105 protein-coding genes and 2 pseudogenes (2 of these 107 cut by a window edge) are annotated in these 114463 nt (G+C 65.9%); 69 read left to right on the top strand and 38 right to left on the bottom strand.

Annotated features, from left to right (window positions below):
• The 5 genes from ACQY4Y_RS17710 to ACQY4Y_RS17690 all read left to right on the top strand — a co-directional run.
• Positions 1-1460, top strand: partial view of an autotransporter assembly complex protein TamA gene (locus tag ACQY4Y_RS17710; RefSeq protein ID WP_428491907.1) — the 3' portion only. The gene continues 346 nt to the left of window position 1, outside the view; the window shows 1460 of its 1806 coding nt (coding positions 347-1806); its start codon lies beyond the left edge, outside the window; the stop codon is at positions 1458-1460.
• On the top strand, positions 1457-5458 hold the full coding sequence (locus ACQY4Y_RS17705; protein WP_428491906.1) for a translocation/assembly module TamB domain-containing protein: 4002 nt from the start codon (positions 1457-1459) through the stop codon (positions 5456-5458). The genes ACQY4Y_RS17710 and ACQY4Y_RS17705 overlap by 4 nt, the downstream gene beginning before the upstream one ends.
• 57 nt (positions 5459-5515) lie before the next feature.
• The gene (locus ACQY4Y_RS17700; RefSeq protein ID WP_428491905.1) at positions 5516-5746 is read left to right on the top strand and encodes a DUF3072 domain-containing protein; all 231 of its coding nucleotides are present in this window, start codon (positions 5516-5518) and stop codon (positions 5744-5746) included.
• A 207-nt stretch (positions 5747-5953) separates the two neighbouring features.
• Positions 5954-7162 (top strand): putative DNA modification/repair radical SAM protein, encoded by a 1209-nt coding sequence (locus tag ACQY4Y_RS17695; protein ID WP_428491904.1) that lies wholly within the window; start codon positions 5954-5956, stop codon positions 7160-7162.
• Positions 7159-7944 (top strand): TIGR03915 family putative DNA repair protein, encoded by a 786-nt coding sequence (locus ACQY4Y_RS17690; RefSeq protein WP_428491903.1) that lies wholly within the window; start codon positions 7159-7161, stop codon positions 7942-7944. Before ACQY4Y_RS17695 ends, ACQY4Y_RS17690 begins: the two co-directional genes overlap by 4 nt.
• Positions 7945-7949: 5 nt before the next feature.
• Here ACQY4Y_RS17690 and ACQY4Y_RS17685 read toward each other — a convergent pair whose 3' ends face one another.
• Positions 7950-8543, bottom strand: coding sequence for a glutathione S-transferase N-terminal domain-containing protein (locus ACQY4Y_RS17685; RefSeq protein WP_428491902.1), 594 nt, complete (start codon positions 8541-8543; stop codon positions 7950-7952).
• Positions 8544-8801: 258 nt separating this feature from the next.
• A complete protein-coding gene (gene gloB / locus ACQY4Y_RS17680; protein WP_428491901.1) occupies positions 8802-9527 on the bottom strand; it encodes a hydroxyacylglutathione hydrolase in 726 nt (241 codons plus the stop codon).
• 59 nt (positions 9528-9586) lie between these two features.
• Here gloB and ACQY4Y_RS17675 point away from each other — a divergent pair, with 59 nt between their 5' ends.
• Both ACQY4Y_RS17675 and ACQY4Y_RS17670 read left to right on the top strand, forming a co-directional pair.
• Entirely contained in the window at positions 9587-10297 is a 711-nt protein-coding gene (locus tag ACQY4Y_RS17675; RefSeq protein WP_428491900.1) for a class I SAM-dependent methyltransferase, read from the top strand.
• A 216-nt stretch (positions 10298-10513) separates the two neighbouring features.
• Complete coding sequence (locus ACQY4Y_RS17670) at positions 10514-10744, top strand: type II toxin-antitoxin system VapC family toxin (protein ID WP_428491899.1); 231 nt, start codon at positions 10514-10516, stop codon at positions 10742-10744.
• 48 nt (positions 10745-10792) lie between these two features.
• Here ACQY4Y_RS17670 and ACQY4Y_RS17665 read toward each other — a convergent pair whose 3' ends face one another.
• The 3 genes from ACQY4Y_RS17665 to metX are packed head-to-tail and all read right to left on the bottom strand — an operon-like array spanning position 10793 to position 13738.
• A complete protein-coding gene (locus ACQY4Y_RS17665; protein ID WP_428491898.1) occupies positions 10793-11890 on the bottom strand; it encodes a TonB family protein in 1098 nt (365 codons plus the stop codon).
• 10 nt (positions 11891-11900) lie between these two features.
• Complete coding sequence (metW, locus tag ACQY4Y_RS17660; RefSeq protein WP_428493664.1) at positions 11901-12500, bottom strand: methionine biosynthesis protein MetW; 600 nt, start codon at positions 12498-12500, stop codon at positions 11901-11903.
• A 35-nt stretch (positions 12501-12535) separates the two neighbouring features.
• Positions 12536-13738 (bottom strand): homoserine O-acetyltransferase MetX, encoded by a 1203-nt coding sequence (metX, locus tag ACQY4Y_RS17655; protein WP_428491897.1) that lies wholly within the window; start codon positions 13736-13738, stop codon positions 12536-12538.
• Positions 13739-13991: 253 nt separating this feature from the next.
• Here metX and ACQY4Y_RS17650 point away from each other — a divergent pair, with 253 nt between their 5' ends.
• From ACQY4Y_RS17650 to ACQY4Y_RS17570, 17 genes are all read left to right on the top strand, one after another.
• Positions 13992-14909: a chorismate mutase gene (locus ACQY4Y_RS17650; RefSeq protein ID WP_428491896.1), complete on the top strand. Its 918-nt coding sequence runs from the start codon at positions 13992-13994 to the stop codon at positions 14907-14909.
• Positions 14906-16000: a histidinol-phosphate transaminase gene (hisC, locus tag ACQY4Y_RS17645; protein ID WP_428491895.1), complete on the top strand. Its 1095-nt coding sequence runs from the start codon at positions 14906-14908 to the stop codon at positions 15998-16000. The genes ACQY4Y_RS17650 and hisC overlap by 4 nt, the downstream gene beginning before the upstream one ends.
• On the top strand, positions 15963-16880 hold the full coding sequence (locus ACQY4Y_RS17640) for a prephenate/arogenate dehydrogenase family protein (protein WP_428491894.1): 918 nt from the start codon (positions 15963-15965) through the stop codon (positions 16878-16880). The genes hisC and ACQY4Y_RS17640 overlap by 38 nt, the downstream gene beginning before the upstream one ends.
• Before the next feature lie 111 nt (positions 16881-16991).
• The gene (locus ACQY4Y_RS17635; protein ID WP_428491893.1) at positions 16992-17519 is read left to right on the top strand and encodes a VOC family protein; all 528 of its coding nucleotides are present in this window, start codon (positions 16992-16994) and stop codon (positions 17517-17519) included.
• A 141-nt stretch (positions 17520-17660) separates the two neighbouring features.
• Positions 17661-19451, top strand: coding sequence for an acyl-CoA dehydrogenase C-terminal domain-containing protein (locus ACQY4Y_RS17630; protein ID WP_428491892.1), 1791 nt, complete (start codon positions 17661-17663; stop codon positions 19449-19451).
• Positions 19452-19817: 366 nt separating this feature from the next.
• On the top strand, positions 19818-20882 hold the full coding sequence (locus tag ACQY4Y_RS17625) for an iron ABC transporter substrate-binding protein (RefSeq protein WP_428491891.1): 1065 nt from the start codon (positions 19818-19820) through the stop codon (positions 20880-20882).
• Between the two features lie 23 nt (positions 20883-20905).
• Positions 20906-22459 (top strand): ABC transporter permease, encoded by a 1554-nt coding sequence (locus tag ACQY4Y_RS17620; RefSeq protein ID WP_428491890.1) that lies wholly within the window; start codon positions 20906-20908, stop codon positions 22457-22459.
• Positions 22459-23562, top strand: coding sequence for an ATP-binding cassette domain-containing protein (locus ACQY4Y_RS17615; RefSeq protein WP_428491889.1), 1104 nt, complete (start codon positions 22459-22461; stop codon positions 23560-23562). Before ACQY4Y_RS17620 ends, ACQY4Y_RS17615 begins: the two co-directional genes overlap by 1 nt.
• Positions 23563-23693: 131 nt before the next feature.
• Positions 23694-25178, top strand: coding sequence for a carbohydrate porin (locus tag ACQY4Y_RS17610; RefSeq protein ID WP_428491888.1), 1485 nt, complete (start codon positions 23694-23696; stop codon positions 25176-25178).
• Positions 25179-25298: 120 nt separating this feature from the next.
• Positions 25299-26414, top strand: a complete 1116-nt coding sequence (locus ACQY4Y_RS17605; RefSeq protein WP_428491887.1) for a hypothetical protein — start codon at positions 25299-25301, stop codon at positions 26412-26414.
• 10 nt (positions 26415-26424) lie between these two features.
• Positions 26425-27753 (top strand): Dyp-type peroxidase, encoded by a 1329-nt coding sequence (locus tag ACQY4Y_RS17600; protein ID WP_428491886.1) that lies wholly within the window; start codon positions 26425-26427, stop codon positions 27751-27753.
• 164 nt (positions 27754-27917) lie between these two features.
• Positions 27918-29450 carry a glycerol-3-phosphate dehydrogenase gene (glpD, locus tag ACQY4Y_RS17595; protein ID WP_428491885.1) on the top strand — a complete coding sequence of 511 codons (1533 nt, stop codon included), beginning with the start codon at positions 27918-27920 and terminating at the stop codon, positions 29448-29450.
• A gap of 280 nt (positions 29451-29730) precedes the next feature.
• Complete coding sequence (locus tag ACQY4Y_RS17590) at positions 29731-29901, top strand: DUF29 family protein (RefSeq protein ID WP_428491884.1); 171 nt, start codon at positions 29731-29733, stop codon at positions 29899-29901.
• A gap of 119 nt (positions 29902-30020) precedes the next feature.
• Complete coding sequence (locus tag ACQY4Y_RS17585) at positions 30021-30161, top strand: hypothetical protein (RefSeq protein ID WP_428491883.1); 141 nt, start codon at positions 30021-30023, stop codon at positions 30159-30161.
• Complete coding sequence (gene glpK / locus ACQY4Y_RS17580; RefSeq protein ID WP_428491882.1) at positions 30151-31668, top strand: glycerol kinase GlpK; 1518 nt, start codon at positions 30151-30153, stop codon at positions 31666-31668. Before ACQY4Y_RS17585 ends, glpK begins: the two co-directional genes overlap by 11 nt.
• 213 nt (positions 31669-31881) lie before the next feature.
• Positions 31882-33006 carry a DNA polymerase III subunit beta gene (dnaN, locus tag ACQY4Y_RS17575; RefSeq protein ID WP_428491881.1) on the top strand — a complete coding sequence of 375 codons (1125 nt, stop codon included), beginning with the start codon at positions 31882-31884 and terminating at the stop codon, positions 33004-33006.
• 117 nt (positions 33007-33123) lie between these two features.
• Positions 33124-33306: a hypothetical protein gene (locus tag ACQY4Y_RS17570; RefSeq protein ID WP_428491880.1), complete on the top strand. Its 183-nt coding sequence runs from the start codon at positions 33124-33126 to the stop codon at positions 33304-33306.
• Here ACQY4Y_RS17570 and ACQY4Y_RS17565 read toward each other — a convergent pair.
• Complete coding sequence (locus ACQY4Y_RS17565) at positions 33293-33556, bottom strand: hypothetical protein (RefSeq protein ID WP_428491879.1); 264 nt, start codon at positions 33554-33556, stop codon at positions 33293-33295. The genes ACQY4Y_RS17570 and ACQY4Y_RS17565 overlap by 14 nt on opposite strands.
• On the opposite strand from ACQY4Y_RS17565, the gene recF reads away from it, so the two are divergent.
• Both recF and gyrB read left to right on the top strand, forming a co-directional pair.
• Positions 33540-35027 (top strand): DNA replication/repair protein RecF, encoded by a 1488-nt coding sequence (gene recF, locus ACQY4Y_RS17560; protein ID WP_428491878.1) that lies wholly within the window; start codon positions 33540-33542, stop codon positions 35025-35027. The two genes, ACQY4Y_RS17565 and recF, sit on opposite strands and share 17 nt — an antisense overlap.
• A 51-nt stretch (positions 35028-35078) precedes the next feature.
• Positions 35079-37529 (top strand): DNA topoisomerase (ATP-hydrolyzing) subunit B, encoded by a 2451-nt coding sequence (gene gyrB, locus ACQY4Y_RS17555; RefSeq protein ID WP_428491877.1) that lies wholly within the window; start codon positions 35079-35081, stop codon positions 37527-37529.
• A 442-nt stretch (positions 37530-37971) separates the two neighbouring features.
• Here gyrB and ACQY4Y_RS17550 read toward each other — a convergent pair whose 3' ends face one another.
• The 11 genes from ACQY4Y_RS17550 to ACQY4Y_RS17500 all read right to left on the bottom strand — a co-directional run bounded on the left by ACQY4Y_RS17550 (position 37972) and on the right by ACQY4Y_RS17500 (position 47660).
• Positions 37972-38499 (bottom strand): hypothetical protein, encoded by a 528-nt coding sequence (locus tag ACQY4Y_RS17550; protein WP_428491876.1) that lies wholly within the window; start codon positions 38497-38499, stop codon positions 37972-37974.
• Positions 38496-38951 (bottom strand): hypothetical protein, encoded by a 456-nt coding sequence (locus tag ACQY4Y_RS17545; RefSeq protein WP_428491875.1) that lies wholly within the window; start codon positions 38949-38951, stop codon positions 38496-38498. The genes ACQY4Y_RS17550 and ACQY4Y_RS17545 overlap by 4 nt, the downstream gene beginning before the upstream one ends.
• A gap of 118 nt (positions 38952-39069) precedes the next feature.
• Positions 39070-40179 (bottom strand): hypothetical protein, encoded by a 1110-nt coding sequence (locus ACQY4Y_RS17540; protein ID WP_428491874.1) that lies wholly within the window; start codon positions 40177-40179, stop codon positions 39070-39072.
• A gap of 103 nt (positions 40180-40282) precedes the next feature.
• Positions 40283-40900, bottom strand: coding sequence for a hypothetical protein (locus ACQY4Y_RS17535; protein ID WP_428491873.1), 618 nt, complete (start codon positions 40898-40900; stop codon positions 40283-40285).
• Between the two features lie 93 nt (positions 40901-40993).
• Positions 40994-41509 carry a (2Fe-2S)-binding protein gene (locus ACQY4Y_RS17530; RefSeq protein WP_428491872.1) on the bottom strand — a complete coding sequence of 172 codons (516 nt, stop codon included), beginning with the start codon at positions 41507-41509 and terminating at the stop codon, positions 40994-40996.
• Positions 41506-44274, bottom strand: a complete 2769-nt coding sequence (locus ACQY4Y_RS17525; RefSeq protein ID WP_428491871.1) for a xanthine dehydrogenase family protein molybdopterin-binding subunit — start codon at positions 44272-44274, stop codon at positions 41506-41508. Before ACQY4Y_RS17525 ends, ACQY4Y_RS17530 begins: the two co-directional genes overlap by 4 nt.
• Before the next feature lie 558 nt (positions 44275-44832).
• A complete protein-coding gene (locus ACQY4Y_RS17520; protein WP_428491870.1) occupies positions 44833-45624 on the bottom strand; it encodes an NUDIX hydrolase in 792 nt (263 codons plus the stop codon).
• Positions 45625-45678: 54 nt separating this feature from the next.
• The gene (locus tag ACQY4Y_RS17515) at positions 45679-46545 is read right to left on the bottom strand and encodes a DUF72 domain-containing protein (protein WP_428491869.1); all 867 of its coding nucleotides are present in this window, start codon (positions 46543-46545) and stop codon (positions 45679-45681) included.
• A gap of 134 nt (positions 46546-46679) precedes the next feature.
• A complete protein-coding gene (locus tag ACQY4Y_RS17510; RefSeq protein WP_428491868.1) occupies positions 46680-46802 on the bottom strand; it encodes a hypothetical protein in 123 nt (40 codons plus the stop codon).
• Positions 46775-47032, bottom strand: coding sequence for a hypothetical protein (locus ACQY4Y_RS17505; protein ID WP_428491867.1), 258 nt, complete (start codon positions 47030-47032; stop codon positions 46775-46777). The genes ACQY4Y_RS17510 and ACQY4Y_RS17505 overlap by 28 nt, the downstream gene beginning before the upstream one ends.
• Positions 47033-47147: 115 nt before the next feature.
• Complete coding sequence (locus ACQY4Y_RS17500) at positions 47148-47660, bottom strand: hypothetical protein (protein WP_428491866.1); 513 nt, start codon at positions 47658-47660, stop codon at positions 47148-47150.
• A 338-nt stretch (positions 47661-47998) separates the two neighbouring features.
• Between ACQY4Y_RS17500 and ACQY4Y_RS17495 the strand changes: the two genes are divergently transcribed.
• The 19 genes from ACQY4Y_RS17495 to ftsH all read left to right on the top strand — a co-directional run bounded on the left by ACQY4Y_RS17495 (position 47999) and on the right by ftsH (position 69106).
• Positions 47999-48805, top strand: a complete 807-nt coding sequence (locus ACQY4Y_RS17495; RefSeq protein WP_428491865.1) for a transglutaminase domain-containing protein — start codon at positions 47999-48001, stop codon at positions 48803-48805.
• A gap of 211 nt (positions 48806-49016) precedes the next feature.
• Positions 49017-50171: an ABC transporter permease gene (locus ACQY4Y_RS17490; RefSeq protein ID WP_428491864.1), complete on the top strand. Its 1155-nt coding sequence runs from the start codon at positions 49017-49019 to the stop codon at positions 50169-50171.
• Positions 50172-50202: 31 nt separating this feature from the next.
• Positions 50203-51111 (top strand): ABC transporter ATP-binding protein, encoded by a 909-nt coding sequence (locus tag ACQY4Y_RS17485; RefSeq protein ID WP_428493663.1) that lies wholly within the window; start codon positions 50203-50205, stop codon positions 51109-51111.
• Positions 51108-52076: an MlaD family protein gene (locus ACQY4Y_RS17480; protein ID WP_428491863.1), complete on the top strand. Its 969-nt coding sequence runs from the start codon at positions 51108-51110 to the stop codon at positions 52074-52076. The genes ACQY4Y_RS17485 and ACQY4Y_RS17480 overlap by 4 nt, the downstream gene beginning before the upstream one ends.
• Positions 52073-52651, top strand: a complete 579-nt coding sequence (locus ACQY4Y_RS17475; RefSeq protein WP_428491862.1) for a PqiC family protein — start codon at positions 52073-52075, stop codon at positions 52649-52651. Before ACQY4Y_RS17480 ends, ACQY4Y_RS17475 begins: the two co-directional genes overlap by 4 nt.
• 24 nt (positions 52652-52675) lie before the next feature.
• Positions 52676-53623, top strand: a complete 948-nt coding sequence (locus ACQY4Y_RS17470; RefSeq protein WP_428491861.1) for a zinc-binding dehydrogenase — start codon at positions 52676-52678, stop codon at positions 53621-53623.
• A gap of 327 nt (positions 53624-53950) precedes the next feature.
• Positions 53951-55561 (top strand): trypsin-like peptidase domain-containing protein, encoded by a 1611-nt coding sequence (locus ACQY4Y_RS17465; protein ID WP_428491860.1) that lies wholly within the window; start codon positions 53951-53953, stop codon positions 55559-55561.
• A gap of 128 nt (positions 55562-55689) precedes the next feature.
• The gene (locus tag ACQY4Y_RS17460; protein ID WP_428491859.1) at positions 55690-56202 is read left to right on the top strand and encodes a flagellar basal body-associated FliL family protein; all 513 of its coding nucleotides are present in this window, start codon (positions 55690-55692) and stop codon (positions 56200-56202) included.
• A complete protein-coding gene (fliM, locus tag ACQY4Y_RS17455; RefSeq protein ID WP_428491858.1) occupies positions 56199-57272 on the top strand; it encodes a flagellar motor switch protein FliM in 1074 nt (357 codons plus the stop codon). Before ACQY4Y_RS17460 ends, fliM begins: the two co-directional genes overlap by 4 nt.
• Positions 57273-57299: 27 nt before the next feature.
• The gene (locus ACQY4Y_RS17450; RefSeq protein WP_428491857.1) at positions 57300-57743 is read left to right on the top strand and encodes a DUF6468 domain-containing protein; all 444 of its coding nucleotides are present in this window, start codon (positions 57300-57302) and stop codon (positions 57741-57743) included.
• Positions 57743-58510 (top strand): MotE family protein, encoded by a 768-nt coding sequence (locus ACQY4Y_RS17445; RefSeq protein WP_428491856.1) that lies wholly within the window; start codon positions 57743-57745, stop codon positions 58508-58510. Before ACQY4Y_RS17450 ends, ACQY4Y_RS17445 begins: the two co-directional genes overlap by 1 nt.
• 25 nt (positions 58511-58535) lie before the next feature.
• The gene (locus ACQY4Y_RS17440) at positions 58536-58928 is read left to right on the top strand and encodes a chemotaxis response regulator CheY (protein ID WP_428491855.1); all 393 of its coding nucleotides are present in this window, start codon (positions 58536-58538) and stop codon (positions 58926-58928) included.
• Positions 58915-59586: a protein phosphatase CheZ gene (locus ACQY4Y_RS17435; protein WP_428491854.1), complete on the top strand. Its 672-nt coding sequence runs from the start codon at positions 58915-58917 to the stop codon at positions 59584-59586. The genes ACQY4Y_RS17440 and ACQY4Y_RS17435 overlap by 14 nt, the downstream gene beginning before the upstream one ends.
• 19 nt (positions 59587-59605) lie before the next feature.
• On the top strand, positions 59606-62785 hold the full coding sequence (locus ACQY4Y_RS17430; protein ID WP_428491853.1) for a hypothetical protein: 3180 nt from the start codon (positions 59606-59608) through the stop codon (positions 62783-62785).
• 307 nt (positions 62786-63092) lie between these two features.
• Positions 63093-63557: an adenosylmethionine decarboxylase gene (speD, locus tag ACQY4Y_RS17425; protein WP_428491852.1), complete on the top strand. Its 465-nt coding sequence runs from the start codon at positions 63093-63095 to the stop codon at positions 63555-63557.
• Positions 63558-63600: 43 nt separating this feature from the next.
• Positions 63601-64476, top strand: a complete 876-nt coding sequence (gene speE / locus ACQY4Y_RS17420) for a polyamine aminopropyltransferase (RefSeq protein WP_428491851.1) — start codon at positions 63601-63603, stop codon at positions 64474-64476.
• Positions 64477-64566: 90 nt separating this feature from the next.
• Positions 64567-65565 (top strand): tetratricopeptide repeat protein, encoded by a 999-nt coding sequence (locus ACQY4Y_RS17415; RefSeq protein ID WP_428491850.1) that lies wholly within the window; start codon positions 64567-64569, stop codon positions 65563-65565.
• A gap of 64 nt (positions 65566-65629) precedes the next feature.
• Positions 65630-66910, top strand: coding sequence for a tRNA lysidine(34) synthetase TilS (gene tilS / locus ACQY4Y_RS17410; RefSeq protein WP_428491849.1), 1281 nt, complete (start codon positions 65630-65632; stop codon positions 66908-66910).
• A 270-nt stretch (positions 66911-67180) separates the two neighbouring features.
• Entirely contained in the window at positions 67181-69106 is a 1926-nt protein-coding gene (gene ftsH, locus ACQY4Y_RS17405) for an ATP-dependent zinc metalloprotease FtsH (protein ID WP_428491848.1), read from the top strand.
• Between the two features lie 110 nt (positions 69107-69216).
• On the opposite strand, the gene ACQY4Y_RS17400 is transcribed toward ftsH, so the two are convergent.
• Entirely contained in the window at positions 69217-69831 is a 615-nt protein-coding gene (locus tag ACQY4Y_RS17400) for an SH3 domain-containing protein (RefSeq protein ID WP_428491847.1), read from the bottom strand.
• Positions 69832-70077: 246 nt separating this feature from the next.
• On the opposite strand from ACQY4Y_RS17400, the gene ACQY4Y_RS17395 reads away from it, so the two are divergent.
• The 7 genes from ACQY4Y_RS17395 to ACQY4Y_RS17365 all read left to right on the top strand — a co-directional run bounded on the left by ACQY4Y_RS17395 (position 70078) and on the right by ACQY4Y_RS17365 (position 76392).
• Entirely contained in the window at positions 70078-71031 is a 954-nt protein-coding gene (locus ACQY4Y_RS17395) for an N-acetylmuramoyl-L-alanine amidase family protein (RefSeq protein WP_428491846.1), read from the top strand.
• A gap of 84 nt (positions 71032-71115) precedes the next feature.
• Positions 71116-72054 (top strand): aspartate carbamoyltransferase catalytic subunit, encoded by a 939-nt coding sequence (locus tag ACQY4Y_RS17390; RefSeq protein ID WP_428493662.1) that lies wholly within the window; start codon positions 71116-71118, stop codon positions 72052-72054.
• Entirely contained in the window at positions 72044-73315 is a 1272-nt protein-coding gene (locus tag ACQY4Y_RS17385; RefSeq protein ID WP_428491845.1) for a dihydroorotase, read from the top strand. Before ACQY4Y_RS17390 ends, ACQY4Y_RS17385 begins: the two co-directional genes overlap by 11 nt.
• A gap of 25 nt (positions 73316-73340) precedes the next feature.
• Positions 73341-73751 carry a DUF3574 domain-containing protein gene (locus ACQY4Y_RS17380; protein ID WP_428493661.1) on the top strand — a complete coding sequence of 137 codons (411 nt, stop codon included), beginning with the start codon at positions 73341-73343 and terminating at the stop codon, positions 73749-73751.
• Positions 73752-74011: 260 nt separating this feature from the next.
• Entirely contained in the window at positions 74012-74695 is a 684-nt protein-coding gene (locus ACQY4Y_RS17375; protein ID WP_428491844.1) for a PEP-CTERM sorting domain-containing protein, read from the top strand.
• A gap of 207 nt (positions 74696-74902) precedes the next feature.
• Complete coding sequence (locus tag ACQY4Y_RS17370) at positions 74903-75589, top strand: fumarylacetoacetate hydrolase family protein (protein WP_428491843.1); 687 nt, start codon at positions 74903-74905, stop codon at positions 75587-75589.
• A complete protein-coding gene (locus ACQY4Y_RS17365) occupies positions 75589-76392 on the top strand; it encodes an exodeoxyribonuclease III (protein ID WP_428491842.1) in 804 nt (267 codons plus the stop codon). The genes ACQY4Y_RS17370 and ACQY4Y_RS17365 overlap by 1 nt, the downstream gene beginning before the upstream one ends.
• A 215-nt stretch (positions 76393-76607) precedes the next feature.
• Here ACQY4Y_RS17365 and ACQY4Y_RS17360 read toward each other — a convergent pair whose 3' ends face one another.
• The 11 genes from ACQY4Y_RS17360 to ACQY4Y_RS17310 form a co-directional block, all read right to left on the bottom strand.
• On the bottom strand, positions 76608-78962 hold the full coding sequence (locus ACQY4Y_RS17360) for a tetratricopeptide repeat protein (protein WP_428491841.1): 2355 nt from the start codon (positions 78960-78962) through the stop codon (positions 76608-76610).
• Complete coding sequence (locus tag ACQY4Y_RS17355; protein WP_428491840.1) at positions 78952-80409, bottom strand: tetratricopeptide repeat protein; 1458 nt, start codon at positions 80407-80409, stop codon at positions 78952-78954. Before ACQY4Y_RS17355 ends, ACQY4Y_RS17360 begins: the two co-directional genes overlap by 11 nt.
• 34 nt (positions 80410-80443) lie before the next feature.
• The gene (locus ACQY4Y_RS17350; protein ID WP_428491839.1) at positions 80444-81292 is read right to left on the bottom strand and encodes a DUF1217 domain-containing protein; all 849 of its coding nucleotides are present in this window, start codon (positions 81290-81292) and stop codon (positions 80444-80446) included.
• A gap of 3 nt (positions 81293-81295) precedes the next feature.
• Entirely contained in the window at positions 81296-81643 is a 348-nt protein-coding gene (locus ACQY4Y_RS17345) for a flagellar biosynthesis regulator FlaF (protein ID WP_428491838.1), read from the bottom strand.
• Complete coding sequence (locus tag ACQY4Y_RS17340; RefSeq protein ID WP_428491837.1) at positions 81609-82073, bottom strand: flagellar biosynthesis repressor FlbT; 465 nt, start codon at positions 82071-82073, stop codon at positions 81609-81611. Before ACQY4Y_RS17340 ends, ACQY4Y_RS17345 begins: the two co-directional genes overlap by 35 nt.
• A gap of 87 nt (positions 82074-82160) precedes the next feature.
• The gene (locus tag ACQY4Y_RS17335; RefSeq protein WP_428491836.1) at positions 82161-83012 is read right to left on the bottom strand and encodes a flagellin; all 852 of its coding nucleotides are present in this window, start codon (positions 83010-83012) and stop codon (positions 82161-82163) included.
• Positions 83013-83115: 103 nt separating this feature from the next.
• The gene (locus ACQY4Y_RS17330; RefSeq protein WP_428491835.1) at positions 83116-84192 is read right to left on the bottom strand and encodes a flagellin; all 1077 of its coding nucleotides are present in this window, start codon (positions 84190-84192) and stop codon (positions 83116-83118) included.
• On the bottom strand, positions 84189-85718 hold the full coding sequence (locus tag ACQY4Y_RS17325; RefSeq protein WP_428491834.1) for a flagellar hook-associated protein FlgK: 1530 nt from the start codon (positions 85716-85718) through the stop codon (positions 84189-84191). Before ACQY4Y_RS17325 ends, ACQY4Y_RS17330 begins: the two co-directional genes overlap by 4 nt.
• A gap of 11 nt (positions 85719-85729) precedes the next feature.
• On the bottom strand, positions 85730-87064 hold the full coding sequence (gene flgE, locus ACQY4Y_RS17320; protein ID WP_428491833.1) for a flagellar hook protein FlgE: 1335 nt from the start codon (positions 87062-87064) through the stop codon (positions 85730-85732).
• Positions 87065-87094: 30 nt separating this feature from the next.
• Positions 87095-87346, bottom strand: a complete 252-nt coding sequence (locus ACQY4Y_RS17315; RefSeq protein WP_428491832.1) for a hypothetical protein — start codon at positions 87344-87346, stop codon at positions 87095-87097.
• 458 nt (positions 87347-87804) lie between these two features.
• Entirely contained in the window at positions 87805-88221 is a 417-nt protein-coding gene (locus tag ACQY4Y_RS17310; protein ID WP_428491831.1) for a hypothetical protein, read from the bottom strand.
• Positions 88222-88555: 334 nt separating this feature from the next.
• Between ACQY4Y_RS17310 and ACQY4Y_RS17305 the strand changes: the two genes are divergently transcribed.
• The 8 genes from ACQY4Y_RS17305 (at position 88556) to ACQY4Y_RS17270 (ending at position 96190) form a co-directional block, all read left to right on the top strand.
• Positions 88556-89431, top strand: coding sequence for a flagellar hook-length control protein FliK (locus tag ACQY4Y_RS17305; protein ID WP_428491830.1), 876 nt, complete (start codon positions 88556-88558; stop codon positions 89429-89431).
• 21 nt (positions 89432-89452) lie between these two features.
• Complete coding sequence (locus ACQY4Y_RS17300; protein ID WP_428491829.1) at positions 89453-90181, top strand: flagellar hook assembly protein FlgD; 729 nt, start codon at positions 89453-89455, stop codon at positions 90179-90181.
• 234 nt (positions 90182-90415) lie between these two features.
• A complete protein-coding gene (locus ACQY4Y_RS17295) occupies positions 90416-90994 on the top strand; it encodes a UPF0149 family protein (protein ID WP_428491828.1) in 579 nt (192 codons plus the stop codon).
• A gap of 56 nt (positions 90995-91050) precedes the next feature.
• Positions 91051-93057, top strand: a complete 2007-nt coding sequence (locus ACQY4Y_RS17290) for an AsmA family protein (RefSeq protein WP_428491827.1) — start codon at positions 91051-91053, stop codon at positions 93055-93057.
• A gap of 121 nt (positions 93058-93178) precedes the next feature.
• Complete coding sequence (locus ACQY4Y_RS17285) at positions 93179-93502, top strand: NIPSNAP family protein (protein ID WP_428491826.1); 324 nt, start codon at positions 93179-93181, stop codon at positions 93500-93502.
• 244 nt (positions 93503-93746) lie between these two features.
• The gene (gene pucL / locus ACQY4Y_RS17280; protein WP_428491825.1) at positions 93747-94583 is read left to right on the top strand and encodes a factor-independent urate hydroxylase; all 837 of its coding nucleotides are present in this window, start codon (positions 93747-93749) and stop codon (positions 94581-94583) included.
• Positions 94584-94704: 121 nt separating this feature from the next.
• Complete coding sequence (locus ACQY4Y_RS17275; protein ID WP_428491824.1) at positions 94705-95064, top strand: hypothetical protein; 360 nt, start codon at positions 94705-94707, stop codon at positions 95062-95064.
• A gap of 109 nt (positions 95065-95173) precedes the next feature.
• Complete coding sequence (locus ACQY4Y_RS17270; RefSeq protein ID WP_428491823.1) at positions 95174-96190, top strand: hypothetical protein; 1017 nt, start codon at positions 95174-95176, stop codon at positions 96188-96190.
• 45 nt (positions 96191-96235) lie between these two features.
• Here the strand turns inward: ACQY4Y_RS17270 and hemF are convergent, their stop codons facing one another.
• Positions 96236-97129, bottom strand: coding sequence for an oxygen-dependent coproporphyrinogen oxidase (gene hemF, locus ACQY4Y_RS17265; RefSeq protein WP_428491822.1), 894 nt, complete (start codon positions 97127-97129; stop codon positions 96236-96238).
• Positions 97130-97316: 187 nt separating this feature from the next.
• Here hemF and ACQY4Y_RS17260 point away from each other — a divergent pair, with 187 nt between their 5' ends.
• The 4 genes from ACQY4Y_RS17260 to ACQY4Y_RS17245 all read left to right on the top strand — a co-directional run bounded on the left by ACQY4Y_RS17260 (position 97317) and on the right by ACQY4Y_RS17245 (position 100594).
• Positions 97317-97559 (top strand): hypothetical protein, encoded by a 243-nt coding sequence (locus ACQY4Y_RS17260; protein ID WP_428491821.1) that lies wholly within the window; start codon positions 97317-97319, stop codon positions 97557-97559.
• Between the two features lie 91 nt (positions 97560-97650).
• Positions 97651-98925 carry a cytochrome b gene (locus ACQY4Y_RS17255; RefSeq protein WP_428491820.1) on the top strand — a complete coding sequence of 425 codons (1275 nt, stop codon included), beginning with the start codon at positions 97651-97653 and terminating at the stop codon, positions 98923-98925.
• A complete protein-coding gene (locus tag ACQY4Y_RS17250; RefSeq protein ID WP_428491819.1) occupies positions 98925-99707 on the top strand; it encodes a cytochrome c1 in 783 nt (260 codons plus the stop codon). Before ACQY4Y_RS17255 ends, ACQY4Y_RS17250 begins: the two co-directional genes overlap by 1 nt.
• Positions 99707-100594 (top strand): S-methyl-5'-thioadenosine phosphorylase, encoded by an 888-nt coding sequence (locus tag ACQY4Y_RS17245; protein WP_428491818.1) that lies wholly within the window; start codon positions 99707-99709, stop codon positions 100592-100594. Before ACQY4Y_RS17250 ends, ACQY4Y_RS17245 begins: the two co-directional genes overlap by 1 nt.
• Here ACQY4Y_RS17245 and ACQY4Y_RS17240 read toward each other — a convergent pair whose 3' ends face one another.
• Both ACQY4Y_RS17240 and ACQY4Y_RS17235 read right to left on the bottom strand, forming a co-directional pair.
• Positions 100595-101242, bottom strand: a complete 648-nt coding sequence (locus tag ACQY4Y_RS17240) for a septal ring lytic transglycosylase RlpA family protein (protein WP_428491817.1) — start codon at positions 101240-101242, stop codon at positions 100595-100597. It abuts the gene before it with no gap.
• A 397-nt stretch (positions 101243-101639) separates the two neighbouring features.
• Entirely contained in the window at positions 101640-102305 is a 666-nt protein-coding gene (locus tag ACQY4Y_RS17235; RefSeq protein WP_428491816.1) for a dienelactone hydrolase family protein, read from the bottom strand.
• A gap of 204 nt (positions 102306-102509) precedes the next feature.
• On the opposite strand from ACQY4Y_RS17235, the gene ACQY4Y_RS17230 reads away from it, so the two are divergent.
• The gene (locus tag ACQY4Y_RS17230) at positions 102510-103325 is read left to right on the top strand and encodes a hypothetical protein (protein ID WP_428491815.1); all 816 of its coding nucleotides are present in this window, start codon (positions 102510-102512) and stop codon (positions 103323-103325) included.
• A gap of 1218 nt (positions 103326-104543) precedes the next feature.
• On the opposite strand, the pseudogene ACQY4Y_RS17225 reads toward ACQY4Y_RS17230, so the two are convergent.
• Positions 104544-104930 (bottom strand): annotated as a pseudogene (locus ACQY4Y_RS17225) (transposase); the annotation flags it as partial.
• Between the two features lie 130 nt (positions 104931-105060).
• On the opposite strand from ACQY4Y_RS17225, the gene istA reads away from it, so the two are divergent.
• Both istA and istB read left to right on the top strand, forming a co-directional pair.
• On the top strand, positions 105061-106317 hold the full coding sequence (gene istA, locus ACQY4Y_RS17220) for an IS21 family transposase (protein ID WP_428489551.1): 1257 nt from the start codon (positions 105061-105063) through the stop codon (positions 106315-106317).
• Complete coding sequence (gene istB, locus ACQY4Y_RS17215) at positions 106314-107183, top strand: IS21-like element helper ATPase IstB (protein ID WP_428489552.1); 870 nt, start codon at positions 106314-106316, stop codon at positions 107181-107183. Before istA ends, istB begins: the two co-directional genes overlap by 4 nt.
• A 62-nt stretch (positions 107184-107245) precedes the next feature.
• Here the strand turns inward: istB and ACQY4Y_RS17210 are convergent.
• Positions 107246-107764: pseudogene (locus ACQY4Y_RS17210) on the bottom strand (transposase); the annotation flags it as partial.
• Positions 107765-107867: 103 nt separating this feature from the next.
• Here ACQY4Y_RS17210 and ACQY4Y_RS17205 point away from each other — a divergent pair.
• Positions 107868-108110 (top strand): DUF6471 domain-containing protein, encoded by a 243-nt coding sequence (locus tag ACQY4Y_RS17205; RefSeq protein ID WP_428491814.1) that lies wholly within the window; start codon positions 107868-107870, stop codon positions 108108-108110.
• A gap of 2 nt (positions 108111-108112) precedes the next feature.
• Here ACQY4Y_RS17205 and ACQY4Y_RS17200 read toward each other — a convergent pair whose 3' ends face one another.
• A complete protein-coding gene (locus ACQY4Y_RS17200) occupies positions 108113-108724 on the bottom strand; it encodes a hypothetical protein (RefSeq protein WP_428491813.1) in 612 nt (203 codons plus the stop codon).
• A 159-nt stretch (positions 108725-108883) separates the two neighbouring features.
• Here ACQY4Y_RS17200 and ACQY4Y_RS17195 point away from each other — a divergent pair, with 159 nt between their 5' ends.
• Positions 108884-109333 carry an amidohydrolase family protein gene (locus ACQY4Y_RS17195; protein ID WP_428493660.1) on the top strand — a complete coding sequence of 150 codons (450 nt, stop codon included), beginning with the start codon at positions 108884-108886 and terminating at the stop codon, positions 109331-109333.
• Positions 109334-109375: 42 nt separating this feature from the next.
• On the opposite strand, the gene oxc is transcribed toward ACQY4Y_RS17195, so the two are convergent.
• The 3 genes from oxc to ACQY4Y_RS17180 form a co-directional block, all read right to left on the bottom strand.
• The gene (gene oxc, locus ACQY4Y_RS17190) at positions 109376-111070 is read right to left on the bottom strand and encodes an oxalyl-CoA decarboxylase (protein ID WP_428491812.1); all 1695 of its coding nucleotides are present in this window, start codon (positions 111068-111070) and stop codon (positions 109376-109378) included.
• 130 nt (positions 111071-111200) lie between these two features.
• A complete protein-coding gene (locus tag ACQY4Y_RS17185; RefSeq protein WP_428491811.1) occupies positions 111201-114023 on the bottom strand; it encodes an FG-GAP-like repeat-containing protein in 2823 nt (940 codons plus the stop codon).
• 90 nt (positions 114024-114113) lie between these two features.
• Positions 114114-114463, bottom strand: the final stretch of a protein-coding gene (locus tag ACQY4Y_RS17180; protein WP_428491810.1) for a hypothetical protein. The gene runs 397 nt beyond the window's last position; only the last 350 of its 747 coding nucleotides appear in the window; the start codon falls outside the window, past its right edge; the stop codon is at positions 114114-114116.

The following is a 114463-nucleotide window of genomic DNA, read 5'->3' as shown; positions in this document are numbered from 1 at the left end:
CGTTCGATCTCGGTCCGCGCTTCAAGCTAGGGACGGTAACGGTTTCCACCAAAGTGCCGCCAGATATTCCACCGCAGCTCGATCTCACCCCCGGCCAGCCGGCGATGGCGGCACAGATTCTTGCCGGCCAGGGCCGGTTGCTGGATGCGCTGCGTTCAGACGGTTATCCGCTGGCCAAGGTTCCGGTGCCGATTGCCACCCTGCACCTGGACCAGAATTTGTTGGATTTGGATTTCCGACCCGATGCCGGTCCGAAGGCCGATATCGGCCCGATCGAGTTCAGCGGCTTGAAGCACATGAACGAGTCCTTTGTGCGCAAGCGTCTGCTGCTGCACCAAGGCGACGATTTCAGCCCGCAGGCAATCGAGCGGGCACGCATCGACCTCTCCTCGATCGGCGTGTTCTCGGTGGTGCGGGCAATACCGGCATCGGCGCTGGATGCCGAAGGGCAACTGCCGATCAAATTCGACCTCACCGAGCGGCCGTTGCATGCGGTGGATGCGGGGGTCGCTTACTCGACCGATCTCGGCATCAATTTTTCAGCCGGCTGGCACGATCGCAACCTGTTCGGCAACGCAGAGCAGCTGAATCTGACCGCCTCCTACCAGGCGGGTGGCGACGCGATCGTACGGCCCGGCTACGCGGCCGGGGCGCAGTTCCTCAAGCCCGATTTCCTGCGTCGCGACCAGACGCTGGAGCTTGACCTGAACGCCATCAAGCAAAGCCTGCAGGCCTACGACCAGACCGCGCTGCTGGAGAAGATCGCCATCAACCGTAAACTCTCGCAGTATTGGACCGCCAGTCTGGGTCTGTCCGGAGAACAGGAATCGATCCTGCAGGAGGATGTGACGCGGCATTATAACCTGGCCGGTATCCCGGCCAGCCTGAAATACGACAGTACCAACAATCTGCTGGATCCCACCCAGGGTATCCGCGCCTTGTTGTCGATCACCCCGACCTACTCGATCGGCCCGCCAAGCGCGGGGTTCCTGATCGGCCAATTGGCCGCCTCGACCTATCTCGACGTTTTCAACGACGGGCGCAGCATTCTTGCGCTGCGTGGCCTGGTGGGCCAGGTGGCCGGTGCCGGCATCTTCGCCGTGCCGGCGGACCAGCGCTTCTACGCCGGCGGCAGCGCGACCGTGCGCGGCTACCGCTATCAGACACTGGGGCCGCAATTTCCGGACCGGATCCCAAGCGGGGGCAATGCCATCTCGACCGGGACCGTCGAGCTGCGGCAGCGTATTCTCAGCAGCTACGGCGTCGTGGGGTTCATGGACGTGGGTCAGGTCAGCGCCAACGGCGCGCCGTTCGCCGGCAACTGGCACGCCGGGGCCGGCGTCGGAGCCCGCTACTACACCCCGATCGGGCCGATCCGGCTGGACTTCGCGGTTCCGCTGAACAAGCTGCCGGGCGGTGACTCGTTCGAGGTCTATATCGGCATCGGACAGGCTTTTTGACCCGCCGCGTGCTGAAATGGCTGGCGGGAATCGCCCTGGTGCTGCTGGCACTGCCGGTGGTTCTGGTTGTCCTTGTGCTGCTGATCGCCAATGTCGATCCTGGCCGTCGCTTGATCGAGAACCAGACCGCCAGCCTGACCGGCGGCATGGTGCGGCTGCAGGGTCTGGCCGGCCGCTTCCCGGATGCGCTGCGTGTTGGTCAGATCCAGATATCGGATGCCAAGGGCCCCTACGTCACGGTTTCGAATCTGGTGCTCGACTGGTCGCCGCTGAAGCTGCTGCAGCGGACCGCTCAGGTCGACCGGCTGCAGGCCGACCGGGTGGATTTTACCCGGCTGCCACAGTCTGAAAGCAAGACGACCAGCAGCGGTTCGTTCAGTTTGCCGGTGCGGGTCGATGTGCGCCACTTGCACATCGATCAGGCAGTAATCGGTGCCCCGGTCGCCGGAGTGGCTGCCACACTGGCGGTGGACGGGGCGGCCGACCTGCCGACCTTGACCCAGGGGACGGTGCAACTCGATGTCCGGCGGCTGGACAGTCCGGGCCACTATGCGGTCAACGGGCGGGTCACCCCGGACGATATTCGCGCCACGCTGAACGCCGATGAGCCTGCCAAGGGGCTGATCTCCAGCGCCGCCCATCTGCCCGATCTCGGTGCGATCAAGATCGAGGCCTCGGTCAATGGCCCGCGCGATGCCTTGGGCACGAAAGTGGGAATAACCGCCGGGAAGCTTGCCGCGTCGGCGTCGGGTTCGGTCGATCTGGACCACGAGGCGGCGGATCTGGCGGTCAAGGCGCAGGCGCCGGCAATGGCGCCGGCCGCCGGGATCTCGTGGCAATCGGTGCTGTTGGACGCAACGGTGCATGGTCCGTTCACCAAGCCGGACGCGAACGGCACGGTCAAAATCGATTCGCTCGAAGCCGGCGGGGCGCGCATCGGTTCGCTGGCCGCCGATGTCACCGGCAATTCGGGCGCGGTCCGGCTGCACGCAACGGTGCGGGACCTGCACGTGCCGGGCCCGAAGCCGGACCTGTTCGCGGCCGACCCGGTGATCCTGGATGCGTCCGCCCGGCTCGATGAACCGGATCGACCGGTGAGCTTCAAATTGCGCCACGCCCTGGTCGCGCTCGACGGAACCGCGAACACCGGGGCCGCGCGACAGCTCCAGGCGCATTTGGTGCTGCCCGACCTGGCGCCCCTCGCGGCAGCCGCGGGCATCGACATTGCCGGCCACACCGATCTCGATATCCAGGCCGCGACGCAGGGCGGCACAACCACCGCGGCCGTGAAGGGCCGGGTCGCGATTACCGGTGGCCAGGCCCCGGCCCCCGCACTGATCGGCGACAACGCCAGCATCGATTTGGCGGCATCGATGCATGACCAGGACATCACGCTGTCCCGGCTGGCGGTGAACGGCAAGGCGCTGGCGGTGACCGCTCGGGGCGGGCTGTCCGATCAGACGGTCAACGCCGATTGGACGGTGGCGCTGGCCGACCTGGCCGCTGTCACGCCCAGCCTGGCGGGCCGCGTCGACGCCAAGGGGCACGCCGGCGGCAAGCTGAACGATCTGGCCGTGCAGGCCGATATCGGCGCCGATCTGACGGCGAAGGGCTACACCCCAAGCCATATCACCGCCAAGGTCGATGCGACCGGACTGCCCAGCCGGCCACGTGCCAGCGTGGATGCCGATGGCACGCTGCTGGATGCGCCGCTGACCCTGGCGCTAACCGCCGAGGAGGCCGACGGGGCGGCCAAGGTGAACATCGCCAAGGCGTCCTGGAAATCGCTGCAGGCCTCCGGCACCGCCAGCTTGACCCCGCCGGCGGTGGTGCCCACCGGAAACCTTAAGGTGGATCTTGGTCGGCTTGCTGACCTGCAGCCGCTGCTGGGTCGGACGTTGACCGGGCAGGCCAATGCCACGCTCGATTCCGACGACAAGCGGGCAAAACTGCTGCTGACGGTGCGCGACGCGGCGCTGCCGGGAACGGCGGCGATCAGCCGGGCGGTGCTGAACGCCACGGTTACCGATCCGAACGGACATCCTGCCCTGGACGGCATCCTTACCGCCGATGGCGTGTCAGCCGGCCCTGCCCGGTCGGTGTCAGCGAAAGCTACCGCCAAAGGCCCGATGGACGCGGTCGGCCTTACCCTCGTGGCCGATTCGCCAGACCTCGCCGGCGGCCCGGCGAAACTGAACACCGCGGGCACCCTGGATGCGACCGCCAAGACCTTGGCCCTGGCTAGAATGGAAGCCATCTGGAAACAGCAAACACTGCATCTGCTCGCCCCGGCGAAATTTGCCTTTGCCGACGGTGTTTCGATGGATCACCTGCGCCTCGGCTTTCGTCAGGCGGTGTTGACGGTGGCTGGCAGCGCCGGGTCCAAGCTCGACCTGACCGCCTCGCTGCGCAACTTGCCGGCCGATGTCGGCAGCATCATTGATCCCGCCTACGCCGCCGATGGGGTGATCGCGGCGGACGCCAGATTGACCGGCACCAGTATTCGGCCGGAGGGCACCATCAAGCTCACCGCGACAGGCGTGCGACAGCGCCAGGGGCCCGGGCAGGCGCTGCCCGCCGCCAATTTGGTGGCAAGGGCCGACCTGCACGGCACCTCGGCCCAGCTCGACACTCGGCTGACGGCGGGGCCGTCGCACGTCTCGATCACCGGGTCGGCGCCTTTGTCACAAGGTGGCCCTCTCGATCTGAAGACCGACGGCCATGTCGATCTGGCGATGCTCAATCCGCTGCTGACCGCGCAAGGCCGGCGGGCGCGCGGCGAGGTCAATCTGAATGCCACGGTGACTGGAACCACGTCGGCGCCACGGGTCAACGGAACCGCCCAACTCAGCAACGGCGATGTGACGGACTATGTGCTCGGCGCCCATGTCACCAATCTGGCAGCGCTGGTTCAGGCGACCGGCGATACCATCCGGCTGACCCGGTTCAGCGGCAAGGCCGGTCCGGGCACGCTGGGCGGCAGCGGCTCGATCAGCCTGGCGGGGTCCATGCCGGTCGATCTGCATTTCACCGCCGATAATGCTCGTCCGCTGTCCAGCGATCTGATCACCGCTTTGATCGATGCCAATCTGACGGTGCAGGGCGACGTCATGGGCGATCTGCGGGCTGGCGGCACGGTGCATGTCCGGCGCGCCGATATCCGCGTTCCGGACAAGCTGCCGCCCAGCGTCGCGGTGCTGCCGGTGCGAGACGCCAATGCGCCGCCGCCTCCGCCGCCGGAGACCGAATCGCAATCCAGGATCGCGCTCAACCTGACCCTGGATGCGCCGGAGCAGGTGTTCATCCGCGGACGTGGCCTGGACGCCGAGCTTGGCGGGGTCATCCACATCCGCGGCACCGCGGCGAAACCGGTTCCCGATGGCGGACTGCACCTGCGGCGGGGCACGCTGAGCGTGATCGGCACCACGTTGAATTTCTCCGAGGGCACTATCGACTTCAGCGGCGGCGGCCTTGCCAATCCATCGGTGCATTTCGTGGCGAATTCGACCACCGCGACGATCGTCGCCACCCTGACGGTCAGCGGCAGCGCCAAGGACCCGAAGATAACCTTGTCGAGCGTGCCCGACATGCCGCAGGACGAGATCCTGTCGCAGCTTCTGTTCGGCACCAGCACCTCGAAGCTGAGCCCGCTGCAGCTTGCCCAGATCGCCGCGGCGCTGGCCTCACTGTCGGGGGCGACCTCGGGGTTTGATCCGCTGGAGAGCCTGCGCACCACGTTCGGCCTCGATCGACTGTCGGTCGGCAGCAGCAGCACTGGAAGCCCGACGCTGGAGGCGGGACGCTATCTGACACGCGGCGTCTACCTGGGCGCCAAGCAGAGTGCGTCGGGAAGTGGCACGCAGGCGACGGTGCAGGTGGATATCACCAAGGGTCTGAAACTGGAAACGACCGCGGGTTCCGGATCGACCTCGGCAACCGGCGCGACCAGCAGCGCCGACGCCGCGAGCGTCGGGCTGACCTATCAATTCGAATATTAAATCCGCGGCAACAGATGAAACTGGGGAACAAAGAGAGATCGGCCGCGTTGCGGCTTCATGAGCGAAAACCCAAAAGCCATCAACGATCCCGCGACCCCGTCCAACGCGGAGAAAGACCCCGATGATTGGACCACCGGATCCGAGACCATGACCGGCGCGCAGGCCTCTTATCTGAAGACCCTGTGCGAGGAGGCGGGCGAAACCTTCGACCCCGGACTGACCAAGGCCGAGGCGTCCAAGATGATCGATGCGCTGCAAGCCAAGACAGGCCGCGGACGCAACCGCTGACCGACCGCGCTTGCCGACCCCACGTCGTCGACCTTCGAGACCCCTGCACCCAGCACCGATATGCTCGGCGCCGCTTGTCCGGTGTTTTCGGTCGTCCCGGTTCGTCGATCAAGCCATCGGTCAAGCATGGAAACAGCGCTTGACGGCCTTGCCATTTTCGAACATACCAAGAACGTGACGTCTACCCAATCATCGGCGCTTCCGATCATGGATAAGTTGGCGATCCTGGCCGACGCGGCGAAATATGACGCCTCGTGCGCATCGTCAGGGGCACCGAAGCGAAATTCCCGCGACGGCGCGGGTTTGGGATCGAGCACCGGAAATGGTATCTGTCATTCGTACACGCCTGACGGGCGCTGTGTCTCGTTGCTTAAAATTCTGCTGACCAACGCCTGCGTGTATGACTGCCTGTATTGCATCAACCGACAATCCTCGAACGTGCGGCGCACCCGCTTCACCGTGGACGAGGTCGTCAACCTGACGCTTGCGTTTTATCAGCGTAATTACATCGAGGGTCTGTTTCTTTCGTCCGGAATCATTCGTTCCTCGGATTATACAATGGAAAGTCTGGTCCGCGTCGCACGGACATTGCGCGAAACACATTCGTTCCGGGGATACATCCATCTCAAGACCATCCCGGATGCCAGTGCCGACCTGATCCGACAGGCCGGGCTTTATGCGGATCGGCTGTCGATCAATCTCGAGATGCCGACCACCGACGGTCTGCGGCGCTTCGCGCCGGAAAAACAGGTCCAGTCGATCCACCGCACCATGAGCGATCTGGCCCACCAGATCGCCGATGCCAAAATGGAGCCGAGGTCGCCGCAATTTTCGCCGGCGGGGCAAACCACCCAGATCATCGTCGGTGCCGACAACAGCAGTGACGCCGTGGTCCTGACCGCGGCCAATAGCCTATACGAAAAGTATCGTTTGAAACGTATCTACTACTCCGCATTCTCGCCGATTCCGGATGCCAGCCGGGCCCTGCCTGCTCGCCCGGCGCCGCTGGAACGTGAGCATCGGCTATATCAGGCCGATTGGCTGATGCGGTTCTACGAATTTTCCGCGGCCGAAATACTGGCTGGAACCAGCGACGACATGCTGGACCCCGAGATCGACCCGAAGCTCGCTTGGGCGTTACGCAACCAGGATCGTTTTCCGGTTGACGTCAATACCGCGGACCGCGAGGTGTTGCTGCGTGTCCCGGGCCTCGGTGTCCGCTCGGTTGGCCGATTGCTGAGCGCCAGGGTCCATTGCCGATTGCGCCTGGCCGACCTGAAGCGACTGGCCGGTTCGGTCCAGCGCCTGCTCCCTTTCGTCGTCGCCGCCGACCACCGACCAGTGCGGCTGCTCGACCGGACCCGGCTGCCCGCGATCATGACGTCGCGGCCGGCGCAGCTTTCGCTGTTCGGATGATCTACGCGGCAATCGTCCAACGGCCCGACGATCTCGACGAATTCCGTAGCATCGCGCGCCGGCTTCTGGCGGCCGGAGTTGCACCCGCCGGCGTTGCATGGAGCAGCGGGCAAACCGAATCGCTATTTCAACGAGCACTGCCCCAGGGCGAAAGGATCGCCGCCGTCCCGCGATCCTTCGTCACGCTTGCGTCGGCCGTCATCTGCCATCGCGATGACCAGCGCTGGTCCCTGCTGTATCAGGCGTTGTGGCGTCTCGACCGCGGCGAATCCGCGCTCATGCGGCAAGTTTCCGATCCGCTGATGCATCGGCTGCTGCGGATGGCGGACGCGGTCAGACACGATCAACACCGGATGACGGCGTTTCTGCGGTTTCGCATGGTTCGGGAAAACGACGACGAACTCTATATTGCATGGTACCAGCCCCGCCATCGCGTCCTGCGACGCACGTCCGCCTTCTTCATCGACCGCTTCGCCAACATGCGATTTTCCATCCTGACGCCGGACCTGACACTGCATTGGGACCGCCACGCCCAACGCTTCGCCCCGGGCCTGCGCCGCGAGGATGGGTCTTCGAACGACGCGGTGGAGGAGTGGTGGCGCCGCTACTACGCCGCCATCTTCAACCCGGCGCGGTCCAACGCTCGGATGATGCAAAGGCATATGCCCAAACACTTCTGGCGCGACCTGCCCGAGGCTTCGCTCATCACACAATTGGTCAACGAAGCCGCCGGCCGGACGGATCAGATGATCCGGGGCAACGCCGACAAGCGCCGGTCGTAGACCAACTACGCTGGGGCAGTCTGCGCCATGCCCTGGTTCTCGGCGAACGCCTCATACCAGGCGGACAACTTCGCGTGGCTGTTTCGCCACTCGTCTGATGCAAAACGAAAGTCCAGATAACCAAGCGCGCAGCCGACAGTGATCGAGCCGATGTCGATGTGCTTGTGCGGCGGATCCGCCTCAAGCGTATCGACTGCTCGGCCGATCGCCATCTTATAGCGGGCAATCTGGGCATCGCGGGCCGCCTCCTGCGGCCTGCCCTGCTCGCCCCGACACGGCACGGCGGCGTCCAGGATGCCGTCGCCCAGCGACTGAAACATCAGTGCCCGCCAGCGCGGAGCACCATGGGCGGGGAATAGCGGTAGCTCCTCACCCAGGCTGTCCAGATATTCGCAGATCACCTGACTGCCGAACAGCGACAATCCATCATCGGTGATCAGGCAAGGCACCTTCGATAACGGATTGTCCGCGACCAGGTCGGCCGGCGAGGCATGCGGGTTGGTCGTATGCTTCTCGATCCGGCCGTCCAGGCCGCGAAATATTGCACACGCGACGACCTTCCGAACATATGGACTGGTCGGTGAATAATAGAGCTTCACAGCCGATCGACTCCTTGATGTTCTGCCTGCGGGATTCGCCGCACAATGCGGCGGACGCAGGCAAAGCCCATTGAAACCATCGAACCGGGGGCACCGCGCGGGAAACGGCAAACGTAGGACCCCGAGGCCCTGGTGTCCCGCCCCAGAAGTTCGCCGAATTCCGCGGCGGACGTACTGGATCAGCAGACCTCTGAAAACAAAGTGCCGGTGCCACAAGGCCGATGCCCGCCTGATATCGCGAACTTCGGACTCGGGACACTAGAAACTATCCTTCTTCGCCCGCAATGTCGCGAAACTTGCGGCGTCGGGCGCCAAAAGAAAAGGATTTGCCTTCATTTCGTCACCAAGCACCGACGGCACGCTAGGCTGGCCGGCGGCACGCAACTGCTCCACCTTGGCGACGAAGTCGTGCAACTTGGCGTTCTTCGGATCGACTGCGAGAGCAAACCGAGCATTGCTTTCAGTGTATTCATGACCGCAGCAGACCTTGGTGTCGGCCGGCAGCGCGGCTAGCTTGCGCAGGCTGGCATACATTTCTTGCGGTGTGCCCTCGATCAGGCGTCCGCAACCCAGACTGAACAACGTATCACCCGACAGCAGGATATCGCCGTCCGGGAAGAAGAAATTGATCTGGCCGCGCGTGTGGCCGGGGGTATCGATCACTTGCCCGGTCGCATCGCCCAACCGGACGGTGTCGCCCTCCCGCAGCGCCTCATCCAGTTTCGGCAGCCTGTGCTGGTCCGCCGCGGCACCCACAACCGGACATTTGAACCGGGCGCGGACCTCATCGACGCCAGCGATGTGGTCGTCGTGATGGTGGGTCAACAGGATCATGTCCAGCCGCCCACCGGCCTTTTCCAGCGCTTCGATGATCGGTCGGGCGTCAGCCGGATCGACGATCGCGGTGGCGCCAGTACCGCTGTCGCGCAGCAGCCAGGCGTAGTTGTCTCTCAGGATGGGGACCGGGGATGCTGTGATTGTCATGATGGACCCTAGCATTCGTTCATTCGATCGAAAACCGCTTGACGTGTTATAGTATGGATATGACAGCGGATGCACATCTTGCGGCGGAGTTCTACGGCTCGGCCCGTGGCGCCGTAACCGCACGGGTATTGCGTGAGCGACTGCTGGCGATGTGGCCCGCCGCCCCGCACGAGGCCGTGCTCGGCATCGGGTACGCCATGCCCTACCTGCGGCTGTGGCGCGACCAGGCGGCACGTTGCGTCGCGCTGACGCCGGCGCAAATGGGCGCCGCCCGATGGCCGCCGGGCATGCCGAACCTGTCCTGCGCGGCGGAAGAAGACTGTCTGCCGTTCGGTGACCTGACCTTCGACCGCATCTTGCTCGTGCATGGCCTCGAAATGGCCGAGAATGCGCGCCGGCTGCTGCGTGAAGCCTGGCGGGTGCTGAAGGACGACGGGCGGTTGCTGATCGTGGCGCCGAACCGCAGCGGCATGTGGGCCTACCGCGAAAGCACGCCGTTCGGCCATGGCCTGCCGTACTCCACCGGTCAGCTTGGCCGGCTCCTCGCCGGCGGCCTGTTTCGGGTCGAGCGGCGTGACGCAGCATTGTGGATGCCGCCATCACGATTGCGTGTGGTCTTGCGGAGCAGCCCGCTGTTCGAACGCGCCGGACGTAGAATGATGCCTGGCTTCGCCGGCGTTACCCTGACCGAGGCGGTCAAGGATGTCTACGCGGCGATGCCGCTGCAAGCGGTGCCGCGCCGGAGACTGGTGCTCGCCGAGGCGGCTTAGTCGTGAAATGCCGGGCCATCGATCAACAACGCTCGGCCTGATATGTTTCGCTCATGCTGATCTCGCCCCAGCCAATCAGCGCCGCCCGCGCCCTCCTGCGTCTGGAACAGACAGATCTGGCCAAGTGGGGTCATGTCTCTGGCGTCACGATCCGCCGCCTCGAGGCGGCAATTGCATCTTCGCGCGTCACACCGGCTATCCTCGGCTGTCTGACAGGTGCTGGAGAATGCCGGAGCCGAATTGATTCCCGATGCAGTTCGCAGGCGCCGCGCCGCCTTGCCCGATGCGCGCGCCGCGAGAGACGCCTTCTTGCGTTATCGCAAGGGCCGCCATCCCGACTTACTCAACCTCGGCGAGTGCGCGTCCTACGAAGTCGCCAAGGAGCATGCTCCGCTGCTGTCCAGGGGCTATGACTTCGCGCAGACCAACCTGCTGCCGGCAGCCTGATCCGCTGCTGGCTGAGAACGTTATGGTATAGAATCGAAATAACTGAGCCTACCGCGGCCGGATCAACACATAGTGCATGGTGAAGTTGAAGTCGATCGGCTCTTTGGTGCCGTACGGCAACGGCGGAATATTCTGATCACGGAACAGTGCCAGCAGAGCCAGATCCAACCACATCGAACCCGACTTCCCGATCAACTCGACCATTTTGACGCGCCCGTTCGGATCGGCGACGACGCGGACCTTGGCGTCGCCCTCTTCACCGTCACGCCGCGCCTCCATCGGATAATACGCGTGTTCGGCGACCCATCGGCTTAGCGCGTTGCGCCAGTCGGCACCTTCGCGATCCTGATCTCGGTCCGAGAACGGCGTATCGTCCGCCGCGCCGCGGGACGCCGGCCCTAGCGACATGTCGATGGTTCCCGGGATATGGGGTGCCGGCCGCGTCCGGTTCGACGAGCGCAACGCCAGCCGCGGCGTGCCGAAACTGAAATTCATCGGCGCCGGGAAATTCGACGGCTTTTGCGGCGTCGCCTGTCGCGGCGGCGGTCGAACCGGGGGCGACTTTGGTATCGGCGACGGCCTGGCCGCCGGCGGTGCCGGCTCGACCGCTGGCGGCGGCAGAACCAGAGCCGGCTCCGACGTTGATTGCGGTATCGGAACATGCGGCCTTGGGGCAGCCGGTGACGGCGGCACCGGGACAGACGGCGTCGGTGCCGGAACCGCAGGCGTCGGCTCTGTCGTAGGTGGCGTCGGCGCAGGTGGCGTCGGCGCAGGTGGCGTCGGCACAGGTGGTGTAGGCGCCGGCGGTGTCGGTGCAGACGGCGACGGTTCCGGTGGCGGCTCCGGGGGCAGCGGCAGCGGCTGCGCCTTCGGAGCCACCTTCGACGGGGTCGATGGCTTGGCCTGAAGCTGCGGGTTCGGCAGTGTCGGCCCGGTCTTGCGTCCGGTGTCGAACAGCATCGTCACCGCCGAGGGCGGGGGCAGCAACTCCGACTTTTCTTCCCGCCGCACCGTCACCAGTAGCAGCACGCCGATCACCACGTGAACCAGCAGCGAGATCAGCACCGCGAACCGAATGCGCCGAGACCGCCGCCGGGGTGGCCGGGACGCCAGAGCATCCATCCGCCGCGACCCGATCAGCACCATTCCCAGGTCCCTATCGGTGCCTCAGCAGGAACACCCCTTGTTCACCGAACAGGTTGGCGAGCCAGGAGAACCGGCGCCACGGCAACCGCCGTCCGCCATCGTCGGCGGCCAGCCAGGCTTCCACGACATAGCCCTCTTCCTCACACAGCACGAAGAAATCGCGGATCGTGCAGGGGTGGATGTTTGGGGTTTCGTGCCACGGCCGGTCCCAGGTCGCGGTCATCGGCATCCGGCCTGTGGACAGCAACTGCCAGCGCACCAGCCAATGGCCGAAATTCGGGAAGCTGACGACCGCGCGGGTGCCGATCCGCAGCATCTGGCGCAGCACCGCACGGGGCTTTTCCACCGCCTGCAAGGCTCGTGACAGCACGACGTAGTCGAACGCACCGTCGGGATAGTGCGCCAGGTCGAAATCGGCGTCGCCGTGCATCACCGGCAGGCCATGCGCCACCGCCCGGGTCACCTCGGCCATGTCGATCTCGATGCCGCGGGCGTCGCATCCCTTGGTCTGGAACAGGTGGTCGATCAGTGTTCCGTCGCCGCAGCCGATATCCAGCACGCGCGCGCCCGGCGCGATCATGCCGGCGATCAAGGCGAGATCGACCCGCATGTTCTTGGCCAGGAAGCGCACCGGATCCAGCGTGCTCATTCGGCCCCGACATCCACTGGGGCCAACCCGGCATGGATCGCGCAGCCGCGCAGGAACCCCGCCAGCGTGCGATGAAAGTCCGGCTCCTCCAGCAGGAACGCGTCGTGCCCCTTGTCGGTTGGAAATTCCACGAAAGATACGTTGGCGCCGGCGCGGTTCAGTGCCCGCGCCACAGACCGGCTTTCCTCGGTCGGGAACAGCCAGTCGGAGCTGAACGACGCCAGCAGGAACCGGGTGCGCGATCCCTTGAACGCGGTGGCCAGATCACCGCCGACATCGGCGCCGAGGTCGAAATAGTCCATCGCCCGGGTGATCGTCAGATAGCTATTGGCATCGAAACGCTGCACGAAGGTGCTGCCCTGGTGACGCAGATAGCTCTCGACCTCGAACATCTCACCGAACAGGTTGATCGCCTCGGTGCTGTCCTTGGGCGCGTTCTGCAGCCGGCGGCCGAACTTGCGGCTCAGCGCCTCCTCAGACAGATAGGTGATATGCGCGCACATCCTGGCGACCGCCAGCCCACGGGCGGGAAACCGACCGGTCCGCCAGTACTGGCCGTTCTGCCAATCCGGATCGGCGAAGATCGCCTGACGCCCGACCTCGTTGAAGGCGATGTTCTGCGCCGAGTGATAGGATGCGGTGGCGATCGGCAGGGCCGCGAACACCGAATCGGGATACAGCGCCGCCCATTGCAGAACCTGCATGCCGCCCATCGACCCGCCGATCACGGCGAACAGCCGCTCGATCCCCAGATGCTCGATCAGGCGTTTCTGCGCGTGCACCATGTCGCGGATCGTGACCGGAGGGAAATCGGTGCCCCAGGGTTCGTCGGCCGCGGTTCCGTCCGCCAGTTCGCGATTGCTCAACGGCCCGGTGCTGCCCATGCAGCCGCCGAGCACATTGGGGCAGATGACGAACAGGCGGTTGGTGTCCAGCGGCCGCCCCGGACCAACCACGCTGTCCCACCAGCCCGGTTTTCCGGTGATCGGGTGTTCCTCGGCGACATACTGGTCCAAGGTCAGCGCGTGACATACCAGGACCGCGTTCGAGCGTGCCGCGTTCAGTGTGCCATAGGTGCGATAGGCGACGGTATGATGGCGCAGCGCCGTGCCGCACTCCAGCATGATCCCATCATCGAATGTGACGTGGCTGTGACGGTCGGTTTCCACCGGGTCCGCGCGGGTGGTTGGCTGATCCATCGCGGCGATTGCATAGGACCTGCCGCCGCCGCTCGCAACCGGGCACCGACGGCCTTCGCCGAATGGGTGTGGGCCGAATGGGTGTGGGCCGAATGGGTTTGCAGACTGATGCGCATCCGCTAGACCGTTGCCGCCCAACCGCACGCGCTGATCCTGGTTCACCCACTTGTTCGATCGCACCATCCTCCGTCGCGGACGTTCCGCCCGGCGCGATCGTGCGCTAAGTCTGATACCCACTCCGACGGCGAGAATAATGCCCAGTTCCGTACCGACCGCTGATGTTTCGCCCGCTGCGTCCGTCCCGACTGTCGCCGATGCCGCCGAACCCGCTCCGGTGGACGGCTGGCGCAGCGGTGATCTGCCTGCCCTGCGAGCCGAACTCGACCGCATCGACAACACGCTGCACGACCTGCTGATGGAACGCGCAGGCATCGTCGAATACGTTGCCCGCTCGGCCAAGCCGGCGGCGTTCCGGCCGGGACGCGAAGCCTCGATCATCCGGCGGCTGCTGGGCCGCCATCGAGGCGCGCTGCCATCCGCCGCCGTGGTGCGGATCTGGCGCGAGCTGCTGGCCGGCACAACCGCCATGCAAGGCGGATTTTCACTCTCCGTCTGCGATGACCATCAGGCAGCCTCATTGACACAACTTGCGCGCGAGCACTTCGGCGCGCTGACACCATTGCGCACACGTACCACCGCCGATCAGGCCCTGCAGGATGTCAGTGAGCGAATCGCCTCGGTGGCGGTGCTGAAGTATCCATCGGAAATTGAAACCTGGTGGGTGGCCCTGCTGCGCCGGCAACCGAAGCTGCACATCATCGCCCGCATGCCGTTCTGGGCGCCGCGTCCGGATGGAGCACCCGTGGAGCAGGCCCTGGTGGTGGCCGCAACCCCCGCCGACGCCAGTGGCACGGATCACTCCTTCGTCGGTTTGCAGTGCGATGGCGACCTCACCCCGGCTAAGCTGTACAGCGCGATGTCGAAGGCCGGACTGACGCAGCAGTCGATGCTGGTGCACCGCCACCCGGGATCATCGATCGCCGATGTCCTCGTCGAGGTCGAGGGTCACCTCAACGACGATGACCCTCGGCTGGCCGAACTGCGCCCCCTGCCGCGTCGTCCGATCGTGCTGGGATGTTACGCGCTGCCGGTCGGGATGCCGGTTCGGTGAACAGCCCAGCCCCGCGCGCGGAAATACTGCGCATCGAGCCCTATGTTGCCGGCGAATCGGAACTGCCGGGCGCGAACCGGACGGTGAAGCTGTCGTCGAACGAGGGCGCGTTCGGCGTGCCACCTGCGGCTCGGGCGGCAATTGTTGCGACGGCCGCCGAGGCATACCGCTATCCCGATGGCGCCGCCGACCCCCTGCGTGCGGCACTTGGAAAGAGATGGGGCCTGGATCCCGCCAGGATCGTCTGTGGCGCCGGGTCCGACGACCTGTTGTACCAGTTCTGCCTGTCCTATGGCGGCCCAGGACGCGACATCATCATGTCAGCGCATGGGTTTTCCATCTATCATATCGCCGGGACCTACGCCGGCAGCCGCGTGATCAAAGTGCCAGAGCGGCATCTGACCGCCGACCTGGATGCCATGCTGGCAGCGGTGTCTCCGGCCACACGGTTGATCTTCCTGGCCAATCCGAACAATCCGACCGGATCGATGGTGCCGGCTGCGGACGTCGCCCGGTTTCGCGCCGCGTTGCCGCCCGAGGTGCTGCTGGTGCTCGACGCGGCGTACGCCGAATACGTGACCCGCCCCGCCTACGACGCCGGCGTCAAACTGGTGGACTCCACCGCCAACACGGTGATGACCCGTACGTTCTCCAAGATTTTCGGCCTGGGCGGGATGCGCATCGGTTGGTGCTACGCGCCGCCGGCCATTGTCGACGTGCTGAATCGGGTGCGCGGACCGTTCAACGTCTCGGTCGCCGCGCAGGCCGCTGCGATCGCCGCGCTGGGCGAACCGGGCTGGGTTGAGAAAGGCTGTGCGCATAACGCCGAATACCGGCCGAAGCTGGCGGCCGGGATCGAGGCAGCCGGACTCAAGGTCTGGCCCAGCGAGGCCAATTTCGTGCTGGTCGACCTGGCGACCACCCAGGCCGCGAACGCGGCTGATGCGTTCCTGCGTGCCAACGGCATCATCGTTCGCAAGGTCGGCGGCTACGGACTGCCGCACTGTCTGCGGGTCACCGTCGGCACAGCCGACGAAGTCGGCCTGGTGGTCGATGCCTTCGCCGAATTCACCCGGCAAGCCCGTGGCTGATCCGGTTTTCAAGCGGCTCGCACTGCTGGGCGTGGGACTGATCGGGTCCTCAGTCGCCCGCATCGCGCGCCTTCGCGGCGACATCGCGGCGGAAGTCGTCGTCAACGCTCGCACCCGCAAGACCCTGGACCGGGTGGTGGAGCTTGGCATCGCCGATCGGGTAGAACTCGATCCGGCCGAGGCGGTCAAGGGCGCGGACTGCGTGATGCTGTGCGCCCCGGTCGGTGCGTTTGCCGACCTCGCCGCCAGGATTGCGCCGCATCTGGCGCCGGGGGCGGTCTTGACCGATGTGGGATCGACCAAGCAGTCGGTGATCCGCGATGTCGGCCCGCTGGTGCCGGCCGGAGTGCATTTCGTGCCCGCCCACCCGATCGCTGGCACCGAACATTCCGGACCCGATTCGGGTTTCGTCGAGCTGTTCCAGGGGCGCTGGACCTTGCTGACCCCGGTTCCCGATACCGACGAGGCGGCGATCGCCAAAATCGAGGAACTGTGGCGGCGCTGCGGGGCAGAGACCGAACGGATGGAACCCGCTCATCACGACCGGGTGCTGGCGATCGTTTCGCACCTGCCGCATCTGATCGCATTCACCATCTGCGGTACCGCCGATGATCTGGCGGATGAAAGCCGCCAGGAGGTGGTAAACTTCGCCGCCTCCGGGTTCCGCGACTTCACCCGCATCGCGGCATCGGACCCGGTGATGTGGCGCGACGTTTTCCTCAACAACCGCGAGGCACTGCTGGAAATGCTGCAGCGCTTCATGGAGGACGCGCAGGCCATGGCGCGTGCCGTGCGCTGGGGCGATGCCGCCTACATCGAGGACAAGGTCGAACGCGGCCGCAAGATCCGCCGCAGCCTGATCGAGCGCAAGCAGGCCTGATCGGCCGCGACATCCGGACAGCCGGGCGCGCAACCTACGGCGGGTGATTTGCCCCGCGACCGGTCTGTGAGGCAAACTCACCGCACGACAACAATCCAGGGAGCCGAAGCCATGACGGTGAAGAGCAAGGGTTTTCTACGCCACGTCGCGCTGAGCGTCGCGGACCCGTGGGAGACGGCGGAATACTACAAAGCGACAGTCGGACTGGAAGAAGTCGCGGAAATCGACGGTCCGCTGGCCGAGGGCGTGTTCCTGACCGATGGGGTCGTCAACCTGGCGATCCTGCACTTCAAGTCAGACGAAGCGTCGCAGGGTACCGGCGTCGATTTCGTCGGCATCCATCACATTGGCTTCTGGGTCGATGACGTGATCGTTTCCGGTCAGCAGGCCCGGGCCGCTGGCGGCAAGTGGATCATGGGCGATCCGAACAACCCGCACGGCTACGAGGTCAAGCACACCGACCTTTCCAACATCATCTTCGATATCGCCGCGCACGGCTGGGCTGGCAGCCAGAAGCGTCCCGGCGAGGCGGAAAACGAAACCCACCCCAACCCCCGCCGCCGGCTGGCCAAGTTCGACGATCGGCGCGAGGCGGCTCGGCGCAAGATCGAGGCCAACAAGATGGCCGAAGCCGTCTAGCGTCCTGTCCCAGTAGTTCGCCGCACTTCGCGGCGAGCGAATGGGGTCGGCAGGCCGCTGAAAACAAACAGCTCGGACCAACTCGATCGGGTCAGCCAGGATCAATCGTGCCCACCGGTGATCCCATCAACAGGTGATCCCATGCAGACCTATAAGGCACCACTGCGTGACATGCGTTTCGTGTTGCACGAACTGCACGACAGCACCGAGCTTGCCAAGCTAGCGGGGCTGCGGGAGGTATCCGCCGAACTGATGGACAGCATCCTGGACGAAGCCGCCAAGGTGGCGGAGCAGGTCCTGCTGCCCACCAACGCACCCGGCGACGAGATCGGCTGCGTACTGGAAAACGGCGTCGTGCGGACCCCGAACGGCTTCCGTGAAGCCTACGACACGTTCCGCCAGGGCGGCTGGACCGCGCTTGCCGCCGACCCGAAATACGGCGGCCAGGGCTTGCCGGAAAGCCTGAACAAGCTGATCGAGGAGATGATCTGCTCCGCCAACCTCGCGTTCAGCCTGTATCCCGGTCTGACCCACGGCGCCTATCAAGCGATCGCCAGTCACGCATCGGACGAATTAAAAAACACCTACCTGCCGAAACTGGTGGACGGCACCTGGTCGGGCACGATGTGCCTGACCGAGGCCCATTGCGGCACCGACCTGGGACTGCTCCGCACCCGCGCCGAACCGCGACCGGACGGCAGCTACAAGGTCGGCGGCACGAAGATCTTCATCAGCGCCGGTGAGCACGACTTGACCGAGAACATCATCCACCTCGTGCTCGCTCGGCTACCCGACGCACCGGCCGGCAGCCGCGGCATCAGCCTGTTCCTGGTGCCCAAATTCCTGCCCGCCGCGGATGGCCGCGCCGGCGCCCGCAACGGCGTGATCTGCACCGCGCTGGAGCACAAGATGGGGATCAAGGGCTCCGCCACCTGCCAGTTGACCTTCGAGGACGCCACCGGCTGGCTGGTCGGCACCCCGAACAAGGGCCTGGCGACGATGTTCACCATGATGAACAGCGAGCGTCTCTCGGTCGGCATCCAAGGTCTCGGCGCGGCCGAGACCAGCTACCAGAGCGCGGTTGCATATGCCCGAGACCGCATCCAGGGCCGCGCCCTCGGCGGAGCCAAGGCGCCCGACCAGGCGGCCGACCCGATCATCGTCCACCCCGACATCCGCCGCATGCTGCTGACCATTCGCGGCTACACCGAGGGGTGCCGCGCACTCGGCGGCTGGGTCGCGCGGGAACTGGACGAACTGCAGCGCTCCGATGACCCGAAGGCGCGTCAGCGGGCCGAGGACTTCACCGCGCTGATGACGCCGGTGGTCAAGGCTCTGTTCACCGACCTCGGTTTCGAGGCGACCAATATCGCCATGCAGGTCTACGGCGGCCACGGCTACATCCGCGACAACGGCATGGAGCAACTGGTTCGCGACGCCCGTATCTCGATGATCTACGAAGGCACCAACGGCATCCAGGCCCTGGATCTGGTCGGCCGCAAGCTGCCGCAGGGTGCCGGGCGGATGCTGCGAACCTTCTTCCATCCGGTCAACGACTTCATCGAAACCCACAGCGGTCATCCGCAACTCGGCGACATGGTCAAGGGCTTCGCCAAGGCGTTCGGCGCCCTGCAGCTCGCCACCGCTCAGATCGCCACGACCGGTGCGACGGACCCCGAGGAAGCCGGCGCCGCCGCCGCCGATTATCTGCGCCTGTTCGGCCTGGTGGCGCTCGGTTTCATGTGGCTTCGATCAGCGGTGATCGCGGTTGAGAAACTGCGCGGGCCGGGCACCGACGCCGCCTTCTACAAGGCCAAGCTCATTACCGCCCGGTTCTACGTGGAGCGCATCCTGCCGCAGGTCGGCGGCCTGCTGGCCGCCATCAAGTCCGGCAAGGGTGCGATGATGGCGATGCAGGAGGCAGCGTTCTGACGCCGGGCGTCAAAGACGGCTGCCGGAGAAATTCCCGACCGTCCGACCACCCAATCTCCATCGCAGACGCTGGCGAAACCGTCTTGCCCGCGAAGCGCCCACGGCGAAGTCAGTTCGGCAACCGCGTGTGACCGGGTCTGCCGAGACACTCCGATCTCCTGTGCCAGCCAACCAGGCGATCCAGACATCAATCGACGACCTGCCGTCGCGCGCACCACTCGGACCTACGTGTTCAGCTCGGAGTGTCCAGGCGGGGAATTGACCACGCCCCCGGCCGGTGTTAGCGGACTGCAACTGCGAGGCGCTTGCATATAGACGGCGCCTCGCTGCCACCCGGCCTCGCCGGTATGCCAAAGGGTTCCCGCAATGCAGACTCGCCGCCGCTCGCTGTCCCGTCGCGATTTCGCGCGCCTTGCCGGCCTAGCCGCGGCCGGCCTGCTGGGATCGGCCGCCGCCATGCCGCCCGCCGGCCACGCGCCGACGGCGACTTCAGCGACCACGACGCTGACCCTCTATAGCGCGCAGCATCAGCAGGCGGTGGACATGATCACCAACGCCTTCACCAAGGCTACCGGCATCAAGGTCCGCAGCCATCATGGCGAGGCGCCCGAGATCGCGGCGCAGATTATCCGCGAAGGCGCCCACTCCCCAGCCGACGTCTATTTTACCGAGAACTCGCCGGAACTGGTGCTACTGGCCGAAAAGGGTCTGCTGTCGAAAATCGATCCCGAGACCCTGGCACGGGTGCCGGCTAAATACAGTTCACCGCACGGTGACTGGATCGGCGTATTGGCGCGTGAGAACGTGCTCGCGTTCAACCCAAAGATGATTCAGCCAGCCGATCTCCCGGCCTCGCTGATGGATCTCGCGCAGCCCTCCTGGAAGGGCAAGGTCGCCATCGCCCCCAGCGACGCCGACTTCCTGCCGCTGGTCAAGGCGGTGGCCGAAATCAAGGGCAGGCCGGCCGCGCTCGCCTGGCTCAAGGGTCTCAAGGCCAACGCCCAGATTTTTGATGATGACGAGGGTGTGGTCGCCGCGGTCGAGCGCGGCGCGGTCGCCACCGGCGTGATCAACAACTACTACTGGGCCCGGCTGCGCACCGAACAGGGCGCCGACAAGACTGTCAGTCAGATCCATCATTTCAGCAATGGCGACGTGGGCGCGCTGATCAACGTCTCCGGCGCCGGGATCTTGAAATCCTCGCACAACCAGGCTGCGGCGCAGCGGTTCGTTGCGTTCCTGGTCAGCAAGCCGATGCAGGAAATGCTGGCCCGATCCGACATCGACTTCGAGTATCCTCTGGCCGAGGGCGTGGCCCCCAACCCATTGCTGAAGCCGTTCGACCAGTTGCAGCCGCCGGCGCTGACCGTCGCGCAGCTCGGCGACGACCGAGAATCCGCCCAGTTGCTGCGTCAGGCCGGACTGCTCTGAGCATCAGCCACGGACCACTGTCCATGCCGCGCCGCCTTCGCATCCCCAGTGGTCTGCTGACCGCCGGACTGGTGGTTGCGGCACTGGTCCTGCTGCCGCTGACCTACACGATAAACGAAGCCCTGCAGGTCGATCGCCAAGATGCCATCGACCTGGTGTTCCGCCCCCTGGTCGGGGAGCTGCTGCTGAACACCTTGTCGCTGGTGCTGGCGACCACGCTGTTGTCGGCGGTGCTGGCCACCGCCGCGGCCTGGTGCGTCGAGCGGACCGACCTTCCTGGCCGCCAGGTCTGGGGCGTGCTCGCCGCGGTGCCGCTGGCGATACCGGCCTTCGTTTCCAGCTTCGCATGGATCTCGCTCAGCCTCCGCCTGCAGGATTTTGCGGGCGCCGTGGTCGTCGTCACCTGCTCGTACTACCCGCTGGTCTATCTGCCAGTCGCCGCCGCGTTGCGCGGCATGGACCCGGCGCTGGAGGAGACCGCGCGCGCCCTAGGCCAAACCGGCTGGGGCAGTTTCCGCCGCGTCGTGCTGCCGCAACTGCGCCCGGCCCTGCTGGGCGGCATGCTGCTGGTGGCGCTCGATACGCTGGTCGAGTTCGGTGCCCTCTCACTGCTCCGCTTCCGCACCTTCACCACCGAGATCTACGCCGAATACCGCACCGGCTTCGACCCATCAGAGATTGCCCTGCTGGCAATGATCCTACTGGCCCTGTGCCTGGTCTGCCTGGCGGCGGAGCTATGGGTGCGTGGCGGCGCACGCTACGCCAGGGTCGGGCGCGGCAGCCGCCGAGCATCGACGCCTCACCGGCTCGGCCGAGCCCGCTACCCGGTGCTGGCTGGCTTCGCACTGCTGGTGGTGGCGACGCTCGGCATACCGCTCGGCATGATCACCTACTGGTTGACGCAGCACGGTTCGGCCGCGATCACCCCCGAGGCGGTCAGTGCCCCGGCACTGTTGAGCGCCACATTTTCCTCGTTGCAACTCGGTGCGGCCGGCGCCGCCGCTTCGCTGCTGCTGGCGTTTCCGCTCGCCATGCTCGCCACCCAATACGATAGCCGATTGGTCACCCTGGTCGAACGCAGCGCCTATCTCGCCCAGGGCACTCCCGGCATCGTGGTCGCGCTGGCATTGGTTTCGCTGACGGTGCAGCGGATGCAGTCGCTTTACCAAAGTGAGGCATTGCTGATCATCGCCTATGCCATCCTGTTCCTGCCGCTCGCGCTCGTCAGCACCCGCGTCGCGCTCGCTCAGGTGCAGCGCGGACTGCAGGACGCCGGACGCTCGCTTGGATTGGGCTGGATCGCCGTGCTGTGGCGCGTGCTGTTGCCGCTCGCTGGCCCGGGCCTCGGGGCAGCGGCAGCGATGGTGTTCGTTTCCGTCATGACCGAACTGACCGCCACCCTGCTGCTGGCGCCGATCGGCACCCGCACGCTGGCGACACAGGTCTGGGCCAACACCTCGTCATTGGCCTTTGCCGCTGCTTCCCCCTATGCCGCGTTGATGACCTTGATATCGCTGCTCTCGGCTTGGCTGCTGGCGCGACGGTTCGGCGCCACTGCGTTGTCCGGGACGCGCTGATGACGGGACTCTCGATCAGCGGCCTGACCAAGAGCTTCAACGAGCAGCCGGTGCTGCGCGGACTCGACCTCGACGTGCCATCGGGCCAACTGGTGGCGATCCTTGGCGCTTCGGGCAGCGGCAAGACCACGCTGCTGCGCCTGCTGTGCGGCTTCGAACGAGCGGATGCCGGCAGCATCGTGCTTGACGGACGCATGGTCGCTTGTGCCGAACGCCATCTGCCGCCCGAGCGCCGCCGGATCGGATACGTGGCGCAGGAAGGTGCCCTGTTCCCGCATCTCTCCGTCGCCGACAATGTGCTGTTCGGCCTGCCCAGGCGCCAACGCCGCGACCACGACCGAGCCGTCGCCCTGCTGCGCGGGGTCGGATTGCCGGCCTCCTATGCCGCGCGCGGCCCGCACCAGCTATCCGGCGGCGAACAGCAGCGTGTGGCTTTGGCCCGAGCCCTGGCTCCCGCCCCAAGCCTGGTGCTGCTGGACGAGCCGTTCTCCGCGCTTGACGCCGCGTTGCGCGCCGAAACCCGACAGGCCGTGGCGGCCGCGCTGTCCGCCGCCGGCGCGACATCCCTGCTGGTGACGCACGACCAGGCCGAGGCGCTGTCGATGGGCCACCAAGTCGCGGTGCTGCGCGGCGGCCGGCTGGTGCAGGTGGCGACGCCGCAGACGCTGTATCGCCGTCCGATCGATGCCGACCTGGCCCGCTTCGTCGGCGACGCGATCATCCTGCCCGGGCGGGCCAGCAACGGCACCGTCGCCTGCGCCTTGGGCACGCTGACCCTCGCCGACGACATGCCAACGGGTGACGTCGATGTGCTGGTACGGCCCGAGCAGGTCCGACTGGATCCGACGGCGGCGCTGCGGGTCCGGGTGTCGGACGTCACCTACTACGGCCACGACGCCAGCATCCGGTTGGAACTGCCAGTCTCCAGTTTGCCGGCCCCCAGTTTGCCAGCGGTTGACCTGCCAACCGCCGACCTGCTCGCTCTCAGCGCCCGGGTGCATGGCCACGCCGCGCCGAAGCCGGGCGAGGAAACCGGCCTGCTGGTGGATGGCCCCGTTGTCGCGTGGCCGCTCAAGATCAACACTGCGTCAGCATCGGACTAAAACCCCTCTGCCGGTTGCGGAAACGCCGATCCGTGATGGCAAGACGCGAATGATTCGCATTATCATTCGCATGAACAGCCCGGCCGATTGGTGTCCCTGGGCTGTCCACCAAGCAGACCTGGAGAGTCCGAATGACCGCCGACCGCCTTGAAGACTGCCCCGGCCAGCGCCCTTGGCCGCGCCTGGCCAGGCACAAAGCAGCGCTATCGATATTGCTGCTGGCACTCGCGGTGCCGAAAGTCGCCCACTCACAAGCTCTTGGAACCCCTTCGGCGCCGGCCGCCTCGGCCGAGCCGGGATTCGAAACCGGGCTGTGGACCCGCCCCAATCTGCTCGGCGATGTCGGCGGTTTGCGTACCTATCTCGGCAATTACGGCATCACCATCGGTCTACAGGAGACCAGCGAGGTGCTCGGCAATGTGACCGGGGGCACTCATACCGGCTTCGATTATGACGGACTTACCTTGTTGAGCCTCGGGGTCGACACCCAGAAGGCGTTCGGCCTGCAAGGCGGCACGTTCAACGTCAGCGCATTGCAGATCCACGGCCGCAACCTCAGCACCGACAATCTGCAGACCCTGCAGACCGCCAGCGGCATCGAGGCCCAGGACACCACGAGATTGTGGGAATTGTGGTATCAGCAAGCCTTCCTGGACGGCCGCTTCGACGTGAAGATCGGGCAGCAAAGCGTGGACCAGGAGTTCATCACCAGCACGGGCTCCAGCCTGTTCATTAACACCGTGATGGGCTGGCCGATGCTGCCCTCGGTCGATCTCTACGCCGGAGGCCCGGCCTATCCGCTGTCCTCGCTGGGGGTGCGCGCGCGGGCCAACGCGATCGGTCCCTTTACCCTGTTGGCCGGCGTATTCGACGACAACCCGCCCGGAGGACCGTTCAACGACGACAGCCAGTTGCGCGGCGCCGAACGCACCGGCACCCGCTTCAATCTCGGCACCGGCGCGCTGTTCATCGCCGAGGTGCAGTATGCCCTGAACCAGCCGGCCAACGGAGACATGGATACGGGCAACAAGCCCAGCGGTCTTCCCGGCACCTACAAGCTTGGCGCTTGGTTCGATACCGCATCATTTCCTGACCAGCGGTTTGATGCCGACGGCATTTCTCTCGCCAATCCGCTCAGCAGCGGCGATCCGCAAATGCGCCGGCGCAATTTCAGCCTGTATGGCGTGTTCGATCAGGCGATCTGGCGACCCGATCCGGCCGGGGCACGCACCATCGGCGTCTTCGCCCGGATCATGGGAGCGCCAGGAGACCGCAACCTGATCTCGTTCAGCGTCAACGCCGGCATCACCATGAAGGCGCCGCTGCCCGGCCGCGACGACGACACGTTCGGAGTCGGTTGGGGCATCGCCAAGGTCGGCGGGAACGTCACCGGCTTCGATCAAGACAGCAATGCCTTGAACGGCGCCAGCCCGATCCGCACGAACGAGAACTTCATCGAGGTCACCTACCAGTACCAGGCGGCCGGCTGGTGGCAGATTCAGCCGGACTTCCAATACACCTTCCTGCCCGGCGGCGGCATCGCCAACCCGCTCAATCCGACCCAGCGCATCGCCAACGAGGCGGTGCTCGGCGTGCGCACCAACATCAGTTTCTGATCGTCTCTCACCCCATTCCGCCCGTCACGTTCCGGCCCGGCTCCCTTGAACTCAAGCCCGAAGGTTGCTTACATGCGACTTACTCGCATTCTCTCAACGCTTGGATCAGATGAGGCCCGCATGCGGCTCGCCCGGTTCGTTTTGATCGCCGCCACGATCGGCGCCGCTTGCCCGGTCGTCGCCCATGCCACCGACGAGGCCGGCTATCTGGGCAGCATACGCCGCCATAGCCTGGTCACCTCGACCGTGCCGTCGAATGGCGATCAGAACCCCTACGCGGTGGTCATTTCGCCGCTAACGTCCGGCAAACTTCGCCAGGGCGACGTGATGGTCGATAACTTCAATGACAAGCACAACCTGCAGGGGCTGGGCACCACCATCGTCTCGATCGATCCGAAGACGAAGAGCCTGTCGTTGTTCGCCTCCATCCCTCGCCATCTGCCGTCCTGCCCCGGCGGCGTCGGGCTGACCACGGCGATGGCGGTGCTAAAATCCGGCTGGGTCATCGTCGGCAGCCTGCCCAGCCAGGACGGCACCACCGGCACCAAGGGGCCCGGCTGCCTGATCGTGCTGAACAATCAGGGTGACGTCGCCGGCACCATGGCCGGGCCGAAAATCAACGGGCCGTGGGGCAACATGGCGGTGATCGACAACGGCAAGACCGCGACGCTTTTCGTCAGTATGACCGGCTTCGGCGTTGGTTCCGCCGATGGTAGCCCGCCGGTGGTCAACCAGGCGACGGTGCTCCGCATCGGACTGTCAATTCCCCCCGGCAAACCACCGGTCGTCACCAGCCAGACCGAGATCGCCAACGGCCTGGGCGAGCAGGCCGACAAGGATGTGTTCATCATCGGCCCCACCGGCCTGTGCCTGATCGGCAGCACGCTCTACGTGTCGGATGCCATCGGCAACCGCATCGCCGCGATCGCCGACGCGCCGACGCGCACCACCAGCGCCGGTCTCGGTCAGGACGTCACCAAGGATGGCTTGCTGAAGCGTCCGCTGGCGATGACCAAGGCGGCCAACGGCCACCTGTTGGTCATCAACGGACTGAACGGCCAGGTGGTGGAAATCGATCCGACCTCCGGCAAGCAGATCTACGCTCGCTGGATCGACGCCAACAAGGCGCAGACCCCGCCGGGCAGCGGTGACCTGTTCGGCATCGCCATGACACCCGGCGATAACGGCTTCTACTTCGTGCAGGACGAGACCAACACACTCGTCCTCGCCCACTAAGGATGATGATGTGACCGGCAAATGTCCGTTCTCCTCCCGTCGCGGCTTTCTCGCCGCCGCGGGTGGCCTGATGGCGGCGGCCCCGGTGACCGCGCTGCGCGCCCAGACAGCAACCCAAAAGGGCATCACCCCGGCAGCGCAGGGACCCGGCCGCGGCCTGACCGAACCGTTCTACGCGCCACGCCAGGGTGGCATCGTTACCGCGTTGCAGAGCCATACGTTCTTTGCCACCTTCGACTTGGCCGCCGACAGAAGTGACCAGATCGTCACCATGCTGAAGGCATGGACCGAAGCCGCCGCCCGCATGACTCAAGGGCTCCCCGCCCAGCCGATGGACGCCTACGGCCAGGGCGAAGACAAGCCTGCCGGCGACAGCGGCGAGGCGATCGGGCTCGCCCCAGCTCGGCTGACCATCACATTCGGCTTTGGTCCCGGCCTGTTCGTCAAGAACGGCAAGGACCGCTACGGCCTGGCAGGCCACCGGCCCGAAGCCTTCGTCGATCTACCCGCCTTCACCGGCGAACAACTGGTCGCGGCCCAAACCGGGGGCGACCTCTCGGTGCAAGCCTGCGCCGACGACCCCCAGGTCGCCTTCCACGCGATCCGCCAACTCGCGCGCATCGCATACGGCACAGCCGACTTGAAGTGGACGCAGACCGGGTTCATGTCGAACTACGCTGCCGAAGACACCCCGCGCAACCTGATGGGCTTCAAGGACGGCACGCAAAATCCCACTGCCACGCGTCCGGAAGCGACGTCCGGCGGTTCGCCGAGGGCGGGACTGAATGAAGTGGTCTGGGTCACCGACAAGGGTCCCGCCTGGATGCACGGCGGCAGCTATATGGTCGCCCGCCGCATCCGGATCGCGCTGGAGCATTGGGACCGCACAGAGATCTCGTTCCAGGAGGAAGTGATCGGGCGGCACAAATATTCCGGCGCGCCGCTCGGTATGAAAAATGAATTCGATCCGCTCGACCTCGACCGCACCGATAAGGATGGCAATTCGATCATCCCCGACACCGCCCATGTCCGCCTGGGCGCGCCGGAAAGCAACGGTGGCGCCCAGATCCTGCGCCGCGCATACTCCTATAACGATGGCTCCAACTTCACCGCGGAACGCTGGCCGCCGTGGCGCCAAGGCATCGAGTTCGATGCCGGGTTGCTGTTCATCTGCTACCAGCGCGATCCGCGGGCCGGGTTCATCAGGATATTCGACCAGATGTCGAAACTGGATGCGATGAACCAGTACACCACCCATGTCGGTAGCGGCATTTTTGCCTGCCCGCCTGGACCGGCCCAGGGCGGCTATATCGGACAAAAGCTTTTCGAAGCCGTCTAGCACATGATCGCGACTTGGGCGGAACGCTTAAAGCGCCCGATTTTGTTGAAACGACAACCGGCCGTAACGTCAGTCTGGAACCGCGGATTGCACCGGTTGCCGCGCGCGGGCCCACCAGACCCGACCCGATCCGCTGGTCGTGGCCAGTCCGTGTGACCGCTGCCATGGACAACGATTCCCCCTACGACCTGGCGATCATCGGCGGCGGCATCAACGGCTGCGGCATCGCCCGCGACGCCGCCGGGCGCGGCTGGCGCGTGCTGCTTTGCGAAAAGGCAGACCTCGGCTCCGGCACCTCGAGCGCCTCCACCAAGCTGATCCATGGCGGCTTGCGCTACCTTGAACACCGCGAATTCCGTCTGGTGCGCGAGGCCCTGCGAGAACGCGAGGTGCTGTGGGCTATCGCGCCGCACATCATCTGGCCACTGCGGTTCATCCTGCCGCACCACCGCCGGCTGCGCCCGGCATGGCTGCTGCGACTGGGCCTGCTGCTCTACGACCATCTCGGCGGTCGCAAGAACCTGCCGCCGACGCGCACGCTGAACCTGCGCACCGACCCGGCCGGCGCTCCGCTGAAGCCCGAGTTCACCCGCGGCTTCGCCTATTCGGACTGCTGGGTGGAGGATTCACGTCTGGTCGTGCTCAACGCTCGCGATGCCGCCGATCGCGGGGCGACGATCGCGCCGCGCACCGTTTGCGTGTCGGCCGAACGACTCGATCGGCGCTGGATGGTTACCCTGCACGATGAGACCACCAACCGCCGCCGCGTCATCCAGGCGAACGCACTGGTCAACGCGGCCGGCCCCTGGGTGGCCGAGGTCGCGGGATCGGTGATCCGCGCCAACGCGCCGACCGCGGTCCGGCTGGTGCAGGGCAGCCACGTGGTGGTGCGGCGATTGTATGACCACGACGCCTGCTACATCTTCCAGAACGCCGACAGCCGGGTGTTTTTCCTGATCCCCTATGAACGCGATTTCACCCTGATCGGCACCACCGACCAGGATTTCACCGGCGACCCCGCCGGCGTGCGGGCCAGTGAGACCGACATCGCTTACCTTTGTCACTCGGCGAGTGCTTACCTGCGCCAGACGGTGACACCGGACATGGTGGTCTGGTCATACGCCGGCGTGCGGCCGCTCTACGACGATGGCTCCACCGCGCCGCAGCAGGCCACCCGCGACTATGTGCTGAAACTCGATGCGCCGCCCCAGGCGCCGGCGCTGCTGTCAGTCATCGGCGGCAAGATCACCACCTATCGCCGATTGGCCGAGGCATCGCTGGCGCTGCTGCGCCCGCATCTGCCGGAAGTATCCGGCCTCGCCGCCGGCTGGACAGCGCGCCAGCCGCTGCCCGGCGGCGACTTCGCGATGGATGGTTTCGACCGGCAGGTGGCGGCCGCCGCGACGAGCTTCGCATTCCTTCCCGAACCGACCCTGCGTCGGCTGCTGCGGGCCTACGGCACCAGGATCGACCGGCTGATCGGCGACGCCACATGCCAGGCCGATCTTGGCCGGGTATTCGGCGCCGACCTGACCGAGGCGGAACTGCGCTATCTGGTGAGCGTCGAATGGGCACGCACCGCCGCCGATGTCCTTTGGCGACGCGGCAAGCTTGGCCTGCGCCTCTCGGCCGATCAGATCGCCGCGGTCGAGGACGCGATGCAACGGATCGTGCGCGAGACCGGGGTCGCGGCATGAACCTGGTGCCTCGGCCGCTTCGGGTCCGATCCGGATCAAACGCGGCCGCCAGCCCGGCAAAGTGCATGGCCTCGGCCGCGATCCTTCGTCCTGGTGGCAATCATCCGGGCCCGACAGACGCGCAAGAGCCCGCAGGGGCGGGGAAAACGCATGCCAAGGCGCGATCGAAGGTTGGGTTTCGCGGTACCCTGCATCGCTCAGTTGCTGGCATGGTTGCTTGCTTTGTAGAACAATAGCGGCAAACAACCGACTAACCGATAAGCTGAGATCGGAGAGGGGCATGAGCGATTATGACGCCGACATTCTCGTCTGGTCCGAGCACCAGGCCGATCTGCTGCGCCGCAGGGGCGCCGGCGAATTGGTCAACGAGGCGGATCTCGACTGGACCAACCTCGCCGAGGAGATTGCAGACGTGGGACGCAGCGAGGGAGTGCGATCGACTCCCATCTGACCTTGGCCCTGCTGCACGATCTCAAGGCCGAGGCCTGGCCAATGGCGACGGCAGTCTAGGGCTGGCGCGCGGAAGCACGATTGCACAGACGCCTGGCGCGACGAAGGTTCACCCCGGGCATGCGGCAACGTATCGACCTGGCCAGTCTCCATGTCGATGCAATCGCCGGCCTGCCCGACACCATCGACGGGCAACCGCGCCTGCCGGTGCCGGAGGTCTGCCCGGTGACCCTCGACGGACTGCTGAGCGATGGGCCATGACTTGAACGCAACGGCGCCGCATATCCTCGTCATCGACCAGGGCACGACATCCACCCGAAGCATCGTTTTCGACTCCGCGAGCACGCCGGTGGCGACCGCGCAGCAGGAATTCACCCAGCTCTACCCAAGGCCCGGCTGGGTCGAGCACGACGCCGAAGAAATCTGGGCAACCGTGCTCGACACCGCCCGGCAGGCAATCGCCACCGCCGGGTTGACCGCCGCCGACATCGCCGCCATCGGCATCGCCAATCAGCGCGAGACCGCGGTGGTCTGGGACCGCCGCACCGGCAAGCCGATCCATCACGCCATCGTCTGGCAGGATCGTCGCACCGCCGACCTCTGCGAACGACTGGAGCACACCGGGCATGCCGCGCTGGTCGCGGCCCGTTCCGGCCTGCTCCTGGACCCATACTTCTCGGCCACCAAGATCGCCTGGTTGCTGGACAACGTCGAAGGCGCACGCGCCGCCGCCGAGGCCGGGTCGCTGGCGTTCGGCACGATGGACAGTTTCCTGCTATGGCGGCTGACTGGCGGTGTGGTGCACGCCACCGATGCCACCAACGCCGCCCGCACCCTGCTGTTCGACATCCATCGCGGCGAATGGGATGCGGATCTGCTGGCGCTGTTCGGCGTTCCCCGCGCCATGCTTCCCAAGGTGCAGGACAGCGCCGCAAGCTTCGGCGCCACCACGGCGGACCTGTTCGGCGGTGCCATCGCGATCCGCGGCGTCGCCGGCGATCAGCACGCCGCGCTGATCGGGCAGGCGTGTTTCCGCCCCGGCATGGTCAAATCCACCTACGGCACCGGTTGCTTCGCCCTGCTCAACACCGGAACCACGGCGATCCCCAGCACCCACCGCCTGGTCACCACCATCGCCTACCAGTTGAACGGCGTGCGCACCTATGCGCTCGAGGGGTCGATCTTTGTCGCCGGCGCCGCCGTGCAGTGGCTGCGCGACGGTCTTGGACTGATCGCCTCCGCCGCCGAAACTGGCACGCTGGCGGCCGAAGCCGACCCGGCGCAGGCGGTCTACATGGTTCCCGCCTTCGTCGGCCTCGGCGCGCCCCACTGGGCCACTGACGCGCGCGCGCTCCTCACCGGCATGACCCGCGGCACCACCCGTCGCGAATTGGCCCGTGCCGTGCTTGAATGCGTCGCCTACCAGACCCGCGACCTGCTGGAGGCGATGCGCGCCGACCTCGGGTCCCAATGGACCGGCGATACCGTCATCCGGGTGGATGGCGGCATGAGCGCCAGCGATTGGACGATGCAGTTCCTTGCCGACATCCTGGCAGCGCCAGTCGACCGCCCGGCCCTGCATGAGACCACCGCGCTGGGGGCGGGCTACCTGGCCGGCATGGCGGCCGGCGTGTATCCGGACATCGAGACGTTCGCCGCGGGCTGGACGGCGGAACGGCGCTTCCGACCGACGATGGCAGAGCCTGAGCGTGCCGAAAAGTATCGAGGTTGGCAGGACGCGGTGGCACGCACTCTACTGCGCCCCTGACCGCCGACCGGGCAACGACGCTTTCCGCCTCGCTCCGCCAGGCGGACCACCGGCGCCCGATACTCCGGACAAACGCCAAGCCAAAACCTTGGCGCATGCACGACGGTCCTTGGCGGAACGCCAGGCGAATTGCTACACTGGCAGGTGCGATTCGCCTGCTTCCTCGCCGTGCGGGGGTCAGAAGCGGCGGCCCGACCTGAGTAGGAACCGATCATGAAGCTCAAGGCCGACCGCGCCACCTTGATCAAGGCGCTGGCCCACGTCCAGAGCGTGGTGGAGCGCCGCAACACGATCCCCATTCTGGCCAACGTCATGATCGCCGTACGCGACGGCAAACTGACGCTGACCGCCACCGACATGGAAATCGCCATCGTCGAGGATGTGCCCGCCGCATCGTCACGCAACGGGGCCTGCACCGCGCCGGCCGCCACGCTGTATGAGATCGTCCGCAAGCTGCCGGACGGCGCCGAAGTCGAACTCGATCATCCCGGCGGCGATGCCCAGCTCGCTTTGCGCGCCGGACGCTACGACACCAAGCTGACAGTGCTGCCGGTCGAGGATTTTCCGTCGATGACCGCCGGCAGCCTGCCGCACAAATTCGGCGTGACGGCGCACATGCTGCGCGCCTTGATCGACCGCACCAAGTTCGCCATCAGCACCGAGGAAACCCGCTACTACCTCAACGGCATCTACTTGCACCACGCCGACAGCGAGGGCACCCCGGTGCTGCGCGCGGTTGCCACCGACGGCCACCGGCTGGCTCGGGTCGAGGAACCGCTGCCCGAAGGCGCCACATCCATGCCCGGCGTCATCATTCCGCGCAAGACCGTCAACGAACTGCGAAAACTGCTCGATGAGGTGACCGGCAACGTGGAGGTCGCGCTGTCCGATACCCGCATCCAGTTCCGCGCCGACCAGATGCTGCTGACCAGCAAGCTGATCGATGGAACCTTCCCCGAATACGAGCGGGTGATCCCGCGCGGCAACGACAAGGTGCTGCGCGTCGGCAAGAAGGATTTCGCCGACGCGGTCGGCCGCGTGGCGGCGATTTCGGCGGAACGGTCGCGCCCGGTGAAACTGTCGCTGGCACGCGATCTGCTGGTGCTTTCGGCTTCCAGCCCCGAACAGGGCACCGCCACCGAAGAACTCGACGCGGAGCGCGTGAAATACGATGCCGGGCCGCTCGAAATCGGCTTTCAGGCCCGCTACCTGAACGACATTACCGACCAGATCCCCGAGCAGGTGGAATTTCGCTTCTCCGACGGTTCGGCGCCGACGGTGGTGCAGGACGCCGGCGATGCCAGTGCGCTTTATGTGCTGATGCCGATGCGGGTTTAGCGCGACCCTTGGTCGCGCGTGCTCGCTCACTGTGGCAGCGGCTGCCCATCGAAATATCGAAGTTGAACGCCAGGCAATATCGCGTTCCATTCCGACCGTCGCACGATCGAAGCTGCCATGACCACCTTGACCATCACCGCCAAGGGTCAGGTTACCTCGCGCAAGGGTGTGCTGGCCCATCTCGGCGTCCGACCGGGTTACAAAGTCAGCTTGGAGAAACTTCCCATCGGTCGGATCGAGGTCAAAATCGGCGCGGCCGGCTGCTCGGATCTCGGACGTCTTCGGCCTATTGAAAAGTGATAACGGGCTGTTGGTTGCGATCGATGAGATGAACCAGGTCAGTGCCGAGGGCTGGGCCGGCAAACGGTGAAGCTGACCGCCAGTTGGCGATCAGTTCCATCCCGCCGCGGGTAACGGGATTGTTGACCCAGCCCCCCGCCGACGCGCCCATAACCGAGAAAATGATGCCGAATTCCCGCCGAATCGTCAGGTTGTCGATCGCCAGCGCCGAGCGGTCGAAGTAGTTCAGCGCGATGGCGGCGGTCGCCAACCCGACGGCGATCCATCGCATCCTCGACGAAATCCTGGGTGACGCCGCACCGACCGCCATGGCCCCATCGGTTTTGCCCGCGCAGTGCTTCACCCGGTTATCGGTTCCCCGTTATCCGTTCCGGGGCGACGATCCCAACATGGCTCGACCATGCTGGCAGGACCAACGCCTTCACGCTGAGGCGCGGTATCGCCATGTTCAAGCCGTGCTCCGCCTCAGTCGCCTCACCCTGACCGATTTCCGCAACTACACCGCGCTGACCTGGCGGCCGGCGACGCGGATCAGCGTGCTGTATGGCCCCAACGGTAGCGGCAAGACCAACCTGCTGGAGGCGCTGTCCCTGTTGGTGCCCGGCCGCGGCCTGCGCGGCGCGCGGCACGCCGACCTGGCGCGCCAAGGGGGCGCCGGCGGCTGGGCGGTAAACGCCCGTTTCCACACCCGCAACGGCGAGACCAGTCCCGGCAGCGGCGAAGCCAGCCCCGGCAACGGCGAAATCAACATCGGTACCGGCACCGACGCCGACACCGACCGACGGGTGTTTCGCCTGGACGGCAGCACTACGCGCAGCCAGGCCGACATCGCTCGTGTGGTCGCCGCGGTCTGGCTGACGCCGCAGATGGACCGATTGTTCCAGGATGGCCTGACCGGCCGCCGCCGCTTCCTCGACCGCCTGGTGTGGGCGCTGGAGCCCGGCCACGCCCGCGAAATAGCGGCCCACGACACCGCCGTCCACAGCCGCAATCGCCTGCTGGCGCAGCGTAGGCCAGGGAACGCCCCAGCGGGCGGTTCAGGGACAGACCCAACGGCGGCCGCCAGGAGTCCCCAGCATGGCTCCTGGCTGGCCGGCCTGGAGGACGCGATCGCCCGCCACGCTGTCGCCGCCTCCGCCGCTCGCCTTGACCTGGTGACTCGGCTCAACGCGCAGATCGAGGTCAGCCTCGCCCAGGCGTTCCCACCAAGCCGCATCAGCCTGGCCTGCCCGATCGTCGAGCGGCTGACCTCGCTGCCGGCATTGGCGGTGGAGGACTGGTTGCGCGCCGGGTTGGAGGCCGATCGGGCGCGCGACGCGGCGGCCGGAATAACCGCTCTCGGAGCGCACCGTTGCGACATGCGGCTGACCGATGTCTCCACCGGCACACCGGCTGCGCTGGCCAGCACCGGCCAGCACAAGGCGCTGCTGATCGGCATCGTGCTGGCGCATGCCGGCCTGATCGCCTCGGCGCGCGGCTTTGCCCCGCTGTTGCTGCTGGATGAACCGTCGGTTCACCTGGACGCTGGCCGGCGAGCCGCGCTATGGAACGTTCTGGTCACGTTGCCGGCGCAGGTCATCGTCACCGGCACCGATGCCGACACCTTCCTGCCGCTGGCGGCGCACGCCGAGGCGCTGCTGACAGGCGCTGGCGACCTGCTCGCCGACAGTCGTTTTATTCGGTCCGAAACCGATCGAACCCCTGTCCCCGCACCCCGCTAGATGCTATCTATCTAGAGTATCAATCGCACCGCATGGAGTCGCCCCCCCGGCATGTCCGACAACGCCGCGCCGCCCCCCGATTCCGACTCCTCTGGGTCCGACCCCGAAGCCTACGATGCCGCCTCGATCTCGGTGCTCAGGGGCCTCGACGCCGTGCGCCGCCGCCCGGGCATGTACATCGGCGATACCGACGACGGTTCGGGGCTTCATCACATGGCGTTTGAGATCATCGACAACGCGGTCGATGAGGTCCAGGCCGGCTTTGCCGCCCGCGTCGAACTGACCCTGAACGGCGACGGCAGCGTCACCGTGCGCGATGACGGACGCGGCATCCCGACCGATATCCATCAGGAAGAAGGCATCTCGGCGGCCGAGGTGGTACTGACCCGCCTGCACGCCGGCGGCAAGTTCAACCAGAACTCCTACAAGGTGTCCGGCGGCCTGCACGGCGTCGGCGCCGCCGTGGTGAACGCGCTGTCGGAATGGATGGAGGTGAGGATTTGGCGCCTCGGGCAGCAGCACCGCATCCGCTTCCAGCACGGCGACCCCGACGGCCCACTGGAAATCGTCGGCCCAGCCGATCGCGGCAGCGGCACCGAGGTCACCTTCAAACCCAGCCCCGGCACCTTCACCAAGACCGAGTTCGACTACACCTTGTTGGAACGCCGGCTTCGCGAGCTGGCCTTCCTCAACTCCGGGATGACCATCGTGCTGCGCGACGAGCGTCATTCGCCGGCCGTGGAAAGCGTCATGCGTTACGATGGCGGGCTGGTGGCCTTCGTCGAGTGGCTGGACCGTTCCAAGGTGGCGGTGTTCACGCCACCGATCAGCCTGCGCACCGCCGATGACCAAATGGGCATCCGAGCGGAATTCGCGCTGTCATGGAATGACAGTTTCCATGAAACGATGCTGTGCTTCACCAACAATATTTCCCAACGTGACGGCGGCTCCCACCTCGCCGGCTTCCGCCAGGCGCTGACCCGCGTGGTGACGAAATACGCCCAGGGCATGGGCAAGAGGGATTCGCTCGAACTGGTCGGTGAGGACATGCGCGAGGGCATGACCGCGGTGCTGTCGGTCAAGGTGCCGGACCCGAAATTCTCCTCCCAGACCAAGGACAAGCTGGTCTCGTCGGAAGTTCAGCCGGTGGTCCAGGCCGCGGTCGCCGATGCCGTGTCGCACTGGTTCGAGACCCATCCGAAAGAGGCCAAGGGCATCATCCAGAAGGTGATGGACGCCGCCTCCGCGCGCGAGGCCGCCCGCAAAGCGCGCGAACTGACCCGGCGCAAGGGCGTGCTGGATGTCTCCACCCTGCCCGGCAAGCTGGCCGACTGCCAGGAACGCGACCCCGCCAAGTGCGAAATCTTCATCGTCGAGGGTGACAGCGCCGGCGGGTCCGCCAAACAGGGGCGCGACCGCAAGTTCCAGGCGATCCTGCCGCTGAAGGGAAAGATCCTGAATGTCGAGCGCGCCCGCTTCGATCGCATGCTGGGCAGCCAGGAAATCGGCACGCTGATCACCGCGCTGGGCACCGGTATCGGCCCTGGCGCGGTCGAACAGGGCGGCTTCGACGCCGCCAAGCTGCGCTACCATCGCATCGTCATCATGACCGACGCCGACGTCGACGGCTCGCATATCCGCACGCTGTTGCTGACCTTCTTTTTCCGCCAGATGCGCGACCTGATCGAGCGCGGGCATCTATATATCGCCCAGCCGCCGCTGTATCGCGCCAAGCGCGGCAACGACGAGCGCTATCTGAAGGACGACAACGCGCTGGAATCCTTCCTGTTGGACAAGGCCCTGGCCGACGCGCGTCTGACCTACGCCAACGGCGACGTGCATGAAAAGGACGACCTGCGGCGCGAGGTCAACCTGCTGCGCGAGGCGTCCAACAACCTAAAGCGGCTGTCCTCGGTCATTCCGGTCGCGTTGCTTGAACAGGCGGCGATCGCCGGCGTGCTGACCCCCGACGCGGTCCGCGCCACCGCCGCCGCGCCGGAATTCGCGACCCGCCTGAACGCGGTCTCCTTGCCGACCGAACAAGGCTGGGTGGTCAGCGCCGACCACGGCCTGACGCTGTCGCGCACCGTGCGCGGCGTGGCCGAACGCTATGCCCTGGAACCGTCTGCCCTGCGCAGCGCCGAGGCGCGCTGGCTGGCGGAACGCGCCACCGCGCTGGCCCAGCGCTTCAGCGTCCCGGCTAAACTGAAGCTGGATTCGCAGGAGCCGTCGGTGGCCGGCCCGGCAACAACCTATGACCGCATTATCGCGCACGGCCGGCGCGGACTGTCGGTGCAGCGCTTCAAGGGGCTGGGGGAGATGAACCCCGATCAGCTCTGGCAGACCACGCTGGACCCGCAGGTGCGGACCTTGCTGCAGGTTAAGGTGGGCGATTCGGAGGATGCCGCGCAGGTGTTCAGCACGCTAATGGGCGACGTGGTGGAACCGCGGCGGGACTTCATCGTGGGGAATGCGTTGAAGGTAGCGAATTTGGATGTTTAGGGTGCTGGCGATTCTGGGACAATCTCTCAGCACCTGATCATAGCTCCTGCCGTAACGGAAAGAGCGAGCCTCTGTATAGGCACCGCCACTCCTCCGCCTGGGGTCCTGAGAGGATCTTGCGAAGATCTCCGGGCTTGTTCGAAACTGACTTTGGCCAGATCGCTAAAACTTTATAAAGCTCGGGCAGGTTGCAGCGTGAAAACGTAAAGACCTTGATGAAATTGAGACAAGGCGACCATCGTAGTCTTCTCAGCAGAATTGTAACTATATGCAAACTGTCTCTCGGAGGTCTTTCTGCCTTGTCGAAGGCCATTGTATCCAGGCAGCGTTTTGAGCATTGCGTCCGCGTGCTCCTGGGATAGCGCCTTGTTCAGAAACCACGAGGTTGTAACCATACCGTCCAGAGTTAGGGCGTGGCCTATGTGCTCGCGATAAAGGGCCATTATAATGTATCGAACAGTGCGCGTGTGTCGGTGAGCCATACGGCGTCGAGTTTCTTTATCGCCTGCAACACCCGGCGCATCGCGAGCGCGCCGGACGGGGTGCCGACGACGAACGGATGCAGGCCGATGGCGACCACGGTTGCCTCGCGGCGCGGATCAGCGGTTACTTCGTGGGCTGGTTCGGTGACGTAGTCGATCCAGAGTCGCTCAAGATCGACCGGTTCCAGGCCACGCGTGAGGTAGTGGCCCATGTCGACCGTTACTGCCGGATAAGGAATTTGCAGCAGTGGCCCGGACGGCGAGTGCAACAGCGATAAGACATCTGAATCCATCCCGTCCAGCGTGTAACGAATGCCTTCCGCCGTGGTCGCGGAAAACGTGTCGATGTTTGGGTAGACGCTGGGGCTGGACCAGCCGATGGGCCGCTCCCCGGTGTCGCGCTCGATCATGTCGAGCGTGCGCTTGATGTAGGCCTCCTGGGCGGCGAGGCCCTGGGTAAGCGGGAGCAGTTGCGTCGAGTTGTTCATGCCGTGGCCGAGGATCGGCGCGCGCGGCGCGGTGGCGCGGAGCTCCCGCCAGACCTGGGATAGCTGGAGGGGAACAGGGCGTTGAGCGCGAAGCTGAGGGGTACGCCTTGTTCCCGGAAAAGTCGGCCGACGCGTGGTAGTCCCCATTCGATGGCGTATTGCCGAAACGCACCGTTCACTACGTCGGGGTCACGCGAGGTCATGTCGTCGCGCAGGTTCGGGCCGCGGCCAGGGCCCCATACCTCGACATAAAGCACGAAGATCACGGCAACCTTCTTGTTGCCTGGCCATGCTTTCACATGCAAGTCCTCGCGCGGCAGACCGGTCAGCCAGTCCGGTGCGGTTTGTGCCGAAGCCGGTTGCGGAGCGATCATCCCCAGCACGGCGAGTTGACCGAGCAGCAGTGCTCGGGGCGCGCCGCGCGAAAGCCAGGAGCGGCAACGCACGGCCATGGATTTGATCATGCGTCAGACTTGATCATGCGTCGGGCGCTCGGTGTGGGATTGTCGGATGTCAAGCCGAGCCTGGGCTTGGCCGGAACAGACCTCCCCGAAGCGGGCCCCGCCGGCATCATGGCAGATCGGCGAGCGAGGTCGGGCCGGGGCCGGGCGTGACCAGGGTTGGCCATTGGTGCGAGCCGAATGGCACCTTGGGCGGAAGATTTGTGGTCATGCCGCGCGCCTTGGTCTCGGCTTCGATGCTGTCGCGGGCGTCGCCACCCATCAGCTCGTAATCCATCAGATAGCGGCTGTGGAAGAACGTTTCGCCTACCGTGCGATCAGCGATGATGCGGGTGAGCGACTCCAGCATGTCCTGCGGGGTCGAGGTGAACGAGACCGTTTCGATCAGGATGAGCCGCGAATTGATGTCGTTCGGGCCGAAGAACTGGGCGAGGATGCTGAACAGAACGTTATTCTGCCGGGCTACATAGATCGTATTGCTGGCGGCATAGAGCTTGCTCCAGTCAGGGCCGAGCTGCTTTTTCCAATCCGCTAGCACGCCCATCCAGTGCTTTACCTGGGTATCGGCGGCCCATTTGATGTCTAGTTTCAAACGATCCTTTTGCTTGGCGGCGAAATCCTGCATATCGGCGAAGCTGACGGTCTGGCCGGCGGTGACCTTGTCGATGAACGCGATGTTCTCGGCGATCAGCGCGCGATTGTTGTCGCGCCATTCGACCGGCATGCTGGTGTTGTCGAGGCTTGCCTGCGCCGCCTTCAGCCGTTCCCGGTAGGCGAGCAGCGAGGGCTGGAACGAGACGTCATGCTGCTTGCCGATATGCGGCCCCACCACGACGCCCAACGCCATGACACTGTGGCCGACCGATTTGAGCAACTGATAGACCTCGGGCACCGGCGGCCCCTCCAGCGGCGGCTGACCCGGCCGATAGAGGATGAAGCGTCCTCCCGCGCCGGAGAACAGGCCGAGGATCACCGGGTGCTGCGCCAGCATGCTGCTCTGCACCAGGGTGCCGGCTTCGCCATAGAGCTCGAACATGCCGGCGTTGAGAGCCAGGATGTTCTGCTTCGCACTGGCGGCGGCATCGGGCACCTTCGCGCCGACAATGACATTCATGTAGTCCGGAACGGTGGACTGGGTCTGGGCGCAGGCAGAGCCGAGGGTCGCGGCGGCGCAAACCACGGCCGACAGCAACGCGTTCGTCTTGAGCCAGTTCTTCATCGGTTTCTCCAATTCCGGGGATTCTCCAATTCCGGCGATCTGACCGTCGCCCACGTTATCCAGTCGAAGGCCACCGCGGTGGCGGCCGGGATTTCGAGCTGCGTTACGGGCATGCGGCGCCGCTTTCGGCCCAGGCTTCGACCAGGGCGCCGGCCTGTTTCTGCGTGCCCGGCGCCGGCGTGCGACCAGCCCCGGGTGCCCAGGCCCAGCCGACCAGGGAATCGGTGCCGATATGCACGACCAGATCGTGCAACGAGCGGCCGCCGTTGCGCTTGGGATCCTTGATCTGGGCGCAGATCTCGGAGACGGATTTGCCTTCCCAGGCCATCTCGGCGGGTGCGAGATGCCATTCCTTGTGCCCGGGCATGCGGGCGGGGTCGAAATTGGCGTTGCGATGGCAGCTTGTGCAGCGCATCGCCGGCAACCCGAAGCCGTCGGCGCCACGAAACACCGGCGGCTGGTGCAGCCTCGCCTCGTCGCCCTGGCGCGGCCGGTCGGTGCGCGGGTGGCAGTTGGTGCAGCGCGGATTGGTCAGCACCTTGCCCAACTCGGTGAAATAGGCTGCCGAGCGCGCCTTGGGATCGGCGATGGAGGCGAAATCGGCAGGCGCGGCCAGGGTTTTTGCATCGCTGGGCAGCACCGAGCGAGCAACAGAGCGAGGGGCAAATGCAGCCGCTAGCAGGGTGACCACGATGAGCGCGCGAAGCCGCCATTGCGTCATCGTTGCAATCCTGCCCGGCGCGGCGGGACCTGGTTTCCTTGCGTTATCGCATGGTTTACCGGGCTCATATGGTCCGCCTCGCACGATCATCTCCTAGGCGAGATAACGGGAGGGGTCGGCCAGGACGACCTCGCGCACCGCCTGATGGTACTTTACGTATCCGGAACAGCGGCACAGATGGCCGTCCAGCGCCTCGGCGATGGTGCGCTCGACGTCCTCTCGGGCGATCGGCGTCCTGGCAAGCCGTTCCAGCAGCACCTGCGCCTCATTGAGGAAGCCCGGCGTGCAATAGCCGCATTGAAAGGCGAAATGCTCGATGAAGCTGACCTGCAGCTTTGTGAGCACGCCGGACGCGGCGTGGCTCTCGACGGTGCGTATCCTGGCGCCCTGGAAGTCGAGGGCAGCGGCGATGCAGGTCGGCCTGGTGGCGCTGCTGCCATCGTCAGCATCGACGATCACCGCGCAGCTGAGGCACTGGGCGGCGCCGCAGCCGAACTTGGTGCCGGTCATGCCCAGCACCTCGCGGAGGAAATCGTTCATCGAGAGGTCGTCGCACACCTCGATCGGGCCGACGGTGCGGCCATTGATGGTCAGGCTGAGCGCGGTCACGCGAGCACTCCCTTGATCATCGCCGCGGTCACCGGCAGGGATTGGAAACGGTGGCCGGTGGCGTCGCGGATCGCGTTGAGCAGGGCGGGGACGACGGGGATCATCACCACCTCGGCCATGCCCTTGGGTGGCTCGCGCGGTGACAGCGGCGGCAGGATGTCGATCTCGAGATCGTGCAGCGGCAGGTCAGAGGCGCGGGCCACCACGTAGCGTCCGAGGTTCCAGTTGCCATTGCCGGGACCGTCCTCGAACGGCGGGAGGAATTCCAGCAGCGCCTGGCCGACGCCCATGGCGAAGCCGCCTTGTGCCTGGCCGAGCACGATCTGCGGCACCAGCGCCTCGCCGCATTCGACGACGCTGTAGGCCTTGGCGATGCGCAGTGCGCCGGTGGCGCACTCGATCTCGACGCGCACCGTGGTGCCGCACATGGAGGCGAAGGCGGTGCCGATGCGGTTATATTCGGTGGGGGGAAACGCCGCCGCCTTGCGGTCGAGCACCTGGAATGGGCCGGCGCCGCGGCGCACCGCCAGGGCGTCGATATCGGCGGACCATTCTTCGCCCTGAAGGCTGAAGCTGGCCTGCGACCAGGCCCAGCGCGAAAAGGCGTGGGTCATGGCAGCGGTGACGCCGCCCTGGCGGTGCGCCTCGGCGGCAATCGCTTTCAACGGCAAGGGCAACAGGCCAGAGAGCACGAGCATCTGATCCTGCCAGAAGGCGTCGCGCCATTGCAGGGCGCGCGGATCGGCCGGTGCGATGCCCCAGAGTGCCAGCGCGGCAGGCCACAAGCCGAAGCGGAACACCACGCGCGCCGCCTCGGCCGCCGCCTGGGTGCCGACGTGGGCGCCGATCGAGGCGCTGGTGGCCGAGGAGATGGACGGAACCCAGCGCGGAAGGGCCGCCGCCTTGTCCTGTTCTTTCTGGGTCATTGAATAGGGATCGCCGGAGGTGACCAGGCCGAGCGCATCAAACACGCCGACCTGGGCGACTGTGACCGCCTCGGCCTGGGCGCCGATATGGCCGGCGACACGGTTGGCGAGCGCGGTGCCGATGCCGTTGCCCATCTCCACAGCGTCTCCGTGGATGGAGACGCGGCCTTCGGCATCGATCTCGACGGTGCCGAGCGAGCAGTCGGCGCCGGTGCCGTAGTCCTTGCTGGCGCAGGCGACGCCGGTGCCGATGAGGAAGCCAGGCCGCGCCTTGGCTTTTTCCGCCGCGCGCTGACGCCAGATCGGGTGGCGGTCGAGCCGATCGAGGATTTCCGGGGCGCGCACCGAGACCGACAGCGGATTGCCGGTCAGCGTGCGGCCGCCGACCTTGAGCGCGTTGCGGCGGCGGAATTCGATCGGGTCGAGTTGCAGGGTCGTGCAGACCTCATCGATCAGGGTTTCCAGCGCGGTCAGGCCCTGCACCGTGCCGTAGCCGCGCATCGAGCCGGCGGTGACGCCGCGGGTATGTTCGGCGACAGTGGTCACATCGACCTTTGGCACGTCGTACATGCCGATGGCACCGGTCGCCGCCACCACGGCGACGCTGACCGAATAGTTCATCAGTCCGCCGCCATCGAGCACGTGGTCGGCGGCGAAGGCGGTGATCCGGCCGCTGGCTCGGTCGACCGCGATCTGGTTGCGGATCTTGAAGGCGTGGCGCTTGATGCCGCCCTGGAACTGCTGGAAGCGGTCATGCGCGAGCCGCACGGCGCGGCCGGGTAAGAACATCGCCGCCAGGGCGACGTAGAGCGGAAACGGCGTGTGGTCGCGGCCGCCGAAGCCGCCGCCGACATAGCAGAACTGGCCGTCGATGCGGGCCGGCTTGAAGTCCGCGATGGCTTCGCCCAGCAGGGTGGCGATGGCGCTTGCCGCCTCGAAGGGCGACTGCACGCCGAGCACGATCTCGAGCTTTTTGGCGGTTGGCTCGAAGTAGCCCATGCCGGCTTCGGGCTCGAGGAACATCGGGTCGATCGACTGGGTCTGGAACGAGCGATCGAGCACCAGCAGCGCCGGATCGGGTTTGGCGAGCTGGTGGCGTATCGCGGCGCCGTGGGTGGCGCCTTTGACGTATTCGGGGCCCTTGGCGTCCGGCAGCACCTGCCAGACGGGCCTGCCATTGCTCTCAACGAAGCCGGGGCTGATCCAGCCCTCCTGGATCGGGGAATAGACGTCCGGCGCGTCCGGGGTGGGGCCGGCGACGCGGGTGAAGCGGAAGGCGCCGTAGTTGGGGCCCGCCACCGGGCCGGTCTCGGCACCGAAATGCAGATAGTTGCCGTCCCGCATGGCGACCCGGGAGCGGTCATAATCGTCGAAGCTGTCGAAGATCAGCAGCGCGACCGGCTGGCCGAGGTAGAGCGGTGTGGTGCCGGGCGGGCAGAACAGATCGCCGGCGTAGAACTCGGGGACGCGCGCGCCGATGCGGGTGATATCCGGCGCGGTGATGACCACGGCCGGCCTGGCGATCCTGGCGAGGCGGTCGAGGTCGAGGCCTTGATACACATGGCTGGCATCGGGTGAGCGCACCAGGAGCGCGTGATGGGTCTCGGCGGGCCAGCCGGGCAGATCAGGGCTGCGAAAGTCTGATGCGTAGAGCTTGGCGCCGGTCACCTTGGCGACCCCGTCGACACGGCCGAGGGCGGGATGGCGGATCCCCCGACCCGGCAGGGTCTCGCGTTCGAGGAAGCTTGGAATCGCTGCGTCGGCGAGCCGGGTCATGCTGAGCGCGATACCGCTGACCGTGCCCCATTTGATCAACTCGCGCCGCGAGAACCGCATCATGTCGTATCCAAAAAGGAATCAGCTCGCTACCGAACCGTTGCTTTAGACCGAAGTACACCATTTGCATACCATTATAATTATGACTAAGGCTCTTTTCCTATGCGGATCGATAGGCATGGCGTCTCGGTTTCTGGGTTCACGCTTGATCCTGTGTCGCCGCCTGGCGAACGGCGCGAGGCGCCGGACAGAGCCGTTACGCTGACGGTCCGGCGGCGGATGTGACTTCGTGGGCCATGCGTCGGACGCGATCCACACGCGCCGCGACGGTCAGCGTTTGAGGAAGGATGACTGCGATGAGATCATCATCGACCTGGTCGGTCGCGGGGGCTCGACCCAGCTAAGCCATGCGCCAGAACAGGCTGCGCTGCGATGACCTTTGCATGGCTGATTTCACCCGACCGATCGAGACTATCCGGTCGCGACACCGGGATGTCTCGGATATTGCATTGCGCGGCGGCTTCATGGAGATGCCGACGTTCAACCGGATGTCCGAGAAGCGCTTCGGAGGGTCGTCGAGCGAAGCTCGGGGCGCGGCGTGCGGGAGTGGGCGGGTGACGTTTACGATGCCGGCATGAAATCGACGATGAATTCGGTGCCGCCGTAGTCGGCTTCCTGCGGGATGCGCAGCAGGCGCTTGCTGCCGTCGAGCTTGCTGCCTTTGGGTTGCACGGTCACCACGCTGGCGCCGCGCGCGGTCTGCATGGCTTGGTGCACGTTGCGTGAGCGGCCGAGCTTTTCCAGGTTCTTGGCGGTGGCGAACACCAGCTTGAAGCGGCCCGCCTCGGTGTCGGCCAAGGCTCGAGCCGGGGTGATCCAGACCGATTCGACGGCTTCGCGGCCGTCGTGCACCGCCAGATGTTCAATCGGCGCCTCGGCCAGGAAGAAATGCGTATCGTAGCGTTTCGGCTGGGTCGAGGGGGTGATCCAATGGGCGAAGTGCACCAGCAGGTCGGGCGCCGGCAGCAGGCCCTCGGACCCCAGCACGGCGTCGAAGCCGATCGAGCCGGCGTTGAGCGCGGCGCGGTGCTGATCCTCCAGCCGTTTCAGGGTGGCGGCATCGATGAGCGCGTCGGATCCGAGCGGACGGGCGAGCAGCACGCCGCATTCCTCGAAGGTCTCGCGGATCGCCGCGACCCGGAATGCCAGCGCCTCGGGATCCAGCCGGGCGGGATTCGGGCAGGCCCCGGCGGCCAGTTCCTGATCGGATTCCTCGACCCGGCCGCCGGGGAACACCAGGGCGCCGGCGGCGAAGTCGATGGCGTGATGGCGGACGACCATGAACACCTCGATTCCGTCCGGCCCGTCGCGCAGCAGCATGATGGTGGCGGCGGGTCTGGCGGGTGCTTCCATGATCTTGTCCTGTCCGATGTCGAGATCCGAGGTTAGCCGCGCATGGCCCAGCGGTCACGCGCGCAGGCGGCGAATCAGCTCCATTGCGTTGGCCGGAGCGCGCACCTTCATGTCATTGTCAAAAAACACGAACACGTCGCGCTTGCGTGCCCTGGCCTTACCACCGACGCGGTCGGTGGATTTCGGCTCCTCGCCGCGGGCCCAGACCTTGCTGCGCTGGCCCCATTCGTCGAGCGCGGCATGGTCGTAGCCGCTGGCGTAGAGTTCCCGCGAGCCGTGCAGGCGGCAGTAGACGAAATCGGCGGTGACATCCATCAGTCGCGGCCAGGCTACCGAATCGGCGCACACCAGGGCGACGTCGTGGGCGCGCAGCAGTTCGATGAACTCGGCGCAGCGAAAGCTGTCGTGGCGGATCTCGAGGGCGTGGCGCATCGGGCGGCGGATGTCGACCTCGAGCCAGGCGGGGGCGCGCAGGCGGTTGTCGTGGTTGCGGCCGAGCGCCGCGGCGTGGCCGGTGTCGCGTGGCAGCAGCTTGAGGAAACGCTCGATGCGGGGCGGGTCGAAGCGGAAATTGGCCGGCAACTGCCACAGGATCGGGCCCAGATGCACGCCCAGCCGCAGCAGCCCTGAGGCGATGAAGTTGGCCACCGCGACCTGGGCGTCGCGCAGCCGCAGGACATGGGTGATATAGCGCGGCGCCTTGACCGCGAAGACGAACTCGGCGGGCACCTGCTCGGCCCAACTGGCGAACACCTCGGGGCGCTGCATGGCGTAGAACGTGCCGTTGATCTCGATGGCGCGGACCTGGCCGGCGGCGTAGGCCAGTTCCTGCTCGCGCTTGACGTGGCTGGGGTAGAACACGCCGCGCCAGGGGGCATAGGTCCAGCCGGAGATGCCGACGCGGATCACCCCGGCGGTCATGTTCGATCGAGGGTCGCGAGGGGGGGCATGGGCAGATCACCGCACAATTCGCCGCGCGGGGGAAATCTTACCCTATCGAGCCGTTCGTGCGACCGCGATCTGGCGCCTTGGTCGCGTCGCGCGAGGGTGCGAGGCTACTCCGCGGCGGCGATCGGGGCGCCACGCGGCGACATGCGCAACACCAGCATCGAGGCCAGCAGGCAGGCCAACCCGCTGGCGACGAAGGCGATCAGGTAGCTGCCGGACAGGCTGCGCACGGCACCGGCGCCGAACGCCGCCATGGCTCCGCCGACCTGGTGGGCGGCGAAGATCCACGACACGATGATGGGGCGTCGCGGCCGAATGCTTGCTGCAGCGGCACGATCATCACCCCGGGCGCCGCGCGCACGCCGACGCCGGCCAGCATGGCGGTGAACACCACGGCCAGGGTGATCCAGGCGTAGTGCAGCCGGCCGGAGCAGGCTTTTGCGATCGGCGCGATGATCATGAAGTGTGCTTCTTTGCCGGTCGGCTAACTTAGAATTCATTTCTCCGGGCAGGATAGGCTTCAGCATTGCAAAACACGTATGGCTGCGCGGAGGTAGGCGGAGCGGCGATGGGCGTCACATCGGTTGCAGATCCTGCAGCCGCACCGTCCCGATCTGGCTGGTGAAGCACAGGATCTGCTCGCCGCTCTGCTGCTGCGAGACGCCGAGGATGCGATGCTGGCCGGTGTCATAGAGGCGGACCTGGCCGTTCTGCATCACCGCGAGGCGGCGTTGATCGGGGAAGCAGGCGTAGCGCATGTCGTTCTGTTCGCCGGTGGCTGACGCGCGGCCCAGGTTCGAGGGCCACCACTGACCGGTCCGAGCGGGATATTGTCCCGCCGCCGGTGCCGGGCCGGGCATCGCGGCCAGGTCGCGGCACAGTGCGTCGACTCGCGCCTTCAGTGCGTGGTTGGACATTTCGCCGATCATCAGCATGCCGCCGGCGGCCCACTGGCCCATGCCGCCGAGTTCCGGATGGTCGAACTGCGCCATCCGGCCGCCGCCGTGGCGCAGCGCCTCGGCCGCCGCGCGAGCGGCGTCGGCGCTGAAGCCGTGACGTTGGGCGATCTCGGCGATGGTGTCCGGCATTTTGAACTCCTTCCGATGAGGTTTGGGTTTTCCGCTGCTTGTGGATTTCTGATTGCGGGTTTCGCCGCGTAAGGGTTTTCGCTGCGTATCGGATTCCCGAACGCGTTTAGGTTCCGGGGTGGTAACGCGTTCAGCGCGATGCGGATCGGCGTGCGGGGCCCGGATGTTGCGGCATCAGGCCGAGACCACCGGCTAACCTCGCGTTAACGTGTGGCGAAATGCCCGCCCCGCGTGCAAACGCAGCGCCCATGGGCCGAGGATTGTGCAGTATGGCAGCTTGCTGAACAGGCGCTGACCATTCGGTTCAGTTAATCAAACCCTCGCCGGAGACCCCCCTCGTGCAGATCAACGCCGGCTTCGACATTACCTACCAGTGCCCTCAGCCGACGCCGATGTTGCTGGCGTTGAGCGTGCACCCGTCGCGCATGTCCGATGTCATCGGACCGCATCGGATCTGGTTCGACCCGCCGATCAAGGCGAGCGAATATCGCGACGATTTCGGCAATATCTGCCACCGCATCGTGGCGCCGGCCGGCCAGTTGCGGATTTCGACCGAGTTCGTGGTTAGCGACCCCGGCACGCATGACGCGGTGCTGCCGCAGGCGCCGCAGCATGCCATCCAGGACCTGCCCGACGATGCGCTGATGTTCCTGCTGGGCAGCCGCTATTGCGAGACGGATCGGCTGACCGACCTGGCGTGGTCGCTGTTCGGGCAGACCCAGGAGGGTTGGCCGCGGGTGCAGGCGATCTGCGATTACGTGCATAACCGGATCGAGTTCGGCTATCACCACGCCGACCCGACCCGCTCAGCGTTTGCCGGCCACGCCGAGGGCCGCGGGGTCTGTCGCGACTTCGCGCACCTGGCGATCACGCTGTGCCGCTGCATGAACATTCCGGCGCGTTATTGCACCGGCTACCTGGGCGATATCGGCATCCCGCCGGTCGATGCGCCGATGGATTTCAGCGCCTGGTTCGAGGCCTATCTGGGCGGCCACTGGCACACCTTCGACGCGCGCCACAACACGCCGCGCATCGGGCGGATCCTGATGGCGCGCGGACGCGATGCCACCGACGTGGCGTTGTCGACGATTTTCGGCCCCAGCACGCTGGCGGGCTTCAACGTGGTGACCGACGAGGTGGCTTGACGAGAACTCGAAAACTTACCAGCACGAATCAAATTCGCTGGCCGATAATGTGCCAATTCCCTGAGCGTATCGCGCCTCCGCCGGGCCGTCCGCCTCGCGCGCGGCTTGCCCGCAGCCCCGCGTCGTGCTTGATGCGCCGACTTGCGCCACCGGTTCGGCCTCGGCCGGATCGGTCGGGCCTTGATATGCTTCCGGACCGGATGACGACTGCTTGATTCCTCCGAACCGCTCAGCCTTGCCGCCGGCATGGCAGGTCCAACCGCTGGATGGCCGAGCGATCCTGACCTTGACCGGTGACTGGCTGGCCCAGTCCGGCCGCATCCCCGACTTCTTCGACACCGCGCTCGGTCAACGCGGCGACAGCCAGACTGGTCGTGAGACCCTGGTGCTGGATATCACCGGCGTCGGGCGCTGGGATAGCGGCCTGATCGCGTTCCTGTGGGACGTCCGGCGTGCCGCCAACGACCAGGATGTCGGCATCGACACCACCGGCCTGCCGGAGTCGGCCCGCAAGTTGCTGGGTTTGCTGCCCGACCGGCTGGCGGAGCGGCGAACGGCGCCGCGCCGGCGGTTCCGCCCGCTGACCTGGCTGGGTGGGCAGACCATTGGCGTGCTGACCGAGATCGGCGTGCTGAGCATCCTTCTCGGCGACACCACGAGCGGCGGCGCGCGGGCGCTGAGCGGACGGGCCCGCATGCGCGCGGTCGATCTGTTCGCCAATATCCGCGACGCCGGCCCCTCGGCGCTGATCATCATCAGCGTGGTCAACTTCCTGATCGGCGCCATCCTGGCTTTCGTCGGCGCCGTGCAACTGCGCAAGTTCGCCGCCGACATCTACGTGGCGAACCTGGTCGGGCTGGCGCTGGTGCGCGAGATGGCGGCGGTGATGACGGCGATCGTCATGGCCGGGCGAACCGGGGGCGCCTATGCCGCGCGCATCGCCACCATGCAGGGCAACGAGGAGATCGACGCGCTGCAGGTATTCGGCATTCCGGTTTCGGACTACATCGTGCTGCCCTCGATCCTGGCGTTGGTTTTCACCATGCCGCTGCTTTATCTGTATGGCTGCCTGGTCGGCATGATGGGCGGCTTCGTGGTATCGATCGCCATGCTGAACGTCACCGGACCGGGCTACCTGAACCAGACGCTAGGGGCGATCGGGTTCGACCAATTCGCGTTCGGCTTCGTGAAATCGATCGCCTTCGCCATCCTGATCGGGGTGACCAGTTGCCGCATCGGGCTCAAGGCTGGGCGCAGCGCCGCCGATGTCGGCAGCGCAGCAACCCGCGCCGTGGTCACCGGCATTGTCGGGGTGATCGCTCTCGACTCGCTGTTCGCGGTATTGGCCAACGTGGTCGGACTGTAAAGTGGCCGGACTGTAAAGTGATCGGACGGTGATATCGCGGCGTGACCAGGCTGATGCTTCGGATGCCGGCGCGGATGCGCTGTTGTCGGTGCGCGGCGTCACCCTGGCGTTCGGCCCCAAGGTGATCCAGCGCGAGCTGTCGTTCGACGTGGGGCGGGGCAGCATCTTCGCAGTGATGGGCGGCAGCGGCTGCGGCAAGAGCACGGTGCTGAAGGCGATGATCGGTCTGCTGCGCCCGGCCACCGGGTCTATCCTGGTGGATGGCCGGAACTATTGGGCAGGCAGCGCCGCGGAGCGCACCGCGACTGGGCGGCGGTTCGGCGTGCTGTTCCAAAGCGGCGCGCTCTGGAGCGGGCTTTCGGTCGGCGAGAACGTGGCGCTGCCGCTGCGCATGTTCACTCGGCTTTCGGATGCAGCGATCGGCCGGCTGGTGCGGCTGAAGCTCAGTCTGGTTGGGATGGAACACGCGGTCGAGCAGTTGCCCTCGGAGCTGAGCGGGGGCATGCGCAAGCGGGCCGGGCTGGCGCGGGCGCTGGCGCTCGACCCCGATGTGCTGTTCTTCGACGAGCCCTCGGCCGGGCTGGACCCGATCACTTCGAGCCGGCTGGACGATCTGATCCTCAATCTGCGCGACGGGCTGGGTGCCACCATCGTCATCGTCAGCCACGAGCTGCCCAGCCTGTTCGCGATCGCCGATGATGGGGTGTTCCTGGATGCCGAGACCAAGACCGCGGTCGCGCATGGCTCGCCGCGAGTGTTGCGTGATAGTTGCCCCGACCCGCAGGTGGAGGCGTTCATGCGGCGCGAGCGTCCCGAAGCCCTGGGCGGCGGAACCCTGGGCGGCGAAACCCTGGGGTCCGAAGCCACGGGTGCCGAAGCCCGAGATGGTGAAGCCCGAAATGCCGAAGCCCAGCCCAGTGGAGACCGCGGCAAGCCATGAACGCCAATAAGCAAACAGCGGTCGGCGCCTTCGTTCTGGGCGGCATCGTTCTGGCGCTGGCCGCCATCGTGATGTTCGGCAAGTTCAGTCTGTTCAATCCCAGCATCCGAGCGGCGATCGTGTTTCAGAACTCGATCAAAGGCTTGTCGGTGGGCGCCCCGGTGACCTTTCGCGGCGTGCCGGTCGGCGCGGTCGAGAGTATCGGCATCGAGTTCGACCCGAAGACCAGTGTGGCCTACATTCCGGTAACCGTGCGATTGGAACCCGGCCACGCCCTGATCACCCGCCAGGCGGCCAACAGCGACGTCGATCTGCCGGCGTTGATCAAACGGGGCCTGCGGGCCGAATTGAACGTGCAGAGCTTCGTCACCGGCCAATCGCAGATCGATCTGGATTTCGACCCGACCTCGGCGCCGGTGCTGCACCCCGACATTGCCAGCCTGCCGGAGATTCCGACGCGGCAATCCACCCTGCAGAAGGCGCAGGAGCAACTCAGTCAATTGCCGTTGCGCGAGTTGGCCGACAACGCCACCGCGACGTTGCAGAGCCTGCGCGGGCTGGCCGAGAAGCTGAACAAGGACCTGCCGCCGCTGGTCGAGAGCCTGACCGCGACATCGAACCGGTCGACCCAGACGGTGGACACCACCAACCAGGCGATCCGGGACTTGCAGGCCAAGCTGGACAGCACGCTGGGCTCGATCGGGCAGCTTGCCAGCAGCGGCGATCGGCAGCTCAATCAGCGCGGCGCCGAGTTGCAAACGCTGCTGGCGTCGTCCAACCAGACGATGACGCAGGTGCGCGACTTGCTGGGTGACGTCAGGGGGCTGACCTCGAACCGCGCGGCGTCGCGCGCCAACCTTGAATCGACATTGCGCGATCTGGCCGCCGCCGCGGCGTCGCTGCGCGGCTTCGCCAACGACGTCGAGCATAATCCGCAACTTCTGCTGACCGGGCGGCGGCGATGAGGGTGTCGGTCGTTCGGATCGCCGGGGCGTGTTGCGCGGTGTTGCTGTTGGCCTCGTGCGGGGCGCCCCCGCTGACGGTGTTCACGCTTTCGGCGCCGCAGACCGCGGTGGATGCGTCGCCGGCCGGCCGCACCAAGCTGGTGATCACGGTTGCCCGGGTCAGCATTCCCGACGCGCTGGACACCGAGGACATCGTGGTGCGCGACGATGGCAGCATATTGCGACGCAGCCGTTCCGGCAGGTGGGCCAGCCGGCTATCGCTGGGCATTACCGACCGGCTGACCCAGCGGCTTGCCGAACGGCGCCCGGACGCGCTGGTGACCGACCGGCCGTTGAGCGATGCGGCGAATTTGCGGGTGCTGGTCAATATCGAGCGGCTGGACGTGACGGCGGCCGGGGTGGCGACGCTGGATGCCGACTGGCTGGTGGCGCGGCGCGACGCCGGCGCCGCGACGGTACCGGTTCGGGGTCATTTCAGTGCTACCGGGCCAGTCGGCAGCGATCGTGACGTGGTGACAATGGTGGGACATTTGGTGGACCGCCTGGCCGCCGCGATCAACATCGGGCGCGGTTGACAGGCGTCGCCGGGGGCTTGACGGTTGGGGCAGCGGCTTGGACATGGCCGGGAGATCAACACGCCGAACCGGCCCGACCCGATCGAATTGCGCGAGGTTACCGACCCGGCCCCGGCGCGCGACGAGGCGTTGGTCGAGGTGCACGCGTTTTCGCTCAACCGCGGCGAATTGAGTTCGTTCGCGCGCAACAAGGAAGGCTGGGTGCCGGGCCAGGACATTGCCGGCATCGTGCTGCGCCAGGCCGAGGACGGCAGCGGACCGGCCGCCGGGACCCGGGTGGTTGGACTGGTGGACGAGGCGGGATGGGCGGAGCGCGCCGTGGTGCCGGGTCGTCGGATGGCGGCGCTGCCGGAGACGATGGGTTTCGCGCCGGCCGCGGCGTTGCCGGTCGCCGGGCTGACCGCGCTGCGGACGCTGCGCCACGGCGGTCCGCTGATAGGCCGGCGGGTGCTGATCACCGGAGCAGCCGGCGGTGTCGGCAACCTGGCGGTGCAGATCGCGGCCGGATCGGGGGCCCGTGTCACCGCGGTCGCGCGCGGGTCGGACAGGGGTGCCGGATTGCAGGCGCTTGGCGCGGCCGAGGTGATCGATGACATCGACCACGCCACGGGCCGGTTCTGGCTGATCCTGGAGTCGGCCGGTGGGGCATCGCTGAGGAAGGCCATCGCGCTGGTCGAGGCGCGGGGCACCGTGGTGGTGTATGGCAACTCCTCGGGTGAGCCGAGTTCGATCGGGTTCGGCGATTTCCGTGGCGCGGCGAACGCGCGGCTGCAGAGCTTCAGCTATTTCACCTCCGAGGCGGAGGAGCGATTTGCCCCCGATCTGGGCTTGCTGGTGTCGCTGGTAGCTGATGGGTCGCTGCGGCCGCGGATCGGCGTGCAGCGCGATTGGCGGGATATCCTGCGGGTGACCGGGCCGTTGCGCGACCGCCAGGTCGAGGGCAAGGCGGTGTTGATGGTGGGGCGAGAGTGATGTCGAGGCAGTTTCACGCTGCTCGCCTGACCGACGGCCAGCGGCGGTTGATCGACCGAGCCGGGGACACGCTTCGTGCCGCTGACACGGCTTCGTGTTACCGCGTTTCGCGACGCCCGCGCCGGCGCCAATTTCGGATTGGCCGGGACGACGTATCGCTGTTTGATGGGGCGGCCGATCGCCACAGGCATGCGTCTGGCAAGCGTGGGGATCAGCGGATGCGGTAGTTTGATTTTGCCCAGATCCGGGATGCGTGCTAGTTGTTAATGTTTGTTGCAAATATGTGATAACTCTGTGCCGTATGATGCCTCAACCGGAGGATGTGCCATGAAAGCGCTGTTTCGGGCGACGTGTGCTTCGCAGCCCAAGGCCACACCTTTTGGCGGAAGTTTGCAGCGCCGTGCCCTGTTGGCCGCGGCGGTCATGCTGGCGGCCAGTTGGGCGGGGTCCGCGCTGGCCGATGGAGCACCTCCCAGCCGGTCGGAGCTGATCCGCAATCTGCTGCCGACGGTGGTCAACATATCGGTCAGGAAACTGGAAATCGCCCACAATCCTGACGCCGGGGTGGCGATGGCCGGGGCGCCCGCGGGTTCGGCGGGTGGCGGCGGGGCAACTGGAGCGGGGGGCGCGGGCGCGGGTGGAACTGGGGCGGCGGGGGCAACCACGAAGGTGGCGCCCACGAATGGGATACCGGCCAACCCGATGGAATCCGGAGATATCAGCGATTCCAGCCAGGAGATCAAGGGCTACGGCGGGTCCGGCTTCATCATCGACCCGTCTGGGCTGATCGTGACCAACTATCATGTGGTGCAGGATGCGTTCGAGATCACCGTCAGCTTCTCGGACGGCACGACGTTGCCAGCGAAGACGCTGAGCGCGGCGCGGCTGGCCGATCTGGCGCTGTTGAAGGTGAATCCGAAGCGGCCGTTGCCGGCGGCGCACTGGGGCAACAGCGACATGGTCGGGGTGGGCGACGAGGTGTTTGCCGCGGGCGATCCGTTTGGGGTCGGCCTGTCGGTCAGCGCCGGGATCGTCAGCGCGCTGGATCGCGACATCCAGAACTCGCCGTATGATGATTACATCCAGACCGACGCGACGATCAATCACGGCAACTCCGGCGGCCCGCTGTTCAACTCCCAGGGCCAAGTGATCGGGGTGAACTCGGCGATCATCTCTCCGACCACCGGATCGATCGGCCTGGGCTTCGCGCTGCCGTCGAACGACGCGCGCTTCGTAATCAACCGGTTGCGCACCTATGGCTGGGTCCGTCCCAGCTGGATCGGCATCAAGGTGCAACAGGTGACACCTCGGATCGCCGAGGCGCTGGGGATGGCGCAGCAGAACAGCTCGATCGTGTCGTGGGTGTTGCCGGATGGGCCGGCGGAAAAGGCCGGCATGAAGATCGGCGATATTATTCTTCGCTTCGACAACCAGGCGCCGAGCGATGACCGCGGCTTGCTGCGCCATTTGGCCACGACTCCGGTCGGCGACAAGATCGCCTTGCTGGTGCGGCGAGACGGTGCCGAGCGGAACGTTTCGATAACCACGCAACTATGGCCGCGCAACCAGTGGGAGGCCAACGACGCGCCGACCAAGGTGGCTCAGCCGAAGATCGTCATCCAGCGCAATCTGGGGCTGTCGCTGTCGACGATGGACGCTGAGCAAAGCGCCAAGATGGGACTGCAGGAGGGACTGCACGGGGTGCTGGTCACCAAGGTGACGCCGTATACCGATCCGGCGGTGCAGGGCATGGTGGATGGCGACATCATTCTGCGGGTGCAGGACAAGCCGGTTGCCACGCCTGAGCAAGTGCAGACCGGGATCGACGCGGCCAGGACCGACAAGCGCGAGTTCGTGATGATGCTGGTTCTGCCGAAGGTGCGCACCGTGCCGGGCCCGCGCTGGAGGGCACTGCAGGTGGCAACCAGGGGCGGCTGATGTGGCGGCGAGCTGGTCAGAAGCGGGCGTGCCTCGGTCACCGGCGGGCGCGGGGCGTTCCGCCTGACTCCTGGCGTTGACGGCTTTCATCAACCTTTAATTAACGCTTTGCTGTCACCCTGGCGGGCATGAGTTCCCCCCCGCCCGAAGCCAAGCCCGATGAGGCCGCGAACGCGCCGCCGAAGAAGGCCGGCAAGCGCAAGCTGATCATCATGATCGCGGTGCCGGCGGTGCTGCTGCTGGTGGGTGGGGGGCTGTGGTTCACCGGCATCCTGCCGCATCTGCTGGGCATGGGTAAGCCCAATGCCCATGACAAGGAGGCCGCCAAGGTGGTGCCTCCGACCTATGTCGAGTTGCCGGAGTTGATCGCCAACCTCAACAGCACCGCCCACAGGCCCAGCTACGTGAAGCTGGGCGCCAAGGTGGAGGTGGCGAAGCCGGAGGATGCGGAGAAAGTGAAGGCCGCACTGCCCCGCCTGCAGGACATGATGCAGACCTACCTGCGCGAAATGCGGCCCGAGGAACTGCGCGGGTCCGCCGGCACCTATCGGCTGCGCGAGGAATTGCTGTCGCGGGCCAACGTCGCGGTCGCTCCGGCCAAGATCAACGACATCCTTTTCACCCAGATGCTGATCCAATGAGCGGCTCGTCCGAGCCGAGCGAGGAAGAACTCGCCGCTGCCTGGGGGGCGGCGACGGATGCCGATGGCGATGGCACGGCGGTGGAAGGGGTGCAGCCGGCGCGCGAGCTGAACCAGGCGGAAATCGACAACCTGCTTGGGTTCGATGATGGCCCCTCGTCGGGCGAAGCGCATACCGGCATGCAGAAGATCATCAGCTCCGGGCTGGTGTCTTATGAACGCCTGCCGATGCTGGAGATCGTGTTCGACCGGCTGGTGCGGATCATGTCGACCAGCCTGCGCAACTTCACCTCCGACAACGTCGAGGTCGGCATCGACAACATCCTGTCGCTGCGGTTCGGCGACTATCTGAACTCGATTCCGCTGCCCGCCATGCTGGCTGTGTTCAAGGCCGAGGAGTGGGACAACCAGGGCCTGATGGTGATCGATTCGGCGATGATCTATTCGATCGTCGACGTGCTGCTGGGCGGGCGTCGCGGCACCGCGGCGATGCGCATCGAGGGGCGGCCGTACACCACGATCGAGCGTACCCTGGTGGAGCGGCTGATCCAGGTGGTGCTGGCGGACCTTTCCACCAGCTTCGACCCGCTCTGCCCGGTGACCTTCAAGTTCGAACGGCTGGAGGTCAATCCGCGGTTCGCCACCATCAGCCGGCTGTCCAACGCGGCGATCCTGGCGCGGCTGCGCATCGACATGGAGGATCGCGGCGGACGGGTGGAGCTGCTGCTGCCTTACGCCACGCTGGAACCGGTGCGCGAGCTGCTGTTGCAGCAGTTCATGGGCGAGAAGTTCGGCCGCGATTCGATCTGGGAGACCCATCTGGCCGAGCAGTTGTGGTCCACCGACGTGGAGCTGTCGGTGGTGCTGGACGAGCACGTGATGCGCCTGTCGGACGTTATAAACCTGAAACCCGGGCAGCAGCTTCTGCTCAACACCGCGCCCGGCGGCAAGGTTTCGGTGCGTTGCGGATCAGTCACGCTGTTCGACGGCAAGATGGGGCAGAAGAACAACAATGTCGCGGTCAAGATCGAGCGCGAGTTGTCGCGGGCGCCGATACCGGATCGGTTTTAAACCGTTTGTTAAGGTTTGCGAGGCACCATGACGGGCATGCAATGGAGCCTGGAAATCGTCCTCGTCGTGCTGCTTGGCGCGACCCTTTTTCAGGCCATGCGGCTGGAGCGAGCGCTGGGTGTGCTGAAGCGCGATCGGGCCTCGCTTGAGGCGCTAGTGACGCACTTCAACGCCAGCACGCAGCAGGCCGAGGGAGGCATCCAGCGGCTGCACGCGGCGGCGGACAGCGCCGGGCGGCAGATCGAAACTCAACTGAGCAAATCGGTGTCGCTGAAGGACGACCTGGCGTTCCTGAGCGAACGCGGCGAGCGGATCGCCGATCGGCTCGACGGACTGGTGCGGACCGCCCGGCCGCTTGTGCAGGAGCGGGGGGCGCAGCAGCGGGCGGTGCAGCCGGCGGAACCCAGCGCGGCGGGCGGCGGCAGCCAGGTCGAGCGCAATCTGCTGCAAGCGTTGCGGCTGGCGCGCTGATGCTGAAGGTCCCGGCGCCACGGTTGTTGCCGACCACGATCACGGTGATGGCGGCGGTGTTGCTGCTGAAGTGCGGCGTGCTGCTGGAGGCGACGGTCAGCGACAGCGCGCTGCTGGACAGCGGCATGGTCGCCAGCGCCAACGCCGCGAGCTCGGATGAAACCAAGGAGCCCGCCACGCCGGCACCCCCGACGCGGCAGAAAATTGCCGCCGCGGCGGCCGCGGCGGCGACCCGAGCGGCGGCGCCGCAGCCTTCGGCGGAGCCCTCGGGCGCCCCGCCACCGGTCAGCGACAGTGAGAAGGCGCTGCTGCAAGAGCTTCGCCAGCGCCGCCGGGAGCTCGATGCTCGGGCACAGGCGATCAACGCGCGGGAGTCGGTATTGGCGGCGGCGGAGCGCACGCTGAGCGCCAGGGTGGACCAGATGCAGGCGCTGCAGACCAAGCTGGAAGGTCTGGATGCCGAACAGAAGCGCAAGGTGGAAGCCGGCTGGGCGGGCCTGGTCAAGGTTTACGAAGTGATGAAGCCGAGGGACGCGGCGACGATCTTCAACGACCTGACAATGCCGGTTCTGCTGCAGGTGATGGATCGGATGAAGGACGCCAAGGCGGCCGCGATCATGGCGGCGATGAATCCAGACAAGGCGCGCGATGTGACCGCGGAGCTGGCGCAGATGCGAACCGGGCGCGACGCGTCGGGTGTGTCGGGAGGACGTGACTCGGCGATGGCGCCCGTCGCGGGTCTGAAGCCCCCGGTCAGCGGTGGTTGAACGCAACAGCAAAGGAAGACGTGAAATGGCGATCGACAAGTCGATGAATGTGCTGATCGTGGACGATTACAAGACGATGCTGCGGATCATCCGCAACCTGTTGAAGCAGATCGAATTCAACAATGTCGAGGAAGCCTCGGACGGGGCGGATGCGCTGACCAAGCTGCGCGGCGGCAATTTCGGGCTGGTGATCAGCGACTGGAACATGGCGCCGATGACCGGTCTGCAGCTGCTGCAGGAGGTGCGGGCCGACAACCGGCTGAAGAGCCTGCCGTTCATCATGATCACCGCCGAGAGCAAGACGGAAAACGTGATCGCGGCCAAGGCGGCGGGGGTTTCCAACTACATCGTCAAGCCGTTCAACGCCGAGACGTTGAAGGACAAGATCGAAAAAGTGCTGGGCCATGTCCATGCTTGAGTCCGGGTTCGAGTCGGGCGATCAGGCCGGCCCGGTCGGCCTCGTTGCGCTGAAGCGCAAGCTGACCGAGATCAGGGGGCAACAGGCCGAAGCCGAACCCGAGATGATTACCGAGGTGGTGCGCGCCGTGCTGACAACCATAAGCGACGAACTGACGGTGAAGGAGTCATCCCTGTTGCGCGAAGTCGAGGAGCTGGGGCGGATGATCGCCAGCGCCAAGACCGAGATCGCGGCGCTGAAGGTGGACGACATCACCGACCACGATATTCCGTTCGCCACCGATGAACTGGATGCCATCGTCGAGCACACCGCGCACGCCACCGACGCGATCCTGGAGAGTTGCGAGATGCTGGATGAGGTCGCGGCCACGGTCACCGGCTGCTCGGCCGAGAAACTGCAGGCGGCGACCACGAAGATCTATGAAGCCTGCAGCTTCCAGGACATCACCGGGCAGCGGATCACCAAGGTGGTCAGCACGCTGAAGACGATCGAGGGCAAGGTGGCACAGATCGTCGGCACGTTCGGTTCGGGGATCAGCGCCGCGGCGCGTCCGGCGGATCGCATCGCCACCGAAGCGGACCTGCTGAACGGCCCGCAGCTTCCGGCGCACGCGATGGATCAGTCCGACATCGATAAGTTGCTTGCCAGTTTCGAATGATGTTGCTGTCCGGTTTCGAATGACCCGGCCCCGGACATCGCGCGCGCTGGCGGCCGCCGTCGTCCTGGTGGTGGAGACCAATCTTGCGGCGGCGGTGAGCCAGGCGGCGGTGCCGGCGGCGTCCTCCCCTGCCCTGCCGGGCAGCACGGCGGTGTGGTCACTCACCCATTCCGGCTATGGACGCGTGGTGATCGAAACCAAAGGCCGGACCGAGTATCAGGTGCGGCAGGACGGTAATCATGTGTTGGTGCGGTTCGCCGACGGGATCGTACTGGGCCGGCCGCCGGCGTCGCCGCCCAATGTGGTGGATATCGTGACCGACGGTTCGACGCTGGAACTGACCCTGCGGCGTGGCGCGAGGGTCCACGCGATGCGGGCTTACGGGCGTGTGATCATCGACGTCATGGGTGGCTGGGCCGGACCTCGGGCGGGGGAGCATCCGGCGCTCAGCATGGCCTCGTCGCCGGAACTGGGTGGACGTTCGGCTGGCGGATCGGCGGCGGCGGCGAACGCGGCGGCTGTTGGGCGGACTCCGGTGGCGGCGGGGCCGGCGGCGACAGGGCTGGCGGGATCTTCGTTGGCCAGCCGGACGGGGGCGCCGTCGGCCGGGCCGGGCGCACTCGGGCTGGCAGCGTCCGGGCTGGCAGCGTCCGGGCCAGCCGGGTTGGGGCAAGCGGCCGCAGGGCAAACCGGGCCGCTTCAGATCGCTTCGGGGCAAACCACGTCGGGCCAAAGGGCGGCTTGGCATGCCGTGCCGGGGCAGACGGTGCCGAGCCGAACCGCTTCAGGGCAAGCCGCTTCGGGGCAAGCCGCTTCGGGGCAATCCAACGCTGATCCGAACGTTGTGCAGACAACCGAACCATTGTCGCCCGGACGCGATGTCATGCCGGAGAGCGACGGCCCGCTGTCGCTGCTGGCCAGGCGGGTGAGGCTGCCGAAAGAGATGGACGGTACGGGGTTGCTTATTCCGTTCGATGCCACCACCGCGGCAGCGGCGTTCCGCGGCGGCGACACTGCCTATGTCGTGTTCGATGAAAGGCGGCCGGTGGACATGAGCGCGCTGCGTGGCGATCCGGCGTTCGGTGCGGCCTCAGTGCAGCTTCTGCCCAACGGCACGCTGGTCCGCATCCCGCTTGCGCATGGCCAATCGATCGCCCTGACGCAGTTGCCATACGGCTGGCGGGTCGCGGCGCTGAACGGCGAGGCGAAACAGCAGCCGATCTTCGCCACCTTCACCGGTGGGCATCTGGATCTCGCGGCGGAGCAACCCGGCGACGTTGTCAGCCTGGCCGATCCCGATACCGGGGCGACGCTTCTGGTCGGCACCCAGCATCGGCCTGGGCAGGCGATCAGCAATATCCGCCGCGGCTCCGAATTCGTGCTGCGCCCGACCACCCAGGGCGTCGCGGTCGAGGCGCTGGCCGACGCGGTGGTATTGCGTCAGACGCCGACCGGCTTCAGCCTGACAGGTGGCCCGAATGGACTGCTGCTGTCGCCGCAGAGCAGCGCCACCGATGCGCTGATGGGTGCGGCGCTGCTGACCCGGCGGCTGAATTTATCCACCATACCCACCGAGGCGCTGCGGCGCCTGGCGCGCGACCAGCTCAACGACGCCGCGGCGGCGGCCCCGCTGGCGCGCGGCCCGAAGCGCCATTTGGCTGCGCAAAGCCTGTTGTCGCTGGGCATGGCGGCGGAGGCGGAGAGCCTGCTGCATCTGGCGGCGGAGCAAGACCCCAAGGAGGCCAGTTCGGCCGACACCGAGGCGCTGACCGCGATCGCGGCGGTGCTGGCCGGGCGGCCGCAGGACGCCGATGGGTTGAATGACCCCAGGCTGGACGGCACCGACGAGATTTCGCTGTGGCGGGCGATCCGCCAGGCGATGGCCGACGACGGCTCACCCGGCGCGGCGGCGGTGTTGGCGGCAACCGCTCCTTTGGTGTTTCAGTATCCCAGGGTGATTCAGGACCACATCCTGCCGCTGATCCTGGAGACCATGATCAAGGGCGGCCAACTCGATCCGGCGGTACGGCTGCTCGATCAACGCAAGGACGACCCGAAGCTGGAGTTTGCCCGCGCCATGCTGCGCCAGGCCGAGGGCGACACCGATCAGGCGCTGAGCATGCTGGACGCGCTGAGCAACGGACACGATCAGTTCGACCGCGCCCGTGCCGCGGTGCGCGCCGTCGAGCTTCGGCTGTCCACCGGCAAGCTGGACAAGGCGGCGGCGGCGGATGCGCTCGACAAGTTGCTCTACGCGTGGCGCGGCGACGGTCGCGAACTGGCGCTGCGCGAGCGGGTGGCGGAGTTGCGCGGGCAGACCGGGCAGTGGCGCACCGCGCTGGCGATGCTGCGTCAGGCGGAGGCGGATTTTCCGGATCAGGCGGCGCCGGTGCATCAGCGGCTGAGAGAGATGTTCGCCGCGATGGTGCGGGCCGAGGGCGAGCAGCAACTGCCGGCGATCGATTTCGTCGCCAGCGTGGACGAGAACGCCGACCTGCTGCCCGGTCCCGGCGAGGACGAGACGGTGCAGAAGTTGCTGGCGGATCGGCTGGAGGCGCTGGACCTTCCGGAACGGGCCAAACCGGTGCTGGAGAAGTTGCTGCACTCGGCGAAGACCGATGTGGCGAAGGCGCGCTTCGGCCTCAGCCTGGCGAGGCTTGACGCGCGTGACGGCAACAATGCCGGGGTGAAAGCCGATCTGGATGCCTCCGAGGCCGACGGCCTGGCGCCTGATCTGGCCGAGCAGCGCACCATCGTGCGGGCCGGATCGGTCGCCGGGCTGGGCAATCCGTCCGCCGCGGCGGCGATGCTGGCGGGACTGCGCTCGGGCCCGGCGACGCAGGCGCGCGCCGAGATCCTGGAGAACGCCTCGGACTGGGCGGGCGCGGAGCAGGCCTGGTCGGACAACCTGGGGCTGACGGTCCCCGACAGCGGGATGCTGAACGAGGCGCAGACGCGGACCGTGCTGCGGCTTGCGACCGCAAGCGCGCGAGCCGGCGACGATGCGGAACTGGCGAAGCTGCGCGGGCACTATGGCAATCGCATCGGGCCTGGGCCGCTGGCCGACATGTTCCGGCTGTTGATCGCCGAACCGATCAAGACCACGGCCGACATCAAGCGCTCACAACGCGAGGTCAGCCTGGCGGCATCGTTGCCGGCGGGATTGAAGGCGCTGCGGGGCGACCCGCAGCCACGGTGAACTGATCGCGCCTCGACGGGCGGATTTGACCGACGCGGCAATGGTGGGGGTTCTCGCGCCCCGCGTGCTTCCCTGAGCGCGCTCCGCGGGTCGGCTGGATCTCGCGCTTCGCGGGTTGGCTAGATCGCGCTGCGCGGGTTGTTCGGTTGGAGGGGCGGGTTGCGGTTTTCTCATCGCGGGCGGCAAAAAGAGGCTTGCACCCACCCCCCCTAATCATCATGTTCCGCAGCCTTGGCCCCAGGGGACAGTGGGCGCGTTTTCGCGCGTACTATCCAACAGGCCGTCTACTGGTAGGAAGGGGTACGCGATGAACGCACTCAGCCCACTGGGGATGGTCTCGGAACTTCCGAGCAGCAACCAGATGCAGTCCGACGCTGAGCGGACAACTGCGGAAGTCCAGAAGGACTATTTCGTGCAGAAGGACGGCGTCAAATTCGCCGGCACGCACCTGCTGGTGGACCTTTGGGGCGCGTCGAACCTGTGCGATCCCGATCATATCGACCGGGCTTTGCGCGACGCGGCGGAGGCTGCGGGTGCGACCATCCTGCACGGCCATTTCCATCACTTCTCGCCAAATGGCGGGGTCAGCGGCGTGCTAGTGCTGGCGGAGAGTCATATCTCGATCCACACGTGGCCGGAGCGGGATTTCGCCGCCGTGGACATCTTCATGTGCGGTGCCTGCAATCCCTATCATGGGCTTCCCGCGCTGAAGGCGGCGTTCGACCCAAGCCAGGTCAACCTGGGTGAGCAGCGGCGTGGACTGATCGCCTGAGCGGTCGGGCGGCCGCTGGGTATGACGGCGCGGAGCGAATGCGATGTCCACCGATAGCTGGATCAACGAAACGCTGTATCCCGACTGGGGCCAGCGGTTCCGCTCGGTGCGCGAACTGGCGCGCGTGAGGAGCGCGTTCCAGGACATCGTGGTGTTCGAGAGCGCATCGCATGGGCGGGTGATGGTGCTGGACGGGGTGATCCAGATCACCGAGGCGGACGAGTTCGTCTATCAGGAGATGCTGACCCATGTGCCACTGCTGGCGCATGGCGCAGCGCGCGACGTGCTGATCATCGGCGCTGGCGATGGTGGGGTGCTGCGGCGGGTGCTGCAGCACCCCACGGTGCGGCGGGCGGTGATGGTGGAAATCGACGGCGAGGTGATCCGGCTGGCAAAACAGTTCCTGCCGGACATCGCCGGCGGCGCCTGGAGCGATGCGCGGGCCGAGGTGGCGATCGGCGACGGCATCGATTACGTGCGGCGCGCGCCGGATGTCTGTTTCGATGTCATCATCGTCGATTCGACCGATCCGATCGGGGTCGGCGAGGTGCTGTTCACCGATGCATTCTATCGCAATTGCGCCCGTATTCTGACCTCGCGCGGGGTGATCGTGAACCAGTGCGGCGTGCCGTTCATGCAGGCCGATGAATTGCGCGAGACCAGCGTCCGGCGGCGCCGCGCGTTCGGGCACGTCACCGCCTACGTCGCCGCGGTGCCGACCTATGTCGGCGGCTTCATGGCGCTGGGATGGGCGGCGAAGGATGCCTCGCTGGCGGCGACGCCGGTGGAAATCTTGCGACAGCGCGCGGCGAGCGGCGGGATAATCGGGACGACGCAATACTGGACGCCGGAGATCCATGCCGGCGCGTTCAACCTGCCGCCGTATATCGCCCGCCATCTGGGTTCGGCGTCCGAATAGGGACCAGCGCTGGGGCGCGCCCGGCGGACTGCCGCGCCGGCGTATCACGAGCTATGTTGGCGCGGTCGGATAAACATTGAGGAAGTCGGCATGCGTCTGATGGTTCCCCTGGTGTCGCGCATCAGCGACGCGCGACACGTCGGCATTGGTTTGACTATCCAATTGATGCACCGAATCGCGGACGCTTCGTGTCCGTTGCGTCTCTGCCAATGGGTACTCGTGGCGAGTTTTCTGCTGGCGGCGTCAGTGACGCCGGTCGATGCGCAGGTCGACAGCCGCGAGGGCATCGCGTTGCAGAACCAGATCTATCAGCTCCGGCAGGAACTGCGCTCGGCGGAGGATCAGATGCGTGGAGCGGGCAACCGGGCACCGGGTTATGCGCCACCGTCGCAACAGCTTGGCGGCGGCGGTGACCTTGTGGCCCAGTTGCTGACCCGGGTGGATACGCTGGAGGACCAGGTGCGTCAGTTGCGCGGCCGTATCGACGAGACGCAGAACCAGTTGCAGCGCCAGAACGAGGACCTTGGCAAGCGGATCGACGACCTGGCCTTCCAGATCAATCCGCGGGCGGCTCAGCCAGGGACGGGATCGCCGGATTACCCGCCCCAGGGGTCGCCCCGGGGGCAGGCTCGGGGGCAGAGCCAGGGACAGGCCACGGCGACGCTGACGCCGCCTCCGACCGCGCCGCGGCCGCCGTCTGGTCCGCGCACGCCGGAACAGGAACTGCAGGACGGCAACAGCGCCCTGGCGCGGCACGATTACCTTCGCGCAGAGGCGTCGGCGCGCCAGGTGCTGAGCAACCGCACGTCGCCGCGGGCGTATGACGCCAGGCTGCTGCTGGCCCAGGCGCTGGCGGGGCAGCGGCAGAATGCGCAGGCGGCGATCGCGTTCGACGATGCCTATAACAGTTCGCGCAAGGGCAGCCACGCGCAGGATGCGCTGCTGGGTCTGGCCGGGTCGCTGGCGGCGATCAACGAGAAGAAGGCGGCGTGCGACACGCTGACCCGGCTGCGGACGGATTTCCCGCAGCAGCGGGCCGACATCGCCGCCGGCGCGGCGTCCACGGCGCAGAAGGCCGGCTGCCATTAGCCCGGACGCGCCTGGCACCGTTCCCGGCGCCGTTCAGGGGCTGATCGAGGCGTTCGCGCCGGCGATGGAGCGGCTGGGTCCGTTCGAGCCCTGCCCTGCCCTGGCGGTGGCGGCCTCCGGCGGTGCCGATAGCATGGCGCTGGCTATCCTGGCGGCGGACTGGGCGCGTGCGCGCGACGGATCGGCGCTGGCGCTGGTGGTCGATCATGGGTTGCGTCCGGCCTCGGCCGAGGAAGCCCGGATCACCGTCGAGCGGCTTGCCGGCCTGGGTATCGAGGCACGGACGCTGCGGCTTGCCGGCCTGACGCACGGCTCGGCGCTGGCGGAGCGGGCTCGGATCGGGCGTTACCAAAGTCTGACCGAGGCGTGCCGTGGCGCCGGGGTGCTGCACCTTCTGCTTGGCCACCATCAGGCGGATCAGGCCGAGACGGTGATGATGCGGGTGCTGCGCGGCAGCGGGACGCACGGCCTGGCGGGGATGGCAGCGCTGCGTGAGATCGCCGGGGTGCGCCTGCTGCGTCCGCTGCTGGGGATCGAGCCTGCGGTGCTGCGAGGTTTTCTTGCCGGCCGCGGTGTCAGCTGGATCGAGGACCCGTCGAACCAGGACACTCGGGCGACGCGGCCCAGGCTACGGCATCGCCTGGCGGGCGAGAGGCTGGCCGCCAGCGGACCCGATGCCAGCGGACCTAGTGGCAGCGGACCTAGTGGCTGCGATCTGGCCGGGGCGATCGCCGCGGTGGGCGCGATGCGGGCGCGCGAGGAGGCCGAGGCCGGCGCCGAACTGGCGGCGTGCGCGATGATCCGGCCGGAGGGGTTCGCGCTGCTGCGCCCTGGGCGGATCGGGCCGGCGGCGCTGGCCGGCCTGCTGCAGGCGATCGGCGGTGCCGGGTATGCCGCCAGCGCCGACCAGGTCGCGGAGCTGGCGGCGGAGCCGAGGCCGGCGACGGTGGCTGGGGTGCGGATTATGCCGGCGGGCCGGTTCGGCGACGGACTGTTGATCGTGCGTGAAGAGCAAGCGGTGATGCAGGCGGTCGCGGTTGCAGGGGAAACCACCTGGGACAGGCGGTTTCGGGTGAGTGTCACGGGCCAGCCGCCGCAGGCGACGGTCGGCAAGCTGGGGGCGGATGCGGCGCGATTTCGCCGCCTGTCCGACCTGCCGTCCGCTGTGCTGCGCACGCTTCCCGCCGTCAGGGTCGGTAATTCGCTGGTCGCGGTGCCGCATTTGCGCTATGCGATCGACGGGCATGGGGCAGGAATGAATATCTGGTTCGCGCCTGCCCGGCCGGTTGCCGGGGCGGCCTTCGTGCCGGCGCCGGCGTATGCTCGGGCTGGAGTTGCCTGCTGAACGAGATTTGCTGTTTGTCTGACCGCGCGATTGGGATGTTTGCAACGCGATCGTGCTATGGCTTTTGCGGCCGCCGGGTCCACTTCCCGGTTGTCATTCGCGGTGGCTTGGTGGACGATCGCGAAAAAGCAGGGATGTAGCAATCAGTCCTGCACACCATGTAGAAGCCTGTTGGTCGGGCCGTGAGCTCGCCTGGAGTGCCTGACGCCCGAAACCCGATGCCCGAAACATGATACCCCTGGGGCGGACTGAGAACGTGAGCAAAGTCATATGAGCAATTTCGGCCGCAACCTCGCGCTGTGGGTGATCATCGCCCTGCTGCTCGTGGTGCTATTCAACCTGTTCCAGCCTGGGGTGAACCATACCAATTCGACCCAGATCGCCTACTCGGATTTCATCACCGAGGTGAATGGCGGCCGGGTGCGCGACGTGGTGATCCAGGGGCGGACAGTGTCCGGCCAGTTGAACGATGGGCGGACGTTCCAGACCTACACTCCGGACGACCCGGCGCTGGTGAAGACGCTGACCGACAAGAACGTGCGGGTGATCGCCAAGCCGGAAGACAGCGATGTCAATCCGCTGCTGCACTATCTGCTGTCGTGGTTCCCGATGCTTCTGCTGATCGGCGTCTGGGTGTTCTTCATGCGCCAGATGCAGTCGGGTGGCGGCCGGGCGATGGGCTTCGGCAAGAGCCGGGCGCGGATGCTGACGGAAAAGCAGGGTCGGGTGACGTTCGAGGATGTCGCCGGCATCGATGAGGCCAAGGGCGAGCTGCAGGAAATCGTCGAATTCCTGAAGGACCCGCAGAAGTTCCAGCGGCTGGGCGGCAAGATCCCCAAGGGCGTGCTGCTGGTGGGTCCTCCGGGCACCGGCAAGACGCTGCTGGCGCGGGCCATCGCCGGTGAGGCGAACGTGCCGTTCTTCACCATCTCGGGTTCGGACTTTGTCGAGATGTTCGTGGGCGTGGGCGCGTCGCGGGTGCGCGACATGTTCGAGCAGGGCAAGAAGAACGCGCCGTGCATCATCTTCATCGATGAGATCGACGCGGTCGGGCGGCATCGCGGTGCGGGCCTGGGCGGCGGCAACGACGAGCGCGAACAGACGCTGAACCAGATGCTGGTCGAGATGGACGGCTTCGAGTCGAACGAAGGCGTGATCCTGATCGCCGCGACCAACCGCCCGGACGTGCTGGATCCGGCGCTGCTGCGGCCCGGCCGGTTTGACCGCCAAGTGGTGGTGCCGAACCCGGACGTGAACGGGCGGGAGAAGATCCTGCGGGTGCATATGCGCAAGGTGCCGCTGGCGTCGGATGTGGATCCCAAGGTGATCGCGCGCGGCACGCCTGGGTTCTCTGGCGCCGATCTGGCCAACCTGGTCAACGAAGGTGCGCTGCTAGCGGCCAGGCTTGGCAAGCGGGTGGTCGCAATGGCGGAGTTCGAGGCGGCCAAGGACAAGGTGATGATGGGCGCCGAACGCCGGTCGCTGGTGATGTCGGAGGCGGAAAAGCGGATGACCGCCTATCATGAGTCGGGTCACGCTTTGTGCGCGATGCATGAGCCGGAGTGCGATCCGGTGCATAAGGCGACGATCATTCCGCGCGGCCGGGCGCTGGGCCTGGTGATGAGTTTGCCGGAGGGTGATCGTTACTCCAAGTCGAAGTCCAAGCTGTTGTCGGAGCTGACCATGGCGATGGGCGGCCGCGCGGCGGAGGAGATCATCTTTGGCCCGGACAAGGTGTCCAACGGCGCGGCCGGCGATATCAAGATGGCGACCGATCAGGCGCGGCGGATGATCACCGAGTGGGGCATGTCGGACAAGCTGGGCATGATCGCCTATGGCGATAACAGCCAGGAGGTGTTCCTGGGGCACTCGGTGACGCAGAACAAGAACGTGTCGGAAGCGACGGCGCGTGAGATCGACGGCGAGATCAAGGACATCATCGATCGCGCCTACAACAAGGCCCGTCGGCTGTTGACCGAGAATGTCGAGGAACTGCATCGGCTAGCGCGTGGCCTGTTGGAGCACGAGACACTGTCGGGTGATGAAATCCGCACCGTGCTGCGGGGCGAGCCGGTCATCCGCAAGGTGGTAGACGACCCGGCACCGGAATCGCGACGCGCGTCGGTGCCGACGGCGGGACGGCCGGCGTCTCCGCCACCAACCGGCGGGGCGGCGCCGGCGCCGCAGCCAGGTTGACATAAGCGGCGAGAGGCGCGCCGCAGTCTCTCGCCGGCCTGGCTTCCATCGTCGCTCCATAGGGGGCGCCCCATAGGAGTTAGAGTGCGAACGGGCTGGACGTTCAGGGGTCAGCCGGCGATCGCCTCCGCCGGCAAAAGGCCCCAAACGGCAGTTCGGCGCAGATAGCCAGCGTGGCCGGCGACGGCGGCTCGGCACCACACGGAAGCTGCCGGACAGTTCAGCAGGCGCCCGATCACGCCCGGCTGCAACAGGGCCGCGGCGTGGGCGCCGGACCGAGGTGCGCGGCGTAGCGCGGCGGTGGATCCGACGACGATAAAGCCGCGGCGGCCGATCAGCAGGGCTCGATGCACCCAGCCCTTGGTTCCGTCCGGCAGGCGCAGAAAACGCCAGTCCTGGAACTCCCGCAGGATCTCCACCGGCAGGAAACGGCGGCGCAAGACCCACTCGATCGGGTAGCGCAGGCCGGGCCCGCGTCGCAGGTTCACCGTGCCGCTGCGCAGGGCGGCGAAACGCGGCAGCTTCAGCCCGGTATCGGTACCGATCGTCGGGCCGCCCGGAGGCGCGGTCGTCGATCGTGACGCGGGGGGCTGCATTCCCAGCGCTGAACCCAGGCCGCCGGCCAGCACCAGCAGGACGGCGGCGGCGCACAGGCAGGTCCGGCGGTCCCAGCCGGGCCAGATTGAGGAGGCAAGACAGGCGAGAACGCGGCGCAGCCTGGGCATCCGGATCGTTCCTATGCCGGCGGAAATAAGGCCGCTGAAACTAGCTATCACAATACATTAAGAGAAGCAGCCTTGCGATTGATCAGGCGTTATTTTAGGTTAACAAAACAATCTGGGGTGGCAGCACGGAAAAGTCCGTGGGAGTGAGCCGGGGTGGACATCGAACCGACCGCGAGATGCGATGCCCGCCTTTGGTGGCGGGAGATATAGGCGACCTTGACCGGCGTTGCTTGCCGCGTGGCGCGGATGTCAACCAGATGGCGGGTGATCTGGCGGTTGGCCGCCTGCGTCACATTGTGTGGCGCGCTGCTGCTGGGGCCGGCACGGGCGCGGACCGTCGGGCATCATCGGCCGCATCCGGTCCAAGGGCAGCACGCGGTGCGGCGCGGCCATTCCCGGCCGGCGACGAAAGCCAGCCAATCACGACGCGAAACGCCCCGGGCTCGTCATTACGCCCGAACCGACAGCAAACCCCGGGTGGTCCGCCGCCATCCGGCGCGGAACCATGTCCGGGTAGCGGCGAAGCACGCGGCGCCGGCCTCGGAACGGCCGCTTATTGTCATCGATCCGGGCCATGGCGGGCGCGATTCGGGGGCGGTTGGAGTCTCCGGCACGCTGGAGAAGAATGTCGTGCTCGCCACCGCGTTGGAACTCAGGCGTCTGCTGCTGGCGACAGGTCGGTATCGGGTGGCGATGACGCGGACCAGCGATGTGTTCGTGTCGCTGGCCGGGCGGGTCGGTTTCGCCCGGTCGCACGACGCGGACCTGTTGATCGCGATCCACGCCAATGCTTCCCGCGACCGACACGCGCACGGCGCCAGCGTCTGGGTGCGCTCCGGACCGGGTGGCGCGGACTCGATCACGCATCTGGCGGCGGGGCCGGCCGATACCGCAAAGATCGCCGACGCGCTTGTCGGTCCGCGACCGAGCGCTGGGTCGGCCTGGCTGCAGTATACAATGATCGACAATCTTAACGACGACATCCGGATGGATGCCGCGCCGGCCCGCCAGGCTCGGTTCTATGTGCTGGGCGCGCGCGACATTCCAGGCGTCCTGCTGGAAATGGGTTTCTTGTCGAACCGCCATGACGAGGCGTTGCTGAACCGGGCGAAATACCGCCGGGTCGTGGCGCAGGCGATTCGCGACGCGATCGGTGATTATTTCGCCAAGCCGGGGCGGGCCCCGGCGTCGCGGACCTGACGGTCGCCGCGCCGAACCGGTTGGCGGCGAGACAGGGTGCTGGGCGCGGTTGACGCCCGGTGCCGGTTGCTGCAACCAAGCCTTGTGTTCTACCGGCAACGACATCTTCTGGCGATCGAGGGGCTGGAACCGCCCGCGATCAGTCAATTGCTCGACCTTGCGGAGAGCTATGTACTGCTCAACCGGTCGGGCAAGACGCAGCGCGACCTGTTGCGCGGGCGCACCTTGATCAATCTGTTCTTCGAGGACAGCACGCGCACCCGCACCAGCTTTGAATTGGCCGGCAAGCGGCTGGGGGCGGACGTGATCAACATGTCGGTCGCCACATCCTCGGTGAACAAGGGCGAGACGCTGATCGACACCGCGGCCACGCTGAACGCGATGCATTGCGATCTGCTGGTGGTGCGCCACGACCAGTCCGGGGCGCCGAACCTGCTGGCGCAGATCGTCGATGCGGCGGTGATCAACGCCGGCGACGGAACGCACGAGCATCCGACCCAGGCGCTGCTGGACGCGCTGACGATCAAGCGGCGCAAGGGCCGCATCGCTGGACTGATCGTGACGATCTGCGGCGATATCGCGCATTCGCGGGTAGCGCGCTCCAACATCCATTTATTGACCACGATGGGCTGCCAGGTGCGGGTGGTCGGGCCGCCGACGCTGATCCCGGCCGAGGTGGCCGAACTGGGGGTGAGCGTGTTCCACGACGTTGCGGCGGGGCTGGCGGGGGCCGACGTGGTGATGATGCTGCGCCTGCAACGCGAGCGGATGTCGCGTGGGGAGGTGCCAAGCGCGCGGGAGTTCTTCCGGTTTTGGGGCCTGGACGAGGCCAAGCTGGCGCTGGCCAAGGCAGATGCCATCGTCATGCATCCCGGTCCGATGAATCGCGGCGTCGAGATCGACAGCGCGGTGGCCGACGACAAGCTGCGCAGCGTGATCAAGGAGCAGGTCGAGATGGGGGTCGCCGTGCGCATGGCGGTGCTGGACATGCTGTCGCGGGACCATCGCCGGAATGAACCCTGACACGCTGTTCCGCGGCGCCCGTATTCTGGGCTCCGGGGTGGATATGCCGGGCGATCTGCTGGTGCGCGATGGCCGCATTGTCGATTTTGCCGCCTCGGTCGGCGCGCCGGAGGGTGCCCTGGTGATCGAGGCCGAGGGGGCGGTGCTGTGCCCCGGGCTGGTCGATATGCGCGCCGCGTTGGGCGAGCCCGGCTTCGAGTATCGCGAAACCATCGCCTCGGCGGCGGCGGCGGCGGCGGCGGGCGGGATCACCACGCTGGCGGCGCTGCCCGATACCCAGCCGGCGATCGACGATCCGGCGCTGGTGCAGTTGCTGCGCACGCGCGGCGCGGAGACCGGCAGCCTGACGATCCTGCCGTACGGCGCGGTGACCCGAGGCTGCCGGGGCGAGGAACTGGCCGAACTGGGCCTGTTGCGCGAGGCCGGGGCGGTGGCGTTCACCGACGGATCGCGGGCGGTGGGCCCTGCCCGGCTGATGCGGCTGGCGCTGGCCTACGCGCATGGCTTCGGCGCCCGTATCGTGCAGCACCCCGAAGAGCCCTCGCTGGCGGCCGGCGGCAGCGCGACCGAGAGCGAGCAGGCGACCCGGATGGGATTGCCCGGGATTCCTGCCGCGGCCGAGGCGATCATGGTGGCACGCGATATCAGGCTGGCGGAACTGACCGGCGGGGCGGTGCATTTCGCCCATGTCTCGACCGGCGAGGCGCTGGGGTTGATCCGAACGGCGAAGGCGGCGGGGATTTCGGTGAGCTGTGACACCGCGCCGCCGTATTTCGATCTGAACGAGACCTCGATCGGCGATTTCCGCAGCTACGCCAAGCTGTCGCCGCCGCTGCGCAAGGAACACGACCGCCAGGCGGTGGTTGCAGCGCTGGCCGATGGGACGATCGATGCCATTGCGTCGGACCATCAGCCGCGCGATGCCGACGACAAGCGCCAGCCGTTCGCGCTGGCCTCGGCTGGCGGTGCCGGGTTGGCGACGCTGCTGGCGATCACGCTGGCGCATGTGCATAACGGGTCGCTGACGCTGGCCGCGGCGATCGATCTGCTGACCGCGCGGCCGGCCGGCCTGCTGGGGGTTGCAAGCGGGCGCATCGCCAAGGCGGCGCCGGCGGATCTGTGCCTGTTCGATCCGGAGCGGATCTGGCAGGTGGAGGCCGGACGGCTTCCCGGCAAGGCGCAGAACACGCCGTTCGATGGGCGGGCGCTGGAGGGCGTGGTGCTAGGCACCTGGAAGCGCGGGCTGCGGGTGTTCGGCTGATCGCGCCGGAGGAGAACGGGTCTTGGTGCGTCTGATCATGGCGGTTTGGCTGATCGCGAGCCTGGGAGCTTGCGCGGCCCACGTTGGGACCACCTGCGCGCCTGGGGTGGGTTCGCCGGTCGCGGTGTTTACGCTGTTCATGGGCCGAACGATCCCTGGACGCCCGGATCTGACCGATAGCGAGTGGCAGACGTTTCTGGATGACACGGTGACTGCCAATCTGGCGAACGGCTTTACCGTATTCGATGCCGATGGCGGCTGGATGAATCCGATCACGCGCAAGACCATCGAGCAGCCGACCAAGGTGTTGCTGGTGGCGCTGCCCGAGACGCCTGAAAGCCTGGCGGCGGTGAACCGGGTCCGGTCGGCGTATCAGCGCCGGTTCCACCAACAGTTGGTCGGCATGACGGTGGCACCGGCGTGCGCGGCGTTCTAAGGGGTTTGTGGCGGATCGTGACGCCGGCGTTCTTTCCGAGATGTAATATTTTCCGACGCGTGCGTCGAGCCGGTTGAATACAAACGTAGTGTATAATATGTCTTTTTCGGTATGACTTGGCCTGTATTTAGAAATCGTGGTTGCTGCCGCATTTCATTGCGTGCAAGTATCTTTGGCACGGAGGTTGCATTTACTTGCGAGCACCTGGCGCATCAGAACGACGCGTCGAAGGCTTCAACATCCGCAGGGAGACCTCGACAATGGCTTACTCGAAGTATTTTTTGATCGCGACGGCGATGGCGTCAATGATCGGCATCGGGAGTGCCAACGCCTACATGATCACCGACAGCACAGCGAACCAGACTGGCGGATTCACGGCGGATGCCACGCATGACGGCTTCAACACCGCCGGGGCGATCACGGCGACGTTCAGTTACAGCGGGCCGCTCAGCTTCAGCAACACCGCCGCACAGAACAGCAGCAACACGGGCGATCTGAACTCGAACTTCTTTAACGGCAGCTTGATCTCCGGCTACAGCGGATCAGGCGCCCTTGGCACCCCAGCCGGCGCCGACTTCAGCACGCTGACGACGTTCCTGGCGTCCAGCGGCAGCGCGTCCGGGTATCAATACGGTTCGTTCATTACCATCGACCTTGGCACGCTGGCGGCCGGCACCATCCTGACGATCACACATGACGACGGCGCGAGCGTTTACCAGGGTTCGACCAGGATCGGCACCACCACCGCCGACCCGACCAGCGCGGTGACCGAGACCGTCGAGTTGGCCTCGACCGGCGATACGACGCTGTATTACGCGCGGGAGAACGGCACCCCGTCGGTTCTAGACGTCAATGTTCCGGAGCCCGCGAGCCTGGCGGTCATCGGGGCCGGGCTGGTGGGCCTTGGCGCCGTGCGTCGCCGGCGGGCGGCGCTGGCCGGGTAGAAGCCCGAGCCGCGATCACGCCCGTGCCGAAAGGGCCGCTCGCCGAATTGCGCGCGGTCCTTTCGCGCGGCCGGGGTCGGGGAACGGCGCCGGCTGGTTTCGGGCCGGGGTCGTGGCGGCATTGCCTGATGCCGCGGTTTGCCGTATTTCCGCCCATCCGTTCCGCGTTGCTGCGGTCCAGGTCAATCCGAAACGAGGTGTTACCGAATGGCTGATTACGTCATCTCCGCGCCGGCGATCATCGCCGTGCCCGTCGTGGGCGGCGGCGCTTTTCCGGTTCGGCGGGTGTTCTGTGTCGGGCGCAACTATGCCGAACACGCCAGGGAAATGGGCAGCGATCCGGATCGGGAACCGCCGTTCTTCTTCATGAAGCCGGCCGATGCGCTGCTGCTGAATGATGCTGACATGCCGTATCCACCCAAGAGCACACAGTTGCACCACGAGATGGAACTGGTGGTGGCGATCGGCGAGGGTGGCGCGGATATCGCCGAGGCGGATGCGTTGGCGCATGTCTGGGGCTATGCGGCTGGGCTGGACATGACTCGGCGCGATTTGCAGAACGCGGCAAAGAAGGAAGGCAAGCCGTGGGACATGGGCAAGGGGTTTGACGCCTCGGCACCGATCGGGCTGCTGGTGCCGGCGTCGAAGATCGGCCATCCCGCGAGCGGACTGATCGCGTTGAAGGTCAACGGCAAGGCGAGGCAGAGCTCCGACCTGTCGAAGATGATCTGGAGCGTGCCGGAAACGATCGCCTACCTGTCCGGGCTGGTGAAGCTGGCGCCGGGCGACCTGATCTACACCGGTACGCCGGAGAATGTCGCCGCGGTGCAGCGGGGCGATCTGCTGGAGGGCGTTGTCGAGGGCGTCGGTTCGGTGAAGACCCGCATCGTCTGATGGCTGCGCTGCGCGTGGCGACATGGAACATCAACTCGCTGCGGCTGCGCGTCGGGCTGCTGGACAGGCTGGTCGAGGCGCTGCGGCCGGACGTGATCTGCCTGCAAGAGACCAAGGTGCCGGACGGATTGTTCCCGGCCGAGGCGCTGGGGCCGCTGGGCTATCCGCACACGGTGTTTCGCGGGATGAAGGGCTACAACGGCGTGGCAATTCTTTCGCGGGTGCCGTTGGAGGTGCATGAGGGAGCGCCGGACTGGTGCGGCAAGGGTGATTGTCGCCATGTCGCGGCGGCGTTGCAGACCCCGGCTGGGCCGGTGGAGCTGCATAATTTCTACGTGCCGGCTGGGGGTGACGTGCCGGACCGGACGCAGAACCCGAAATATGGCCATAAACTGGACTTCGTCGCCGAGGCCGGGGCGTGGTTCGCCGCCCGCCCCCTGGCCCGATCGGTGTTGGTCGGCGACCTGAACATCGCGCCCCTGGAGCAGGACGTCTGGAGCCACAAGCAATTGCTGGGCGTGGTCAGCCACACGCCGCCGGAGACCGAGGGGCTGAATGTGTGGCTGAACGCCGGATTCGTGGACGCGGTGCGGCACTTCGTGCCGGCGGAGCAGAAGCTGTATTCCTGGTGGTCGTACCGCAATCAGGACTGGCGGGCATCGGACCGCGGGCGGCGATTGGACCATGTCTGGGTGACGCCGGATCTTCAGCCGGGGCTGCGTAGCCAGACCATCCTGCGCGATGCGCGGGACTGGCCTCGTGGGTCGGATCATGTGCCGGTTTGTGTAGAGCTGGAGGTTTAGGGGCGGTCTACTTTTTGTTCGACAATGATCGTGTGCTGCACGAGCAGAACAGCCGCGCAGGCACCGACAACGACATTATCGTAATAGACCGCGAGAAGGCCGGTTCTAAGGGCATTCGCGACTTTGAATGCCTGACTAATACTTGAGTATTGAGCCCGGCGTTACCCGCGCTTATCCGCGTCGATCAGCATGCATCTGTCTTGAAATTGAATACTTCAACCAAGCGGGCGCTGGATGCACCACTCCTGCCAGGCAAGCCGCAGCGCCGTGCCCAGGCTGCGGCCGAAGCGCGGGGCGTCGCATAGCGGGCTGTGGCGGACTTGCTGCCGCAGGCCGGCGCGCAGGGTGGCCAGGGCGGTCAGGTCGGTGGCGCGGGCGACGGCCATTTCGATATATTCATCGACCGAAGCGGTGACCCAGTCGGGCAGACCGGCGTTGCTCATGTGGCTGGCGGAATGGCGCGAGGCGAAGATTTCGCCGGGCAGCGTGATGGTCGGCACGCCCATCCACAGCGCCTCACAGGTGGTCAGGCCGCCGGAATAGGGGAACGGGTCAAGTACGATGTCGATGTCACCGTATTGGCCCATGAAGGCCCGATGACCAGAGGAGCCGCGGGTTTCGATGCGTTCGGCAGCAATCCCGAGCGCGGCGAAGTCGGCCAGGAAGCCGTTGGCGGTCGCGGCGTCGGAGAGCTGATGGGTCTTCAGCACCAGCTGGGCATTGGGGATGCGGCGCAGAATCTCGGCCCAGGTCTCGATCACCCGAGGGGTGATCTTGGCCAGGTTGTTGAAGCAGCCGAAGGTGACGAAGCCGTTGGCGCGGGCGGGCAGCGCCACCACGTCGGGGGTGTGAGGCGGCGGGCTGTAGCAGACGTAGCCGTCATCCAGTCGCAGCAGCTTCTCGCTGTAGAGCGGCTCGAACCCGTCGGGGGTTTCCCAGCGGTCGGTGATGAACCAATCCATCTCGGCGAGGCCGGAACTGTGGGCCTGCATGCCGACCCATTTGATCTGAACAGGCGCGAGCCGGTTGGCGCAGGCGGCCATGCGGGCGGCATCGCCGTAGCCGCCGAGGTCGATCAGGATGTCGATGCCCAGCCTGTGGGCAAGGCTGGTGAGGGCGGCGTCGTCGAGGCCGTCGACCTCGATCCAGTTGCGGGCGACGGCGCGGTAGCGGCGCGCGATCGGTTCCTCGGGCGCGGCGTTCTGCACCAGGCAGATCACGCTGAACTGGTCCGGATCGAGGGTTTCGATGCCAGCGACGGTGAGCCAGCCGACTGGGTGCGAGCGCAGGGTGCCTGACAGCAGGCCGACGACGAGCGGACGGTGCGGATCGGGGGTGTTCGCCAACGGTGGCTGCGGTGATCGGGCCAGCGCGGCGGAGCAGTCCCGCATCGCCTGCAATAGTTCGGCGCCGGTGGTGCCGTCGCGATAGGGCAGCGTGTTGCACAGCGCCCGTCGGGCCAGCGCCGACCCGGGGTCGAGTTCAATGGCCCGGCGGGCGATGACAACCGCTTCATCCTGCAGCCCGATGCAGGCCGTGGCGTTGGCGAGGTTGCAGAAGATGGCGGCGTTGGGACCGATCTTGTCGAGCACATCGAGCAGGATGGTTCGTGCCTCGACGTGGCGGTGCAGCCGCATCAGAACGACGGCGTGGTCGTTGTGGACCTGTGGGTTGTTCGGGTCGAGCGCGGCGACCCGCCGCAGCACGGCCTCGGCCTGTGGCACCCGGCTGGAGCGGGCCAGCACGCCGCCCAGCAGGCGCAGCGGCGCCAGGTCGTGCGGGGCCAGTTCGGTCGCCGCCTCCAGCGCATCGATCGCCTCGGCGCGGCGGCCCAGGCGTTCCAGCAACATGCCGCAGCCCAGTTGCAGGACCGGGTTGAGCGGGCTCTGCTCGCAGCCGACGGTCAGACGAGCCAGTTCGGCGTCGCCCTGGGTGGGATCAGGATTTTTCCGGTCAACCGCGGTCTCGACGCCGTTCAGCATGTAGTCCAGGCAGTCGGGGCGCAGACGCTGGGCGGCGATGAAGGCTGACAGCGCAAGTCCGGTGGCGTCGGTCGCGCGCAACGCGAGGCCCAGCGTGTTCCAGGCCTCGGCATTGTCGGGTGCGATGCCGCAGCATTGCAGCAGCAGATCGCGCGCCGGTTCGGGCTGGCCGCGCATCAGCAGCAAGCCACTGAGGGCGATCAGCGCTTCGGGACGGGCGGGATTGCGTTCCAGCACCTGGCGGTAGGTCTGTTCCGCCTCGGTGTGTTCGCCGGCGGCGCGCAGGCTCTCGGCCAGCCGCAGTACGGGTTCGTCCCAGTCGGGCAACGTGGCGGCGACGTGGCGGCAGATGCGGCGGGCGGCTTCGCGGTCGCCGGCGTGATCCTCGGCGATCGCGAGGTTGAGCAGGGTGGCGGGCACGGCGTTACCGAGCGAGAGGGCGAGGCGCAGCGGCGCCAGCGCTTCCTTGAAGCGGCCGGCGGCCAGCAGGGCGATGCCGGGCAGGTCGGCGCGGGGCAGGTCTGGGGCTGGCAGGTCTGGGGCTGGCAGGTCTGGGCCGGGTGGCGCGGGCCTGACGTCAACCGTCATGGCGGATGCGCTCGAGGGCGAACAGCAGGCCGGGAACGTCTACCCCGGCTTCCTGGCGGACCACCGGGCGATCGACGCGCAGCACGCGGAAACCGGCGGCGCAGGCGGCGTCGTAGAGATAGTCCTCGCCGTGGGCGTAGCGGCCCTGGCGCTGCAAAGCCCATTTGCCGTTGCCGGGGACGATGCCGTCGTGGTCGGGCAGCACCTGCTCGACCGAGAACACGAACCAGCCGTTCGGTTCCAGGCGGCGGTGGACGATGGCGAGAAGTTCCTCCAGGGCGCCGAAATAGCACAGCACGTCGGCCGCGATGATCAGCGGCCACCGCTGCTCGTGCGCCATCAGGTCGGTGACGATGTCGCCTTCCCGCAGTTCGGCGTAGAGCCGCTTGACCCGGGCGTGGGCGAGCATTCGCGGCGACAGGTCCACCCCGGTAAACGGCCCAAGCGGCAGATCGCCGATCGCCAGCGCGGCCATCCCGGTGCCGCAGCCAAGATCGAGCACCGGGCCGATCGGCAGGCCGGCCGCGACCTTTGGGTGCGACGCCAGCATGGTGCGCATGGCGCCGGGGATGCGGTAGCCGAGCAAGATCAGGTGCGATTCGAATCGGTCGGCGTAGCCGTCGAACACGGTGCGGACGTAGGCCTCCGGGGCGCGCTTGGAATCCGGCATGGCGCCGGAGGACACCACGAGGTGGCGCACATAGGGGTCTTCCGGGCCAAGCTTGAGGGCGTCCTGATAGGCCAGAGCGGCTTCGTCGTGGCGGCCGAGGGAGGACAGGGCGTGGCCCTTCAGTCCGAAGGTGCAGGCATCGGCAATTCCGGCGACGCGGGCGTTCTCGGCAATCCTGACCGCGCCGGTGAAGTCGCGACGGCGAACAGAGAGCAGGATGGCGGCGTTGCGCAGGGCGACGCTGGCCGGACAAAGCCTGATACCTTCGGTCAGCACGGCGAGCGCGGCATCGGCATCGCCGGTGCTTTCCAAAGCGGCGGAGAGCGCTTCGCGGTAGCCGTGATTGGCTGGTTCGGCGGCGACCGCCTCGGCCAGACAGGCGACGGCGTCGGCGATACGTCCAATTTCACGCAGCGCGATGCCGAGGATGGCCTTGGCTTGCGGGTCGTCTGGATCGCAGATCACTGCCTCGGCGGCGTCGCGCGCCGCGTCTTCGTTATTGCCCATCCGCTGGCGCATGTCGGCGCGGCATTTGCGCAGTCCGGCATGGGCTGGTTCGGCTTCGATGCCGCTATCGAGTTCGGCGATCGCCTGGTCCCACGCGCCACTGCCCATCGCCATGCGGGCGGCGGCCAGGCTGAGTTCGGCCGACGGCGGCGCCATGGCGCGTGCAGCGGCCAGCAGCGGCCGAGCCGCGCCGAAGCGGCCGGCATCGATCAGATCTTCGGCTCGGAGGCGCAGCGCATCGGCGTCGGCGGTGAGGTTGATGGTATCCATGCGACGGACTCCTTTTGAGCCGTTGAAGAAACAATCAGACCAGAATGCCCTGGGCCTGGATCGCCAGGCTTGTGAGGTCGGGTGTGGATGAAGATGAGGACGAGGTGTTGTTGGCCGCGTTGGCGATCAGGTAGCGCTGGGCGAAGCTCTCGACGAATTTCGGGTCTTGGAACTGACTGATGTCGATCTTCGAGCTGATCGCGGTTTCCTGTGCGGTGAGACTCTGGAAGGCGATCTGTTCGGGTATGCCGAGCGTCGTGGTGACCACCGTGCGCAAGGTCGGATCGCCGAGGATCTGGTCGACCGAGGTGATGCTCGAAGCCTGCGCCTTGAATGCCAGCGCGTTGGACAGGCCGGGGGTGACCTGATCCTGGCTGGCGCCCCAGCTTGCGGTTGCGTAATCGTTGGCGATGTCGGCGATGGTTGCCGGGTTCTGCATCGATTTTAGTCCATTGGCGGAGAAGTCGTATTTTTCCGCCAGGGTTTTATAACGCGTGTCGGTCAGCTGGTTGGCCAGCGAGTTGGGATCGCTCAGATTCGAGGTCAGCGCCTTGGTTGAGAGCGCGGTGTAACCGATCTGGTCGCTCATGCCGTTGGCGGTCAGCAGCACGTTCATGAACTGCGGATTGGCGAGCAACTGGGTCATGCTCGTGGCCGAGGCGACCGCCTGCGTGAAGGCGCCGACGGCGGCTTTGACCATCGGCTGCGCGGCGGTCACCTTGACCTCTTGCGCCTGGTTCTGTTCGGCCGATTGCAGCGCCTGCACCGGGTCGGTCGATCCGGCCCCAGACGCCCCGATGCCATAGATGGTGTCGAGCAGCGACGACCCGCTGGACGAGCTATCGCCGTAGAGGATCGACAGATAGCTGAGCGAGCTGCTCATCGCTCAGGGCTTTCCGGCCAGGCCGGCGGCAATGTTCTCGTTGATCGAGATCAGGAAATCGAAGTCGGGGGCATCCTGGTCCATTTCCCGCTGCACGGTTGCGCCGACCGAGAGGATGGAAGCCTTCAGCGGGTCCGGCAGGGCATTGCCCGGATCGCGCAACAGGTCGCTGACGGTCATCCACAACCGGCGATTATCGGCCAGCGCGCGGATCTGGCGGATCGGGGTCGCGCCTTTGGCGCCTATCAGCGCGGCGGTGACGTGGTTGAAGACATCGGCTTCCTGGTCGCGCTGCGACCGGTAGCGCGATGCGGTCTTATAGGCCTGGATGGCTTGGCTGGCGTTCAGCATGGCGATCATTGTTCCCTGTTGGAATCGAGACGTTTGGGATTTTCCCGAGTACGGCGTCTTCGTGCTGTATGATCCGGCGGATCAGCTTGAGCGCCTGGTAACAGTCGTCCGACTCGGCGGCGAGCAGGGCCTGATCGAGGATCATGCGCACCAGGTCCGATGTGGTCGCGGCGTGGAAATCGGCGATGAAGTGGCGGGCGGACTCGAGGCCGCCCTCGCGTTCGGTTTCGTTGCCTATGTAGGCTGACTGGAGCGCGAAGTAGATGCGCCGGGCGGGACTGTCCACCTGGTCGGGCGGCATGATCTGCTTGCCGAACAGGAAGCGGGCCTTGGCGGTCAGTTCGATGCGAGAGCGGGTGCGGAAGCGGATCGGCGCACCGTTCACGATCATCACTTCGCCCTGGCGCAGCTCGAGAACGAGATTAGACACTATGGATCCCTTCCGCGGGGCGAATGCATTTTCAGCCGGTGCGGCCGGCGGATCCGTTGCTGGATCCGCCGGCGACCGAGGGGCCGATTACTTGAACAGGCTGAGCAGTGTCTGCGGCGCCTGGTTGGCCATCGACAACGACTGGGTGCCGAGCTGCTGACGGATCTGCAACGCGGTAAGCTGGGCCGACTCCTTGGCCAGATCGGCATCGATCAGCGAGCCCAGGCCGCTGTTCAGGGCGTCGATCTTGTTGCTGTTGTAGGTGGTCTCGTTGTTGATGTAGTTGATCGAATTGCCGACCACGTTGAGCTCGTTGTTGACCGCGTTCATCTGCTTCATGAAGACGCCGCCGGCGGTGACCATGGCGGCGACGGTGGATGCTCCGCCGAGCTGGGTGCCGGTGAAGCTGATCGATCCGAACATCGCCGCCCCGCCGAACGTAGCGAGGCCGTAGGTCGCGCCGCTGTCGTTGCGGACCACCGCGGTGCGGCCGAAGCTGCCGGTGCTTCCGGCGATGTTGCCAACCAGTGTCTTGCCGTTGTAGCCGGCATCCTGGATGAACCCCTTCACCTGCGAGAGCAGCGAATTGTAGGTGGTTTCGTAGTTCGTGCGCTCGCTACCGGTGACGTTGGGGCCCGACATGTTCTGCAGCACGTCGCGCATGCTGGCCATCGTGTTGGACACGTTGTTCAGGCCGGACTGCGTGGTGGACAGCAGGCCTTGCACGCTGCCCAACTGCTGGTTGGCGGTGGTCAGCGCGCCGACGGTCGACCGAATTCCCTGGGCGATGGCGTAGGTGGCGCCATCGTCGGTCGAGTCGGAGACCCGGTAACCGGTTGAGATCTGCTTCTGGGTGGCGGTGAGCTGGGCCTGGGTCGACTCCAACGACTGCAGCGCAACCATGGCGCCCATGTTGGTGTTTACGGAGTTTAGAGTCATGACTAATTACCCTTTGGGTCCTGATGAATGTGCCCGCTTTTTGTGGGCTCGGTGGGGACAGTGACGGATGAAGGTTAAAATTGGATGAACAAAGCGAAGATTTTCAGGCAGGAATGAAGTTGACCAAGGAAAGACTGCCTTCCGTGGTAATCATGCGGTACGACGCCTGTAGTTGCGTCTGTGTGGCGGTCAGCTTGGACAGTGCCGCCGCCATGTCGACGTCTTGAACTGACGACAATTGTCCCGTCAACGCGGTGGCGGTATCGGACAATTGGGTTTGCGTTGTGGTCAGGTTCGCCTGAGTGTTGCCAAGCACGCCGACGTCGACCGCCATTGCGTTGACGGCGCCGTTCAGACTGGTGCCGGTGTCCTGCACCAGGGCGGCAAATCCGGGGGTGTTGATCTGCGAGCTGGACATCGATCCCAGTGTCGCCAAGGAGCGCATCAGGTCGCGCATGTAGGACCCGGTGGTGGACGTGCCGGACGACACCGAAGCCGAATTGGCGCTGGCGAGCAGACCGGTCTGCACCGTGCCGCCCTCTCCGGTCTGCACCACCGGGGCGCTGATGGCGGCGGCGGGCTGCGACAGATAGGCCGAGAACGGCGTGGTGCCGGTAGCATTCGAACTGGCGACCGCCAGTGTCGTCGCGGCGGTGGCGGCAGCGCCGCTGGACGACAGCGCCGAGACCGCGGTGTTGATCTGGGTGTAGAACCCCGACGACAGGATGGCGTCACCGGAGGGAACCGGTGGGTTGGCGCTGTCCTGGCCGGCGAACACGTAGCTGTTCCCTGACTTGGTGTTCAGCAGGTCGGCGACCTGCTGCAGGGCGGCGTTGGCCTGGGCGGCGACGCTGTCGACCTCGGATGCGTTGAGACCGGTCAGGGCGGGTATGTCGCCGGCGAAGGTGGCGGCAATCTGCTGGATCTGGGTCATCGCGGTCTGCGTGACCCCCATGTTGCCGGTCGCCTGGCTGATGTTGTTCTGATAGGTCTGCAGGCTGTTCAGTTGCGGCGACAGGTCCAGCGCGACGCCGGCTTGGCTGCCCAGGCCGGCATAGGTCTGCGACACCAGCCCGGTGCTGACCTGCTGGGTCAGGGTATCGAGTTGCTGATGGACGGTGCCGGCGTTGGCGATCAGGGTCGGCATGATGCCGTAGCCGGAGCCGATCGTGGTGCTCATTGCACGGACTGCAGCAGTTGGGTGAACATCGATTGGACCGCCGAAATCACCCGGGCGTTGGCACCATAGGCGTTCTGCAGCGACAGCATCTGCGACAACTCCGTGTCCATGTTCACTCCGCTGACCGATGCGACCTTGGCGTTCAGGCTGGTTTGCAGCGTCTGCTCGGTGGCGAGGTTGCTGGTGACGGTGGCACTGCCCTGGGCCTGGGAGGCGACCAGGCTGGTGGCGTAGCCGGACAGCGCGTTGCCCGCGGCGTTGAACGGCGCGATCAGGTTGCCGGTGGCGCCGAGACCGTTGGTGTGCAACGCCGGCTGGGCGACGCCCGCCTGCGCCTGAGAGCCGAAGGTGAAGTTGGCGATCCTGGAGATCAGGGTGGTGAAGCCGGCCGGACCGCCGGGCGGATTTGGCGTGAACGCGGCGGCGCCGGCGGGACTGCCGGCGATGGTGTTGGTGCCGTCGCGGACCAGCGACGGATCGGCGGTGACCGCGGAGTTGACCTGGATGACGCCGGCAAAGCCGACATAGCCCGCCTGCGACGGGGTGCCGCCGCCGGTCGGGACGTTGCCGGCCGGGTCGGTGAACAGTGTCAGCCCCTGGGCGGCGAACCGGCTGGATGTAGCTTGGGCGAATTCGTCCAGCTCGGCCTGGTCGGTCGGCAGCGTGGTGTCACGCAGGGTGATGTCCGCGCCGATCTGGCCACCGGCCAGTTGGTTGGTGACGTCTGAGCCTCCCAGCATGATGCCGGGGATGCCGCCGCCGGGGTAGAACGATCCCGCCGGGGTCGAGGCACTGGCGAGTGTGAGCGGGCCGGCGCCGGCGCGGGTCGGCAGGCTGAGACCGTTGGTGGTGAACACCGACAGATCGCCGTTGGGCTGTTCCTGGGTTCTGACGTTGACCAGTTGCGACAGCGTCTGGACGGCGGCGTTGCGCTGGTTCTCGAGGTCGGCGGTGCTCTGGTTGGTCGGTTTCAGGGCAATGATCTGGCTGCTGAGCTGGCCGATCGTCGCCAGCGTGGCGTTCAGGGTGTTGACCGAGGATGACAGGTCGTTCTGCGCCGCCTGGCGCTGCGCCGAATAGGCGTTGCTGAGCGTGTTGATGCCCTGCGCTAGTGAGTTCGCGGAAGCCACCACGGCGGTTTGCTGCGGCTGACTGCTGGGGTCGGTCAGCAGGGTGGAGAAGCTGTCCTGCAGGTTGCCGAGCAGGCTGCCGATGTCGTTGCCCGATCCCGGCGTGCCCAGCACGCTGTCGATTGCCTGCAAAGCGGTCTGGGTGGTCTGCAGGCCTGTGACGGTGGCGTTCTGCTGCGTCACGGATGCCTGCAACGCCTGATCGATCTGCAGCGTCGCTGGGCCGGTATGAACGCCGAGCCCGACACCATCGGCGGTCAGCGCCTGTTGCGAGCTGACCTCGACGGCGTAGCCCGGGGTCGCCGCGTTGGCGACATTCTGCGACAGCAACGCGAACTGTGCGTTGATGTTCGCCAGTCCCCCGCTGGCAATCGAGAGGGCGGAATCGAGGCCCATGGGTCAGGCGGTCAGGTGACCATCTGCAGGGTGACCTGCATCATGGTGTTGGCGGTGGTAACCACTTTGGCATTCGATGAATAGGCCTGTTGAGCCACGATCAGGTTGGAGAATTCGGTGGCGATATCGACGTTGGACCCCTCGATCGAGCCGGTCACCAAGTTGCCGGCTCCGTTGGTACCAGCGGACTCGGCCAGCGGCGTGCCGCTGGCGGTGGTGGCGGTGAACGACTGACCGTTCTGGCTTTGCAGCGCGTTCGGATCGTTGAAGGTCACCAGCGGCACCTGGGCGATGGTGCGGCTTTGACCGTTGTTGTAGTTGACCACCACGTCGCCGTTGGCCTGGGTGGTGACGCCGGAGAAGCTGCCGGGCGGAACGCCGTCCTGGGTCAGGCCGAGCAGGCTGTAGGCGGTGCCGGCGTATTGGGTGACGCCGGTGGTCCCGCCATAGTTACCGAGGTTGAGGTTGATGGTTTGCGGGCCGGAGCCGAAATTCGTGGTGAACTGCAGTGTCGCCGCGCTGCCGGGTGCGTAGCCGGCGGTGGTCACCGTGCCGGGGTCGGTGGCGGAAACCGCCATCTGACCGATGGTGCCCTCGGGCACCGGATTGCCGCTGGCCGCGCCGAAGTTCACCGAAGCCGATCCGGCATCGGTGGAGCCGGTGGTGGAATCCGGCACGCCGATCTGCACATTCCAGCCGTTGGCCGCGTTCTGCGAGAAGTTGAGGTCGACGGTGTGGGCGGTGCCGAGCGAATCGTAGACGGTGATCTGCGAGGACAATGGCGCGGCGGCGGTCGCGGTGCCGGCTGTCGGGGTGGCGGGGAGGTTGGCCGAGAGCGTCACGTCCGAGGTGGGAACCGGGTTGTAGGTCTGCTGGTTCACCTGGATCGGCACCAGCGCATTCTGATCGACCGCACCGGTTTTTGAATTGACCGTCCATCCGTTCAGGTACTGGCCGCCCGAATTCACCAGATAGCCTTGGGCGTTCATGGTGAAATCGCCGGCGCGGGAATAATACTGCTGCGGATCGAACGTCGGCACGTTGTTGACGCTGCCGGTGGACTGGGAGACTGCGAAGAAACCCTGGCCGGCGATAGCCATGCCCAGCGGGTTATCAGTCTGGGTAATCGCCCCCTGAACGTTATTGACGTAGTCCGGACGGGCGACAACGGCGCCCGGTTCGTTGGTGGTCGGGGTGCTGGTGGTCAGGTAATCGCTGAAGCTGGTATCGACCCGTTTGAAACCAGTGGTCTGGCTGTTGGCCACGTCCTCACTGATATTGCCGAACGACGTGGATTGCGCGGTGAGGCCGCTGATCGCAGTGTTGATCGCACTGAACAAAGACATTGTTTTAACGCTCCAGGATCTGCTCGGGGTCTAGCGGGCGGCATCGCGGTGCGCAGCAGCATAAAGCGTGCCAACTGCGAAATGACGGAATTCGCGGATGTTTTGATGTTGGGCCCGGCAAATTATGCCGATTGCCTGGATCCGCGAGGTCGTTTCTGCCGCATTGCGAGCTTGGGTTGACGGTTCGCCGCGACTTTTGGCTTGGCCCGGACATTGCTTGTTGGCGGATGAAGTTTTCGCGGCAAAACCCGTGCAGGAGAAAGAACGTTGCCAGTTGCCCATGCGATCGCTGCGTCGGTTGACCCGATCGCCGTCAACACGGTGACCGCACCGCCGCCGGCAGTGATCGGGGACGGGTTTGGGCAAGTGTTGCGCTCGGTCCAGGATGCCGCGACTGGGGCGGCGGGGGCTAATGGTGATGCAGCGACGGCGCGGGCGTCGGCCAAGGCAGGTTCGAGCGCGGGCGGCGGGGCGACGACCGAACTGACGGGGGCGACTGGCGGAGCGACGAATGGGGCGACGACGGCGGCCGGCACACCGACGGCCGGGCGTGCGGTGGCTGCGGCGGGTACGCCGACGCGTGGGGCTGCCGGCGCTTCGGCCGGCTCGCCTGATGCCGCTGGGAAGACGTTGCAGCCGGCGACAGCCGCACCGGCTTCGACGGCCGCGACGCCGGCCGCGGTCGGGGTGGCTTCGGTCGGCGGGAAGGCTGGGGCCGGCGCGACGACCGGGACGGCGACTCAGGCTGCTGGCACGCCCGCGGCTACATCAATGGCGGTCGCGGTTAGTACGCCAGTGACCAGACCGACGACTGCTTCGGGCGGCACGCCGCCGCGGGCGGCGATCGACAACAGGCCGGCGGTCAGCGCGCTCAGCGCAGGGACAAACTCCGCGGCAGCCGGGACTTCGACGCGCGATGCCGCGGCATCGGGGGGGCCGTTGCCCGACGTGGAAGCCCTTTCGGCCGTTGCGCCGGCGGATGCCAAGGGGACCGCGCGCTTGCCGATGGCGCCCCAGGCGGGTCCGGACGGTCGGGCTGCCGCCGACGCGCAACAAGCGGCGCGGGACAACCGCCCGATCACGAGGTCTGGATCGACCTCGGCGGCCGGACCGGCGCGGGCCGCCAACCGGCAGGCCGCCGGAGGTCGGGAGAGCAATGCGCAAAGTCCCGACGCGCAGGCCACCGCTGCCGCTGGCGTGGATCCGACGGCACAGGTCGTCATCGGTCAGGAGGCGGTAGCCGCGGCTCTCGTTGCGTCGGCGCCGCCGGTCGCTGTGACGGCGGGCGCTGTGACGGCGGTCCCTGTGGCGGCGGGCGTTGCCGGGGGCAACGGCGCGGCAACGGCAAACGGGACCGTGCCTGCCAAGGGGACCGCCCCAGGTGGGGTGGCGCCATCGGGCCCTGACAGTATTTCGGCGCAATGGGGGATCGGCGCGGACCGCGTTGGCGGGTCGGCTTCGGAACCATCGAACCAAGCCGGAGGCGGTGCCGTGGCGACCTCCGATGCGCCGGCAACGCCTGCGCCCGCTGAGCGGCTGGATGGGTCGGGTCAGACGACAGCGTCGGAGGCGAACCAGCGGCTGGCGGCTCCGGCGGCGGATATCGCCGGGCTGGCGGCTCAGCCCCCTGCCCCGGCCTCGGACCACAAGATCACGCTACGTCCGGCTGAAATCGCGACCGATCCGGCGCAACCGGATGGGCAGTCCAACGCGCCGTCGGCCGCGGTGTTGGCGCAGGCACCACCGGTCACGCCCGCCATCGTGACAACCGTGACTGCCACCACCGCCCCGGCTCAGGCGCACCCGGCGACGCCGACCGAACAGCTCGCGCCGGCGCTGCTGACGCTCGCAAAGACCGCCGACGGTGGCCAGCAGATGACGGTTCGCCTGCAACCGGGCGATCTCGGCATGGTCCAGGTGCGCATCGACCGCTCGGCATCGGGGCACACCCAGATCGAGATAACCGCCGACAATCCCAATACCCTGCTGGCGCTGCAACGGGATCAGCCGCAACTGCATCGCACGCTGGATGAAGCAGGCATTCCGGCCACCGGACGGAACGTCAGCTTTCATGCCGCGGCCATGGTCCAGGCGGCGGCGGGCAGCAACGCGGGAGCATCGCCGGGAGGTCACGGCAACAGCCAGCCCGGATCGTCATCCGGGTCCTCGGGATTTGGATCTTCCGGGCGGGGCCACTCCGGCATGTCCGACGCCGGCGGATCGACCGGCGGCCGCGGCGGCTATGCGACGCGGGAGCGCGGCGCCTATGCCGCCAGCCGTCAAACGGGCGCGACGCCGGCGGCCGGCCAGACCGCTGTCGCGTCCGCGACACAATCGTATCGAATTGGCTTGGACATCACCGCCTGATGGTCAAAAGGACATCGTGACATGAGTGGAAGTATTCTATCGACGACGGGCGGCATCGCCTCGACCGGCGGCGCCGCGGCAACCGGAGGCACATCGTCCACCGGGGCCACGTCTTCGGCCGGCAGTTCGGTATCACAGACCGGCACGACGGCGCTGGGCAGCTTGAGCAGCAACTTCTCGGACTTTCTGTCGCTGCTGATGACCCAGTTGCAGAACCAGGACCCGTCGGCGCCGATGGATTCCAACCAGTTCACCAGCGAGCTGGTGCAGTTCTCTTCGGTAGAGCAGCAGATCGACACCAACAGCGACCTGACCCAATTGATCCAATTGACCCAGGCGAGCCAGATCGAGCAGTCGACATCGATGATCGGCAAGCCGGTGACGGCGAACAGCAGCCAGCTTTCGTTGCAAAACGGCAACGCCGAGATCAACTTCAACACGACTACCGCCGAACCGGTGGCGATCGCGGTTTACAATTCGGCTGGTGCGCAAGTCCAGACCGCGACGCTGACCAGCAGTACCGGAGCCAACAGCTGGACCTGGAACGGCAAGAGCGCGACCGGAAGCACCATGCCGGACGGACCCTACAACGTCACCGTCACCGCGCTGGGCGTCAACGGCACAACATCGCAAGTTCCGTTCACGGTGACCGGGACGGCGACGTCGGTGGTGAACAACGCCGGCACGGTGCAGGTCGAAATGGGCGGCCTGACGTTGCCGTTCAGCGCGGTGACGTCGGTGGGGAGTTAGCCGCCGGGCGCCGCATCCGGATCGGGCGCCGTTGACTTCAGCCTGGGTCCTGGATCGATCGCATGATCGAGGGCGCGCCGAAGGTTTCGGCGGGCGAGATCGCTGGCGCAGAATTTTGCGGAGGAAGCGGTCATTCGGCGAAGGGCTGACTGGTGCCGGGCGGCGATGCACCGTTCCATCGGTTGGGTTCCTGGCGGTATGATCCGGCACCAATGGCGGTGAAGGGTGGAACCGGTGTCGCTCGACGACCTAGCGGAATTTCTGAACTCCGACAGCGCGCCCGAGGGGTGCATGGACCTGTCCGAACTGGACGGGTTCCTTGCCGGCCTGGTTTGCGGCCCCGAGGAGGTGCCGCGCGACGAATGGCTGGCCGAGGTGTGGGACAGCGAGGAACCGGATTACGCCGATATCGCGGAGCGGCGGACTGTCGAGCAGGCGATGGCGGATCGTTACGCGGCGATCGAGGCCGGCCTGGATGCCACGCCGCTGGGATATTCGGCGATCCTGTGGCAGGACGAGGCCGGCACCATGGTGGCCGAGGACTGGGCGGCGGGCTTCATGCAGGCGATGACACTGCGGGCCGAGGCCTGGCAGCTGGCACTGGCGGATGAGGATGCGTCGATGCTGCTGATCCCGATCGCCAGCCTGGCCGGCATGACCCTGCCGGAGGCGGAGCGTGGTGGGCAGGCGATGACCGACGATGCGCTGGAGGGTCTGATGGCGGATGCCGAGCAGGTGCTGCCTGTATGCGTTCTGGGTCTGCGCCGGTTCTGGCGGCAGCAAGCGGCCGATAACCGAATGATCCGGCACTGATCGAATGTTGATGATCGGCACGGAAACCGCGGCGTCCCAGCAGGCGTTGCGCCGGTATGGCAAGTTCCCGCACCTCGCGCCGTCTGGCCTGGATCGGCGTTCCGATCGTGCTGCTGGTGCTGCTGGCGGTGTTCTGGAATTGGGACTGGTTCATCCCGATCGTGCAGTCGCAGGCCTCGGCCGCGATCGGGCGCAAGGTGACGATCGGTCATTTGCATGTGCGGCTGGGCCGGGTGGTTCAGGTGACGGCGGACGATGTCGTGGTCGCCAATCCGCCGGGATGGCCTGAAGCCGACCCGCCATTGGCTGCGATCAAGGCGTTGACGCTGCAGGCGGATGCCTGGGGGTATCTGCGGGGTCGTGGCCTGGTGCTGCCGCTGATCGGGGTCGACGGCGCCAGACTGCTGGCCGCCCAACACGCGGACGGGGCATCGAATTTCCAACTCGCCACCGGTGGCGGCGGTGGCGGCGGCGGCGCAGTGAAGATCGGCGATCTGCGCATCTCCGATACCGACGCGCACGTGGTGATGGCGAAGTTGAAAGCCGATTTCAACGCGGATGTCGCGACCGAGGGGCAGGGCGACGCGGCGAAGATCGTGGTCGACGCCAAGGGTACCTACGCCGCGCAGCCGATCACCGCTCGTCTGGTCGGCGGCGCGCTGCTATCGCTGCGTGATAAGGCGCATCCCTGGCCGGTCGATCTGAACGTCGCGAATGGACCGACGCGGGTGGCACTCGATGGCACCATCGCCGAACCGCTGGCGTTTCGCGGCGCCAATGTGCGGCTGAAGTTCAGCGGGCCGGATATGGGGTTGCTGGAGCCGTTGGTCGGGTTTCCGATTCCGAAGACGCCGGCCTATCAGATCGCCGGCCGGCTCGATCTGCAGGGCGTCACCCGGATCCGGTTCGAGGACTTCCAGGGGCGGCTTGGCAACTCCGACATTGCCGGCACGATCGAGGAGCAGCCGGGCGCGGCCGAGATCAACGGCAAGCCGAGGCCGGTGGTGACCATGGATCTGCGCTCGAACCGGGTCGATCTGGTGGACCTGAACGGGTTTATCGGCGGCACCCCGGGCCGGACCACGACCAAGGACGCCACGCCGCAGGAGAGGCGGGCGGTGGCGAAGGCCAATGCAAGTCCCAAGCTGCTGCCGGAGACGCCGATCAGCGTGCCGCGGCTGGATTGGGCGGACATCCATCTGCGCTATCACGGGGCGCATATCGAGGGGCGGAACATTCCGCTCGATAATGTTACCGTCGCGCTGGACGTGGTCGACGGCCGGATCACCGTGCATCCGATCAGTTTCGGCGTCGGCAAGGGTCGATTGATCAGCAATATCGATTTGACACCGACCAATGCCAAGGACGTGCATGCGCGGATCGACCTGCGGATGCAGAACCTCGATGTCTCGCGGCTAATGGCGGCGACGCACACCTTCCAGGGCGCCGGGTCGGTCAGCGGGATTGGGGCGATCGATGCGACCGGGGACTCGCTGGCCGGGCTGATGGCGAACGGCAACGGCGAGGTGAAGATGGCGATGGCCGGCGGCGACCTGTCGGCGGTGCTGATCGACCTGACCGGCTTGCAGTTCGGCAAAGCGCTGCTCTCGGCGCTTGGGGTGCCGACGAAGACCGAGGTGCAGTGTTTTGTCGGCGATCTGGGAATGCAGCGCGGGGTGCTGGATTTCAAGGCGATGACGTTGGAGACCGGCGAGGCGATCACCAATGTCGGCGGCAACGTCAATCTGAGCAAGGAAACCATCGATCTGGCGCTGAAGACCGACTCCAAGCATTTCAGCGTCGGGTCGCTGCCGACCCGGATCGATATCGGCGGCACGTTCAAGGATCCCTCGATCCGGCCGGGCGCCGAGGTCGCGGCGCGCGCCGGGGCGGCGGTTGGGCTGGGGGTGTTGTTCCTGCCGCTGGCGATCCTGCCGACGGTGCAGTTCGGCACGTCCGAGGCGGATGACGCACGCTGCGGCGAATTGCTGCGCCAGGCCAGGGCGAGTGCCGGCGGCAAGGACCTGCCGCCGCCGCTGAAGGCGACGCCGGCGCACCATTGAGGCCACGCTGGCACGGGAGGCTGGCGCACCGTTGCGGCCGCATTGGCCAGTATGCATCGGCTGAGTTGCATCGTTCGGGCCGGCGTGGCTTGCTGCGGGGAATCCTGGAGGAGGAACAACGATGGCATTCTATGAACTGCGGCAATACAAGGTGCTTCCCGGAAAGCTGGACAGCTGGGTGACCATGATGGAGACCGAGATCATTCCGTTCCAGGTGTCCAAGGGAATGGTGATCACCGGCAGTTTCCAGGGGGAAACCGATCCGTCGGTCTATATCTGGCTGCGGCGGTTCGAATCCGAGGAACAGCGGGTGGCGTTGTATGCCGCGGTCTACGAGTCGGATTTCTGGAAAACGAAGATTGCGCCTCGGGTGCCCGAGCACCTGGATCGAGGAGCGATGGTGATAACGCGGATGGTGCCGACGCCGAAGTCCGTGGCGCGGTAGCGACAGCGCGCGGGCCGTGCGTCGGGTGGCCGCGGCTTGATGGGTGGCGGTTTGGCCGGCGGCGGCCGGGGATTTGTCGGGTTGCCGGCGACGGCCGGCGATTTGTCGGTTTGCCGGCGGCGGCCGGCGACTTGTCGGTTTGGGCCGCGCGTCGGCTGCATCGGGCGAGGGCACGCTGGATTGCGTCTGCTGGTATGGTTCGCGTCCGCCGGGCTGATCGGCCGAGCAAAGGGAGCATCGCGAAGTGGCATTGCTGCGAAAGACCTACGGCAAGGACAATGTCCGTGTCATGCGCGTCGATCGCGACGCCGACCGCCACGAGGTGCGCGAACTGACGGTGCGGGCGATGCTGACCGGCGACTTCGACGAGACCTTCACACGGGCCGAGAACGCGGCCTCGGTGGCGACTGACACGGTAAAGAACATCATCCATGTGGTCGCGCGCGAGAACATAGCGCTGGGAACCGAGCTGTTCTGCGCGGCGGTGGCTCGCCGGCTGCTGGAGCTATACCCAGACGTGGACAGCGCGACGGTCAGCGGGCATGAAACGAAATGGCAGCGGCTGGCGGTGGATGGGGTGCCGCACGAGCACAGCTTCGTGCTCGACAACAACGGCAAGCCGTTCGCCAAGGTGGTGGCGACGCGCGCCGAGACGGCCACGGAATCGGGTGTATCCGGCTTCACCTTCATGAAATCGACCGGTTCGGGCTGGGAGAACTACCTGCAGGACCGCTTCACCACGCTGCCCGAGACCAGTGACCGATTGGCGGCAACGGCAATGAACGCATCGTGGCGCTGGCGCGACGTGCCGCGCGATTACGCGGCAGCCAACGCGACGGTGCTGGGCGAACTGCTGAAGCTGTTCGCCTCGACCTACAGCGCGAGCATCCAGGACAGCCTGTATCGCATGGGGATGGCGGCGCTGGAGGCGGTGGCGGAAATCTCCGACATCTCCATGGCCTGTCCGAATAAGCACTATTTGCCGGTCAACCTGTCGCCGTTCGGCTTGGACAACGCCAACCAGGTGTTCGTGGCGACCGACGAGCCGCATGGTCAGATCGAATGCACTGTCGGACGATGAGAGTCGGCCGGACGATGAGGGTCGGCCGGACGATGAGGGTCGGCGCGGGGCGGTCGCCGGCAAAGCGCTTGATAGTTGATCAGGGGGCTGCGAAAAGACGACGGGAAGCTGGGGAACCGACGTGAAGTTGCTGAAGACCAACGCGCAGACGAAGACCAACCCGCAGGCTGGCAAGCCGCCCACCGCCGCACCGCTTAATAACAAGTCCGCCGCTAAGCCCCCCGTCAAGCCAGTGACCGCCAAGTCCCTGACCGCCAAGTCCCTGACCGCCAAGTCCCTGACCGAGGGTCAGCGATCCTACGAAGCCAAGCGTGCCGCCAAGGCGGGCATGAGCCTGGAAAAATGGCTGGCCAGCAAGGAGCGCGAACGGGAGGTTGAGGCAAAGGCTAAGCTTAAGGCCGCGCCGGTGGTCAAGCCGGCGAAGCCGCCGGGATTGCTGGGGCGCCTGCTGGAACGGGCGCAGCGTCCATTCGGGTCCTGACGCGACCCAGGACCGCTCGACAGGCCGACCTGGCCGTGTGCCGGCTTGATACCGCGCCCCGGTTGGGTCGAAGGATTTGCCGCTCGAGGACTGCGCGCCGTGACCGGTCATGCTGAGCCTCGCCGCGCATGCGGACTGGAGCATCGATCCGCGCAAACGCTGGCTGACCATCGCTCGCCGCGGCACGACCGGATGGCACCTGACAGCACCCAGATTGGTCGGCGAGGTTGCGACGCTGCGCACCCGCCTGGTTCGGGAGGCCGCGGGCGGCGCGGTCGCGCTGGGGGCTGATCTGCCGATCGGTCTGCCGCGGGCCTATGCGGCGATCCGGCCGGAGGCGGATTTTCTGCAATTCCTGCGTCGTCTCGGAGGATTGCCGGGGTTTTTTACGGTCTGCGCCCGGCTGGACGAAATCGGCCCTGATCGTCCGTTCTATCCGGCCCGCGGCGTGGCCGGCATGACCCGGCTTTCTCACGCCCTGGCGCTTGGCCTGGCGGATGCCTCAGCGTTGTCGCGCGACTGCGATCGGGCGACCGCCGAACGGCCGGCCGGTGCGCCGCTGTTCTGGACGCTGGGCGCCAACCAATCCGGCAAGGCGGCGATCGCCGCCTGGCAATCGCTGATCCTGCCGGCGTTGTTGCACGGGACGCCGGCGAATCGGGTCGGGCTGCGGCTATGGCCGTTCGAGGGCGCGTTCCGGTCATTGCTGGCGCCGGGTTCGGTGGCGCTGGCGGAAACCTATCCGGCCGAAGCGCTGCGTCATCTGGGCATCCGGTTGCGCGGCAGCAAGCGGCGGCAAGCCGACCGGCGTGCCAGCGCCGCGGCCTTGATGGCGGCGGCGGATCGGCAGGCGGCGGTGCCGGATAATGCGATGCGACGGGCGATGCTGGACGGTTTCGGCGCCGATGCAGCCGGCGAGGATCGTTTCGACAGCGTTGTCGGCGTGCTCTGCGTGCTGAACGTGCTGGCGGGGCGGCGTCCCGACACGGCGCCGGCCGATCCATGGATCCAACGCTGGGAGGGCTGGGTGCTGGGCCAGACGGCGCTGCCGGTCAAGCCGGGCGCGTCGCCGACGATGTCGGTCAAGCTGGCTACGTCCCCGGCGCTGCCGGGCGTGCCGGCCTGACGTCGCGGGCCATCGGGGCGGAAGCGGCCCGCGTCCGAGACCGGGTCATGGCCAGCGGACCTCGGGTGGCAGGCTCATCAGGATCGCCTCGACGTTGCCGCCAGTCTTCAAGCCGAACAGGGTGCCGCGGTCGTGGATGAGGTTGAACTCGACATAGCGCCCGCGCCGGATCAGTTGATGGTCGCGCTGCGCCGGTGTCCATGGCTCTGCCATGCGCCGGCGAACGATGCCGGGATAGACGTCGAGGAAAGCCTGCCCGACATCGCGGGTGAAGGCGAAGTCGGCGGCGGTGTCGCCGGTTTCGTGATGGTCGAAGAAGATGCCGCCGGCGCCGCGCGGCTCTTGGCGGTGCGGCAGGTAGAAGTAGCGGTCGCACCATGCCTTGAAGGTCGGATAATAGTCTGGGTCGTGGCGGTCGCAGGCGGCGCGCAGGGCGGCATGGAAATCCGCCGCGTCCTGCATCGCCGGCGCGGTATCGGGCTGCATTGGCGTCAGGTCGCCGCCGCCGCCGAACCAGCCCTTGGTGGTCACCAGCATGCGGGTATTGAAATGCACCGCCGGCACCAGCGGGCTTTGCAGATGCGCCACCAGGCTGATGCCGCTGGCCCAGAACCGTGGGTCCTCGGCGGCGCCTGGGATCTGGGCGCGGAAGTCGGGGCTGAATTCGCCCCACACGGTGGAGACGTTGACGCCGACCTTCTCGAACACCCGGCCTTTCATCATGCTGATGACGCCGCCGCCGCCGTCCTGGCCATCCTCGGTCGGACGCGTCCAGGCGGTGCGCTGGAAGCGGCCCGCCGGGGCATCGCTCAGCGGGCCGGTCTGGGCCTGCTCGATCGCCTCGAACGCGGCGCAGATGCGGTCGCGCAGGTGCTCGAACCAGGCGCGGACGGTGGGCTTCAGCGCTTGGTAGGCGAGAATGGATGGAATTTCAGTCATGGGGGCTTGTTCCGGGGCGACAGTCGGGATAACCCCTGTTGCCAACAGGTTGCAGGAGGTGAGGCCGGTTCGCAGACTGCGCCGAAGCCGACTTCCGCGGCAACCCGGCGGGGCGATTTAGTATTGCGGGCTGGTCTGGCGGCCGGCCTGCTGTAAGGCGTGTCCGCGACCCGGCTGGAAGGGGAACTTGAGAGACACCATGGCTGACTTCGCCACCGCCCACCCGACCGCTTCCGGCGACCTCTACGGCGCCCCGTCGGGCGAGCTTTACCGCGCCCCGTCTGGCAACCGCTTTCGCGGCCCTTCGGGCAGCGCCGACCGCGCCCCCGAGTTCCAGCGCGTCCCTTTGGACGACGGCGACCGCATTGTGGCGGGAGACTTTGACCGTGCCCGGCGGCCTCCTGCGACCGCGCCACGGCTGTGCCGGTGAACCTCGACGCTCCTCCCTTTCGCGTTTGCAACCGATACCAAGATCAAGGTTGGCTGATCCGTTCAGTCTGACCCCCGACAGGGAACCAACCATGGCCGGCATGACCAAGAGTGAGTTCAGCAATCCGGTTATCAACTGGATCGACACCCGACTGCCCATCTTCACGATGATGCAGAAAGAGTATGGGGTGTTCCCGACGCCGAAGAATTTCAACTATTTCTGGAATTTCGGAGCGCTGGCGGTGGTGAACCTGGTGATCATGATCGTCACCGGCATCTTCCTGGCGATGAACTACCAGCCGAACACCACTCTGGCGTTCGACTCGGTGCAGCACATCATGCGCGACGTGAACTACGGCTGGCTGCTGCGCTATGTTCACGAGAACGGCGCCTCGATGTTCTTCATCGTCACCTACATCCACATCTTCCGCGGTCTGTACTACGGGTCGTACAAGGCGCCGCGCGAGCTGTTGTGGATGCTGGGCGTAGTCATCCTGCTGCTGATGATGGCGACGGCGTTCATGGGCTACGTGCTGCCCTGGGGCCAGATGTCGTATTGGGGCGCGACGGTGATCACCAATCTGTTCTCGGTATTCCCGGTGGTTGGACCGAAGATCGTTACCCTGCTGTGGGGCGGGTTCAGCGTCGCCGATCCCACGCTGAACCGGTTCTTCGCGCTGCACTATCTGCTGCCGTTCGTTCTGGTAGGCGTGATCTTCCTGCACGTCGCCGCGCTGCACATCACCGGGTCGAACAATCCGCTGGGCATCGATGTGAAGTCGCCGCAGGACACGCTGCCGTTCCATCCCTACTACACGATCAAGGACAGCGTCGGCGTCTGCGTATTCCTGATCGTGTTCGCCGCGCTGGTGTTCTTCGCACCCAACTTCCTGGGCGATCCGAACAACTTCATTCCCGCCAACCCGCTGCAGACGCCGGCCGACATCGTGCCGGAGTGGTACTTCCTGCCGTACTACGCCATCCTGCGTTCGGTGCCGAACAAGCTGCTGGGCGTGTGCATGATGTTCGGCTCGCTGCTGGTGATGTTCGTGCTGCCGTGGCTCGACACGTCGCGGGTGCGCAGTGCGCGGTTTCGGCCGATATACCGGCAGTTGATCTGGGTGTGGGTGGCGGCGGTCATCCTCCTTGGGGTTTGCGGGGCGCACAAGCCATTGGGCATCTGGGTCGTGCTTAGCCGGGTTTGCTCGGTGTATTATTTCCTGCACTACCTGGTCATCCTGCCGATCCTCGGCAAGCTGGAACGGCCGTTGCCGTTGCCCGAGAGCATCAGCCAGCCGGTGCTGGGCAGACGCGGCGGCGGTCCGTTGCCCGGCAGTGCGCCGGCCAAGCCGATGGAGAAGGCGTGATGGGGTCACTGCGTTCGGTTCTGCAGGCGGCAGCGTTCGCGCCTGTGATTTTAGCCGCCTCGCTGGCGGCCGGCAGCCCGCCGGCGATGGCACAGGAGCCGATGCCGCACCAGAAATGGAGCTTCGAGCGGCTGTTCGGCGGCTATGACATAGCGGCGGCGCAGCGTGGGTTTCAGATCTATTCCAATGTCTGCTCCAACTGCCATTCGATGAAGCTGCTGCATTACCGCGATCTGTCGGGGATCGGCCTGAACGCGGCTCAGATCAAGGCGGTGGCCGCGGCGGTGACCGTGCCGGACGGCGTCGACGACCAGGGCAACCCGAAGGAGGGGCCGGCGGCTCCGGCCGACCAGTTCAAGTCGCCGTTTGCCAACGACGCGGCGGCGAAGGCGGCCAATAACGGCGCGGTGCCGCCGGACCTCTCGCTGATGGTCAATGCGCGCGAGGGCGGTCCGAATTATATCTACGGCATCCTGACCGGCTTCGTCCCTGCCCCCAAGGGGTTCAAGGTCGGCGAAGGCCTGTACTACAACAAGATGTTTCCCGGGCATCAGATCCACATGCCGCCGCCGCTGCAGGACGGCACGGTGGATTATACCGACGGCACCAGCAACAAGCTGCCGCAGGAGGCGCATGACGTCATCACCTTCCTGGCCTGGGCGGCGAATCCGGAATTGGTGGAGCGCAAGCAGGTCGGGGTGCGGGTCATCCTGTTCCTGGTCTTCATGACCGGTCTCACCTATGCCGTGAAACGCAAGGTGTGGTCCGACGTGCATCATTGATGGCGGGCACTGATCCGCTGATCCGGCCGGTGATCGGCATCATTGGCGGATCCGGGCTGTACGATATCGATGGGTTAGAGGACAAGGCCTGGCGGCGGGTCGAAACGCCGTGGGGCGAGCCCTCTGATGCGTTGCTGTTCGGACGACTGGGGGGCGTGCAATGCGTGTTCCTGCCACGGCACGGCCGGGGCCACCCGAAGTCACCGACGCATCTGAACTATCGCGCCAATATCGATGCGTTGAAGCGCAGCGGCGTGACCGACGTGGTGTCGTTGTCTGCGGTCGGCAGCCTGAAGCCGGAGCTGGCGCCGGGGCACTTCGTGGTGGTCGATCAGTTCATCGATCGCAGTTTTGCCAGGGAAAAGAGCTTCTTCGGCGATGGCATCGTGGCTCATGTCTCGATGGCTCACCCGGTTTGCGGCCGCCTGGGGGAGGCGTTGTTCGGGGCGGCGTCGTCATTGTCGCTGCCGGTGACACGGGGCGGCAGCTATCTGGTGATGGAGGGGCCGCAGTTCTCCACCAAGGCGGAGAGCGAACTGTATCGGTCGTGGGGCTGCAGCGTGATCGGCATGACCAACATGCCGGAGGCCAAATTGGCGCGTGAGGCCGAACTTTGCTACGCGACGGTGGCGATGGTGACGGATTTCGACTGCTGGTATCCGGACCACGACCATGTCACCGTCGAGGCGGTGGTTAGGGTTCTGCTGAGCAACGCGGAGGTAGCGCGCGGCTTGGTGCGGTCTGTGGTTCCGACGATCGGGCGTGATCGAGCCCTGTGCCCGTGCGGCTGTGACCGCGCGCTCGATCACGCGGTGATTACGTCCCCGGAATGCCGTGACAAGGATCTTGCCGCCAGGCTGGACGTCGTCGCCGGGCGGGTGCTGTAGCTATTTCTCGGCGGTTTCGTTCGGGCTGGTCAGTTGCCTGGTCGCCTCGATTGCCTGTTGCACTTCCTGTGGGGTTGCCTCGGCCGCCCCGGCCCCGAGCTTCACCTGGCCGTCGGGTTGCGGGAGGGTGACCGGCTTGACCACTACGGGGGCGACGCCCCGGTGGGTCAGGTCTAGCTGGTTGGCGACTTTCGGCGCCAGATCGACGACACGGCCGTTCACGTAGGGACCCCGGTCCTCGATCTTGACGGTGGCGGTCTTGCCGTTCCGCAGATTGGTCACCTTGGCGACGCTGCCCAACGGCAGGGTCTTGCTGGCGGCAATATCGGCGTTCGGGTTCATCCGTTTTCCGTTGGCCATTTTCCGGTTGGCGAAGCTATGGGCGTAATACGACGCACGTCCGGACTCTGTTCGGCCGGAGTGGTCGATATGGCCGGCTGGCGCGGGCGGCAACGGCGGCAGTTGATCGAGCCGTTCGGCTTCCTGTTTGGCCCCTGGCGCGTTGGCCGGCAGTGGTGCCGCGATTGCGGCGCAGGGCAACAGCACACAAATCCACCCTGCCCCGATCCACTTTGCCCCGACCCGCCCGGCCCCGACCCGACCTGCCCCGACCCGCCCAGCCGCTGTCGCGGCGCGCCATCCGTTCATCATTCGACCCCTGGTGTTATCCAAGCAAAGACGCAGGCGTGCCTTGTTTGGTTCCGATCACAAACGGTCGTGCCATGAAAACTTCGTGAATTTCGGATGTTTGCGTGTGTATAGATCGTCGAGAATACTTATGTCGAGATCGTTAGGACACACTATCCTTCACTATTGAGTGCAGCGTGATTGCACGATCCAGCGTTATATTGCTGCTGACCGTTCAGTTGATGCAATTGGACTGGGGGTATGGCCATGGTTTGGCTGCCAACCGTATGGGGTCTTGCGACGCTATTGGTTGTGATCAATTGGCAAGCAAGGTGATGGCTGAGGCCCGGCGATCAGGTTGTGCGGCTGCAACCTGATCGATCATAGTGGAAACGGGGTCGTATCGTGAGACCGCTACTCACCCCAAATTCTTGGCGAACAACTCCACCGTCCGCTTTTGCGCCAGTTCGTAATCCGGCTTGCTGAAGCTGGCCCGCTCATCACAGCCGAAGCCGTGTTGCGCGCCCTTATAGACATAGACCTCGGCCTTCGGCTGCGCCGCGCGCACCGCATCGACGTCGGTCATCGGGATAGAGGCATCCTGTTCCCCAAAATGCATCTGCACCGGACAGTGCGGGGTCTCGGTCTTGGTGCCCGGAATGCCGCCGCCGTACCAGCAGGATGCGGCGGCGAACCTGGACGTCCGTGTCGCGCCCCACCACGCCACGGTGCCGCCGAAGCAATAGCCGACAATGCCCAACTTCTTGCCGCCGAGATGACCAGCGGCGGCCTCGATGTCCTTCATCACGTCCGGGTCGGAGAGTTTCATGCGAATATCACGCCCCTTGCCGACATCGTCCTGGGTGTAGCCAAGTTCGACGCCCTTCTGGGCGCGGTCGAACACCGCCGGCGCGACCACCGCATAGCCCAGCGCGGCGAAGCGGTCGGCGACATCGCGGATATGATGGTTGACGCCGAAAATCTCCTGTACCACCACCACGCCCTTGGTGGCGTTGGCCGGACCGGCGACGTAGGCCGACAGGCTGAAGCCGTCGGCGGCCTTCAACTGAATTGTCTCGCCCATGTGATCCCTCCTGCGATCGTATGTTGGGCGACAGCATGGCGAGATTGCCCGATCCGTCAACCGTGACCGGATGACGCCCGCGATCGCCGGCTGATATTGTGTTTCGCCCGCGCCGGGGTAGGCTTGGCCGGAAACGGATCGGGCGCGGATGCGGGTTGCGTGCCTGCGCGGCGAGCGGCGGCGAAGCAACGAAAAGGGGGTGGGATGACCGAGATCGGCGATTCGAAGGGCGAGTATCGCGGCATCGTTTATCGCAACGATAGCGAACTGAAGCAATGGCTGGGCAAGCGCCCCCCCGAGGCCGCGCTGGATTCGCTACTGCCGATCATCGACCCGCACCACCATCTTTGGGACACGCCGCAGCGCGGCAGCTACTTCCTGCCCGACCTGCTGGCCGATATCGGCGGCGGACACAACATCGTCGCCACCGTCTTCCTGGAATGCCAGTCGATGTATCGCCGCCACGGTCCGGCGGAAATGGCGCCGGTCGGCGAGGTCGAGTTCGTCAACGGCATCGCGGCGATGAGCGCGTCGGGCAATTACGGGCCATGCCGCGTCGCCGAGGGCATCATCGGTTACGCCGACCTCAGGCTTGGCGCGCGGGTGCGCGACGTGCTGGAGGCCGAAATCGCCGCCGGCGGCGGACGCTTTCGCGGCATCCGCCAGGGGGTGGCCTGGGATGCCGACCCGTCGGTCGGGAAGTTCGCCTCGCGCAGCGTTCCGGGTCATCTGGTGCGGGACGACCGGTTCCGCGAAGGCTTCGCGCAGTTGGCGAAACTGGGCCTCAGTTTCGAGTCATGGCAGTATCATCCGCAACTTGTCGACGCGATCGATCCGGTATTAGGTAGCAGGCACCACCACAGGATAGAGGCGCGCCGGCTGGGATTAGCCTACCATATGTGGCATGTCGAATTCATTCGTAATCAGCGGCCTAATCGAAAAGCGCGCCGAACTTTCGGGCCTCATCCACGGACCTGGAAGAGCGCACGCACCAAGCTCGCGCGGACATGGCGCATGTAGACGCCGCGTTGAAGCTTTTCGATCCAGAAGCCGTCCCGCACAACATCAGGCCCAAGGCACCGGCTGCGGCACGGTCGGGTTTCTTCGCCAACGGTGAGATATCCCGCCGCTGTCGGGAGGCGGTCAGGCGAGCCAATGGTGATCCAATTTCGGCCGAGGATATCGTCCGTTGGACCATGTCCGAGAAGGGGCTTGACCCGGATGACGCCAAAATCCGTTACAACATGATCAAGCGGTTCCTTGGGGCGCTGCATCGCCTGCAATTATCCGGGTCGATAGGAAGAATCGGGCACGGGCTCGGAGCGCGATGGACGCGGCGAGATCATTAGGGCTTTGAGCCCTATGTGTACTGTGCTATTGCGCTTACGCCCGGGCCTAGAATAGCCCGAGCGCAGAGGCTGTGCGACGTGAAAGTTAATTTATTGTTGCATATACCACCTGCCTCCATACGCCGCTTTGAACGGCACGCTAAATCAATGAGGGTTAGGCTTTGAAGCTGCCGGGGGCGCCACACCCCCGGTTTCCCCTTTCGGGGAACTCGTTGAAAGGCGATATTTATCGCCTTCCCTAATTAGTCGGCGAGCTTGAGCCTGTCGCATGATCACGGCGTAAATGTATGGCTTGTCCGCCTGTAGGCGTATCGCGGACGTAGAGCCATGCTCGCGCAACCATGTCCGAATGTCACCTGGACGTGCCACTCCCCCCAACGCTTCCACCGCAAGCAAAACTGAGTCTGGGAAGGACGCAGCCGGTCGGTCTGCCTGCGTCTCTTGGCTCCCTGATTCCATGTCAGGCGAGGGGAGGTCATCGGGTAACGAGCCGCCTGTTAAGATTTTCACAGCTGTTAGCTTGCGATCAAGATCATCCGCCTCCTTTTGAAGTGCTGTTATTTCCGATGGGATATCTGCGAGACGCTCTTGCCATATGCGCACCTGCGAGCGTGTAACAATCGGTTCGTCCGCCATTCCCCACATCTGAATTCACCATATCACCGATGTTGAGTGCATACGCTGATTTCAGTCTAACAAGCAAGCGCTATGATATGTGCATTCATATCACGCAATCATATCACGCAGGCTTTGTGTTGTTTATCAGCAATTCCAATGCTTTGATGCTGGTGACCGGCATTTCTGCTATTTAAGCTTTTTGAGCCCGTTGCCAATACCCGCACCAGTCCACCGACGTCGGCGCCATCATCGCTAGTCCAGCCACGGCCTTGACCTGCTGGCCGTTAGCCACCCGGCGATGATCCTCCCGCCATGCACTCTCTTGGGCATAGCGGACGAGGTAGCGGCCTGCAATGTGGTGGTGATGCCCAATCTCGGCCCGGCGCATTCGGGAGAAGAACTCTTCGGCGCCATTCGTGTAGACGCCTGAGCCGTCGCTGTAGAGTTTGCCATGGTCAATCCGGGCCACGTCGAACCCGGCGTGCAGCGCGTTCCAGGACGAGGCTTCGTCAACCACGATCTTTGAAACCGGGCTGACCCGCTGGATAATGAACCCCATTGAGTCCACCTCGGCGTTGAAGACGGCCGGGACTGTGCGGCCACCACGTTCCTTGACAACGACAACGACTTGGCGCTTGCCGTTCTGGTTTTTAGCAAGGTGTCACTGCCGGATGAATTCTCCCCAAAAGTGCCGGTTGAAAATTCCCCACTCTGACGCGCAACAGCCCGTCCTGTGTGGCGGGCAGCCGCCGGCGTGATGATGCCCTCCTTCGTGGGAGGCGGCGCTGGTGGTCCGACTTGGGGAAGTTGTCATGATCCTAGACCTGCACCGCCAGGGCGTGCCTGTGTCGGCCATTGCCCGGCGCACGGGCATCGACCGCAAGACTGTCCGCAAATACATCCAGGCCGGTCTCGAGCCGCCTCACTACGGCCCGCGCCGTCCCCGGCCGACGCTGCTTGATGCCCATCACGCTTACCTGCGCGAGCGCGTGGCGACCTATCCTGACCTGTCTGCCCGGCGTCTGCTGCGGGAGCTACGCGGCTTCGGGTATGCGGGCGGCTACAGCCAACTCACCGAGTTCCTGCGCGACGTCCGGCCGGCAGCCTCCGTCGGATTCGAGCGCCGGTTCGAGACGTCTCCCGGCCAACAGGCCCAGGTTGACTTCGCCCAGTTCCGCACCGAGTTCACCGACGAGCCCGGCGCTGTTCGCATCGTTTGGCTGTTCTCAATGGTGCTGGGCCACTCCCGGCTGATCTGGGCGACGTTCGTCATGCACCAGGACCTGCAGGCGGTGTTGCGCTGCCACGTCGCGGCCTTCGAAGCGATCGGCGGCGTGCCGGCCGAGATCCTCTATGACCGTATGCGCACCGCGGTCACCGGCGAGGGCGACGACGGCATCGTCTACAACGCCACCCTGCTGGCCTGCGCCCGCCATTACGGCTTCATGCCCAAGGCCTGTCGGCCCTACCGGGCCAAAAGCAAGGGCAAGGTCGAGCGTCCGTTCCGCTACATCCGCCAGGACTTCTTCCTCGCCCGCAACTTCCGCAACCTCGACGACCTGAACCAACAGCTGCGCCGGTGGCTCGACGAGGACGCCAACGCCCGCGTGCACGCCACCACACGGCGCGTCGTCGCTGCTCATTTTGCCGAGGAGCGCACCAGCCTCAAGCCGCTGCCGGTCGGCCCCTTCCAGGCCGTGCTGAGGCTGGAGCGGCGCGTCACCCGCGACGGTATGATCTCCGTCGGCGGCAATCTCTACAGCGTGCCCGACTGCACCCGCAGTCGCGCCGTCGAGGTTCATACGCTGACCCGGGAGGTGCACATCTTCGAGGAGGGCCGGCAGATTGCCGCCCATCCCGTGCTCGAGGGACGCGGACAGCGCCGGATTGCTGGCGGCCACCGGCAGCACCGTCCACCGCCCAACAGCGCCACGCCCCGAGAGGCGCCGCCCATGCCGCTGCGCTCCGGCGATGTGGTCGCGCGACGGCCGCTCGAGATCTATGCCGCCGTGGGGCAACGCCTGGCCGGGGGAGCACCGACATGAGCGAGACGCCGATCGCCGCCGCTCCAGCCACGTTGGACCGCGTTCGCCACAGCCTGGTCGGCCTCAAGATGCCGCGCGCCCTGGAGGCGCTCGATCATGTCGTGCGCCAGATCGAGCGCGGCGAAACCTCGGCCCTCGAAGCCATCGACACCCTGCTTGCCGAGGAGCTGACGCTGCGCGAGGGCAGCCGGATCAAGGCGGCGCTGCGCATGGCCCGGCTCACCACGGTCAAGACCCTGCAGAGCTACGACTTCTCGTTCCAGCCCTCGCTGGACCGCAACCGCATCCTGGCCTTGGCACAGCTCGATTTCATCAGCCGTCACGAGGTGCTGCACCTGCTTGGGCCGCCCGGCACCGGCAAGTCCCACCTCGCTGTCGCCCTCGGCGTCGAGGCCGTCCGCGCCGGACGCAGCGTCTACTTCTCGCCGCTCGCCGATATCGTCGCCTCACTGGCCCGGGCCGAACGAGAGGGCACGCTGCGGGAGCGCATCCGGTTCCTGTGCCGGGCCTCGCTCCTGATCGTCGACGAGATCGGCTACCTGCCGGTCGGCGCCGGCGCCGGCAATCTGTTTTTCCAGTTGGTCAACGCCCGCTATGAGCGCGGCGCCATGATCCTCACCAGCAATCGTGGCTTCGCCGAATGGGGGGAGGTGTTCGGCGACCAGGTGGTCGCAACCGCGCTGCTCGACCGCCTGCTGCACCACGCCGTGGTCGTGCAGATCGAAGGTGCAAGTTATCGTCTGCGTCAACATGCCGACCTCGTCCCAGAGACAATGCGCACGCGACCCATTCCGCCGGTTACCCCCTCGCAACCGCGCCGCGGACGGCCTCCAAAGGACAGGAGCGCCGATCCAACACACGGCTGATCACCAATCCAAACGGGGGAATTTTACTCCGGCACAAATGCGGAAAATTGGAGCGGCGTTGACACAAGGCGCCGATCGCGGCGGTTCTCGCGGTGGTTGGCAGGCTTCACATAGCCGCCGAAATAGCCACCATCAATCTCGACGGTTTCGCCTTCCCCACCGACGCGCATCCCCTTCAGCTCGAATGCCATCGCTTCCCGAAGCTTGTGCGCCAGGACGTAGGCGGTTTTGTACTGGCAATCCAGATCGCGTGAGAGGGCGAGCGAGCTCTTGCCTTTGACCTCATTCACGAAGATGGCGATGGCAGCGAGATATTGCCGCAGCGGCATTTTGTGAAAGGCAAACAGGGTTCCGCTCGTGATGCTAAAATCCTTGCGGCACGCCTTGCAGCGGAACCGCAGTGCGCCGGACGGACGACGGCACTCGTAGACAGTCGGGCAACCGCAATGCGGGCAGATCGCCCTGCCTCCATCCCAGCGGACGCCGCGAAACACAGTCTCGGCTTCCAGATCGCTCATGCGCATCACCGACGCTAGCGAGAGCGTCCTGGCTTTGGCTGAGAGAAGGAAATGCTGAGACATTGGGTCGTAATCGTCTCCTTAGAGACGTATATGACACCCCATAAAGGCTCTTGTCAACATGAAAAGCGACGAATATGATACCTAAAGGTCGGGAGCGTCACCTATGGGACTAGCGGCGTCAGAGGAAGAGCTTCGGGACCGGGCTTCGCGCTTTATCAAAGCCGAATTGAAGCGTGCTAAGCTGACGTATGCTGATCTGGCGCATCGGCTGAAGGAGCATGGGCTGCCAGATGAATCTGAATCTACGGTCAAAGCAAAACTTAAACGGGGAACTTTTGCTGCAACGTTTCTGCTGGCTACCTTGGCTGCATTGGAGATGGACGGAGTGCGTCTGGAAGAGCTATAGGACTATGCGTCTAGGTCTCTTTCATCAATTTTTCTGACTCCTCGTTCTGGTTTGTTGATTAATCCAAAAGCTGCCAATATCTCGAAGGTGTTTACAACTATTGGATTCCCACTCTCGATCGTAATATCGGGGCTTCGCTTGCAGTCTGTGATCCGGGCCGGACGAGTTCCATCAAATACCACAGTCACATGATCAAATACGCATTCGATGAATTCTTGACCGTCGATCTTTACCATTTTGTGTCGATAAGGCTGTTTGAAGACCGTTTTAAGCGGAAGATTCCAGTCTTTTGTCGGAAACCTAACGCATATGTCGCTGGGATCTATTAATCCCTGACCTAGCGTTTTGGACTGACGCTTCACCAATACATCCAACCAAACCCCAGCCGCAAAACCAGTGACTGTCCCGGCAATAATCCAAAATGAGTGGTTTGTTAGAAGGAAGGTGAGGTCAGGCATGCGCGTCCCCACCCAACCTAGAAAGGTTGCAAAAAAGATGTCGTAGTGTTCGGTCGCTGCCCAGGCAGCAATATTTGCTTGCAGGAATCCGACCCCGCCGACTCCCCAAAAAAGAACAAAAATACCCGTTGCGATCCACCGGACAATCTGTCGCATCAAGCACTTTCTCCCTTGCATCGCGTAGCTTGGCTGCCTGGATGGCAAACACAAACTTAGCATCGCGAATATCAACGGTGAAAAAGTCGCTCCCAAAATCCCTCTTTAAATGAAGATTCCCCCGGAAATCCGCAGGTGGCGGTTGCTGCCTAATACCGGATCGATCTGGCTCGGGCGTTTCCTGACACCACGATCATCCTGAACCATGTTGGCGGCGTGCTGGGCGTCGGGCCGTACTCCGGGCGGCGGTCGGAAATCCTGGGTACTTGGCGTAATGATATCCGCGAAATGGCGAAGTGCCCGAACGTCAACGTCAAGCTTGGCGGCATCGGCATGACGTCGTTCGGTTTCGGGTTCCACGAGCGCGACGTGCCGCCGTCGTCGGAGGAACTCGCCGCCGCCTGGCGTCAATATATCGAGCCGTGCATCGACGCGTTCGGCGTCGAGCGCTGCATGTTCGAGAGCAATTTTCCGCCGGACAAGCAGTCGTGCGGCTACACCGAATTGTGGAACGCGTTCAAGCGCATCACGGCGGAGGCGTCGGCGGCGGAGAAGACCGCGCTGTACAGCGGGACGGCGGCGCGGGTGTATCGGCTGACAGTGCCTTGATTCTGGTTTGATCGGGATCTTTACGGGTGGCGCGCACAGCCGTCAGTGCGCGACCGCTCGTTTGGGGTTGAGATTCTGGATGTGCCCGCTCTCGGTGCCGGCGCTGGGGTCGATGACGACATTGATCAGCGCCGGCTTGGCGGCCTCCAGCGCGTCGGACAGCGCCTTGGTCAGGCTGGGTGTGTCGGTGACGTGATAGCCGGCGCCGCCGAACGCCTCGATCAGCTTGTCGTAGCGGGCGTTCGTGACGAACCCGGTTGGCGACGGTGATTTGCCGTCGGTGTCGCCGCGATAGATGCCGTTGTTGTTGAACACCAAGGTGATGACCGGCAACCGATAGCGGCAGATCGTTTCGATCTCCATGCCGCTGAAGCCGAACGCGCTGTCGCCCTCGATCGCGACCACCGGCTTGCCGCTGACCACCGCGGCGGCAATGGCGTAACCCATGCCGACGCCCATGATACCCCAGGTACCGCTGTCGAGCCGCTGGCGCGGCTGGTACATGTCGATGATGTTACGAGCGAAGTCGAGCGTGTTGGCGCCCTCGTTGACGATATAGACGTCCGGACGGTTGGCCAGGGCGTTGCGGACGGCGCGCAGGGCGCTTGAGAAATTCATCGGGCTAGGGTCGGCGTTCAGGCGCTGCGCCATGCGTTCGGCGTTCTTTTGCTTGGTCGCCGACAGGGCATCGACCCAGGCGGTGTTCGGCTTGATCCTGCCGGGTTTGAGCGCGGCTGCGAACGCCGCCATGACCGAGGCGATATCCCCGATCACCGGAGCGGCGATCGGGCGGTTGCTGTCGATCTCGGTGGGCGAAATGTCGACCTGCACGAAGCGCGTGCTGGGCGACCAGGTTTTCCCCTTGCCGTGCGACAGCAGCCAGTTCAGCCGAGCGCCGATCAGCATCACGACGTCGGCTTGGCCGATGGCCAGGGACCGGGCGGAGGCGGCGGATTGCGGGTGGTTGTCGGGTAGCAGCCCCTTGGCCATCGACATTGGCAGGAACGGGATGCCGGTGGTCTCGATAAAGCCGCGGATAGCGGCATCCGCCTGGGCGTAGGCGGCTCCCTTGCCGAGGATGATCAGCGGGCGTTGCGCCTCGGCCAGCAGGTCGAGCGCGCGGGTGATCGACTCGGGCGCGGGGATCTGGCGCGGTGCTGGATCGATCACCTTGACCAGCGAATTCGCCGCCGCCTGCCTCTCGATGACCGCGCTGAGCACGTCGGCGGTCAGATCGAGGTATACCCCTCCGGGCCGGCCGGAAAGCGCGGCGTGAATGGCGCGGGCGATACCGGTGCCGATGTCCTCGGGGTTGTTGACGCGATAGGCGGCCTTGGCATAGGGCCTGGCGGCGTTGAGCTGGTCGAGTTCCTCGTAATCGCCCTGCTCCAGATCGACGATCGCTCGGTTGCTCGACCCGCTGATCAGGATCATCGGGAAGCAGTTGGTGGTGGCGTTGGCCAGCGCCAGCATGCCGTTCAGGAACCCTGGTGCCGAAACGGTGAGGCAGATGCCCGGCTTTTGCGTCAAATAGCCGGCGATCGCGGCGGCGTTGCCGGCGGCTTGCTCATGGCGAAAGCCGATGTATTTCAGGCCTTCGGCGTGCGCCAACCGGGCCAGGTCGGTGATCGGGATGCCGGCGACCCCGTAGATGGTGTCGATGCCGTTGAGTTTCAGGGCATCCACCACGAGGTGGAAGCCGTCGGTTACCGTGGCCGGGTCGATTTCTTTTGTCATCGGTCGATTTCCGCCGTTATGGATGTCGGACTGCCTGGGCCGGCCGGCGCCAGTATGGGAGACTGCACGGTTTACGCCAAGGCGGTGTGCCTCGCGTCGGCTGCGACGCGGTCTACGCTGAGAGGCGGGTTCAAGTCAGGGCGAAGTTGCTCGCGTGCAATGACGCGGCATTGACACCCGGCAGCTGCAGCGCGGCGCCATTGCCGAGATTGATCATGATGCCACCGGCGATCGGGGTGATGGCCTGCTGGACGTTTGCGAAGGCGGGGAACCGCAGCGCGCTCAATTCGATACGGTCCTGGATGGCGCTGAAGCCGGTGATGGTGTGCCAACCGGCGGCCGCGTTGGTGAAAACGAATTCATCGGGGTTGGTCGGCGTCGCCGCCAGGATCTCATTCGGTCCGGTGGTCTGGATGAATCGCATGCCATCGCCACTGCCGAATACGCTCCACGGCAGGCCGGGGCTGGCCAGGATCGCGGCGCTGACCACGGTTGTGCCACTGAGTTGCCATTCGGCGACGTCGCCGTTGTCGTTCTGCAGCACGATGCCGGTTTTGCCACCGTTGTTGAAATCGCCGGTGCCCATGACATGCCAGGCCGCGCCTGGATTGGCGGTGCTGCCGTCGGGATTGGTGACAAAGCCGGCTTGCGCGATTGTGGTTCCCTGCATCTCCCAGATCGACAGCGGGCCGGCGTCGTTCTGCAGCACGATGTCGGTGGCGCCATCGCCGTAGAAGTCGCCGGTGCCCTTGATGTGCCATGCCGGGCCAAGGCCAATGCTTGGTGCGATCACGCCGGCTTTGTTCAAGTTGATCGTGCTGCCCTGCATCTCCCAGATCGCCACCGACCCGTCATCGTTCTGCAGCAGGATGTCGGTCTTGCCGTCGCGGTAGAAGTCGCCGGTACCAACGACATGCCATGCCGGACCAGGAGTTTGCGCAACGATGCCGGCATTGACGAGGGCGCCGCCCTGGGCTTCCCAAACTGCGATCGAGCCATCGTCGTTCTGCAGCACGATGTCGGTGGCGCCGTCGCCGTAGAAGTCGCCGGTGCCCCTGATGTGCCATGCCGAGCCGGGGTTCGCCACTAGATCGCCGCTGATCATCGCGGTGCCGCGCACCTGCCAGGTTTCGACCGGGCCGCTCTGACTCTGCAGCACGATGTCGGACGTGTCGCCAGGGTAGAACACGCCTGCGCCGATGGCGAACCAGGACGACCCGGCGCTCGGCCCGATCAGGCCACTTGCGGCAATCGTCAGCCCATTTATTTGCCACAGCGCCATTTGCCCGCTGCTATTCTGCAGCATAATAAGCGAGGCCGGATTGGCGTCGATGCCGGCGGTAGCGGTTACCGAGGTCGTGTTGTCCACAGCGCTGGCTGCGGCGCTGTCGATGTCGCGGATGGTGAAACCGGTGGTGACGGTCTGGCCGTGCGCCACCAGACTGGCGGCTGGCGAAAAGTTCAGATTATGTATGTCGGCGGTGACCGCAGCGGCCGAGCCGATGTCGGTGAACACTCCGGCGTTGTAACTGCCGCTGCCCAGGTTGCTCAGGAAACCGTTTGCCGCTGACGACAGCGTGACGGTCAAGGTCTCGGTCTGGCCGAAATTGAGGTCTGCGACGACGACGTTGGCGAATGGCCGGATCATCCCGGGGGCGGCAATCATCTGCCCGGCGACGGTGCCGCTGATGGTTGGCGCCACCGCGCCAATCATCGCGATGACGGATGTCGCCGCACCGACGGCAACGGCCGAGGCGCTGTCGGTGTCGCCGATGGTGAAGACCGTGGTCACGGACCGACCGGGCGCGACCTGGTGCGCTGCCGGATTGAACACCAGGCCATTCAGATCGCGGGTGACCGTGGCGGCGGGGCCGACATCGGTATAGACGCCGGGCGCAGCCGCGGGGCTGAGGCCGCCGAGGTTGGTCAACGTGCCGTTCGCCGCCGCCGACAGCGTCACGGTCTCGGTCTGGCCGACGTTGAGATCGCCGATGACCACGCCGGCAAATGGTGCGATCGTTGCGCCGGCCGCCACCGTCTGGCCTGTGACGACGCCGGTGATGGTCGGCGCCACGGTGCCGGCGATGGCGATCACCGAGGTCGTGTTGTTGACGACGCTGGCCCCGGCGGTATCGATGTCGGTGATGCTGAAGACTGTGGTCTCAGCCTGGCCCGGCTGGACCTGATGCGGCGTCGGGGCGAAAATTAGCCCGTTCAGCGCGGCGGACACCGCGGCGGCGGAGCCAGTATAGGTATAGATGCCGGCCGCGGGGTTGCTGAAGCCGCCCAGGTTGGTGAGCGTCCCGTTTGCCGGGAAAGACAGCGCCACCGTAACGGTCTCGGTCTGGCCGATGTTTACCTCACCGATCACCACGTTGGAAAACGGCGTGATCGTGCCTGAGGCGCCCACGGTCTGCAGCGCGGTGGTGCCTGTTATGGTGGGCGCGATGGTTCCGGCGGTGGCGATCACCGATGCGGTAACGCTGGTGGCACGCGCGGATGCGGTATCAATGTCGTTGATGACAAAGCTGGTGGTGGCGGTCAGGCCTGGGGCGACCTGGTTCGGCGTGGGGGTGAACACCAGCCCGTGCAGGGCGCCGGTGACCGCGGCGGCGGTGCCGGTGACGGTATAGATGCCGGAGCTATAGGTGCCCCCGCCCAGGTTGGTCAGGGTGCCGTTCGCCGGCGCCGACAGTGTCACCGTGACGGTCTCGACCTGGCCGTAGTTGAGATCGGTGATGTTCACCGCCGAGAATGGCGTGATCGTAGCTGGGGCGGTCACCGCCTGGCCAAGCATGGCTCCGCTGATGGTGGGCAACACCGTGCCGCTGGTGGCGATGACGGTGGTGGCGCTGTTCGTGGTGTGGGCAGACGCGGCATCGGTGTCGCTGATGGTGAATCCCGTGGTGACGCTCTGGCCCGGGGCGACCTGGTGCGGTGTCGGATTGAACACCAGGGCTTCAAGGTCGCGGGTGACGGCGGCGGCTGACCCGACATCAGTATAGACGCGGTATTAGGTAGCAGTCGCCACCACAGGCCGCGTTTAGGTACGGTCGGTAAATGGTTTCTCGTTATATGGATCAGCGCCGCTATTCATGCGGCCGCGTGCGCTCAAGCCGGTATGATGCTTCGTACCGAACGGGCTTTCATATCGGACGCTGGCGATCAACCAAGGCGCAGTCCCGTGATGCCCACTTGGAATTATGAAAGGGAGGCGATTGTAATCCGGGGTCTCTGGCCGAGGGAAAGTCCAAAACGCTTCGCTTTCAAAGATGCGGCTGCTTTCTCCGGCGCGGAGGATGAACGGGATAGAATCGTAACGCCAGCTCTCTTCTTGCGGTCTAAGTTCGATTTTAGTGTAAGCCGACCAAATATGATAGCCCGTGAGGGGAA

Source organism: Rhodopila sp. (assembly GCF_965277165.1).
GTDB lineage: Bacteria > Pseudomonadota > Alphaproteobacteria > Acetobacterales > Acetobacteraceae > Rhodopila.
The sequence above is the reverse complement of the archived record's forward strand: the minus strand, read 5'-3'. Positions and strand labels throughout refer to the sequence as shown.

Excerpts from the sequence above, each read along its gene's own strand:
- ACQY4Y_RS17330 (WP_428491835.1), bottom strand. The coding sequence starts at position 84,192 with ATGAGCACCACGATCGGCTCCGGCTACGGCATCATGCCGACCCTGATC.
- ACQY4Y_RS17585 (WP_428491883.1), top strand. The coding sequence starts at position 30,021 with ATGCGGCAACGTATCGACCTGGCCAGTCTCCATGTCGATGCAATCGCC.
- ACQY4Y_RS17235 (WP_428491816.1), bottom strand. The coding sequence starts at position 102,305 with ATGGGCGAGACAATTCAGTTGAAGGCCGCCGACGGCTTCAGCCTGTCG.
- hemF (WP_428491822.1), bottom strand. The coding sequence starts at position 97,129 with ATGACTGAAATTCCATCCATTCTCGCCTACCAAGCGCTGAAGCCCACC.
- ACQY4Y_RS17255 (WP_428491820.1), top strand. The coding sequence starts at position 97,651 with ATGGCCGGCATGACCAAGAGTGAGTTCAGCAATCCGGTTATCAACTGG.
- ACQY4Y_RS17605 (WP_428491887.1), top strand. The coding sequence starts at position 25,299 with ATGCGGCTCGCCCGGTTCGTTTTGATCGCCGCCACGATCGGCGCCGCT.
- ACQY4Y_RS17375 (WP_428491844.1), top strand. The coding sequence starts at position 74,012 with ATGGCTTACTCGAAGTATTTTTTGATCGCGACGGCGATGGCGTCAATG.
- ACQY4Y_RS17300 (WP_428491829.1), top strand. The coding sequence starts at position 89,453 with ATGAGTGGAAGTATTCTATCGACGACGGGCGGCATCGCCTCGACCGGC.
- gyrB (WP_428491877.1), top strand. The coding sequence starts at position 35,079 with ATGTCCGACAACGCCGCGCCGCCCCCCGATTCCGACTCCTCTGGGTCC.
- ACQY4Y_RS17700 (WP_428491905.1), top strand. The coding sequence starts at position 5,516 with ATGAGCGAAAACCCAAAAGCCATCAACGATCCCGCGACCCCGTCCAAC.
- ACQY4Y_RS17440 (WP_428491855.1), top strand. The coding sequence starts at position 58,536 with ATGGCGATCGACAAGTCGATGAATGTGCTGATCGTGGACGATTACAAG.
- ACQY4Y_RS17610 (WP_428491888.1), top strand. The coding sequence starts at position 23,694 with ATGACCGCCGACCGCCTTGAAGACTGCCCCGGCCAGCGCCCTTGGCCG.
- ACQY4Y_RS17365 (WP_428491842.1), top strand. The coding sequence starts at position 75,589 with ATGGCTGCGCTGCGCGTGGCGACATGGAACATCAACTCGCTGCGGCTG.
- speE (WP_428491851.1), top strand. The coding sequence starts at position 63,601 with ATGTCCACCGATAGCTGGATCAACGAAACGCTGTATCCCGACTGGGGC.
- glpD (WP_428491885.1), top strand. The coding sequence starts at position 27,918 with ATGGACAACGATTCCCCCTACGACCTGGCGATCATCGGCGGCGGCATC.
- ACQY4Y_RS17540 (WP_428491874.1), bottom strand. The coding sequence starts at position 40,179 with ATGAAGAACTGGCTCAAGACGAACGCGTTGCTGTCGGCCGTGGTTTGC.
- glpK (WP_428491882.1), top strand. The coding sequence starts at position 30,151 with ATGGGCCATGACTTGAACGCAACGGCGCCGCATATCCTCGTCATCGAC.
- ACQY4Y_RS17415 (WP_428491850.1), top strand. The coding sequence starts at position 64,567 with ATGCGTCTGATGGTTCCCCTGGTGTCGCGCATCAGCGACGCGCGACAC.
- ACQY4Y_RS17370 (WP_428491843.1), top strand. The coding sequence starts at position 74,903 with ATGGCTGATTACGTCATCTCCGCGCCGGCGATCATCGCCGTGCCCGTC.
- gloB (WP_428491901.1), bottom strand. The coding sequence starts at position 9,527 with ATGACAATCACAGCATCCCCGGTCCCCATCCTGAGAGACAACTACGCC.
- ACQY4Y_RS17690 (WP_428491903.1), top strand. The coding sequence starts at position 7,159 with ATGATCTACGCGGCAATCGTCCAACGGCCCGACGATCTCGACGAATTC.
- ACQY4Y_RS17400 (WP_428491847.1), bottom strand. The coding sequence starts at position 69,831 with ATGCCCAGGCTGCGCCGCGTTCTCGCCTGTCTTGCCTCCTCAATCTGG.
- ACQY4Y_RS17570 (WP_428491880.1), top strand. The coding sequence starts at position 33,124 with ATGACCACCTTGACCATCACCGCCAAGGGTCAGGTTACCTCGCGCAAG.
- ACQY4Y_RS17475 (WP_428491862.1), top strand. The coding sequence starts at position 52,073 with ATGAGGGTGTCGGTCGTTCGGATCGCCGGGGCGTGTTGCGCGGTGTTG.
- ACQY4Y_RS17205 (WP_428491814.1), top strand. The coding sequence starts at position 107,868 with ATGGGACTAGCGGCGTCAGAGGAAGAGCTTCGGGACCGGGCTTCGCGC.
- ACQY4Y_RS17445 (WP_428491856.1), top strand. The coding sequence starts at position 57,743 with ATGCTGAAGGTCCCGGCGCCACGGTTGTTGCCGACCACGATCACGGTG.
- ACQY4Y_RS17325 (WP_428491834.1), bottom strand. The coding sequence starts at position 85,718 with ATGGGCCTCGATTCCGCCCTCTCGATTGCCAGCGGGGGACTGGCGAAC.
- ACQY4Y_RS17635 (WP_428491893.1), top strand. The coding sequence starts at position 16,992 with ATGACGGTGAAGAGCAAGGGTTTTCTACGCCACGTCGCGCTGAGCGTC.
- flgE (WP_428491833.1), bottom strand. The coding sequence starts at position 87,064 with ATGTCTTTGTTCAGTGCGATCAACACTGCGATCAGCGGCCTCACCGCG.
- ACQY4Y_RS17505 (WP_428491867.1), bottom strand. The coding sequence starts at position 47,032 with ATGATCATCGCGCCGATCGCAAAAGCCTGCTCCGGCCGGCTGCACTAC.
- ACQY4Y_RS17250 (WP_428491819.1), top strand. The coding sequence starts at position 98,925 with ATGGGGTCACTGCGTTCGGTTCTGCAGGCGGCAGCGTTCGCGCCTGTG.
- ACQY4Y_RS17675 (WP_428491900.1), top strand. The coding sequence starts at position 9,587 with ATGACAGCGGATGCACATCTTGCGGCGGAGTTCTACGGCTCGGCCCGT.
- ACQY4Y_RS17345 (WP_428491838.1), bottom strand. The coding sequence starts at position 81,643 with ATGCTGAACGCCAGCCAAGCCATCCAGGCCTATAAGACCGCATCGCGC.
- ACQY4Y_RS17620 (WP_428491890.1), top strand. The coding sequence starts at position 20,906 with ATGCCGCGCCGCCTTCGCATCCCCAGTGGTCTGCTGACCGCCGGACTG.
- fliM (WP_428491858.1), top strand. The coding sequence starts at position 56,199 with ATGAGCGGCTCGTCCGAGCCGAGCGAGGAAGAACTCGCCGCTGCCTGG.
- ACQY4Y_RS17665 (WP_428491898.1), bottom strand. The coding sequence starts at position 11,890 with ATGGTGCTGATCGGGTCGCGGCGGATGGATGCTCTGGCGTCCCGGCCA.
- ACQY4Y_RS17395 (WP_428491846.1), top strand. The coding sequence starts at position 70,078 with ATGTCAACCAGATGGCGGGTGATCTGGCGGTTGGCCGCCTGCGTCACA.
- ACQY4Y_RS17590 (WP_428491884.1), top strand. The coding sequence starts at position 29,731 with ATGAGCGATTATGACGCCGACATTCTCGTCTGGTCCGAGCACCAGGCC.
- ACQY4Y_RS17245 (WP_428491818.1), top strand. The coding sequence starts at position 99,707 with ATGGCGGGCACTGATCCGCTGATCCGGCCGGTGATCGGCATCATTGGC.
- ACQY4Y_RS17500 (WP_428491866.1), bottom strand. The coding sequence starts at position 47,660 with ATGCCGGACACCATCGCCGAGATCGCCCAACGTCACGGCTTCAGCGCC.
- ACQY4Y_RS17430 (WP_428491853.1), top strand. The coding sequence starts at position 59,606 with ATGACCCGGCCCCGGACATCGCGCGCGCTGGCGGCCGCCGTCGTCCTG.
- ACQY4Y_RS17350 (WP_428491839.1), bottom strand. The coding sequence starts at position 81,292 with ATGAGCAGCTCGCTCAGCTATCTGTCGATCCTCTACGGCGATAGCTCG.
- ACQY4Y_RS17315 (WP_428491832.1), bottom strand. The coding sequence starts at position 87,346 with ATGGGCAACTGGCAACGTTCTTTCTCCTGCACGGGTTTTGCCGCGAAA.
- ACQY4Y_RS17360 (WP_428491841.1), bottom strand. The coding sequence starts at position 78,962 with ATGACGGTTGACGTCAGGCCCGCGCCACCCGGCCCAGACCTGCCAGCC.
- ACQY4Y_RS17545 (WP_428491875.1), bottom strand. The coding sequence starts at position 38,951 with ATGGCCGTGCGTTGCCGCTCCTGGCTTTCGCGCGGCGCGCCCCGAGCA.
- ACQY4Y_RS17525 (WP_428491871.1), bottom strand. The coding sequence starts at position 44,274 with ATGATGCGGTTCTCGCGGCGCGAGTTGATCAAATGGGGCACGGTCAGC.
- ACQY4Y_RS17460 (WP_428491859.1), top strand. The coding sequence starts at position 55,690 with ATGAGTTCCCCCCCGCCCGAAGCCAAGCCCGATGAGGCCGCGAACGCG.
- ACQY4Y_RS17200 (WP_428491813.1), bottom strand. The coding sequence starts at position 108,724 with ATGCGACAGATTGTCCGGTGGATCGCAACGGGTATTTTTGTTCTTTTT.
- ACQY4Y_RS17465 (WP_428491860.1), top strand. The coding sequence starts at position 53,951 with ATGAAAGCGCTGTTTCGGGCGACGTGTGCTTCGCAGCCCAAGGCCACA.
- ACQY4Y_RS17615 (WP_428491889.1), top strand. The coding sequence starts at position 22,459 with ATGACGGGACTCTCGATCAGCGGCCTGACCAAGAGCTTCAACGAGCAG.
- ACQY4Y_RS17355 (WP_428491840.1), bottom strand. The coding sequence starts at position 80,409 with ATGGATACCATCAACCTCACCGCCGACGCCGATGCGCTGCGCCTCCGA.
- ACQY4Y_RS17240 (WP_428491817.1), bottom strand. The coding sequence starts at position 101,242 with ATGAACGGATGGCGCGCCGCGACAGCGGCTGGGCGGGTCGGGGCAGGT.
- ACQY4Y_RS17335 (WP_428491836.1), bottom strand. The coding sequence starts at position 83,012 with ATGACTCTAAACTCCGTAAACACCAACATGGGCGCCATGGTTGCGCTG.
- tilS (WP_428491849.1), top strand. The coding sequence starts at position 65,630 with ATGGAGCGGCTGGGTCCGTTCGAGCCCTGCCCTGCCCTGGCGGTGGCG.
- oxc (WP_428491812.1), bottom strand. The coding sequence starts at position 111,070 with ATGACAAAAGAAATCGACCCGGCCACGGTAACCGACGGCTTCCACCTC.
- ACQY4Y_RS17270 (WP_428491823.1), top strand. The coding sequence starts at position 95,174 with ATGCTGAGCCTCGCCGCGCATGCGGACTGGAGCATCGATCCGCGCAAA.
- ACQY4Y_RS17385 (WP_428491845.1), top strand. The coding sequence starts at position 72,044 with ATGAACCCTGACACGCTGTTCCGCGGCGCCCGTATTCTGGGCTCCGGG.
- ACQY4Y_RS17535 (WP_428491873.1), bottom strand. The coding sequence starts at position 40,900 with ATGACGCAATGGCGGCTTCGCGCGCTCATCGTGGTCACCCTGCTAGCG.
- recF (WP_428491878.1), top strand. The coding sequence starts at position 33,540 with ATGGCGGCGGTCGCCAACCCGACGGCGATCCATCGCATCCTCGACGAA.
- ACQY4Y_RS17695 (WP_428491904.1), top strand. The coding sequence starts at position 5,954 with ATGGATAAGTTGGCGATCCTGGCCGACGCGGCGAAATATGACGCCTCG.
- ACQY4Y_RS17435 (WP_428491854.1), top strand. The coding sequence starts at position 58,915 with ATGTCCATGCTTGAGTCCGGGTTCGAGTCGGGCGATCAGGCCGGCCCG.
- ACQY4Y_RS17480 (WP_428491863.1), top strand. The coding sequence starts at position 51,108 with ATGAACGCCAATAAGCAAACAGCGGTCGGCGCCTTCGTTCTGGGCGGC.
- ACQY4Y_RS17650 (WP_428491896.1), top strand. The coding sequence starts at position 13,992 with ATGCCCAGTTCCGTACCGACCGCTGATGTTTCGCCCGCTGCGTCCGTC.
- ACQY4Y_RS17285 (WP_428491826.1), top strand. The coding sequence starts at position 93,179 with ATGGCATTCTATGAACTGCGGCAATACAAGGTGCTTCCCGGAAAGCTG.
- ACQY4Y_RS17450 (WP_428491857.1), top strand. The coding sequence starts at position 57,300 with ATGACGGGCATGCAATGGAGCCTGGAAATCGTCCTCGTCGTGCTGCTT.
- metW (WP_428493664.1), bottom strand. The coding sequence starts at position 12,500 with ATGCGGGTCGATCTCGCCTTGATCGCCGGCATGATCGCGCCGGGCGCG.
- speD (WP_428491852.1), top strand. The coding sequence starts at position 63,093 with ATGAACGCACTCAGCCCACTGGGGATGGTCTCGGAACTTCCGAGCAGC.
- ACQY4Y_RS17640 (WP_428491894.1), top strand. The coding sequence starts at position 15,963 with ATGCCTTCGCCGAATTCACCCGGCAAGCCCGTGGCTGATCCGGTTTTC.
- ACQY4Y_RS17230 (WP_428491815.1), top strand. The coding sequence starts at position 102,510 with ATGACCGAGATCGGCGATTCGAAGGGCGAGTATCGCGGCATCGTTTAT.
- istB (WP_428489552.1), top strand. The coding sequence starts at position 106,314 with ATGAGCGAGACGCCGATCGCCGCCGCTCCAGCCACGTTGGACCGCGTT.
- ACQY4Y_RS17515 (WP_428491869.1), bottom strand. The coding sequence starts at position 46,545 with ATGACCGCCGGGGTGATCCGCGTCGGCATCTCCGGCTGGACCTATGCC.
- ACQY4Y_RS17550 (WP_428491876.1), bottom strand. The coding sequence starts at position 38,499 with ATGAACAACTCGACGCAACTGCTCCCGCTTACCCAGGGCCTCGCCGCC.
- ACQY4Y_RS17625 (WP_428491891.1), top strand. The coding sequence starts at position 19,818 with ATGCAGACTCGCCGCCGCTCGCTGTCCCGTCGCGATTTCGCGCGCCTT.
- ACQY4Y_RS17630 (WP_428491892.1), top strand. The coding sequence starts at position 17,661 with ATGCAGACCTATAAGGCACCACTGCGTGACATGCGTTTCGTGTTGCAC.
- ftsH (WP_428491848.1), top strand. The coding sequence starts at position 67,181 with ATGAGCAATTTCGGCCGCAACCTCGCGCTGTGGGTGATCATCGCCCTG.
- metX (WP_428491897.1), bottom strand. The coding sequence starts at position 13,738 with ATGGATCAGCCAACCACCCGCGCGGACCCGGTGGAAACCGACCGTCAC.
- ACQY4Y_RS17520 (WP_428491870.1), bottom strand. The coding sequence starts at position 45,624 with ATGGAAGCACCCGCCAGACCCGCCGCCACCATCATGCTGCTGCGCGAC.
- dnaN (WP_428491881.1), top strand. The coding sequence starts at position 31,882 with ATGAAGCTCAAGGCCGACCGCGCCACCTTGATCAAGGCGCTGGCCCAC.
- ACQY4Y_RS17290 (WP_428491827.1), top strand. The coding sequence starts at position 91,051 with ATGGCAAGTTCCCGCACCTCGCGCCGTCTGGCCTGGATCGGCGTTCCG.